Genomic DNA, 115,343 nt, shown 5'->3' on the forward strand with positions numbered 1-115,343 from the left:
CATAGCGTGGCAGGCTGATGTCGGTGCGGTTCAGGCCCTCGGGCAGTTGTGCCTTGGCGGCATCCAGGAAGGCACGCACCCTGACCTGGGATCGGGTACCCACCCGCTGGGTGAAGTAACCGAGCATGGCGGGGATTTTTTTCAGCAGGTAGTTGAACTGCCGAGCCTCGCGAAAGCTGATGCCATCCGGTGCATTGGGGGTGTAGAGCACTGTCGGGAAACCGGGATGGCTGAAGAGGAAATTTCCCATTACCCATTCGCCATCCAGCAGCAGGCGATGGATCGCATAAGTGGTGCGCGTGGCGGGGGCGGTCTCGCCCATGCTGGCGATACTGCGCTCCAGCCATGCCCAATCACTTCCGGCGATCTCCCCCTGCAGGCGGCATTCAAGGCCGGCGTTCTGCATCTGGCGCTGAGTGATGGCCAGGGTCGCATTGCGTCGCAGGTCATAGTCCGCACTGCCGACGTTCAGCAGTTGAGCCTTGACCTTGTTGATGTAGCGTTGGCCGACCCAGGTGCCCGTCACCGAGCGTGCCACCGTGAGCGCGCCCGTGGGCCCCGTGATCGGGCTCAGGTCAACACCCTTCGGGCCTCTGAACCGCGCTGAGCGGGAGAATTTCTCGTCGAGAAAACCCACGCCATCGGCGTAACCGTCGCGGTACAGCTGCGTGTAGGTCATGGGCGCAGGGGTCGATGAGCCTATCAATGCCGGGGGCGAGAAGGCCCACACGGTGTCGGGGTCCACATCGTTGCCCTTACGTCCCAACAGCAGGTTCAGGCGCTGTCTGGCCTGTTCATGCAGATAGTCATTGAAGCTCGGGAACTTCGCGTCAGACAGCGGAAATTCGTTATAGGTGAGCAGCGCGCCCTCGCCGTCTTCCACCAGCTTCAATAGCTTCTGGCGGGTGTCGATGCTGGTGGAGCGGAACCAGTTCGGGGTGCTGAATTCATAGTCATCGACCCGTGTGGCCAGCACGTGCGCCGCCATGGCCTTGAGGCACGCGGCGTGGCTGCCGATGTGGCCGAAGCTGATTTCTATGGATTCATGCGCACCTGGCTCGATGCTCATGCTGGTCAATACGTGTGTCATTGCTGCGCGAAAACGCAGCGCAACCCGCTTGATCAGGTAGTCGGTGAGCGTGCCTGGCGGATGCCGCGTGCCGTTGTCCAGGCTCCAGCCAAGAATATGGCTTCGGCACTCGCCCTCACTGTTGAACACCAGGAACTGCTGGTCCCGAGGCGCTTGCGGCGTGCACAGCAGCAGGCGGATTACAGCGCCGCTGGCGTCGGTTTTGCGCAACACCCACAGGTCCTGCAACTGCGCTTCGTGCAGCGACAGCGTGGCGGCGCTGAGGTGGGGGGCGTTGCCCTGGCGCAGGTCGGTGATCAGCCCGTAGTCCTCGTCACTGAGATGCCCCTGCAACACGGCGGTGTACGCCAGTGCGTTGATGCGTTGGTCGAGCATCCGTTCGATCGCCTGGCTGACGGCCGGTTTGGCATGCATCTGTTGTTGCAGGTCGGCGAACTCGATACGCGGTTGCAACGTGCCCAGCGTCTCCACCAGCCAGGCAGGTGTCAGGTCCCGGTAGGCCTTGGGCAGGGGGGCATCCTGGTAGGTCAGGGTGGTTTTGGTGAGGAAGTCCGAGCCCGCCAGCGCGTCGCCGGTTTGCAGCCCGCGCAGGGCCAGGTCGATCAGGCTGCGCTCGTGTTCATATTCGCCGATGGGATCGACGTAGCGCCGGGTGCTGATCATCAGGTCCTGTGGCGCCAGGTCGTGGATGTCCAGTTCATCGCTCAAGCGTTCGAGCCATTGGTAGCGCGCCAGGTCTTCAGGTGTGGTGACCGGGCCCAGCAGGTCGAGCAGTTGTTCGCGGGCCTCATTGTAACTTGCCAGGTGGGTGGCGAGCGTGGCGCGGCGGGTGTCGCTGGCGCTGCGATACCAATCCGGCGCGCTCTGGCGCAGGTAGCGCTCCAGTAGCTGTCGGGCGCGCCAGCCCAGGCGTGCGTTGAAGTCCGGTAACGCTGCGGTGATGGCACGGTCCAGTGCATCGGTCAGTTGGGCGGCGTCGTGCGTCGGGTTGTCCTCCAGGCTCAAGGCGCGCTCGATGTCCTGGGTGCGCTTGTCGATCAGCGCGTCGTAGGTATGTTCAAACAGCGGTTTGTCACTGATCGGCGTCAGCGCCAGCGGCCAGATCGCTCCCGGCGTGATATCGCCATAGCGCGCGGGCAGCAGGTGCATGAAGGTGCGCCGTTGCTCGGCATCGTCCATCGCCTGCAGCCATTGGCTGTTCAACTGCGCCAGTGAGCCGAAGCACTCAATGCCGCGCGTAGGGGTGTACAGCATCACTTCGCCCACCGGCGGCGCAGATGTCAGGTCGGCGACCTGCGGGCTGGATTTTTCCGTCAGCACAAAGGCGCCCGCCAGTTCGACGGTGCGTTGCTGGTAGCTGAAGCTCAACGCATACAAGCCTGGGCGCAACGTGATACCCAGCGGCACACGCTCAAGCATGGCCTGTTGCTGCGGATGCAGCAGGCGGTCCTCGGCACTCAGCGCCGTTTCGTTGGCCAGCGCCGTGTACCCGGCGTCAAACGTCATGAAGGATTTAAGGGGCTTGCCATCGATTTGCTCATAGCGATCGAGGTGCAGCAGGTGAGCGTTCAGTGTGGTCTTGAGCGCCGTCACTTGGGTGGGCAGATTGCTTGACGTCAGTCCTTGATAGAGGGGCCGGCTCTTGGCCAGGAATTGCTGGCGGTAATTCGTCAGGATCCGATTGACGCGCTCCAGATAAGCCAGGGCTGCGGACGGCGTGTGTTCGGGGACTAACGGCGACTCGACCTGGAGCAAGTGATGCCCGATCTGGTTGAGGTGGCCCTTGATGCCTTCAAAGGTCTGGGGTGTGGTGCTCACAGGCACGCTCTCCATGCTGGGGGTAAGAACCCTCAGCATGCGCAGGCGGGAAGTTGACCAGGCGGTAGATAACTAGCGCAGGCAGGTGCCGACACATCCTGGTGACTTGCCCGGCGTTCATGGATAGCGCGGCGGGTTGAACACAGCGAGTCTCGGAGATTTCCCACAAACCTTTCGGGTTGTCCCTCGGAACTCTGCTGAATAGCCTTTGTTGGTCACTGACCATTCAGTGATCGGGATTTGAGTTCAAGGCCCGTTCAGCAGTGTTGCACTGGCTTGAGATTCAAGAAATGGAAACCCCTTATGTTGTCGCTCCGCGCCTCAATACGAGTAGCTCACTCGGACAAGCACTGATTTCAATGTTCAAATCCATTGAAGTGGAATTGATCCTTGAGGGAGCAAAGCCAGGAGCAGTCAAGGTCATCGTGTTCGGTGGCTGTGCTGTCCACCTATATACCCACCACCGTGTATCCACGGACGTTGATGCGGAGATTTATTGCACGAATATTCACCACAAGTTGCGCCTGCAGACGTTACTGGCAGAGTTTCCAGAGCAATTTTTCGACGAGCAGTCTGGCCGTGTCATGGAGCTCAATTACGACCTTCAATACAACACCGGCTTTGGTCCGCTTCACGAGGATTATTGGGAGCGAAGTATTCCCCTGGCAGAGTTTACTGCTGAGTCTGCACTGCATCTGCATATTGCTGCACCTATCGACATTGCGATCTCCAAGCTGGGTCGAGCTACTGATCAGGATGTAGGCGACATCATGGCCCTGCTCAGGGCTGGGTTCATTGTGACCACTGAGTTCCGTCGGCTGGCATTGCAGGCAATTGATATGTATGTTGGCAACAAGGAACCACCTGCCTCTGTACTGACCAATATCTTGCACGATTACCTGGAAACTGAAGTTGATGAAGCCTATTAACGGTCCTGTCCTCTCCGATGCCTTGGATATGCTGGTCAAAAGTCCGCTGAATCAGGCTGATGACAGTGCCCTTGTCTGCGCGGCAAAAGCGGTTTGGTATTCAGACACTAGTCTTGTGGGAGAGGTAAAGGCGTTTCTGGAAGTACACTCCAGTGAGGTGGAGCTTCGTCGCGCAGGTTATTTGCTGGAGCGTTTCACGCGCTTTTCGTGTGCGACAGACAGTCGGGTAGTCGAAGTGCTGAAGGTGCTTGAGCTTTTTCAGGCTGCTGCGTCCAAACAAGAGGTAAAACGGCAGGGTACTGTTGCGCTTGGCAGTCGCCGCGATGAGTTGGCGGTGTCGTGGGGTTTGAGTGAAGGGCTGGGATTGAAGGCTCAAGCGTTAATGCCTTTTCAGACCCGCCATTACGAAGCCGAGCAACGTTCGGTATCTGCTTAGGCATGAATCGCTATCAAAGAACCCGACTTAAGTCGGGTTTTTGCCGTCTGTGATATCTCCAGTTTTCGGAGATTTTCCACAAACCTTTCGGGTTGTCCGTCGGAGCCCGCCTCACGCATCTTCTGCAGTCGCTGCACATTCAGCGACCGCGACTGCAAGCCCGCTCCGACCGCATTGCCCGGTCGGGCACCGATCAACTGTGGGAGCGGGCTTGCCCGCGAATGGCCCGCACTGCCACCGCTGCGCTATACCTTGGCGCCGACCTCGCGGGCATTGACCAACCGTTCAAGTGCCTCGCTCAAGCCCGACGCCTTGTCGCCAATCAGCAGGTGCCACACACCGCTGTCCAGCTGGCTCACCCCCTGGCACCCGAGCGCCGTCAGTTGAGCTTCGGACAACTCCGAATCATCGCCCAGTTCCACCCGCAGCCGGGTCATCGCCACCGCTTCCAGCTGGCGCACATTCGCGCGACCGCCGAGTGCGCTCAGCCATTGCTCGGCTTCCTGCACATTCACGGCGACAGACTTATCCACAGGCGCCGCTGCCACCGGTGCGCTGGCCACAAACGATGGCATGGCCAGCCGAATTTCATCGGCAATGCTGTCAGCCAGTGGCCCGACCACCACTTGCAGGCTGCCCCCATTGCCAGGCCGCACGACGGCCATCGCCCCCAGGGCTTTCAACTCGGCATCCACGGCTTTGTTGCGGTCGACCATGTCCAATCGCAGGCGCGTGGTGCAGGCCCCGACACTGAGCAAGTTCGCCGCGCCGCCCAAGGCCTGGATATAAGCCGTGGCGCGCTGGTTGTCAGTCATCGCTTCAGCCTGCGCCACCTGGATATCCTCGCGGCCCGGTGTTTTCAGGTTGAAGCGGCGGATGCAGTAACTGAAGACGCTGTAGTAGATCGCGGCATATGCCAGGCCAACCGGGACCACCAGCCAGCCATTGGTGGATTTGCCCCAGCCCAGCACCATGTCGATAAACCCTCCGGAAAACGTGAAGCCCAGGTGGATATTCAACATATTGGTCAGCGCCATCGACAGGCCGGTGAGCAGCGCGTGGATCAGGTACAGGAACGGCGCCAGGAACATGAAGGCGAATTCAATCGGCTCGGTCACGCCGGTGAGGAACGAGGTCAGCGCCATCGACAGGAAAATCCCGCCCATCACTTTGCGCCGCTCCGGCAGGGCGTTGCGGTACATCGCCAGGCACGCGGCGGGCAGGCCGAACAGCATCACCGGGAACATGCCGGTCATGAACTGGCCGCCTTTGGGGTCGCCGGCAAAGTAGCGGGTCAGGTCGCCGGTGACCACCGCGCCGGTTACCGGGTCGGTAAAGCTGCCGAACACAAACCACGCCATGTTGTTGAGGATATGGTGCAGGCCGGTGACGATCAGCAGGCGGTTGAACACGCCAAACACAAACGCGCCGAAACTGCCGCTTTCCATCAGCAGCACGCCGAAGCTGTTGATGCCGTGCTGGATCGGCGGCCAGATCAGGCCAAAGATCACTCCCAGGGCCACCGCCGAAAACCCGGTGACAATCGGCACGAACCGTCGCCCGCCGAAGAACGCCAGGTACTCCGGCAGCTTGATGTCCTTGAAGCGGTTATACAGCGCACCGGCCATCAGCCCGCTGGCGATACCGGCGAGCATGCCCATGTTGATGGTCGAGTCCATCACCTTGAGCGTGGAGACCATCACCAGGTAGCCAATGGCTCCGGCCAGCCCGGCGGTGCCGTTGTTGTCGCGGGCAAAGCCCACGGCGATGCCGATGGCGAAGATCAGCGCGAGGTTGGCGAAGATTGCCTGCCCGGCATCGTGCATGACGGCGATGTTCAACAGGTCGGTGTCACCCAGGCGCAGCAGCAGGCCGGCAATCGGCAAGATCGCGATGGGCAGCATCAGCGCGCGGCCCAGGCGTTGCAGCCCTTCGATGAATAATTGGTACATGGCGGGTCTCCTTTTTCTTGTTGTTGTCAGCTCAGCGGCCAGTGGTGTTGACAGGCTTGGCGAACCGCCCTGGCACTGCTCAGGTCGAGCAGCCCTTGGCTCAGTTGCCGGCATTGCGCCGCGTCCAGGTGACGGACACGGTCCTTGATTTCTCCGATTTGCGGCGCGCTCACCGACAGCTCGCTGACCCCCAGGCCGACCAGGACCGGCGTCGCCAGCGGGTCGGATGCCAGGGCGCCGCACACCCCAACCCAACGCCCATGCTTGGCGGCGCCAACGCACGTCTGGTGGATCAACCGCAGCAAGGCCGGGTGCAAGGCATCGACCCGCGCGGCGAGGCCGGCGTGGTCGCGGTCCATGGCCAGGGTGTACTGGGACAGGTCATTGGTGCCGATGGACAGAAAGTCCGCATGCTTGGCCAACTGCTCGGCCATCAGCGCGGCGGCGGGCACTTCGATCATGACCCCCAGCTCCGGGCGTTGGGTCAGTTCCAGCTCAGCGCACAGCTCATCCAGGCGCTGGCGGATCTGCAGCAGTTCGTCGACCTCGCTGACCATCGGCAGCAGGATGCGGCAGCGCTCCAGCGGGCTGACTTGCAGCAACGCGCGCAGCTGCTGGTCGAGCAATTCCGGGCGCAGCTGGGCCATGCGAATCCCGCGTAGACCCAGCACCGGGTTGGCCTCGACAGGCAGCGGCAGGTAGTCGAGCTGCTTGTCACCGCCGACGTCGATGGTGCGGATGATCACCGACTTGTCGCCCATCGCATCCAGCACGGCTTGATAGGCCTGGCGCTGTTCCTGTTCATCCGGCGCAGTGCGGCGGTCGACGAAGAGGAATTCGGTGCGCAGCAGGCCGACGCCGTCGGCGCCGTTCGCAAAGGCCAGTTGGGCCTCGCCGCTGGAGGCGACATTGGCCGCTACCTCGATGCTCACGCCGTCGAGGGTGTGCGCCGGTTGCCCGGCCTGGGCTTGTTGCTGCTGGCGACGGCGTTGCTGCACGTCGCGAATCTGGTGCACTTCGGCGTGACGCGCTTCACTGGGCGCCAGTTCCAGGCGACCGTTGCCGGCGTCGAGCACCACGCGCTGGCCTTGCGGCACATCGAGCACTTCTGCGCCCAACGCGACCACACACGGCAGGCCTTTGCCCCGCGCAAGGATCGCCACGTGGGAGGTGGCGCCACCTTCGGCCATGCAGATACCGGCCGCGTTTTGCGCGCTCAGTTGCAGCAAGTCCGACGGCGTCAGTTCGTGCGCGCTGACAATCGCCCCGGCGGGCAATTCGACGTGCCAGGCTTCGCCGAGCAGCGCGCGCAGGACCCGCTGCTGCAGGTCGCGCAGGTCATTGGCGCGCTCGGCGAACAGCGGTTTGCCCAAGGCCAGCAACACTGCGCATTGCGCCTGGATTGCATCACGCCAGGCATGGGTGGCGGCGCTGCCCTGTTCGATGGCTGCGGTGGCGGCTTCCAGCAGGGTCGGGTCTTCCAGCAGGGCGAGGTGGGCGGCGAAGATCTCTTCTTCCTCGACGGCCTGGCGTTGCCGGGCGTGGCCCAGGGTCTTGCGGATTTCGCCGCGCACCTGCTCCAGCGCCGCGTCCAGGCGTTGCAGTTGTTCGTCGGCGCGATGCTGGCCGAGGTCTGCCGGCAGCTCGATACCTGCCAGGCGGAACAGTGGGCCACAGACCAGCCCGGGTGCCGCGCACACGCCTTGCAATACACCGGCTTCGGTACTCGCCCGCCGTGGCGCCGCGACGAGCGGCGCTGTGGGCGCTGGGGGGGCCTCCTTGACCGCGACTGACAGCGCCGCGACCAGCGCCTGCAACGCGGCCTCGGCGTCTTTGCCGCGGCACGTCACGCGCACCTCGTCGCCTTCGCCGACCCCCAGGCCCAACACGCCGATCAAACTGTTGCAGGCGGCCGACTTGGCGCCGAAATGCAACTGCGCCTGGCTGCTGAAGCCCTCGGCGGTTTTGCGGATCAGCGCCGCCGGCCGTGCGTGCAGGCCGCCGCGATGGGTGATGCGCACGCTCGCGCTGGCTTCAGTCAATGAGTTATCCACAGCGGTTTGGCCCGGTGCGGTTGAGCGCGGTATCACGTGCAGCAACGGTTCGCCGACTTTGACGCTTTGCGCGGCCACCGGACGCAATTCGAAGCGCTCGCCATTGGTCAGGATAATCAAGCTGACCAGGCTCTTGCACTGGCGCGCAATGCGGTCCAGGTCGAACTGCACCAAAGCCTGGCCACTGCTGACCCGTGCCCCTTGCTTGACCAGCAAGGCAAAACCTTCGCCGTTGAGTTCCACGGTGTCGATGCCCACGTGCATCAGCAACTCGGCACCGTTTTGCGCGCGGATCGTCAGCGCGTGCCCGGTGCGGGCGACATGAATAATCTCGCCATCGCAGGGTGCGTGCAGGCAATCATTGAGCGGATCGATGGCGATACCGTCGCCCATGGCGCCGCTGGCGAACACTTCGTCGGGAACGTTGCCCAGGGTCAGCAGCGGACCACTGAGTGGGGCGCTAAGGGTCAATTCATTATTGTTGTAGGACATGGGCACGGTACTCATCAGGAAAACGCGACTCAGTGAGTGCGGGTAACTTTGCTCAGGTGACGCGGCTGGTCCGGGTCCATGCCCCGCGCTTCAGCCAGGCCGGCGGCCATCACGTAAAAGCTCTGGATCGCCAGGATCGGGTCCAGGCTCGGGTGTTCGGCGCGGCTCAAGGTCAGGTCACGCTCGGCGATATCGTCCGGTGCGGCCAACAGCACGCGGGCGCCGCGCTGGCGCATGTCGACGGCCAGGCTCAACAGGCCGGCCTGCTCGGCGCCGCGTGGGGCGAATACCAGCAAGGGGTAGTCTTCATCGATCAAGGCCATCGGCCCGTGGCGCACTTCGGCGCTGCTGAAGGCTTCGGCCTGGATCGCCGAGGTTTCCTTGAGCTTGAGCGCGGCCTCCTGGGCGATGGCAAACCCGGCGCCACGGCCGATCACCATCAATTGCTGGCAGTCGCGCAGGGCGTCGATGGCGGGGCGCCAATCCTGCCCGGCGGCTTCGCTCAGGCCTTCGGGCAGGGCGCGGCAGGCCTGGAGCAAATCGGCTTCCTGGTTCCAGTGGCCAATCAACTGCGCGCTGGCGCTGAGGGTGGCGATAAAGCTTTTGGTCGCGGCGACACTCAGTTCCGGCCCGGCGCACAGCGGCACGTGGAATTTACACGCAGCCTCCAGCGGCGAGTCTTCGGCGTTCACCAGCGAAATGCTCAAGGCTCCCCGCTTGCGCAGCAGGCGCAGGCTGTTGACCAGGTCCGGACTTTGCCCCGATTGCGAGAAGCCGAACGCCACCTGGCCGCTGACTTTCAAGGGCGCCTGCAACAGGGTCACCACCGACATCGGCAACGATGCCACCGGGATGCCCACGTGCTGCATGGCCAGGTAGGCGAAGTAACTGGCGGCGTGGTCCGAACTGCCGCGCGCGATGGTCATCGCTACTTGCGGCGGCTGGCGACGCAGGCGGCCGGCGATTTCTTCCAGCAGCGGGTCCAGGCGTTGCAGTTGCGCCGCAACGGCATCGCGGGAGGCCAGGGCCTCTTCAAGCATTTTTGAAGACAATGGTTTCTCCTTCGACCATGACGTCGGTGAGGTGCAGGGAGCGGTCCAGGCGTACGCAGTCGGCGAAGCTGCCGGGTTGCAGGCGGCCGCGTTCTTCCAGGCCCAGATAGTCCGCAGGAAATTGCGACAGGCGTTGTGAGGCTTCGCTGATAGGCAGGCCGATCTTCACCAGGTTGCGCAGCGCCTGGTCCATGGTCAGGGTGCTCCCCGCCAGGGTGCCGTCGGCCAGGCGTACGCCGCCCAGGCACTTGGTCACGGTGTGGCTGCCCAGCTTGTATTCGCCATCTGGCATGCCGGCGGCGGCGGTGGAGTCGGTGACGCAGTACAGGCATGGGATCGAACGCAGGGCGACGCGCATGGCACCGGGGTGCACGTGCAGCAAGTCCGGGATCAGTTCGGCATATTGCGCGTGTGCCAGCGCGGCGCCGACGATGCCCGGCTCGCGGTGATGCAGCGGGCTCATGGCGTTATACAGATGCGTGAAACTGGTGGCGCCGGCGGCGAGGGCGGCGACGCCTTCTTCGTAGCTGCCCAGCGTGTGGCCGATCTGCATGCGCACCCCGCGTTGGCTGAGGGCACGGATCAGGCCGTCATGCCCGGCGATTTCCGGGGCGATGGTGATCACCCGGATCGGCGCCAGGCGCAGGTAGGCTTCCACTTCTTCCATCAATGCGGTGTGGGCGAAGTTGGGTTGTGCGCCGAGTTTTCCGGGATTGATGTAGGGCCCTTCCAGGTGCACACCGAGGACACGGGCGCTGCCTGTAGGACGCTGCTCGCAGAAGGTGCCGAGCTGACCGAGCACGCTGGAGATTTCATCCACCGGTGCGGTCATGGTGGTGGCCAGCAGCGAGGTGGTGCCAAAGCGCACGTGGGTGCGGGTGATGGTCTCGAAGGCGTCGGCACCTTCCATGATGTCCTTGCCGCCACCGCCGTGCACATGCAGGTCGATAAAGCCCGGCAGCAGGTAGGGCAGTTCGTTGTCGGCAGGGTCGCAAGGCACGCCTTCAATGGCGGTGACCTTGCCGTGCTCGTGCACCAGGCGGCCGCGCATCCAGCCGTGGGGCGTGAGGATATTGTCTTCGGACATGGGCAGTTCTCTAAGGCCGCAGCTCGGCGGCAAAGTCATAGCGGCGCAGCTCTGCGACAAAGTCGTAGTAGTCATTGCGGCAGTAGGTGTCGGTGATTTCGATCGGCGTGTTGTCGGCGGTGTAGCCGACCCGGGTCATCAGCAGCATGGCGGTGCCGGGGGCGATGCCCACCAGCTTGGCGAACTCGTCCGAGGCGTTGATCGCCTGGATGTGTTGCAAGGCGCGGACGACGGGTTTGCCGATGCCTTCGAGGTATTCGTACAACGAGTTGCCGATGGCCTGCGGCTGCGGCAGTACGGAGGCGGGCATTGCCGTCATCTCAATCGCCATGACCGTGTCATCGGCCTTGCGCAGGCGTTTGAGCCGCGCGACCTTGTCGGTCGGCGACAGGCCCAGGCGGATCAGTTCTTCGTGGGTCGGCGGGGTGATGTCGCGCTCCAGCCACTGTGAGGTGGGCACAAACCCCTTGAGGCGCAACATCTCGCTGAAGCCCGACAGGCGCGACAGCGGCTGTTCCAGGCGTGGCGTGATAAACGTGCCGGAGCCCTGGCTGCGGCGAATCAGGCCTTGGGTAAACAGCACTTCCAGCGCCTTGCGGGCGGTGACCCGCGAAATGCTCAACTGCTCGCTGAGGGCACGCTCCGAGGGCAACGCCTGCTCGGATTTCCACTGGCCGGCGTGAATCGCCGCTTCCAGGTTGCGCGCCAGTTGCAGGTACAGCGGCGTGGATTGTTTGTCGTCGGGACGCAGCGTCAGGATGGGGTTCATCGTTAAGGTTTCCGATGCGGTTATTGGAGTGTTGTCGCCCGGTATTGGCCGGAAGCTAATACCACTTAAATACCATGTCAATGCTGCCAAAACGGTGCAAGTGCCGGTTTCAGGGCGCCTTAAGGGTGCGTGGTATCAAGTGGTATTAGAGAGGTCTTTAGGGCGCGCAGAAGTGCACAGCCCGCTCGGTGAACTGGTATTCACCGGCAGGGGGCTGCGCAGGGCAGGAATTATTTTCGAATTATTTTACCGGCGGTCGAGGATTACGGCCGAATCTCGATCATGGTGCCGTCCTTGACCAGGTTCCAGACTTCGCGCATGTCGACGTTGCGCATGCCGATGCAGCCGTCGGTCCAGTCCAGGGTGTGGAACCACTGCTCGGGGTAGTCTTCGCTGTCGGGCGTGCCGTGGATCATGATCATGCTGCCGGGCTTCACGCCCTCGCGGCGGGCGCGGGCCGAGTCGCTGATATTGGGGTAGGAAATGTGCATGGCCAGGTTGAAGCGGTCGCTGGTCTTGCGCCAGTCGATCCAGTAGAAGCCTTCGGGCGTGCGGCGGTCGCCTTCGAACAACTTGGTGCCCTTGGGGTTTTTGCCGAGCGAGATGCGGTAGGTCTTGAGGGGCTTGCCGTCGTTGATCAGTTGCAACTGATGGGCGGATTTGAGCACCAGGACTTTTTCGACAGGTTTGCCGTCCAGGGTTTCCAGGGTGGAGGCGCAGCACAGCGTAGCGAACGACAGGCAGATCAGAGCAAGCAACCAACGCATTGAAACGGTATCCCTTGGGCGACGATCTGCCGGATGGTTATTGGGCGGGCTTTGACAGCGGTGGCACAGACTCGCTGCGCACCGGGAACGCCTGTTGGCGGCGGTCAGCGAAAAAGCATTCTAAGGTACGCCCGACCGTGCGGAAAGCCAGCTCGGACCAAGGGATGTCGGCTTCGTCGAACAACTGCACTTCAAGGCTTTCGGGGCCGGCGGCGAAGTCCAGGTCAACCAGTTCGGCGCGGTAGAAGATATGCACCTGGCTGATGTGCGGCACGTCGATCAGCGTGTAGATGCTCAGGTTGCGCACACGGGCGCAGGCTTCTTCGAGGGTTTCGCGCATGGCCGCCTGTTCCACGGTCTCGCCGTTTTCCATGAAGCCGGCCGGCAGGGTCCAGTACCCCAGGCGCGGCTCGATGGCGCGGCGGCACAGCAGCACCTTATCGCCCCACACCGGTACGGTGCCGGCGACGATATTGGGGTTCTGGTAGTGAATGGTCGAGCAGTGATCACACACAAAACGCAGGCGTGCGTCGCCTTCGGGAATGCGTTGGGTAACCGGTTTACCGCACTGGCTGCAGAAGTTCATGCTGGGGTTCCTGGAAAGTGCGTCTATCTTGGCGTGGCCGGCAGGGCCCTGCAAGTTGTCGTTTAGCGACACCGCGCGGGTTTTGGGGTTGGGCACCCGCACGCTTTGGTGCATGATGCAAGGTAGCCAACAGACCGAGATGACTCATGCTGGACGAGCTACTTCGCCGGGTAAGCAATCACACACCCCATACGCTGGAGACTGACGGGCGTTTCCCCGAGGCCGCGGTGCTGGTGCCGATTACCCGCAGTGACGAACCTGAGCTGATCCTGACCCTGCGCGCCAGCGGCCTGTCGACCCACGGTGGCGAAGTGGCCTTTCCCGGCGGGCGTCGCGACCCTGAAGACCCGGACCTGATCTTCACCGCCTTGCGTGAAGCCGAAGAAGAAATCGGCCTGCCGCCCGGCCTGGTCGAGGTGATCGGCCCGCTGAGCCCGCTGATTTCCCTGCATGGCATTCGGGTCACGCCCTATGTAGGGGTTATCCCCGATTACGTTGAATACCTGGCCAACGATGCCGAGATTGCTGCCGTTTTCAGCGTGCCGTTGGACTTTTTCCGACAGGACCCGCGCGAACATACCCACAGAATCGATTACCAGGGCCGCAGTTGGTATGTGCCCAGCTATCGGTTCGGCGAATACAAGATCTGGGGGCTGACGGCGATCATGATCGTGGAGCTGATCAATCTGCTCTATGACGACGCCAAGATCAGCCTGCACCAGCCACCCAAGAGCTTCATCAATATCTAAGCCATCGCTTGAATGGCCAGCCGTGAGGACACACCATGAAATACCGCCTGGGCGATGCCCGCGTCGAGACGCACCCACACAGCTGGGTGGCCCCGAATGCCACGCTGGTGGGCAAGGTCAAGCTGGAGGAGGGCGCCAACGTCTGGTTCAACGCGGTATTGCGCGGCGACAACGAACTGATCCTGATCGGCAAGAACAGCAACGTGCAGGACGGCAGCGTGATGCACACCGACATGGGCTACCCGTTGACCCTGGGCACCGGCGTGACCATCGGCCATAACGCCATGCTGCACGGCTGCACCGTCGACGACTACAGCCTGATCGGCATCAATGCGGTGATCCTCAACGGCGCCAAGATCGGCAAGCACTGCATCATCGGCGCCAATTCGCTGATCGGCGAAGGCAAGGAAATTCCCGATGGCTCGCTGGTGATGGGCTCGCCGGGCAAGGTGGTGCGTGAACTCACCGACGCCCAGAAGCGCATGCTCGAAGCCAGCGCCGCGCACTATGTGCATAACGCGCAGCGTTACGCGCGAGACCTGGCCGAGCAGGACGCATGAACCCGATAGAACGCCCCGTCGCCTCGCCGTGCGTGAGCATTTGCGCGCTGGATGACGACGACATCTGCACCGGCTGCCAGCGCACCGTGGATGAAATCACGCGCTGGAGCCGCATGGACAACGTCGAGCGCCGGGTGGTGCTGGGGTTGTGCCATGAGCGGGCGAAGGCGAGTGGGTTGGTGTGGATGCTCCCGGGGAAGTCCGGCGGCTGAAGTGTTTGCGGTGGCCTCTGCGCTGTGGACTGTTGCGACGAACGAGCTTCTTGTGGTGAGCGGGCTTCTTGTGGCGAGCGGGCTTGCCCCGCGTTGGGCTGCGCAGCAGCCCCAATAGGCGCGCCGCGTTACATCAGACGAACCGCGGTGCAGGTTTCAGGGCTGCTGCGCACCCCAACGCGGGGCAAGCCCGCTCGCCACAAAGTGTGTGGTGCATTACCCTGTGCGCATTATTTACAGGTCCCGCGCCCCATGTTCTTCCTGATCGCCTACATCAGCAGCGTCGTGCTGATCAACTTCGCCTTCTCCACCGCCCCACACCTGGACGTCATCTGGTCGGCCTGGGGTGGCCTGGTGTTTGTCCTGCGCGACATGGTGCAGACCCGCTTCGGCCATGGTGCGATCATCGCCATGCTGGCGGCGCTGGTACTGTCGTATATCACCTCCGATCCCTCCATCGCCCTGGCCAGCGCCACGGCGTTCGCGGTGTCGGAGTGCATCGACTGGCTGGTATTCAGCATCACCAAGCGCCCGCTGCATGACCGCCTGTGGATAAGTTCGGCGCTGAGCATTCCCCTCGATACGTTTATCTTCTTCGGCCTGATCGGCGCGCTCACACCCGCCGTGGCAGGCACCGCGCTGGTGTCGAAGTTCGCCGGAGTCACGGCGGTGTGGTTGATCATGGCCTGGCGTGTGCGCAAGCGGGCCGTCGCCAACTGAGGCCAATTTTTACAGTTCATGTAAAATGCCGGCCTTTCTCCAAATGATCCGCTCCCCTGAGGACCTGAGATGACCCGAATCGGAACTCCATTGTCGCCAACCGCGACCCGCGTTTTGCTGTGTGGCTGCGGTGAGCTGGGCAAGGAAGTGGTAATCGAACTGCAACGCCTGGGCGTTGAAGTGATTGCCGTGGATCGCTACGCCAACGCGCCGGCCATGCAGGTGGCGCATCGCAGCCACGTGATCAACATGCTCGACGGCGCGGCCCTGCGTGCGGTGATCGAAGCGGAAAAACCGCACTTCATCGTGCCGGAAATCGAAGCCATTGCCACCGCCACCCTGGTGGAATTGGAGGCCGAAGGCTTCACCGTGATCCCGACCGCACGGGCCACCTCGCTGACCATGAACCGCGAAGGCATCCGTCGCCTGGCCGCCGAAGAGCTGGACCTGCCGACCTCGCCGTATCACTTCGCCGACACGTTCGAAGACTACAGCAAGGCCGTCCAGGACCTGGGCTTCCCGTGCGTGGTCAAGCCGGTGATGAGTTCGTCGGGCAAGGGCCAGAGCCTGTTGCGCAGCGTCGACGACGTGCAGAAAGCCTGGGACTACGCCCAGGAAGGCGGGCGTGCCGGTAAAGGCCGGGTGATCATCGAGGGCTTTATCGACTTCGACTACGAAATCACTCTGCTGACCGTGCGTCACGTCGGTGGCACCACCTTCTGCGCGCCGGTCGGTCACCGTCAGGAGAAGGGCGACTACCAGGAATCCTGGCAGCCACAGGCCATGAGCCCGATTGCCCTGGCGGAATCCGAGCGGGTTGCCAAAGCCGTGACCGAGGCGCTGGGTGGCCGTGGTCTGTTTGGCGTGGAATTGTTCATCAAGGGCGACCAGGTATGGTTCAGCGAAGTTTCGCCGCGCCCGCATGACACTGGCCTGGTGACCCTGATTTCCCAGGACCTGTCGCAGTTCGCCCTGCACGCGCGCGCCATTCTTGGCCTGCCGATTCCATTGATCCGTCAGTTCGGCCCTTCGGCGTCGGCAGTGATCCTGGTGGAAGGGCAATCGACCCAGACGGCATTTGCCAACCTGGGCGCAGCCTTGAGCGAGCCGGACACGGCGTTGCGTCTGTTTGGCAAGCCGGAAGTAAATGGTCAGCGCCGCATGGGCGTGGCGTTGGCGCGAGATGAGTCGATTGAGGCGGCCCGGGCTAAAGCTACCCGTGCTTCGAAGGCTGTTGTTGTAGAGCTGTAATCCCACGCTGAGCGTTCCCGCGCTCTGCGTGGGAACGCCGCGCTGGAAGCCCCGCGTCCGCTCTTAAGGGCGTGACGCAGGGCGTCAGCGGATGCATTCCCACGCAGAGCGTGGGAATGATCGTCATCAGGCGACCTTGTTCAAATCATTGTTACGCGTCTCTTTCAGGCACAGCACAGCAATCAGGCTGAGCAACGCTGCCGCCGACACATACCCACCGACATAACTCAGCCCACCCATGGCCACCAGCTTGGTCGCGAAGAACGGTGCGGCCGACGCTCCGACAATCCCACCCAGGTTGTACGCCGCCGAAGCACCGGTATAACGCACGCGCGTCGGGAACAATTCCGGCAGCATCGCGCCCATCGGGGCGAAGGTCACACCCATCAGGAACAGCTCCAACGCCAGGAACAGCGCAACCGCCCAGGTCGAGCCGTGGGTGAGCAGCGGCTCCATGGTAAAGCCCGACAGAATCGCCAGGATCGCGCCGACGATCAGCACCGGCTTGCGCCCGTAGCGGTCACTGGCCAAGGCTGCCAACGGTGTGGCGAGGCCCATGAACAGCACGGCAAAACACAGCAGGCCCAGGAACGTCTCGCGGCTGTAGCCCAGGGTGGATACGCCGTAGCTGAGGGAAAACGCCGTGGTGATGTAGAACAGCGCATAGCACACCACCATCGAGGCGGCGCCCAGCAGGACCGGCAGCCAGTGCTGGCTGAACAGTTCCACTAACGGCACTTTCACCGGCGCTTCCTTGGCGACGGCATTGGCGAATACCGGGGTTTCATGCAGCTTCAGGCGCGCGTACAGGCCAACCATCACCAGCGCGGCGCTGAGGATGAACGGGATCCGCCAGCCCCAGCTGCGGAACTGCTCGTCGCTGAGGTTCATGGCCAGGATCAGGAACAAACCGTTGGCCGCGAGAAACCCAATCGACGGGCCCAGTTGCGGAAACATGCCGAACCAGGCGCGCTTGCCTTTCGGTGCGTTTTCAGTCGCCAGCAACGCCGCACCGCCCCATTCCCCGCCGAGCCCCAGGCCTTGGCCGAAACGCAGCACACACAACAGGATCGGTGCCCAGGCGCCGATGCTGTCATAGCCGGGCAACAAACCGATCAACGTGGTGCACACGCCCATGAGCAGGAGCGAGGCAACCAACGTGGATTTGCGCCCGATACGGTCGCCAAAGTGTCCGAACAGCGCCGAGCCCAGCGGGCGGGCGATGAAGGCAATGCCGAAGGTCAGGAACGACGCCAGCATCTGCGCAGTGCCGGAGCTCTGCGGAAAGAATACCGGGCCGATCACCAGCGCGGCGGCGGTGGCGTAAATATAGAAATCGTAGAACTCGATGGCCGTGCCGACGATGCTCGCGGTGGCGACGCGGGCGGTCGAGTTGGTCGGGGCGGCGGTTGCGGCCTCGTTATAGGCGGTGCTCATTGAAGTATCCCTGATGGTCATTGCGCGTTTGGACGCGGATTATTATTGGTCGAACACCCATGGATCAGGGCAGTGCGCGGGGCGGCTCGGGATGGGAGCGAACACCGGTCAGACACGATAGAACGGTGCCTGGACGCGCTGTGTGCGGGTAGCACGCGGTCGGGCAGGGCTTGGGTAAGCCGCACCGATTATAGGAAGGGGTTTGCGGATCCAACAAGAGGCTCAGTCACGATCTATCAAACGCTGCAAATCAACTGTGGGAGCGGGCTTGCTCGCGAAAGCGGTGGGTCAGTTAAAGATGGGCTGACTAATCCACCGCTTTCGCGAGCAAGCCCGCTCCCACATTGGAATACGCGGTGCCGAAAAGCTAGGCGGCGACGGGCACGCGGCTGGTGTGCCAGATCAGCACTTTGCTCACACGGTTGTCCTCGGTCTCGAGGATTTCCAGGCGGTAGCGCCCGATTTTCAGGCAGACCGCGCAATCCGGGATGGTCTCCAGCGCTTCGGTCACCAGGCCGTTGAGGGTCTTGGGGCCATCGCTGGGCAGGTGCCAGCCCAGGCTCTTGTTCAGCTCGCGGATCGAGGCGGCGCCGTCGATGATGTAGCGGCCATCGGGCTGCGCTTCGATGTGCGGGTTGTCTGCGGCCTGATCGCTTTCGAATTCGCCGACGATTTCTTCGAGGATATCTTCCAGGGTGACGATCCCCAGCACTTCGCCGTATTCATCCACGACCATGCCCAGGCGTCGCTGCTGTTTGTGGAAGTTCAGCAGTTGCAGCTGCAGCGGCGTGCTTTCAGGGACGAAGTAGGGCTCGTGGCAGGCGGCGAGCAGGGCTTCCTTGGTCAGGCTGGCGTCGGGCAGCAGGTGCTGGATCTGCCGAGTATTGAGCACCGCTTCGACCTGGTTGATATCACTGTGGAACACCGGCAGGCGGGTGCGCTGCGAAGTGCGCAGTTGTTCGATGATGGCTTCGATCGAGTCATCCAGGTTGATGCCGTCCACTTCGCTGCGCGGCACCAGGATGTCATTGACGGTAATGTTGTCCAGGGCGTGGATGCCTGGCATGCCGGGGGTACGGCTTTCGTCGGCGTCCGGTTCCGGCTCGTCGTCGTGGTCGGGCAGCGGTTCGTCGCTTTTTTTCACCACGCCGGTCTTGCGCGCGAACGGGCGCAGCAGCAACAGGCTGATGCCATTGAGCAGCCAGGCCAGCGGATAGAGGATTTTCAACGGTATGCCCAGCAGCGTGTTGCCAAAGCCCAGCACCGCCTGCGGATGGCGGGTGGCGAGCGCGCGCGGCAGGTAGTCGGCGAGGATCAGCAACAGGGCGCAGGAGATCAGCCAGCCGAGCCACGGGCCGTTCTGTGCCCAGGCATAAATTGCCAGCAGGGTGCACAGAATCACCACCGCGGCGCGGCACAGGCTGTTGCACAGGATCAGGCTATGACGGGGGAAACTCAGGCGGGCGGCGGCCTTGTCACCCTGGCGTGTGCCGGGGCGCAGGGCCAGCAGGTGCTGTTGCGCGGCTTCGATGGCAGTAAACAGCGCCGCCCATAACACCAGCAGGGCGATTACCGCGAACATCGGCTCCAGGGGCAAGTTGTCCATGATTGCAGCCCGTCAGATATGCAGGATGTATTCGCGGACCAGCTTGCTGCCGAAATAGGCCAGCATCAGCAGGCAGAAACCGGCCAGGGTCCAGCGAATCGCTTTGTGCCCACGCCAGCCGAGGCGGTTGCGGCCCCACAGCAACACGCTGAACACCACCCAGGCCAGGCACGCCAGAAGGGTCTTGTGCACCAGGTGCTGGGCGAACAGGTTTTCGACGAACAGCCAGCCGGAAATCAGCGACAGCGACAGCAGCGTCCAGCCAGCCCAGAGAAAGCCGAACAACAGGCTTTCCATGGTCTGCAGCGGCGGGAAGTTCTTGATCAGCCCGGACGGGTGCTTGTGCTTGAGCTGGTGGTCCTGCAGCAGCAGGAGCAGGGCCTGGAACACCGCAATGGTGAACATGCCGTAGGCGAGGATCGACAGCAGGATATGCGCGAGGATGCCCGGTTCTTCATCGATCACCTGCACAGTGCCGGTGGGGGCGAATTGCGCCAGCAGCACAGTCAGCACGCCCAGCGGGAATAACAGCACCAGCAGGTTTTCGACGGGGATCCGATAGCAGGCCATCAAGGTCAGCGCGATCACCGCAGCAGCGATCAGGCTGGCGGCGCTGAAAAAATCCAGGCCCAGGCCGACCGGCGTCATCAGGTGGGTGAACAGGCTCGCGGCATGGGCCAGCAGGGCAAGGACGCCCAGGCCGACCAGCAGGCGTTTGTCGGCCTTGGTGCCTTGGGCGAGGCGAGTGCCCTGATAGAGGGTCGCAGCGGCATACAAGAGGGCGGCGGCGAGGCTGGGTAGCAAACTGGGTGACAAGGGGACCATAAATCCTGATAGACAAGCCCGAAAGGCGCTGAGTTTGGCATACACCTGCGTTCCACGAAAGACTCCCGGGCCAGACAGCGGGTGTGCATGGACGCAGTCTTCGCTATAATCCGCGACCTGCCCACGCCGCAGGCTCGCCGAGCGCTGTTTTTAATAGCGATTTACCACAGCCTGGGCTGCCATTACCTCGGTCTACCAATGCATTTCGATGAATAGGGCCTGAAAGGATCGCGCATGTTTGAAAACCTGACTGACCGTCTCTCGCAGACGCTGCGCCACGTTACCGGCAAGGCCAAGCTGACCGAGGACAATATTAAAGACACCCTGCGTGAAGTGCGCATGGCGTTGCTGGAAGCCGACGTGGCCTTGCCGGTGGTGAAGGACTTCGTCAACTCGGTCAAGGAACGTGCGGTCGGCACCGAAGTGTCCCGCAGCCTGACGCCGGGCCAGGCCTTCGTGAAGATTGTCCAGGCCGAACTCGAAAGCCTGATGGGCGCGGCCAACGAAGACCTGAACCTCAGCGCCGTGCCGCCGGCCGTCGTATTGATGGCCGGTCTGCAGGGGGCGGGTAAAACCACCACCGCCGGCAAGCTGGCGCGCTTCCTTAAAGAGCGCAAGAAGAAGTCGGTGATGGTGGTATCGGCCGACGTGTACCGTCCGGCGGCCATCAAGCAGCTGGAAATGCTCGCAGGCGAAGTGGGCGTGACCTTCTTCCCGTCCGACCTGAGCCAGAAGCCGGTCGACATTGCCAACGCGGCAATTAAAGAAGCCAAGCTGAAGTTTATCGACGTGGTTATCGTCGATACCGCCGGTCGCCTGCACATCGATGAAGAGATGATGGGCGAGATCAAGGCGCTGCATGCCGCGATCAACCCGGTCGAGACGCTGTTCGTGGTCGACGCCATGACCGGCCAGGACGCGGCCAACACCGCCAAGGCCTTTGGCGACGCACTGCCGCTGACCGGCGTGATCCTGACCAAGGTCGACGGCGACGCGCGTGGCGGTGCCGCGCTGTCGGTGCGTGCCATCACCGGCAAGCCGATCAAGTTCATCGGTATGGGCGAGAAGAGCGAAGCGCTCGAGCCGTTCCACCCTGAGCGTATCGCCTCGCGCATCCTCGGCATGGGTGACGTGCTCAGCCTGATCGAACAGGCCGAAGCCACGCTCGACAAGGACAAGGCCGACAAACTGGCCAAAAAGCTGAAGAAGGGCAAGGGCTTCGACCTCGAAGACTTCCGCGACCAGCTGCAACAAATGAAGAACATGGGCGGCCTCGGCGGCCTGATGGACAAACTGCCGAACATCGGCGGCGTGAACCTGGCGCAAATGGGCAATGCCCAGGGTGCGGCAGAAAAGCAGTTCAAGCAGATGGAAGCCATCATCAACTCCATGACCCCGGCCGAGCGCCGCGACCCTGAGCTGATCAGCGGTTCGCGCAAGCGTCGGATCGCCATGGGCTCCGGCACCCAGGTGCAGGACATCGGTCGCTTGATCAAGCAGCACAAGCAGATGCAGAAGATGATGAAGAAATTCTCCGCGAAAGGCGGAATGGCCAAGATGATGCGCGGCATGGGCGGTATGTTGCCCGGCGGCGGCATGCCAAAGATGTAAAGAATTCGCGCGGGAGCCCAGCTCCTGCTCCGACCCACAGGGATGTGGGATCTCCAGCAAACCCGCCATTGGCGGATGCTGACTCGCCGTTTTAACCGACGGCTCTATAGCAGATCTGAGTGGCACGCTGATAGGCGCCAGAAAAAGACATTTGCAAAAGTCCGGATATTCCTTAGAATATGCGGCCTTTCGGGCACCTATGCCCGCTGTGCATTTAGATTTGCAGCACCGACTACAGGAACGATGTTCACATGCTAACAATCCGTCTTGCCCTTGGCGGCTCCAAAAAGCGCCCGTTTTACCACTTGACCGTAACTGACAGCCGCAACCCACGTGACGGCTCTCACAAGGAACAAGTTGGCTTCTACAACCCGATCGCTCGTGGTCAAGAAGTCCGCCTGTCCGTGAACCAAGAGCGCGTAGCCTACTGGCTGAGCGTTGGTGCACAGCCTTCTGAGCGTGTTGCCAAGTTGTTGAAGGACTCGGCTAAGGCCGCAGCCTGAGCAATATGAACGCGACGCCAGCTGTTGCTGATGATTTGATCGTTATCGGCAAGATTTATTCGGTTCATGGCGTTCGCGGCGAAGTGAAGGTGTATTCCTTTACTGATCCGACTGAAAACCTGCTTCAGTACAAAACCTGGACGCTCAAGCGCGAAGGGAGTGTGAAACAGGTCGAGCTGGTCAGTGGACGCGGGAGCGACAAGTTCCTGGTCGCAAAGCTCAAGGGTCTTGATGATCGTGAAGAAGCTCGTCTTCTGGCTGGTTATGAGATCTGCGTGCCGCGCAACCTGTTCCCTGAATTGACCGACGGCGAGTACTACTGGTACCAGCTGGAAGGTCTGAAGGTCATCGATCAACTGGGGCAATTGCTCGGGAAAATCGATCATCTTCTGGAAACCGGCGCCAATGATGTAATGGTGGTCAAGCCTTGCGCTGGCAGCCTGGATGATCGCGAACGCCTGTTGCCGTATACCGAGCAATGCGTGTTGGCCGTCGACCTGGCAGCGGGCGAGATGAAGGTGGAATGGGACGCGGACTTCTAAGCGTGGCTAATTTGCGCATTGAAGTGATCAGTTTGTTTCCCGAGATGTTTTCCGCCATCAGCGAGTACGGCATCACCAGTCGGGCGGTGAAACAGGGGCTGTTGCAGCTTACCTGTTGGAACCCGCGAGACTACACGACGGATCGACATCACACTGTGGACGATCGCCCATTTGGCGGTGGCCCGGGCATGGTGATGAAGATCAAGCCCCTGGAAGACGCGTTGGTTGAGGCCAAGGCAGCTGCCGGGGAGAAGGCGAAGGTAATTTACCTGTCCCCTCAAGGCCGCCAGCTGAAACAGGCTGCGGTACGCGAACTGGCGAATGAGGAAGCACTGATCCTGATTGCCGGTCGCTATGAAGGCATTGACGAGCGGTTTATTGAAGCTCATGTCGATGAAGAGTGGTCGATTGGGGACTATGTCCTGTCTGGCGGCGAGCTGCCGGCGATGGTCCTGATAGATGCGGTTACACGACTGCTGCCTGGAGCTTTAGGGCATGCGGACTCCGCGGAGGAAGATTCCTTCACGGATGGTTTGCTGGATTGCCCGCACTACACCCGACCGGAGGTGTATGCGGATCAGCGTGTTCCCGACGTATTGCTAAGTGGCAATCACGCACACATCCGGCGTTGGCGTTTACAGCAGTCCCTTGGTCGGACCTATGAACGACGCGCCGATCTTCTGGAAAGCCGCTCGCTTTCTGGAGAAGAGAAGAAGCTGCTCGAGGAATACATCCTCGCGCGGGACGATAGTTAACAACGTATCGATGGTAGGTCCATTGACTTACCTTAGGAGCACAGCATGACTAACAAAATCATCCTTGCACTCGAAGCAGAGCAGATGACCAAAGAGATCCCTACCTTTGCCCCGGGCGACACCATTGTCGTTCAGGTGAAAGTGAAGGAAGGCGACCGTTCGCGTCTGCAAGCGTTCGAAGGCGTGGTAATCGCCAAGCGTAACCGTGGTGTGAACAGTGCTTTCACTGTTCGTAAAATCTCCAACGGTGTTGGCGTAGAGCGTACTTTCCAGACCTACAGCCCGCAAATCGACAGCATGGCCGTCAAGCGTCGCGGTGACGTACGTAAAGCCAAGCTGTACTACCTGCGTGACCTGTCCGGTAAAGCAGCTCGCATCAAGGAAAAACTGGCTTAAGTCCAGCTTCCCGATGCAGAAAAAAGCAGCCTACGGGCTGCTTTTTTGTGCCTGAAATTTGTCCATCTGCCGGTACTTTCCATGACCACTCGCCTTGAAGAAATCCAGCGCCGCACCGACCTGTCCGTCACCCACGTGACCAAGGCCGTGTTCCCGCCGACCACCAACCACCACAACACGCTGTTCGGCGGCACCGCCCTGGCCTGGATGGATGAAGTCTCGTTCATCACCGCAACGCGCTTCTGCCGCCTGCCGCTGGTCACGGTTTCCACCGACCGCATCGACTTCAATCACGCCATCCCGGCCGGCTCCATCGTGGAGCTGATCGGCCGCGTGATCAAAGTCGGCAACACCAGCCTCAAGGTTGAAGTCGAAGTGTTCGTCGAGAGCATGAGTGCCGATGGCCGTGAGAAGGCGATCCAGGGCGTGTTCAGCTTTGTGGCGATTGACGCCGACAAGCGCCCGGTGCCGGTACTTCCAGGTTTCGTGGACTGAAACACTCCCCGTAGGAGCCGGCTTGCCGGCACTGGCGGCCTCAAGGACTGCGGTGCCGTTGCGGGCCTCATCGCCGGCAAGGCGGCTCCTACAGAGCGCGCAGCTAGGGTAGCATCTACCTACTTTTTCAGCGTCCGAGCCCTCATGCCCGCCATTGACCACCCCCTGATCGACCGCTTCCTCGACGCCCTGTGGCTGGAAAAAGGCCTGTCCGACAACACGCGCCAGGCTTATCGCAGCGATCTCGCGCTGTTCAATGGCTGGCTGCAGGACAAAAACCTCGAACTGATCAACGCCGGCCGCGAGCTGATCCTCGATCACCTGGCCTGGCGCCTTGAGCAGAACTACAAGCCGCGCTCCACCGCGCGATTTCTTTCCGGCGTGCGTGGCTTTTATCGTTATTTGCTGCGGGAAAAACTGATTGCCGTCGACCCGACCCTGCAGATCGATATGCCACAGCTCGGCAGGCCATTGCCCAAATCCCTGTCGGAAGCGGACGTGGATGCCTTGCTCGCCGCCCCCGACTTGAGCGAAGCCATCGGCCAGCGCGACCGCGCCATGCTGGAGGTGCTGTACGCCTGCGGCCTGCGGGTGACCGAGTTGATCAGCCTGACCCTGGAGCAGGTCAACCTGCGCCAGGGCGTGCTGCGCGTGATGGGCAAGGGCAGCAAGGAGCGGCTGGTGCCGATGGGCGAAGAGGCGATCGTGTGGGTCGAGCGCTACATGCGCGATGGGCGCAGTGAATTGCTCGGCGGGCGCCCCAGCGATGTGCTGTTTCCCAGCCAGCGGGGCGAGCAGATGACCCGCCAGACCTTCTGGCACCGCATCAAGCACCAGGCCAAGGTGGCCGGGATCGGCAAGGCGCTTTCGCCGCACACCCTGCGCCATGCGTTCGCCACGCATTTGCTCAATCACGGCGCCGATTTACGCGTGGTGCAAATGTTGCTCGGGCACAGTGACCTGTCCACCACCCAGATCTACACCCACGTGGCGCGTGCACGCTTGCAGGATATGCACGCCAAGCACCACCCGCGCGGTTGAAAACCGCCAATTTATCCTGCCACGGGCTGCCCTGCGGCCCAACTGTGGTAGGCTTTGCCGGTTAGCAAAGGGGACGGCCACAGCCCGAGTTTCCATATCGGTGTTCTGCTCCCGTCCCTGCATCTGCCTTCAGGAGTTCCCATGCGCTTGACCCAGATTATTGCCGCCGCAGCCATTGCGTTGGTTTCCACTTTTGTTGTCGCCGATGACGCTGCCGAGCAAACGATTCGCAAGAGCCTGGCCAACCTGCAGCTCGACACCCCGATCGAAAGCATCAGCGCCAGCCCGATGGCCGGCCTGTACGAAGTCAAGCTCAAGGGCAGCCGTGTGCTGTACGCCAGCGCCGACGGCCAGTACATCGTCCAGGGCTACCTGTTCCAGTTGAAGGACGGCAAGCCGGTCAACCTGACCGAGAAGGCCGAGCGCCTGGGCGTGTCCAAGCTGATCAACGGCATTCCGGTGGCTGAAACCGTGGTTTACCCGGCCATCGGCGAGACCAAGACCCATATCACCGTGTTCACCGACACCACATGCCCTTACTGCCACAAGCTGCACGCCGAAGTGCCGGCGCTGAACAAGCTCGGTGTGGAAGTGCGCTATGTAGCGTTCCCGCGCCAGGGCCTCGGCTCGCCGGGTGACGAGCAGCTGCAAGCCGTGTGGTGCTCGGCCGACAAGAAAGCGGCCATGGACAAGATGGTCGATGGCAAGGAAATCAAGGCGGCCAAATGTGCCAACCCGGTTTCCAAGCAGTTCGCTCTTGGCCAGTCCATTGGCGTGAACGGTACACCGGCCATCGTTTTGGCAGACGGCCAGGTAATTCCGGGCTACCAGCCGGCGCCACAAGTTGCCAAACTGGCGCTGAGTGCCAAATAAACCTGCATCGTCGAACCTTTGACGAGCAAGGCCCTTCGACCAGTCGACGGGTCGTTAATTGAAAGCCGCAGTTGTGCGGCTGTTTTCCACGGCCGACCTAGCGTCGGCCGTTTCATGGGGAGTTCTTCAGTGAAACCGGTCAAAGTAGGCATCTGTGGGTTAGGGACCGTCGGTGGCGGCACCTTTAACGTACTTCAGCGTAACGCTGAGGAAATTTCCCGCCGTGCAGGTCGCGGGATTGAAGTGGCGCAAATTGCCACGCGTTCGCCAAAGCCTCAGTTCCAAACGACCGGTATTGCGATTACCAACGATGTCTTCGCCGTGGCCACCAACCCTGAAATCGATATCGTCATCGAGCTGGTAGGCGGCTACACCGTGGCCCGCGAGCTGGTGCTCAAGGCCATCGAGAACGGCAAGCATGTGGTCACCGCCAACAAGGCGCTGATCGCCGTGCACGGCAACGAGATCTTCGCCAAGGCGCGCGAGAAGGGCGTGATCGTGGCGTTCGAAGCCGCCGTGGCCGGTGGTATCCCGGTGATCAAGGCGATCCGTGAAGGCCTGTCCGCCAACCGCATCAACTGGGTGGCCGGCATCATCAATGGCACTGGCAACTTCATCCTGACCGAGATGCGCGAGAAGGGCCGTACCTTCGAAGACGTGCTGGCCGAGGCCCAGGCCCTGGGTTATGCCGAAGCCGACCCGACCTTTGACGTGGAAGGTATCGACGCGGCGCACAAGCTGACCATCCTGGCGTCCATCGCCTTTGGTATCCCGCTGCAGTTCGACAAGGCCTACACCGAAGGCATCACCCAGCTGACGACTGCCGACGTGAACTACGCCGAAGCCCTGGGCTATCGCATCAAGCACCTGGGCGTGGCGCGCAGCACTCCGGCCGGTATCGAGCTGCGTGTGCACCCGACGCTGATCCCGGCTGACCGCCTGATCGCCAACGTCAATGGCGTGATGAATGCCGTGATGGTCAACGGTGACGCCGCCGGTTCGACGCTGTTCTACGGTGCCGGTGCCGGCATGGAGCCAACCGCTTCGTCGGTGATCGCCGACCTGGTGGACGTAGTTCGCGCCATGACCAGTGATCCGGAAAACCGCGTGCCGCACCTGGCCTTCCAGCCGGATTCGCTGTCGGCCCATCCGATCCTGCCGATCGAGGCGTGCGAAAGCGCCTACTACCTGCGGATCCAGGCCAAGGATCATCCGGGTGTGTTGGCCCAGGTGGCCAGCATCCTGTCGGAGCGCGGTATCAACATCGAGTCGATCATGCAGAAGGAAGTCGAGGAACAGGATGGCCTGGTGCCGATGATCCTGCTGACCCACCGCGTGCTCGAGCAGCACATCAACGATGCCATCCGGGCTCTCGAAGCTCTTCAGGGCGTGGTTGGGCCGGTCGTTCGTATTCGCGTCGAACATCTAAATTAATTCAGCTGCAAGCGCCAAGCTGCAAGCTGCAAGTAAAAGCAGATCTGCTGTTACTTGCAGCTTGTCACTTGAAGCTTGCAGCCCAAACCGAAGGTTTGCCCCTATGCGTTACATCAGCACCCGCGGCCAGGCACCGGCCCTGAATTTCGAAGACGTCCTGCTGGCAGGCCTTGCCACCGACGGCGGCCTGTACGTGCCGGAAAACCTGCCACGCTTCACCCAGGAAGAAATCGCTTCGTGGGCCGGCCTGCCGTACCACGAGCTGGCGTTCCGGGTGATGCGCCCGTTCGTCACCGGCAGCATTCCGGATGCCGACTTCAAGAAGATCCTGGAAGAGACCTACGGCGTGTTTTCCCACAGCGCCATCGCGCCGTTGCGTCAACTGAGCGGCAACGAGTGGGTGCTGGAGCTGTTCCACGGCCCGACCCTGGCGTTCAAGGACTTCGCCCTGCAGCTGCTCGGTCGCCTGCTGGACTACGTGCTGGAGAAGCGTGGCGAGCGCGTGGTGATCATCGGCGCCACCTCTGGTGATACCGGCTCGGCCGCCATCGAAGGTTGCAAGCACTGCGAAAACGTCGACATCTTCATCCTGCACCCGCACAAGCGTGTGTCGGAAGTACAGCGCCGGCAGATGACCACCATCTTCGGCGAGAACATCCACAACATCGCCATCGAAGGCAACTTCGATGACTGCCAGGAAATGGTCAAGAACAGCTTTGCCGACCAGAGCTTCCTCAAGGGCACGCGCCTGGTGGCGGTGAACTCGATCAATTGGGCGCGGATCATGGCCCAGATCGTCTACTACTTCCACGCTGCCCTGCAGCTGGGCGGTCCGGCGCGCTCGGTGTCGTTCTCGGTGCCGACCGGTAACTTCGGCGATATCTTCGCCGGCTACCTGGCCCGCAACATGGGCCTGCCGATCAACCAGTTGATCGTCGCCACCAACCGCAACGACATCCTGCACCGCTTCATGAGCGGCAACCAGTACGTCAAGGAAACCCTGCACGCGACCCTGTCGCCGTCAATGGACATCATGGTTTCGTCGAACTTCGAACGCTTGCTGTTCGATATGCACGGTCGCAATGGCGCGGCCCTGGCCGAGTTGATGAACAGCTTCAAGCAAGGTGGCGGTTTCAGCGTCGAACAAGAGCGCTGGACCGAAACCCGCAAGCTGTTCGACTCCCTGGCCGTGGATGATGAACAAACCTGCGAGACCATCGCCGAAGTCTACGCCCAGACCGGCGAGGTGCTTGACCCGCACACCGCCATCGGCGTGAAGGCCGCCCGCGAATGCCGTCGCAGCCTGGACATCCCGATGGTGATCCTCGGCACTGCGCACCCGGTCAAATTCCCCGAAGCGGTGGAGAAGGCGGGCGTAGGCAAGGCGCTGGAGCTGCCGGAGCACTTGGCTAACCTGTTCGAGCGTGAAGAGCGTTGCACCGTATTGGCCAATGACCTGAAGGCTGTGCAGGCGTTTGTCAGCCAGCATGGCAATCGCGGCAAGCCTTTGTAAGGCGAACTGCGCAGACAAAAACGCCGCTTTCCCATCCTTGGGTCAGCGGCGTTTTTTTATGGCAGGCCCGACAGCGTGCTGGCTATATAAGTAATTTAATCGCCGCTCCGGTGATCGACGCGATCGTCGCAACGACTGCCATGGCGACACCCATTGGGTACCAGAAAGTCTCGCAGTTTATCTTCAGGGATTCTGATTTGAGCTTGTCTTGCTCAGCCTGCATGCGTGATATTTCGGCATAGATGCGCCGGACATCGGCATGCATTCTTTCCATTGCTGCCTGCTGTTCATTGTTTTCCATCATCGTCTTCATCCTTCGCAATAAGGGCCTTTACATGCGCTTTTACCCGCGTGGCAGAGTGACCAGCGCTCACCGAGTATAGGATTCACCCCCGACCTGCGCGCCCGGCGAACCCCAAAACGGCAGCCCATTGCGTAAGCACTTATGTGCCGCCGTTTTTTCGTTGTCATGTTGCTGGCGCATGCTGGTCCTCGTCACTCCCTGACGGCCCCATAAAGACGAAAAAGCGAACTTTCCTACGTCACAACCAGTCACTTAGGATAGATGCAGCTCCCGTTGAAACGATTGTTCCCGAACTATTGAGTGGTGATCGAGATGGAAAGTATCAGCCTATTGCTCGAAGAAGCACTGAGCCCTTATCTGGTTACGCTGACCACCTCTGGCGTGCAGGGCGAATGCCTGGTGACGGTGAAAAACCCTGCTGGCGCGATTGTGGTCGAGCGTGAAGTCGACCAGGCGCAATTGATGGATAAACGCGTGCTGGTGGATGTTGTGGATTGCCTGCTGCGCGACCTCAAGATCGCCGAAGGGCGTCTGGAGCCCTCGGTTATCGCGGCCTTGCGCAATGCTGCCCAGACCCGCGGCGCTGCTGTCGCATGAAGAATTGTTTATACGCGGAAACTTCCGACTGCAGGGCCTGTCAGATTTTGTAACAGCAAGAGCAAACATTGTGCTCCGGTGTTTGTGCCTTGTTGTACTGGTCTTTGTAAGGCCACGTTTAACCCCGAAGTGTCTCCCCACTCTTCGGGGTTTCTTTTTGCCCGCGATTTGTCACGGCACGGGTGAATCCTGGAAAAACCGCGGGTTGTCGCGCAGGTACTGCTCGCGCATGAGCGGATCCAGCCACGCGGCGTAGGACTGCTGCACGCGTTCCTGGGGGATGTCGAGCAGCACTTGGTCGATCCGTTCGATGGCCTGGCGCCCCAGGGGCGTATCCGAGCACGCGATATGCGTACGTTGGTAGGGCGCTGTGCCTTTGATCGGATAGAAACTCAGGTCGTTGGACGCAATCCCCTGTTGCAGTGCGTGATAGCGGATTTCCGGCCAATAACCCAATACCGCCTCCAACCGTCCGAGGCGCTGCATTTGCAACAAGCTGCCGAGGGCGTCGTTGCCGTAGTGGAGGGCGAGTTTGTGCGCGTCGACGTGTTTGAGTTGCTCATCGATGATTGGCCCGTAGCTGCGCTCCGCCGTGGCGCCCACCCGCGTCCTGTGAGCATCGAGAAATGCTTGCAGGTCGAACTGGCCGTCTACGATAAACGACGCCATGGCGTCCTGCTGGCTGCGCCGGATCGTCACGCCGTTGCTGGGCACTGCAAACGCCTGGCGAGAAAACACCACGTACTTGGCCCGCTCCGGCGTCCACAGCAACGAGGGGTCACAGGTGAACGAGGGTTCGCGCAACATTTGCGTGCCGCGCGCGCGGTTGACGTGCAGCACCTGGTGACGATACTCCGGCAGACGCACGGCCAGGATTGGCAGCAACTGGTCCAATGCGCCCTGGCCTTTGCTCGGTCCTTCGAAAATGGTCAGCGGCGGCAAATCGCGCAGCAGCCAGATCAGCGTGTCTTCGGCCCGCGCTGACGAGAGCCAGCCGCCGGCCATCAGGGTGGCGACGCCCAGTTTCAAGAGCCAGCGTTTGCACCGGGACGCCATTAGATTGCGCCTTCCTCACGCAAGCGGACGATGGCAGCGGCGTCGTATCCCAGCTCACCCAGCACCACGCCGTTGTGTTCGCCCAACTGTGGCCCTACCCATTCGCAACTGCCCGGCGTGTCCGACAGCTTGGGCACGATCCCGGGCATCTTGAAGTCCTTGCCGCCCGGGAGCTGGGCCTTGAGGAACATCTCCCGGGCCAGGAATTGCGGGTCGCCGAGCATGTCTTCGGCACTGTAGATACGGCTGGCGGGCACCTCGGCCTGATTCAACTGCTCCACCACCTGCTCCAGGGGCAGCGCGTTGACCCAGCGGTCGATCACGCCATACAGCTCGTCGCGGCGGCTGTCCCGCCCGTCGTTGCTGGCAAGTGCAGGATCGTTGGCCAGGTCTTCGCGACCGATGGCCGACATGAAGCGCTTGAAGATCGCATCGCCGTTGGCGCCAATCTGCACGTGCTTGCCGTCCGCGCTGGTGTGGATCGACGATGGAGTGATGCCGGGCATGATGTTGCCGGTACGTTCGCGAATAAAGCCGAACACATCGAACTCGGGGATCATGCTTTCCATCATCGCGAAGATGGCTTCGTACAGCGCCACGTCGACCACCTGGCCCAGGCCGCCGTTGACTTCGCGATGACGCAGCGCCATCAGCGCTCCGATCACGGCCCACAGCGCAGCGATGGAGTCGCCGATGGAGATCCCGGTGCGCACCGGTGGGCGGTCCTCGAAACCGGTGATGTAGCGCAGCCCGCCCATGGATTCGCCCACCGCGCCGAAACCTGGCTGGTCCTTCATCGGTCCGGTCTGGCCAAAGCCCGAGAGGCGCACCATGACCAGCTTGGGATTGAGTGCATGCAGGGTTTCCCAGCCCAGGCCGAGTTTTTCCAGCACGCCGGGGCGAAAATTCTCGATCAGGATGTCGGCATCGGCCAGCAGCTGCTTCAGGATCGCCAGGCCGTCCGGGTGCTTGAGGTTCAGCGTCAGCGACTTCTTGTTGCGCGCCTGCACAAACCACCACAGTGACGTGCCTTCATACAGCTTGCGCCACTTGCGCAGCGGGTCACCGCCATCCGGCGATTCCACCTTGATCACCTCGGCACCGAATTCGGCGCAGATGCGTGAGGCGAACGGGCCGGCGATCAGGGTGCCGAGTTCGATGACTTTCAGGCCGGCAAGCGGTTTGGCATTAAACGACATGAGGATCCTTTTCTGCGCGGGGCGGTGGTGTGAAGCCTTTTAACATAGGCGAGCGGCCCAAGGATAAGGATGATGCAGCGCAGGATTCGTTGAATGGCCTCGCCATCGGTTAGACTGGCCGCCTTTTCCTGTCTCTAGAAGTCCGTTCATGGCCCAGCCGTCCACGACCTACAAATTCGAACTCAACCTCACCGACCTCGACCGCTCGGTGTACGAGAGCGTCAAGCAGACCATCGCCCGCCACCCTTCGGAAACCGAAGAGCGCATGACCGTGCGTCTGCTGGCCTACGCCCTCTGGTACAACGAGCAGTTGTCGTTCGGGCGTGGCCTGTCAGATGTAGACGAGCCAGCCCTGTGGGAAAAAAGCCTGGATGACCGCGTCCTGCACTGGATCGAAGTCGGCCAGCCGGATGCCGACCGCCTGACCTGGTGCTCGCGTCGCACCGAGCGCACCAGCCTGCTGGCCTACGGCAGCTTGCGTGTGTGGGAAGGCAAAGTGGTGCCCGTGGCCAACAACCTGAAGAACGTGCACATCGCTGCGGTGCCGCAGGAAGTCCTCGAGACCCTGGCCAAGGACATGCCGCGCGTGATCAAGTGGGACGTGATGATCAGCGAAGGCACGATCTTCGTGACCGATGATCGCGGCCAGCATGAAGTGCAGCTGCAGTGGCTGGTCGGCGAGCGCGGCTGAACCTGTGGGCGCTGGGTTGTGTGGGAGCGGGCTTGCTCGCGAATGCATCACCTCGGTATAGCTGAAAGACCGAGGTGTCTGCATCGCAGGCAAGCCAGCTCCCACAGAAGCCGGCTCCTACAGTTGATCCATGTTGCTTTCAGCATTGTTGTTTAACCGTTGTACTAGAAGAGAAGCTTCCGTCACCCCATGCGTATCGATCCTCGCCCCTTGCCTGCTGTCCTGCCGTTTCTCGGTGAATTGCCACCGCTGTTGACGCGTCTCTACGCCGCGCGCGGGGTGCAGTCCGAGGCTGAACTGGACAAAAGTCTGGCGCGGTTGATTCCCTACCAGCAGCTCAAGGGCATCGACGCGGCAGTGGACCTGCTGGTGACCGCATTGGAGCAGCGCCAGCGCATCCTGATCGTGGGCGACTTCGACGCCGATGGCGCCACCGCCAGCACCGTGGGCACCCTTGGCTTGCGTCTGCTCGGGGCGGCGCATGTCGACTACCTGGTGCCCAACCGGTTTGAATATGGCTATGGCCTGACCCCGGAAATCGTCGCGGTGGCCCTGCAGCGGGAGCCGCAGTTGCTGATCACCGTGGACAACGGCATCTCCAGCGTCGAAGGCGTGGCGGCGGCGAAGGCGGCGGGGTTGCAGGTACTGGTCACCGACCACCACTTGCCGGGGGATGAATTGCCGGCGGCGGACGCCATCGTCAACCCGAACCAGCCGGGCTGTGAGTTCCCGAGCAAGGCATTGGCCGGCGTGGGCGTGATCTTCTATGTGCTGATGGCCCTGCGCGCGCGTTTGCGCAGCCTGGGCTGGTACGACAACAAGCCCCAGCCGAACATCGGCGAACTGCTCGACCTGGTGGCCCTGGGCAGCGTGGCCGACGTGGTGCCCCTGGATGCCAACAACCGCATCCTCGTGCATCAGGGCCTGGAGCGTATTCGCGCCGGTCGCGCGCGGCCGGGGATCAAGGCGATCCTCGAAGTGGCCAAGCGCGATGCTGCGCGGATTACCTCCACCGACCTCGGCTTTATCCTCGGGCCACGCCTGAACGCCGCTGGACGCCTGGATGACATGAGCCTGGGCATCGAATGCCTGCTCACCACTGATTTCGCGGCGGCGCGGGAAATGGCCGCGCAATTGGACGGCATGAACCAGGACCGCAAATCCATCGAACAAGGCATGCAGCGCGAGGCCCTGGCCCAGCTCAAGGACCTGCCGGTGGAGTCGATGCCCTATGGGTTGTGCCTGTTCGACCCGGAGTGGCACCAGGGCGTGATCGGGATTCTGGCGTCGCGCATGAAGGAACGTTACTTCCGCCCAACCATCGCCTTCGCCGACGCCGGTGATGGCCTGCTCAAGGGCTCTGGGCGCTCGGTGCCGGGTTTCCACATCCGTGATGCCCTGGCGGTGGTCGCAAGCCAGCATCCCAACCTGATCGCCAAATACGGCGGTCACGCCATGGCGGCGGGTCTGACATTGCCCGAGGCGAATTTCCCACTGTTTGCCGAAGCCTTTGATGCTGAAGTGCGTCGGCAACTGCGTGAAGAAGACCTTACCGGGCGCCTGCTGTCCGACGGCACCCTGGCGGTTGAAGAGTTTCACCTCGAACTGGCGCGCGCCTTGCGACATGCCGGGCCGTGGGGGCAGCACTTTCCCGAGCCGTTGTTTCATGGGGTGTTTCAGCTGGTAGAACAGCGCGTGGTGGGGGAGCGGCACCTGAAGGTGGTGCTCAAGAGCGAATGCGGCTCGGTGAAGCTCGATGGCATTGCGTTTGGGGTGGACCGTGAGGTCTGGCCGAACCCGACAGTGCGTTGGGTGGAATTGGCCTACAAGCTGGACGTGAACGAGTTCCGTGGGCAGGAAACCGTGCAGTTGATGATCGCGCATATCGAACCGCGCTAGCGGTCGCCCACACTGTAAAGCAAATGTGGGCGCTGGCTTGCCTGCGATAGCATCACCCTGATGTGTCCGTCACATCGCGGCGCCCCTATCGCAGGCAAGCCAGCTCCCACATAACCCCATCGACATTGGGGCTTGAGTACAGCCTGAACCTACTCGGTTTTGTCCTTGGCCTGGTGCTTCACAATGATGTCCACCAAGCGCTGAGCCAGCGCCGGGTAGTTCTCATCGAAGTGATGCCCACCCGGCAGTTTCACTGCCTCGCCCACCGCAGTCTTGTCGGTGCAGCCGCTCTCGTCGACTTCTTCGGCGCCGTAGATGCACACCACTTTATCCGCCGGCAGCTTGGCCATTTCCGGGCCGGTCGCGGCTTCTTTGCCGGCATTGCCCAGCCAGCCTTCCACTTCGATTTCAAAGCTGCCCGTACGGGCGAACGCCAGCAGGATGATTGCGTCCACACGCTGCTGCTCGTTTTCCGGCAGGCGGTTGTAGATCGCCGGCAGCACGTCGGCGCCGAACGAGTAACCGGTCAGCACGAAGCGCTTGGTGCCCCACTTCTGACGGTAGTGCTGCATCAGCTCGGTGAGGTCCTTGGCGCTTTGTTCCGGGGTCTTGTGCTGCCAGTAGTAGCGCAGGGTGTCGATGCCCACCACCGGGTAGCCGATCTTGGCCATTTCGCCGGCCACATCGCGGTCCAGGTCACGCCAGCCGCCGTCACCGGAGAGGAACAGCGTCACCGTGTCCTTGGCCTGGCCCGCGGGTACTTCCACCACGGGAATCGCCAGGCCGCCGTTGTCCGAACCCACCAACTGCTTGCGCAACTCGTTGTTCAGCACTTGCGGGTAATGGATGTCGTAGTCGCTGATGCTGGTAGTGGCGCGCGGTGTGTCGCGTACGAAACTGGCCGCATCATCGTCAGGGTTGTCGTTCCAGGCCACCAGCCAACTGCCGTGTGCGGACGTTTTCGGCAGCGGGTCCTTGCAGCCTTCCTGGGTCATGGCAAAGCCGACGGAGATGGCGTTGGCCTTGTCGTCGTTCTGTGCCGCCAGCCAGCGCCAGGCCAGGCTGGCACCCGGGCCGATACCGCTGACCAGGGTCGCCGGGCCCTTGAGCTGGGCCAGGGCGCCTTGCAGCGCTTGTTCCTGCAGCGTGCAGTCATCCTTGGGCAGGATCACCTGGACGATCTGCGCCTTGCCGCCCTGGCTCAGGGCGATCAGTTGGCTGTCGGTCAGGGTTGAGTCGGCCAGCACCGCCACGGCCACACGGGCCTTTGCCGTGCCGGCGGGGGTTACGCGGGTCATGACCGAACCGTCGGCCTGGGGCAGTTGCTCCAGGGTCGGCTGTGGGGCAGGGCGGTTCCAGTACCAATAGCCACCACCCAGGATCAGGGCGAGCAGCACAACAAAGGCCAATACATACCGCCAGGAGCGTCGAATCATCAGCGTTTCACCAATCCAGTCAAGCCGCCCGCGATCAGGGCGGCGGTATCGGCCAGTGCCACCAGCGGATCGAGTCCTGCGGGCACGGCCATATAACGGGGTTCCCAGTCAGGCTGGAACTTGTCTTTGAAGCGGCGCAAGCCTTGGAAGTTATACAGTTGCTCGCCGCGGCGGAACACCATCGAGCCCAATCGTTGGGTCAGCGGGGCGCCCCGGCGCGGTTGCAGGCCCGACAACGGCACCATGCCGAGGCTGAAGCGGGCGTAGCCGTGACTCTTATAATGTTGAATCAGGCCGACCATCATGAACTCCATGGTCAGCTTGGGCGCGTCCGGGTGGGCGCGCATCAGGTCGAGACTGGCCAGGTCGTGGTTGTAGGTCTCGAGCAGGTTGGCGAAGGCTACCGGGCGCCCTTCGAAGCGAATGATCGCGATGCGAAAGTGCTTGAGATAGTCGTCGCTGAAGCGTCCCAGGGAAAAGCCCTTTTCCCGCACGTTCTTGCCGGTCAGCCAGGCATCCGAGATGACCTTGAGTTCATCCATGGGGGCCGTGCCGGGTTCATGGATCTCCAGGGACAGGCCGTCACGGCTGCCACGGTTCCAGGTGTAGCGCAGGTCCTTCATCTCTTTGCCCTTGGCTTCCAGGTCAAAGCGCTTGAGGTCGACACGCGCTTCTTCACCCAGCTTGATCGCGGTCAGGCCGATGTCCATGTAGTACGGCAGGTTCTCGGCGCGGACCTGGTAGAACACCGGGCGCGCGTGGTGGATGTCGCACAGGTCGCGGAACTGCCAGATCATTTCGGCGCGCGGCTGGGTCGGGCCGATCGGGTCGTACAGGGCCACCAGGCTGCGCCCGCGACGGGCATACATCAGGAAAGCCTCGTCGTTGGGGTGAAACAGCAGCGCCTTGTCACCGGTCAGCGCCAGGCCGCCGTCTGGTTGCGAGGAGGCCATCAGGATCTTGGTGGCGCGCTCCAGCTCGTCAGGTGTCGGCAGGTGGATTACCGGGCGCGCGGTGCGCAGCAGCCAGGTCAACGATACGATCACCAGCAGGACTGCGGCGCCGAGCAGCGAACGCAGGCCGCGCGGGGCGTTGGCATCCAGAGTGAACTGCCACCACAGTTGGTGGCTGTAAGGCACATCCTGATAGGCAAACAGCAGCAGCCAGATCGAGGCCCCCAGCACGCAGACGCTGGCTACCAGGTACAGCGGCGAGAACGGCAGTTCGGTCAGGCGGCTGGCGCGGTAGAACGAGCGCCGGAAGATCGCCAGCAGCACCGCCGTCATGATCATCAAGCTGGCTTCTTCCCAGTCGAAGCCTTTGAGCAGCGAGAGCAGGGCGCCCGTCAGCAGCAGCACCATGGTCAGCATCCAGGCGGCCGACAAGCGACGACGCAAGCCTTGGGCGAGCAGCAGGCACAGCACGCCGATCAGGCTGGCACCAAAGTGCGAGGCATCAATCAGGCGATGAGGAATCAGGAAGCCGATGTTTTCCAGGCGTGAGTCGATTTCCGGCGTGGCGCCGGAAAACAGCAGGACCACGCCGGACAAAAAAACCAGTACGGCCAGTACCGGTGCCGCCAGGCCCGAGGCCACCCGCAGGCTTTGTTGCGTCTGGAACAGGCGCTGCGCTTCATTGACCAGCAGGAACACGCAGGCGATCAGCAACGGCAGCACCACATAGATCATGCGATACAGCAGCAGTGCGGCAGCCAATGGCGCGGCGCCCAGCTTGTCGGCAAAGGCCGCGAGCAGGATCGCTTCGAACACCCCCACGCCACCCGGTACATGGCTGAGCACGCCGGCAGCCAGGGCCAGCAGGTACACCAGCAGGAAGGGCCCGAAGGGCGGTGCTTCCGGCAACAGCATATAAAGGACGGTGGCAGCAGCGGCCACATCCAGTGCGGTAATGATCAGTTGCAGAAAGGTCAGGCGCCGGCCAGGCAGGCGCAGGGTGCGACGGCCGGCTTTCACCAGCAGGTTGTCGGGGTACGGCTGTTCCGGCAGGCGGCGACGATAAATGCCGATGCACAGCACGGCCGACAGCAGCAGCACGGCGCCGGCAACGCCGCCGAGCAGGGTTTGCGGCAGGTGCAGATAGGTCGACGCGGCCGGCAGGTTACTCAAGGTGGCCAATGCCGCCAACGGTGGCAGGGCGCAGCCCAGCGCCAGGCTGGCGAACACGGTCATGTGGGCGACTTCCGACGCGCCGATGCCATGACGTGCATATAAACGGTAGCGCACCGAACCGCCCGAGAGCATCGACAGGCCGATGGCGTTGCCGATGGCAAACGCAGTGAAGCCGCCCAGGGCCAGGGTCTTGGCGGGCAGTTTCACCCCGGCGTAGCGCGCGCCGGAAAACTCATAGCCCAACAGAATGATGAAACCCACGACGGCCGCTGCAAATGCGCCGAGCAATGCGGGCCTGGGCACTTCCAGGATCGAATCGTGGAGGGCATAGAGGTCCAGCTCCAGCAGCAAGTGGCGGCAGGCGATCAAGGCAATTGCGAACAGCAACAGGGTGACAGCCAACCCGATGGGTTGCCGGTATTTGCTCAACAGATCCAGCCAGCGCAAACGGGTGGGAGCGATCGGTTGTTCTGCTGTGACGGTGTCTTGTGGTTCAGACGAGTTGGCGCGCATCAATCACCTCGTGGATTGTGCGCGACAGGATGGAGGTATCCAGCCAAGTTACCAATCCCTATGGACAAAATAATTACAAATATTAACGCGTATCACCGGGTGGGGCGACTGCGGCCATTGGTCGTAGAGGGTAGTACTTGCGTCTTAGCATAGCTTGCAATGAGATGGACTCTACAAACCGTGTACGGTTTCATGAAAGATGCCATGCCATTGTTTCAGAAGAACTTTTTCACCGGATACAAAAAAGGCCACTCTTTCGAGTAGCCTTTTTTGATGTTTGGTTGCGGGAGCCGGATTTGAACCGACGACCTTCGGGTTATGAGCCCGACGAGCTACCAGACTGCTCCATCCCGCGTCTGTGGGCGGCATTCTACAGCCCAACGGCGAGGTGTCAACCGTTAATGGGCCGACGGGTCAAATAAGTGTGAATCAGCCGCTCAAGCCACCTAAGTTCGCGATAGAAAACGAATTTTATGGCGAGCAGGCTTGACCTGCGTCGGACTGCCAAGCCGTTCGTGGTGAAGCGCATGCGATCGCAGGCATGAAAAACTGACGCGCACAAAAAAGGCCACTCTTTCGAGTAGCCTTTCTTGATGTTTGGTTGCGGGAGCCGGATTTGAACCGACGACCTTCGGGTTATGAGCCCGACGAGCTACCAGACTGCTCCATCCCGCGTCTGTGTGTCGGCATTCTACAGAGGAACGCCAGTGTGTCAACCTGTGAATCGAAGAAAAGCGCTTGTGGTTCAATCGGTTAGCTCTCCATTCAGGCCGGCAGGGCCGCTCCGGGCCAGTCTGGCCGAGGGTTTCAGCTCTATCGGCAGGCGAAATTCGATTGAGAAAATAAATTCATCTGGGAAATTTCCTACCGCTCAAGCGGAAGATTCAAACTACTGGTGCTATATACAGGGGTGAATGCGATACTGGCCATCCGTTGAATCAACCCTCTGTTTATATGACGCAACGCAAAATCATCCACGTCGACTGTGATTGCTTCTACGCCGCCATCGAGATGCGCGATGACCCGAGCCTGGCGCAAAAGCCCCTGGCCGTCGGCGGCTCGGCAGACCGGCGTGGGGTGATCGCTACCTGCAACTACGAGGCGCGGGCCTACGGCGTGCGTTCGGCCATGTCGTCCCGCCATGCCTTGAAGCTGTGCCCGGACCTGACCATCGTCAAGCCGCGCATGGAGGCCTATAAAGAAGCCTCGAAGGAAATCCAGACGATCTTTCGTGACTACACCGACCTGATCGAGCCGTTGTCGCTGGACGAGGCCTACCTGGATGTTTCCGAATGCCCTCACTTCGGCGGCAGCGCCACGCGTATCGCCCAGGATATTCGTCGGCGGGTGTCCAACCAATTGCACATCACCGTGTCTGCCGGCGTGGCACCGAACAAGTTCCTGGCGAAGATTGCCAGCGATTGGAAAAAGCCCAACGGCCTGTTTGTGATTACCCCGGACCAGGTCGAAGATTTTGTCTCGCAATTGCCGGTGAGCAAGCTGCATGGCGTGGGCAAGGTCACCGCCGACAAGCTGGCGCGCCTGGGTATCGAAGACTGCCTGCAGTTACGTGACTGGAACAAGCTGGCGTTGGTGCGCGAATTCGGCAGTTTTGGCGAGCGACTGTGGAGCCTGGCCCGTGGGATTGATGATCGCGCGGTGCAGAATGACAGCCGACGGCAATCGATCAGTGTCGAAAACACCTACGATGTGGATCTACCGGACCTTTCAAGCTGCCTGGCCAAATTGCCCGAACTGATGGAAACCCTGACCGGGCGTATGGCGCGCATCGACAGCAGCTACCGGGCGGGCAAGCCATTTGTGAAGGTGAAGTTTCATGACTTTACCCAGACGACCCTGGAGCAGGCCGGGGCAGGGCGGGACCTGGAAAGTTATCAACAGCTGTTGACCCAGGCGTTCAATCGCGGTGCAAAGCCGGTGCGGTTGCTGGGGATTGGTGTGCGGTTGCTGGACCTGAGCGGCGGCAACGAACAGCTCGAACTGTTTACCCGTTAATCCTGCAGGAGACCGTCAAGCCGTTCTCCTACAGGACGGTGTTCAGCGTGCGCCAGGATCTGCGACAAGTCGCCCCGCATCCTTGGTCAGCGCCTGCAGAAACTCCTGCTGCAACTCCGGATCATTGCGTGTCAGTTCGATCAGGCTTTGTTCCAGTTCGCTGGCTTCTTCTTCCAGGCCCAGCTCCGACAGGCGTTTGACGCGGTGCACCCACTGGCTCACTTCGTCATCTTCCAGGTCGTCGTAGATCAGGCCATGGGCTTCGAGCAACTTGCCGCGCAGGGTGTTGCTGATTGCCAGGGACGAGTCGGAATGCACGTCGTCCTGGCCATCTTCCACGCTGATCTTCAAGGTCGTGACACGGTTCAGGTCCTGCTCGGCAAACGGGCTGTCCAACAGGTTCAGGCGCAGCACGCCGTTACGGTCGGTGGTCAGCTCATGGATCTGCTTGCCGGCAGTCACCTGTACCGGGCGTTCGCTCCAGGGCAGGCTCGAATACTCCACGCGCTTGTCGCGCTGGACTTCATCGATGCCTGCAAGGTTCTGTTGCGCACGGCCATGGGATTGCACGTTCATGAACGGGTTGAGGCCGTCCACGCCGTAGGTCAGCCAGTCGTGGGTCATGCTGGTCGGCAGGTTGCCGAGGGCGAAGATATTCACCACGTTGGCGCCCGCGCCGGCGACCAGGGCAACCGCGCCCAGGGGCATCTCGTAGAGTTTGCGCCAGGGCTGGTAGGGGGTGTAGCGGTCGTAACGACGGGTGACTTCGAACTCGGTGACCTCGAAGGTCTTCTGCTCGTGAATGCGGACCCGGCGTTGCGGCAGCTCCAGCACTTTGGGTTCGCCGACATCGATCTGCAGGCTATGGTCGAGCAATTTACGCTCGACCCGCTCCTCGTGCTCACTGCGTTGCGACATCTGGTTGGCGCAGCCGCTGACCAGCAGGGCGCCGCACAAGGCGGCGCCCCCCAGGGCTCTGGTGTTTCGCTTGAACATGACTTCTCTTGATCTGGTTTTCAGCGACGAATACGCGCCTGGAGGAAAGACAGCACGTCAGCCACCGGCAACGGTTGGGCTTCGGCTTCGGTCCGGCTTTTGTATTCCAGATTGCCATCGGCCAGGCCGCGGTCACTGACCACGATCCGGTGTGGGATGCCAATCAGTTCCATGTCGGCGAACTTGATGCCCGGGCTGGTTTTCTTGTCGCGGTCATCCAGCAGTACTTCAAAACCGGCGGCGGTCAGTTCGGCGTACAGTTTGTCGGTAGCCTCGCGTACTTGCTCGGTTTCGTAGCGCAGCGGTACCAGGGCGATCTGGAAAGGCGCCAGGGCGTCGCTCCAGATGATGCCTTTCTCGTCGTTGTTCTGCTCGATGGCAGCGGCAACCACGCGCGATACGCCAATGCCGTAGCAGCCCATGTCCAGGGTGATCGGCTTGCCGTTCTCGCCCAGCACTTCGCACTTCATCGCCTTGCTGTACTTGTTGCCCAGCTGGAAGATGTGCCCAACTTCGATGCCGCGCTTGATTTCCAGGGTGCCCTTGCCGTCCGGGCTTGGGTCACCGGCGACCACGTTACGCAGGTCGGCCACGGTCGGAACCGGCAGGTCACGCTCCCAGTTCACGCCGAAGTAGTGCTTGTCGTCGATGTTCGCGCCGATACCGAAGTCGCTCATCAGCTCGACCGAGCGGTCGATGATGATCGGCAACGGCAGGTTCAGCGGGCCCAGGGAGCCGGCGCCGGCGCCAATCGCGTCGCGCAGTTCGGCATCGGTGGCCATGACCAGCGGGCTGGCTACGCCAGGTTGCTGGGCTGCCTTGATTTCGTTGAGTTCGTGGTCGCCACGGATCACCAGGGCGATCAGCTTGCCTTCTTCCTCGGCACGCACGATCAGGGTCTTGATGGTCTTTTCAATCGGCAGATTGAATTTTTCCACCAGCGCCGCGATGGTCTTGGTGTCCGGGGTGTCGACCAGGCGCAGCTCTTGCGCCGGTGCAGGGCGCGAAGTTTCGCGTGGCACGGCTTCGGCTTTCTCGATGTTCGCCGCGTAGTCGGAGCCATTGCTGAAGACGATATCGTCTTCGCCCGACTCGGCCAGCACGTGGAATTCGTGGGAGCCGGCGCCGCCGATGGAGCCGTTGTCCGCTTCAACCGGGCGGAACTTCAGGCCCAGGCGCGTGAACACGTTGCAGTAGGCCTGGTGCATGCGGTCGTAGGTGACCTGCAGGGAGGCCTGGTCTGCGTGGAACGAATAGGCGTCCTTCATGATGAATTCGCGGCCGCGCATCAAACCGAAGCGTGGGCGGATTTCGTCACGGAATTTGGTCTGGATCTGATACAGGTTCAGCGGCAGCTGCTTGTAGCTGCTCAGCTCGTTGCGCATCAGGTCGGTGATCACTTCTTCGTGGGTCGGGCCGGCGCAGAAGTCGCGGCCATGACGGTCCTTGAAGCGCAGCAACTCAGGACCGTACTCTTCCCAGCGCCCGGATTCCTGCCACAACTCAGCCGGTTGGGTGCTCGGCATCAACACTTCCAGAGAGCCGGCGGCGTTCATTTCTTCACGAACGATGGCTTCGACCTTGCGCATCACCTTCAAGCCCATGGGCAGCCAGGTGTACAGGCCAGAGGCCAGTTTGCGGATCATGCCGGCGCGCAGCATCAGCTGATGGCTGATCACGACCGCGTCGGAAGGCGTTTCTTTCTGTGTGGCGAGCAAATATTGACTGGTACGCATGGTAGGCCGTTGTCGGTTGCTTGGACTTGAAATGACTTGGGATTGTACGGGCGCTTGCTGCTGGAGTACAGGCATCAGGTCGTGGTGAGGCTTCTGTTAAAGCCTTTGTGCAGGCGCTGGCTTGCCTGCGCTGGCATCACCTCGTTGTCACTGTAGACCAAGGTGTGCGCATCGCAGGCAAGCCAGCCCCCGCAGTGACCGGTCGTGTCAGTCCTCGGCCGGAGGATTCAACCGAATCCGCCGATTCTCCTGAAACCAGTGCAGCGCAATCAGGAACAGCGTCGGCACACCCAGCAGGCAGGTGATCAAGAAGAAATTGTGATACCCGAACTTCTCCACCATCACCCCCGAGTACCCACCGATCAGGCGCGGCAGCAACAGCATGATCGAGCTGAGCAGCGCGTACTGCGTGGCGGAGAACTTCAGGTTGGTCAGGCTCGACAGGTACGCGACGAAGGCCGACGTCGCCAGCCCTGAACTGAAGTTGTCCAGGGAGATGGTAAAAATCAACATCTGCAGGTCCGGGCCCATGTCCGCGAGTGCGACGAACAACAGGTTGGTGCCGGCCGACGCCACGCCGCCGATGAACAGGATCGGCAGGATGCCGAAGCGCACAATCAGCAGGCCGCCCATGCCGGCGCCGAGCAGGGTCATGATCAGGCCGAAGATCTTGCTGACCCCGGCGATCTGGTCCTTGGTGAAGCCCTGGTCGATGTAGAACACGTTGGCCATCACGCCCATCACCGTGTCTGACATCCGGTAGGTGGCAATCAGCCCCAGCAGCAGCAAGGCCTGCCAGCGGTAACGCAGGATAAAGTCGTTGACCGGCGTCAGCACCGGCGCCAGGCCACGCCGACCCATGGCCGAGAGGCACAGGGCGGTAAGGGTGATATAGAGGATGGCGCGCAGGAAGGCGCGGTCTTCCATCAGCAGTTCCCACAGGCTCATGCCGTGGAACAGCACGCTGGCAAAGTCGGTGTTGTACAGCTGGGTAAACATCGCGGGCACCGACACCAGCAGCACGATCAGTACGAACACCGACACCAGTTGATGCACGAAGCTGTAGCGCCCGGCCTGCAGCTGGGTGCGCAATGGCACATTGGGTTCGCGCATGAACAGGGTGGTCAGCAGTGCCGGGATCATCAGCACGCCGAACAGCACATAGGTACCGGTCCATGCCGAGTGCTTATAGTTGAAACCGGTGGAACCGAAGCCTTCGGCAAAAAACAGCGCGCCGGCCGTGGCCAGCAGGGCGGCGATCCGGTAGCCGGACATATAGCTGGCAGCGAGGGCGGCCTGGCGGCTGTCGTCGGCGATTTCCAGGCGGTAGGCGTCGACTGCGATGTCTTGCGTCGCCGAGGCAAAGGCCACGATTACCGCAATGGCGATCAGCCAGGACAGGTGTTTCTGCGGGTCGCAGAACCCCATGCCGATCAATCCGAGGATCACCAGCGACTGGGCCAGCACCAGCCAGGAACGACGACGTCCGAGTTTACCGAGCAGCGGCAGGCGCCATTGGTCGAGCAGCGGCGACCACACCCATTTGAAGGCGTATGCCAGGCCGATCAGGCTCGCATAGCCGATGGTCTCGCGGGCCACACCGGCCTCACGCAACCACACCGAAAGCGTCGAGAACACCAACATGTAAGGCAAGCCGGCGGCAAAGCCGAGCAACAACAGGACTAACGTCGAGGGGCTGGCATAGGCGGCGAGCGCGGCGCGCCAGGTTTTACGGGGCATGGGCTGGAGTCTGCCTCAGATTCACGGAAACAAAGCGCGCACTCTAACCGCTGTGCTCTACCGGGCGCCAGCCATGGCGCTGAATATCCACGCGATTGTTGCGGACTGTGATGCCTTCATCGCGCAAACGCGCGCGTTGTTCGTCGCCCGAGGCACTGCCCACGGGCAGACTTATCCGACCACCGGCACCCAGCACACGATGCCAGGGCAGTTTGGTGTCCTCGGGAAGCTGGCTCAGGGTGCGCCCCACCCAGCGCGCCGCGCGCCCCAGGCCGGCCAAGTGCGCCAACTCGCCGTAACTCACCACGCAACCTGGCGGGACCTGCGCCAATGTCAGGTACAGCGCGGTGCGGCGCATTTCGGCGGGGCTTTGCGGCGTTTCGGCGGTTGGATTCACTGGGGTCTATCCGTAGGGAGTGGCGGTCTATCTGTAAGAAACGTCTGAGAACATGGCGATGAGCATGGAACTCAACCTGAATCCTTGAGTCAGTCCTAGCTATCTAACACGATAAGTGCCCCTTTTCGCCAACCTTGAGCCCCTTACTTGCTTATGTTGTCCAGAACCCTGCTGTGCCTCGCTGTTTTCAGCGCCTCCTCGCCCTTGCTGGCCGATACCGTCTGGTTGAAGAACGGTGACCGCCTGACCGGCAAGATCAAGGTCTTCGACGGTGGCAAATTGCTGATCCAGACCGATTACGCAGGCGCCATTCCGGTCGACTGGAAACAGGTGAAAACCCTGGAAAGCGATCAGGAGCTGCTGGTCAAGCAGGATGCCTACACCGGCGAGAAGGCCAAGTCGCTGAAAGCGGCGGACGATGGCAAGGTGGTTCTGGCCAATGGCGAAGCGCCCAAGACCGTCGAGTTGGCGAGCATCCAGCAGATCATCAAGCCCAAGCCTGTGATCGAAGACCTGGTGTGGAAGGGCAATGTCGACCTGGCGCTGGACTACAAGCGTGCCGACAAGGACACCAACGATTACGACGTCGACTTCAAGACCACCGCGCGGCATGGCCAGTGGCGTCATACCGGGCAGGGCGAATACAACCGCGAGTTCCAGGACGACGTGACCACCACCGACAACTGGGCGCTGGAATACGACCTCGATCGGTTCATCACCGAGCACTGGTTCTGGCAGGGCCGCCTGACCTACAAACGCGACAAGGTCGAAGACCTGTCCCGTCAACGCACTGTCGGTACCGGCCCGGGCTATCAGTTCTGGGACGACGAATTGGGCGCGTTCTCCCTCGGTTCGCTGGTCAACCGCACCGACTATGAATACGCCGATGGCGGCAAGGACAACTTCTATTCCCTGGCCATGAAGTGGAACTACAACCGCTACCTGGTAGGCAAGACGGTCGAGTTCTTCACCAGCGGCGAGGTGGGCAAGCCGCTGTCCGGGCCGGCCGCCTATTCCCTGGATTCGGAAATAGGCCTGCGCTACAAGGTCACCGAGTGGGCCTCGCTCAACCTCAAGGCCGAGCGCGACATTATCAGCGGCGACTCGGAAAGCAGCCTGAGCAAGACCCGCTACACCGCAGGCTTCGGCGTGGCCTGGTAATCCGGTCGCGTAAAACCCGCTTGGCAACCTTTGCTGATATTGATTACCTTGTGTTGAGATCCATTCCCATATGCTATGGGCGGCCGCATACCCGAGGAGTCATACGTTGAGCACGCACGTTGCCAAGAACGCCCGAGAGCTGTTGCTCAAGGAATACCGTGGGGCTCTCTCCACATTGTCCAAGGCCATGCCCGGCTTTCCCTTCGGTTCGGTCGTGCCCTATTGCCTGGACGAGCAGGGCCGCCCGCTGATCCTGATCAGCCGCATCGCCCAGCACACCCATAACCTGCAAAAAGACCCCAAGTGCTCGCTGCTGGTCGGCGAGCGCGAAGCGGACGATGTGCAGGCAGTGGGGCGCCTGACTTACCTGGCCGAAGCCGAGAAACTTGAAGACGGCGCTGCCATCGAGGCGGCCGCCGAGCGTTATTATCGCTACTTCCCCGATTCGGCCAACTATCACAAGGCCCACGATTTCGACTTCTGGGTGCTCAAGCCTGTGCGCCACCGTTATATAGGGGGCTTTGGCGCGATTCATTGGGTCGACCAGCTGACCCTGGCCAATCCGTTCGCGGGCAAGGCCGAGCGCAGCATGATCGAGCACATGAACAGCGATCACACCAAGGCCATCGCCCACTACGTCGCCCTGACCGGCTTGCCCACCTTCGAGCCTGCGCAATTGGCCGGTATCGACAGCGAAGGCATGCACCTGCGTATTGGTCAATCGCTGCATTGGTTGTCTTTCGCAACGTCTTGCAACACGCCGACACAAGTACGCGAAGCCCTGGTTTCATTGGCCCATGCCGAGGTCTGGCCGAAAAAAGCCACCGCTGACGCTTGAATTCACGAAATGGCGACGTCATCTAAGGTGGACTGGCAAGGCATTCTTGCGTTGAGGAACCATTTGATGCGCCCTTTTTTGTTGCTCTTTCTGCTGTTCCCGGTGTTGGAGCTGTTCGTATTCGTACAAGTCAGCAGTGCAATCGGCTTTTTCCCGGCCCTGCTGCTGATCATTCTCGGCTCGATGCTCGGCGTTCTGGTGCTGCGTGTCGCCGGCCTGGCCACGGCACTGCGTGCGCGTGAAAGCCTGAACCGCGGCGAGTTGCCGGCCCAGACCATGCTCGAAGGCCTGATGATGGCGTTGGCGGGGGGCCTGTTGATCCTGCCGGGCTTTATCAGCGACGTGGTCGGCCTGGTCATGTTGCTGCCGGTCACCCGCAAGCTGCTGGCCGGCAAGATGCGCCAGCGTGCCGAAGAAGCTGCGATTCGCCAGCGTGCATTCGCCGATGACCTGCAACCTCGTGGTGGCCCGGCTCCGCGCCAACCCCTGGGACGCGAAGGTGATGTGATCGAAGGCGAGTTCGAGCACCGCGACAGTAAATAACCGCTTCATTGCCACGGCACCTTCGGGTGCCGTGTTGCATTTATAGGCGGGCAGATGCAAAAAAATTTCCTGCCCGGCCCCTTGTAATAAGCTTATGCGCCCTTATGTAACGGTCACCGCAAGGTTTCTGGTGGCGACACCAGACAGACTTCCGCGTCTTGCTTGGCGAGGCGCGACCGGCACAGCCGGAATACAACCCGCCGGTACCGATACCGGCCGATGAAAAACACAATTAGGAGAGATCGACAATGAGCAAGCTTCGTCCTCTGCACGACCGCGTCGTTATCCGTCGCAGCGAAGAAGAAAAGAAAACCGCTGGCGGTATCGTTCTGCCAGGTTCGGCTGCTGAAAAAGCCAACCACGGTGTGATCGTCGCTGCAGGCCCAGGCAAGACTCTGGAAAACGGTGATGTACGTGCGCTGGCCGTTAAAGTCGGTGACAAGGTTGTATTTGGTCCTTACTCCGGCAGCAACACTGTGAAAGTCGACGGCGAAGACCTGCTGGTAATGGCTGAGAACGAGATTCTCGCTGTTCTGGAAGACTGATTTTCCCGCTCATTTTCCCGTTACTACAAAGTATTTAAGGAATATCGATCATGGCTGCTAAAGAAGTTAAATTCGGCGATTCCGCCCGTAAGAAAATGCTCACCGGTGTCAACATCCTGGCTGACGCAGTAAAAGCGACCCTGGGCCCGAAAGGCCGTAACGTGATCATCGAGAAGAGCTTCGGCGCTCCGACCATCACCAAGGACGGCGTTTCCGTCGCTAAAGAAATCGAACTCGAAGACCGTTTCGAAAACATGGGCGCGCAGCTGGTCAAAGACGTTGCCTCCCGTGCCAACGATGACGCAGGCGACGGCACCACCACCGCTACCGTCCTGGCTCAGTCGATCGTCAACGAAGGCCTGAAAGCCGTCGCTGCCGGCATGAACCCGATGGACCTCAAGCGCGGTATCGACAAGGCCACCATCGCCGTTGTTGCCGAGCTGAAAAACCTGTCCAAGCCATGCGCTGACACCAAGGCTATCGCTCAGGTAGGCACCATCTCCGCCAACTCCGACAGCTCCATCGGCGACATCATTGCCGAAGCCATGGAAAAAGTCGGTAAAGAAGGCGTGATCACCGTTGAAGAAGGCACTGGCCTGGAAAACGAACTGTCGGTTGTAGAAGGCATGCAGTTCGACCGTGGCTACCTGTCCCCGTACTTCGTCAACAAGCCAGAAACCATGGTTGCCGAGCTGGAAAGCCCGCTGATCCTGCTGGTCGACAAAAAGATCTCCAACATCCGCGAAATGCTGCCAGTACTGGAAGCCGTTGCCAAAGCCGGCCGCCCACTGCTGATCGTTTCCGAAGACGTTGAAGGCGAAGCCCTGGCAACGCTGGTTGTGAACAACATGCGTGGCATCGTTAAAGTCGCAGCCGTCAAGGCTCCAGGCTTCGGCGACCGTCGCAAGGCCATGCTGCAGGACATCGCCGTATTGACCGGCGGTACCGTTATCTCCGAAGAGATCGGCCTGAGCCTGGAAAGCGCCACCCTGGAAAACCTGGGTAGCGCCAAGCGCGTGACCATCTCCAAGGAAAACACCATCATCGTTGACGGTGCTGGCGTTGACGGCGACATCCAGTCGCGTATCAACCAGATCCGCGCCCAGGTTGCCGAAACTTCCTCGGACTACGACCGCGAAAAACTGCAAGAGCGTCTGGCCAAGCTGTCCGGCGGCGTTGCAGTGATCAAGGTTGGCGCTGGTTCCGAAGTTGAAATGAAAGAGAAGAAAGCCCGCGTTGAAGACGCCCTGCACGCAACCCGCGCAGCCGTCGAAGAAGGCGTGGTACCTGGCGGTGGCGTTGCGCTGATCCGTGCTCTGGAAGCGCTGGTTGACCTCAAAGGCGACAATGCTGACCAGAACGTCGGTATCGCTGTTCTGCGTCGCGCCGTTGAATCCCCACTGCGTCAGATCGCTTCCAACAGCGGCGACGAGCCAAGTGTTGTGGTCAACGAAGTGAAGAACGGCAAAGGTAACTACGGTTACAACGCTGCAACCAGCGAATACGGCGACATGGTTGAAATGGGCATCCTGGACCCAACCAAAGTGACCCGTTCCGCGTTGCAGGCAGCCGCTTCGATCGCTGGTCTGCTGCTGACCACCGAAGTTGCGATTGCTGACAAGCCGAAGGCTGAAGGTTCGGCTGGCGGCGGTATGCCAGACATGGGCGGCATGGGTGGCATGGGCGGCATGATGTAAGCCAGCCTTACCCCCGTACTGAAAAAGCCCCGCCTGCAGTGATGCAGGCGGGGCTTTTTTATGGGGGCTGGGTTGTCTGGATTCATGCTTGCTGGTGAGAGAGGGCTTGACCGCGACAAGAGGTGTGCCAGTCACACTGCAATCGCAGGCCAGCCCGCTTCTGCGGGGTCAGCGTTCGCTCAACTGTGGCGCCGCTGGCTTCGGCGGCTTCCAGCTCAGCAATTGTTGCTTGAACCCATAACTGGCGGCCTGATAGTAGGTGATCGCCCGTTGGATCAATGGATCATCACTGCCGACCCGGACTTCCTGGCTCGCCGCCAAGGCTTGATAGTGACGACGCAAACCCAGGCGTGGGCTGAGAATCGCCAGGTCCTGGCCATCAAATAGCCCCAGGTGCTGGTAGTTGCCGACCACCACCCGCGGTGGCAGTGGATTGTCCTGCAACAGGTTGCGGCCAAAGAAGGTAGATTCGTAGCTCAGGTTGATCAGCCCCAGCAGCGTCGGCGCCAAGTCGATCTGGCTGGCCAGTTGTGCGGTTTCGCGGGCGTCGATCAGCTTCGGTGCATAGATAAACAGCGGAATCTGGTAGTTGCTGATTGGCAGGTCTTCCTTGCCGGCGCTGCCGGCCGTGTGGTCGGCGACGAACACAAAGATCGTGTTATCGAACCAGGGCTTCTGCCGGGCCGCCTCGAGGAATTCGCCGATGGCATGGTCGGTGTACTTCACCGCGCCGTCGCGACCATTGCCGGATTTGATATCGATGCGCCCATCCGGGTAGGTGTAGGGGCGATGGTTGGAGGTGGTCATCAGTTGCAGCAAAAACGGTTGCTGCTTGGCGTAATCGGCATCGGCCAGCTTCAGGGTTTGGCGATAAAGGTCTTCGTCGGCCATGCCCCAGGCATTTTTAAACGAAATGTCCGCTTCGGGCACGCTGCTCTGGTCGACCACCCGATAACCGTTGCCGCTGAAAAACGCGTTCATGTTGTCGAAGTAACCCCGCCCGCCGTAGACAAACACACTGTCGTAGCCAATTACACTGAGTTGTTGCCCGAGGCTGGCAAAGCCGCTTTCCCGGCCGATGCGCTTGACGATCGAGCGGCCCGGCGTGGGGGGAATCGCCAGGGTGATCGCCTCCAGGCCACGGTCGGTACGGGTGCCGGTGGCATAGAAGTTACTGAAATACAGGCTCTGTTTACGCAACGCATCGAGGTTGGGCGTGAGGTTGCGCCCATCGCCATTGCTGCCCATGTATTTGGCGCTGAAGCTTTCGATGGTCACCAGCACGATGTTGGGTTTGCGCGGTGTTCCAGGGTTGGTGATCGCGCGCCGGATATCCAGCGGGTCCTGGTCGATGAAGCGCGCGTTGGGCTCACTCAGTTCCGCGCGCAACTGTTTGGCGACCACCTCGGTGGGCAGGCTTTGGTAGAACTGTGAATAGTCCAGCTCGTTGTTGCGGAAGGCGGCGAAAAACTGGTACGGGCCATTGCTCGCCAGCTCGTTGTTGTACGCGTTGCCGCCCTGGGTGCGTGGGCTGTCCTGGCTGATCAGTTGCAGGCTGAGGCCGGCGACAACCAGCAGCGCCAAGGCATTCACCACACGGCTACGCAGCGCAGGCAGCGGCGCGTTCATTGCGGCATTGAACGGCTTGCGCAACACCACACTGAAGACAATCGCAAGCATCGCCAGCAGGCTCAGCAGTTTGCCGATCGGATAGGACTCCAACAGGTTGTTCAACACCTCATCGGAATACACCAGGTAATCGACGGCAATGAAGTTGAAGCGTACGCCGAACTCATCCCAGAACAGCCACTCGGCCGCCGACGTGAACAGCATGGCAAACAGGCTGACGGTGAGCACCGCCTGCAGGAACCAGCGGTGGCCGCGGCGGCGCCACAGGGCCGGTGGGCACAGCAGCAGATACAGCCCCAACGGCAGTGCCGCATAGGCCAGGAACCCCAGGTCGTAGAGCAGGCCCACGCCAAACACCGGCAGCAGATTGCCGCCGACTTCATCCAAGTGAGCGATGAGCAGCACGCTGCGCGTGAGCAGGAATACCACTAACCAGGCACCGGTTATCAACAGCAAATAGCGCATTGGCGCTGTTTTGACAAAACCCATGTCTATGTTCCTTATATCAATGGGGGGCGATCTTCGCCCTGACACTGTAGTCAGTTTGTGAAGCTATAGTGAAAAACTCGTTCAGCCTATCAATCAGTTGAAAACCTTTATCGACGGGCCTTTCAGCTCTATCCCTGAGCCACACTTGGCCTTAAGCTGCGCGAGCCAACACGGCCGTTACCGCGTACGGAGACACTGCCCATGCGAATTTTATTGGTTGAAGACAACCGCGATATTCTGGCCAACCTGGCGGATTACCTGGGGCTAAAAGGCTATACCGTCGACTGTGCGCAGGACGGTCTGTCGGGCCTGCACCTGGCCGCCACCGAACATTACGACTTGATCGTGCTCGACATCATGCTGCCCGGCATTGATGGCTACACCTTGTGCAAACGCCTGCGCGAAGACGCGCGTCGCGACACGCCGGTGATCATGCTCACCGCCCGTGACCAGTTGGATGACCGGCTGCAGGGCTTCAAGTCCGGCGCCGATGACTACCTGCTCAAACCGTTTGCCCTGTCGGAATTGGCCGCGCGCATCGAAGCCGTGCTGCGCCGTGCCCAGGGTGGCGGTCGCCGTGCCCTGCAAGTGGGTGACCTGAGCTACGACCTCGACACCCTCGAAGTGACCCGCGAAGGGCGCCTGCTCAAGCTCAACCCGGTGGGCCTGAAACTGCTCGCGGTGCTGATGCAGAAGAGCCCGCATGTACTGCGCCGGGAAATCCTCGAAGAGGCGCTGTGGGGCGATGACTGCCCGGACAGCGACAGCCTGCGCAGCCACGTGCACCAGTTGCGCCAAGTGATCGATAAGCCGTTCGCCAAGCCGTTGCTGCAGACGGTGCATGGTGTGGGCTATCGCCTGGCCGAGGGCCGAGATGGAGTTTAAGCAAAGCCTTGCCCAGCGGATCATCATCGCCTTTGCCTTGATGAGCGCGTTGGTGGCGGGAGCCTTCGCCATGGGCATCGTCGCTACGGTGCACCTGGTAGAAGAGAAATTGATTTCGGCAGGCCTCGGCGGTGACTTGCAACGCCTGTTGCTGATGGACACTGTCGAAGATTGGCGGCACCGACCCGAACCGGACCAGCTGTTTTACTTCAGCGGCGGGCCGGGCGATTTCGAATTGCCCAAGGACCTGCGGCATCTGGAACCGGGCTTTCACGAGGTGTTTCGTGAGGCGCTGTCGTACCACGCCATGGTCGAAGTGGTCGATGGCCGGCGCTATGTGTTGCTGCAGGATCAGAGCGATTTCGAAGAGCGTGAGCGCGTATTGTTTGCGGTGGTGCTGGTGGGCTTCGTGCTCAGCCTGGCGCTGGCGGTATTCCTCGGCTGGGTGCTGGCCCGCAAGGTGATGGCGCCGGTGGTGCGCCTGGCCCGCCAGGTGCGACATCGCGATCAGTTACTCGGTCTGGCGCCGCCGCTGGCGCCGGACTACGCGGCCGATGAAGTCGGTGAGTTGGCCGTGGCCTTCGATGCCACCTTGGGGCGTCTGCGCCAGGCGTTGTCCCGCGAGCAGTTGTTTACCAGCGATGTCAGTCACGAATTGCGCACGCCCTTGATGGTGCTGGCCAGTTCTTGCGAATTGTTGCTGGAAAACCCGGCCATCGATCAGCGCGGGCGCAATCAGGTTGAGCGCATCGCCCGGGCTTGTGAGGAAATGCGCGAACTGGTGCAGACCTTCCTGATGCTGGCCCGTGCCGAGCATGACGATGGCACCATGTCGCCGCAGGTCAGCCTGGAGCAGGTCGCCGACGACTTGCTCGGTATCTGGCGCGAACCCATCGAGCGCAAGGGCCTGGAGTTGATCTATCAGCGCGGCAACCCGCTGGACACGCGCTACAACGCTACCTTCCTGCATGCGGTGATGGGCAACCTGCTGCGCAATGCCTTGCACTACACCGAGCAGGGGTTCATCCGCCTGACCCTGGAGCCGAGTGGCTTCGTGGTCGAGGACACCGGCGTGGGCATCCCTGAAGACAAGCGCGAAGCCATGTTCGAGCCTTTTGTGCGCGGCAACGAAAAGCGCGGCGATGGCCTGGGCCTGGGTCTGTCGCTGGTGCAGCGCATCTGCGAGAACCAGGGCTGGAGCGTCAGCCTGAGCACCATGGAGCCGAATGGCTGCCGCTTTCATGTCGAATTGAGTCAGGTCAAACCCTGATCCCATCCCCTGCCGCTATCCTGCCGAAGTACCCCGTACTTCGGCGAAGGTGGCCCCATGCTATTGCATGTGTCTGTAAAGTCTTGAAATGTATGAGATTGGACAGGACAAGTTTTTCACAACGGGTTGACCTGTTGATCACAGCTCGCTGCATAAGGTTGTAGGCATCAGCAACTGGAGATCCGTTGATGTCTACCCCGATCAAGCTCGAATTTTCCGAAAAGTACGACGATCAGCACGCCCACGAATATTTGCTCAAGCATCAGGACAATTTGGCTCGCCGGTTGTCCCACAAACGCGACGAGCAATTGGCCCGTGGCGCGCTGGCGATGGCCGGTGAGCCTGGCCTGGTGCTGGACCTGCCGTGCGGTGCCGGACGTTTCTGGCCGCTGCTGGCTGAAAAACCCAACCGCGTGATCATCGGTGCCGACAATTCGGCCTCGATGTTGAAGGTGGCGACGGTCGCCCAGCCGGCGGATGTGGTGAAACGGGTACGGCCCTTGCAGACCTCTGCTTTTGATATTGATTTGCCGGACAACTCGGTCGACAGCATTTTCTGTATGCGCCTGCTGCACCACATTGGTGATCCGGCGCATCGGCTGGCGATACTGCGGGAGTTTCAACGCGTTACCCGCGACAGCGTGATTATTTCGCTGTGGGTCGATGGCAATTTCAAAGCGTGGAAACGCAAGCGTCTCGAAGGACAGCGTCGCGAAAAAGGTGAGCAGGAAGGTTACCAAAACAGATTTGTGTTACCGGCTGCTACTGTTGAAGCAGAGTTTGAGCAGGCCGGTTTTCGTGTTCAGGAATCCCTGGACTTCATACCGCTCTACGCCATGTGGCGAGTGTATGTATTGCGCAAGAGGTAACAGGATGGCAGTTGAGTGCGTAGCAGGCAGTCATGTAGCGCCCGAAGAACGCTTCGATTATTTCTGGCGCCAGCAGGGCGAGTGGGTCGAGGAACCCAATCGTCGGCGTGGTGGTGAAAGTGGTGTGCAGCGAGTAACGAGTGCCAATGGCCGTTTGCTCTACAGCAAGCGCCAGACCGGACACATCTACCGCAGCTGGCTGCACCCCTTCGGACGCCCCACCGTGCTTCGCGAGCGGGATGCACTCAAGGGCCTGCGCCTGTTGGATGTACGCGTGCCGGAAATGGTCTTTTGCGAAGCACGTCGCGACCCCGAGCACCGTTGGAAGGCATTGCTGGTCACGGCCGCCCTGGAGGGCTTCGACGAGATTGAAAACTGGTACGCCGCCGGTGGTCGCGAACAGTATGGCGAGTTGGTCCACGAGCGCCTGCTGAAGGAATTGGCTGGCACCCTGGCGCGTATGCACAAAGGGCGCTGGCAGCATGGTTGCCTGTACATCAAGCACATTTTCGTACGCGTGACGGGTGAAGGCGACTCGGCCAATGTTGAAGTGGCACTGCTGGATTTCGAGAAATGCCGCCAGCGCCTGACCGCTTATCGCGCGGCTTCCCATGACATGCTGCAACTGCGCCGCCATTCGTCGTGGAACAGTACAGACTGGGAAAAACTCAGCTACTTTTATGAGACGGCGTTTGGCAGCGCTATCAAGGGTTTAACCAGATGAAGCTAGAAATAGCACGAGGTCTGTTCCTGGTTGGGGCGATGGGCGTTGCAGCCTTGGCCCTGGCAGCGTGGGAACAGCCTCGCACACAAGTACTCAGCGCGGTGCAAGGTGGCGGGCAATGCCTGTTGCCGCGCGTCGCCAAGGCGAGTGTGGCGGTCAAGCCTGATCATGAGTTGCTGTTGTTCATGTTTGGGATGTCTCAAGGGATGAGGCCGCAAAGTTGAAACGATTCAAACCCCCGAAACAGGGCCTTGCGATGCGAGGCCCTTTTTTTTGCTTCAAATCAGGTGCAGATGGTTATCCCAAAGCCCCGCCGGCAATTCCAGCGGTTTGGCAACCAGCTGTTTCTGCCGGCAATCGTAGAAACGGCAACGGCCCTGGCCTGAGGTGACGACAAACCCGTCCGTCACCGCGCCGACCCCGGCGCAGTCGGGCAACGGCCCATCCAGGCGCAGCTCGGCGCTGTCCATGTCCCAGATGAAGAAGCGGTTGCCCCGTGGTGCGGTCAACGCCACCAGGCGCAATTCGCTGTGCACCGCGACACTGGCGGTGTAATGCCCCATCGCCTGCAACTGCTCATCGGCCACTGGGAACGCCACGAACGGCTGCCCCGGACGCTTGATCGCCAGCAGCTCGGAACGCTCCTGGGACGCGCCCATGAACTGCTGGCCGGTGAGGATCGTGCCATCGCTGGCGATCCCCATATGGCGCACGCTGTTCATCTGTTGGCCGAGGGTTTCCTTGCTGATCAGGCTGCCATCGCGGTGCATCAGCACCAGGCTTGGCTCCATCGCATTGAGGTTCATCTCCACACGGCTTTCGGCTTCGGTACGAATGCCGCCGTTGGCCACCACCAGGGTCTCGCCGTCGGGCATCCACGACACCTGATGCGGGCCGATACCGTGCGTCGAGATTTCGCCGCTGTGCACCAGCCGCTCACCTTCGAACGCGTACACCCCGAGCAGGCCACGGCCCGGGTCGGAGGTGTCGTTCTCGGTGGCATACAGCCAGTCGCCGCTCTTGTGAATCACCGCGTGGCCATAGAAGTGGCGATTGGCATGCGAGGTGATGGTCTGCAGCAGCGTGCCATCACGCAGGTCGATCAGGTAGCTCTCGGTGCCCGGGCGACGGGCGACAAACAGTGCAATCGGCAGTGTCGGGTGGTTGATGATGTCGTGGCAGCGCTGGCCGACCTGGGTGGCAAATACCGGCTTGCCATCCAGCCGATAGCCCACGGCATAGTGGTTGCCGTCCGCATCATCGCGCGCCGACAGCAGCAGCGGGCCCTTGTCTTTCTGCTTGAACAGCGTCCAGCCACCCAGCGTGAGAGCACTGAGCAGCACGCTGCCAATCGCCAAAGCCTGTCGCCTGAGCATCATCAGTCACCGTCGTTGGCGTTAAAGCCCAGTTGGATGCCCAGCGCCTTGGCCAGTTCGCCTTCGTGCAGGCGGTGGACGACGTTGAGGCTGTCGTAGATATCGTTGAGCTGCTGGCGCCCGGCGTCATCGTTCAACAGTTCGTTGAGGCTGCGCTGGTTGCTGGCGAACAGTTTCAGCGAGGCCGCATAGGCGGCGTCGATCTTGTCGGCCAACGGCTTCTGTTCGGACGGCAGCAGGCCACGCAGGCCCTTGTTGTCGACGCCAACCCACACGGTCTGGGCGGCGGCGAGGCTGGCTTCGAGGCTTTGCAGGGACGACTGGCTGCGCCATGCATCGGCCTGGAACGGCTGCGGGATGCCCTTGGTCTGGCGGCCCATCGGCGTGCCGAGTTTTTTCTTCAGGGTGTCCAGGGCGGTCACCTGGACGCGCAGCAGATCGGCAATCGCTTCGTGGGAATCGGCGTAGCGCTGGTTCGGAAACTTGGTCATCTGCGCGAGCATGCCGTCGGTGCTGTTCCAGCTGGCCAGGATCTCTTCGGCGAGGGCTTTCTGGCGTTCGCCAATGGCCACCAGCAGCGGGCAGTAGCGGGCTTTCTGGGCTTCGTCGGCGACGTCGGTCTTGGCGTCATAGAGGATGTATTCGTAAGCCGACAGGCCTTGCACCACGACACTGGACTTGGCCAGGGCGGCGGCGTCGATCTGCGGTTGGGCGATGACCAGTTGCTCGACCTGGCGACCCACCAGGTTCTTCTTGTCCGGCCAGAACTGGATCTGCCAGGCGCGGTTGCCTTCGGCCAGTGGGCCGATCAGCAGCGGTTGCAATTCGGCCCAGGCTTTTTGCGCATGGAGGAAGTCGGCGCGGGCGGTCTCCAGGCTTTCCTTGCCCTGGCAGTAGGCCAGGGCGCTGACAGCCAGTTGGCGGTCGGCTTCAACCCAGCGGCTGTAGGTCGGCAGGATCACTTGCTTGGCGATCGCCGCCGAGGTCACGGCTTGTGGGTCCTGGGGCGAGCAGGCGCCGAGGGCGAGGGCGGCCAGGCTGGTGAACAACAACTTGGGACGAAACATGTCGAGCTCCCTTCTGTAATTGGGGCGAAGCTTATAAAGAATTCAGGAACGCCAGCAACGCAGCGCGCTGCTCGGCATTGAAGGACAACACATGCTGCTGCGCCGCTTGCGCTTCACCGCCGTGCCACAGCACGGCCTCGAGCAGGTTGCGGGCGCGGCCGTCATGCAAGAACTGGGTGTGGCCACTGACGGTCTGCGTCAGGCCGATGCCCCACAACGGCGCGGTGCGCCAGTCGCGGCCACCGGCCTTGAATTCGGTACGGTTGTCGGCCAGGCCTTCGCCCATGTCGTGCAACAGCAGGTCGCTGTAGGGACGGATCACCTGGTTGGCCAACTCAGGTTCGGCCGCCGTGGCTGGCGTGGTGAATGATGGCTTGTGACACCCCTGGCAGCCGGCCTGGTAGAACAGGTTTTTCCCGGCCAGCACCTGCGGCGCGTTGACGTCGCGGCGTGCCGGCACGGCAAGGTTGCGCGTGTAGAACAGCACCAGGCGCAGGATGTTGTCGCTGACTTCCTGCTCGCCATCGGCGCCATTGCCGTTGGGCGCCTGTTTGCAGGCGACTTGCGCATCGGTGCAGTCATCAAAGGGTCTCAAAGACGTGGTGAGGCCCATATCACCAGAAAACGCGTGAACATTTTGTTGATTGAGGTTGGGTTGCCCGGCTTTCCAGCCAAAGCGCCCGAGTACGGTTTTTTGCTCGGCGTCGTCCCAGACCCAATTGGCGCGGCCGACGATGGCTTCTTTGTCGGCGGTCTTCGGGTCGGTGTTGCGCAGGATATCGGCGTCGGTGATGGCTTCGAGCAGGCCCAGGCCAATCATCGGCGGGGCGATGCGCGCGGAGAAAAGTGTGTCCGGATGCATCGGGCCATAGCCGAGCTGGGTGATCTGCAGGTCGGGTTTGCGCAACTCGACCACGCTGCCGTCCTTGAAGGTCACCTTGACCGGCGTGTAGTCGACGCGCACCTTGCCTTCCGGTGCGACACCCGGCACGGCCATGTCCTGCAGCTGCCCGCCATACACCGGCTCAGGCACCACGCCGACCTGCTCGATGAGCTTGGCGTAGGACGGCTGCTCCTGGATAGACAGGGGGATCGACAGGCGCACCAGCATCGACACCGCATTGGCCGCATCGGGCAGCGGCGGGTGGCCACGACCGTCCTTGATATGGCAGTTCTGGCAGGCGTTGGTATTGAACAGCGGGCCCAGGCCATCGCGTGCGGTGGTGGTGGACGGCGCGATGACCCACGGGCTGCGAAAGAAGCTGTTGCCGACGCTGAAGTCCAGGCGGCGCGTGGGCGACAGGTTGGCCGATGGCAGGGAGAACGCGTTCTGGTCGCGCTTGTTCACCGTCGTCGCGCCGCCGGCACGCGCTTCACCAGGCTCTGCCTGGGTGAAACGTGGGGCGTCATCACAGGCGGTCAGGCTTAAAGCCATCACTGCTGCGGACAGGCGAAAAAGCGAACCGAACATCAGGTTTCCTGAACGAAGGCTGAAAATATGGGCGCAAAGTCTAACAGGGCAGGGCGCAATGAATAAGAGCAATTATCGTTTGCTCGAATCCGATTCATTCCCGCTAGAATGACCGCACATTTTTTTCTGGAGGTGGCCAATGCAGGCTCTCGACGCTTTGCTCAACCGTGTTTCCGTGCCGCGTTTGCTGGAACCGGCACCGACCCAGGAGCAGCGTGATGTGCTGTTCGCCGCGGCCATGCGCGCGCCCGACCATGGTCAACTGCGCCCTTGGCGGTTCCTCACCGTAGAGGGTGCCGCCCGTGAGCAGATGGGCACCCTGCTGGCCGAAGCGGCGCGCCTGCAAGACCCCGACGCTGCGCCAGCGGTCATCGACAAGGCCCAGAACGGCCCGTTGCGCGCGCCGCTGGTGGTGGTGGTGATTGCCCGCCTGCAGGAACACTTCAAGGTGCCCAAGTCCGAACAGCTGCTCGCTGCCGCCTGCGCGGCCCACGGCATCTTGCTGGCGGCGTACGCACAGGGGATTGGCGCGGTATGGCGCACTGGCGAATTGTCCTACTCGGCCCACGTGGCCAAAGGCCTGGGGCTGACGGCGGAGGAGGAAGTGATTGGTTTCCTCTACCTGGGCACGCCGCAGAACCCGCCGCGTACGGCCGCTAAAGAAGACCTGACACAGTTTGTCAGCGCCTGGACCGGTCTCTGAACCACCGCCGACCTGCGCTCTGTGGGGAGCTGGCTTGCCTGCGATAGCATCGACTCGGTTCTGTCAGGGACACCGGGTTGCGCGCCTCGCGGACAAGCCCGGCACCCACATGGCTCTCAGTGGTTTTGCCACCGAGTCAGACCTTGAACTGATCCATCAGCTTCATCTGCTGGCTGGCCAATGCATTGAGTTGGCTGCTGATGGCCGCCGACTCGGTGGCCTGGCCGGTGAGGGTTTCGGTCACGCCGCGAATCGCCGAGACGTTGCGATTGACCTCTTCGGCCACGGCGCTCTGTTGCTCGGCGGCGCTGGCGATCTGCAGGTTCATGTCGCTGATCACCGTCACGGCATCGCTGATCTTGCCCAGGGCTTGCACTGCCTGATGAATCTGCCCGGCGTTGCTCTGGGCCTGGTGCTGGCTGGAGTGCATGGTCGCCACCACGCCGCGGGTGCCGCTCTGGATCCGTTCGATCACCAGGCGGATTTCCTCCACGGAGTCCTGGGTACGCTTGGCCAGGTTGCGCACTTCGTCGGCGACGACTGCAAAGCCGCGCCCGCTTTCGCCGGCCCGGGCCGCTTCGATTGCCGCATTGAGGGCCAGCAGGTTGGTCTGTTCGGCGATGCTGCGGATCACTTCCAGCACTGAACCGATCTGCTCGCTGTTGACGGCCAGGGCTTCGACTTCACCCACGGCCTTGCTGACTTCCTCGGCGAGGGTGGTGATGTCGCGGGTGCTCTGCTCGATGATCGACATGCCTTCACGCGCCGACTGATCGGCACCGCGTGCCGCGCTGGCGGCATTCGATGCACTGTTGGCAACGTCATGGGCGGTGGCGCTCATCTCGTTGGAGGCCGTGGCGACCTGGTCGATTTCGCGGAATTGCACCTGCATGCCTTCGCTGGTCTGGCGCGCGATGGCCGAGGACTGGTCGGCGGTACCACGCGCCTCGGTGATGCTTTGCTTGATCTGCGCAATGGTCGGTTGCAACTTGTCGAGGAAGCGGTTGAACCAGTTCACCAATTCGCCCAGTTCATCGTGCTTGGCGTAGGCCAGGCGCTGGGTGAGGTCGCCGTCACCACTGGCGATGTCCTTGAGCATCGCGGCCACGCCGTTGATCGGCCGGGTCACACCGGTGGCCGTCAGCCAGATCAGCAGCAGGCCCAGCAAGCCGGCGGCGGCGCCTACCAGCAGCGCCTTCAGGGTGCCCGAGGCCTGGGCCTTGTCGAGCAGCGCCTGCAGCTTCACGGTGTCGGCCAGCATCACGTCCTTGGGCAGCTTGATCACGACGCCCCAGGACTTGGCATCGGCAATCGGCTTCACCGGATAGACCGCGCGAATCGTGTCGTCCTGCGCGCGGATCATGCGGGTGTCACTGGCCAGCAGTTGCACGATTTCCTTGCCCTCGGCACCGAGGGTATCGATCAGGTTTTTCCCGACTTTGGCCGGTTCACCGCTGTAGGCCGCGATCAAGCCGCTGCTGGCGAGAATTTCCAGGTGCGCGGCACTGTTGAACAAGTCTTTCTGTGCCGCATCGGTGGCCGCTTGCAGGGCGGTGAGGGCGATGTCGATGCCGACCACGCCGATGACTTTGCCGTCCACCAGCAGTGGCAGGGAAAGGGTGGTCATCAGCACCGGTTTGCCGGCCACCGTATCTTCGTACGGGTCGAGCAGGCAAATACGGCGGGTATCGCGTGGGCAGGTGTACCAGATGTTGTAGGGCGTGCCGCTGAGGTTGAGGGTGGTCTTGGTCAGGTCGTCCTCGACCATGATGGTGTTCAAGCCTTCGCCACCGGCGCGGCTCCAGTAACTGGAGAAACGGCCTTTTTCGTTGGAGGCGCGTGCCTTGTCGTCGACGAATTCGCTGTCCTTGCCATCCAGCCCATTGGGTTCGAACGACAGCCAGATACCCAGCACCTTGTCATTGCGTTCGAAGGCGGTTTTCAGGCTCTGGTTGAGTTCTTCGCGCAAGGCGCCGGGCGCGAGGTCGCGCTTGGCTGCCAGAGTGCGCAGGTCTTTGACCTGGTCGCCGAGGGCGACCACGGCGACCAGGCTGTCGCCGAAGGTTTTCTGCAATTGCACGGCTTGCTCGGCGGCCTTGGCCTGCAACAGTTGTTCGACACTGGCGGTGAGCATGTGCGAGCTGGAATCGCTGACCAACTGATCATTCTGAGCGGTGTTGTAGAGGTTGATGCTGACGACCAGCGCAATCACCCCCAACAGGCAAAGGCCGGACAACAGCACGATTTTCAGGCGGATGGAGAGGGTGTTGAACATAGGCTCACTCGCGAATGGACTTGTTGGAAGGCACGCAGTGCAGGCCAAGTCCATTCAGCGCTATGTCTGGAACATCGGCGTAACAAATCATTTCATGAGAAGCAGGCGATGAGCGGTAGGAAAACGGCTACAGCCAGTGTTACGCGGGCTCCGCAAGCCGTTCAGGGCGTGACCAGATCCACAGGTTACCCAGGCTCATGCCGGCAATGGCCAGGTAGATCGGCCAGCCATGATCGAGCATCACCAGCATCAGGATGGCGCACAGCAGCATGCTCACCGTGGCGCTGACCTTGGCCCGGCGCGCGATGATCTTGCCGTTGCGCCAGTTGAACAGGATCGGGCCGAACAGGCGGTGGTTTTCCAGCCAGGCGCTCAGGCGCGGCGAGCTTTTGGTTGCGGCCCACGCGGCGAGCAGGATGAACTCGGTGGTCGGCAAGCCCGGTATGACAATCGCCACCAATCCGATGCCCAGGCTGACGTAGGCCAGCAGGCCGAAAAGGATCTGTGCGATTTTCGAGGTGGATTGGGTTTTGCCGTTCATGGGAAGCAATTTGCAGAAGGAAAGGGTTGCTTACTCTGTAGGAACTGGCTTGCTGGCGATGGCGTCCGTGAAGTTGCTATCGCCGGCAAGCCTGTTCCTACCGAGGGGGTTCGAGTCAGGCCAGTTCAGGGGCGCTAGCGTACGCCTGTTCCAGCAACACGGTGAAGCGCACAAACGCGTCGATCGCACCTTTTTCCACTGCGGCTTCCTCTTCGGCGCTGAATTCCAGGCCGTCCAGGGTATGAGTAAAGCTTTTCCAGCCTTCGGCACGACCGCCGGCCGGCTCACCCAGGTGGCGTGCACCGAAGGTTTCGCTCAGTCCCAGGCCCACGGCGCGCTTGATCAGGAACGCAGCGCCCAGCTTGGAGCCTTCGGACACGAACAGCCAGCCCAGGGCTTCGGCCTTGCTCGGGTTCTTCACTGCACCGGCGACCGGCGCCGGCACGTCGGTGTCCAGGTCGCCCAGATCCAGCTTGGCGGCTTCGGCGCGGCAGCGCTCGGCCAGGTCCGGCACGATCTTGATCAGTTCGGCATCGTTGTAGAGGCTCACCAGTTCCGACTGGAACAGGTACTGCGCGACCACGAAGCGGGCGAAGTTGGCTTGGGTTTCAAACGGCGCGTGCGCCTTGACCAGTGCGTCCAGCTTGGTGTGTGGCTCGTTGGTGATCTGGTTCAGGCGCTGGGAGCGCAGGCTCGGGCGTTCTGCGGTAGAGGAAGCGGTCATGAAAAAGTCCTTGAGAAGAGGAGCGCCTTGGTGCTCTGAAAGAGAGCTGTTATCAACTAGACGAACAAGAAGACGCGGCACAGTAAAAAATCCTCACCCCGGCGCTGAAAATCGACGAGGTGAGGGTGGGCGTTATCAGATGTCCCAGATCACGTTGATCGCAAAGTTGCGACCGGGCTGGGTCAGGCGGTCAAGGTTGGCGGGCGCGGTCACACCGGCTTCGCCGACGCCGTCGTAGCTGCGCACGTCATCCCAGTTCCAGTATTTCTTGTCGGTCAGGTTGTACAGGCCGCCGTTGATGGTCACGTCGTTGGTGACCTTGTAGAAGCCGGTCAGGTCGACGATGCCAAAGCCGGGCGTCTTGAAGGGCGCGCCAGTGCTGCCGTCGGGCGCATGGAAGGTGGTGCTGTCGACGCGATCCTGCTTCTTCACCAGGGTCCAGCTGACCAGCGCCCCGTATTGCGCTTGCTCATAGCCCAGGCCGAAGACGCCCTTGAGCGGGTTGACGCTGTTGAGCGGCTCGCCATTGTCGTCGTTGCGGCCATAGGTGTAGCCAACCGAGCCCTGGGTGTACAGGCCTTGCGGTGCGCCGAAGGCGTCCAGGTTCAGACGCCCTTTGGCTTCGATCCCCTTGATGGTCGCGTGCTTGATATTGTTGGCTTCGAATTGCTGTGCGGTGCCGCCGGCGACGGAGGCGTCCTCGTCGATGAAGTCGCGGTATTTGTTGTAGAACACTGCGATATCAAACGAACCGGAATCGAAGTTGCCGCGAATCCCGGTTTCCACGCCCTTGCTGCTTTCTGGCTTGAGATTCGGGTTGGGCTCGACGGTGTAGCCCTGCTGCAGGTTTTCAAAACGCCCGTACAAGGCTTTGGCCGACGGGGTGCGGAAGCCTTCAGCGTATTGGCCGAACCAGGTGTACTGGTCGGTCAGCGCATAGGTCAGGCCGAATTTCGGCGTGACGCGGTGCCAGGTTTTTTCCTTGTCACTGTGGGCGTAGATCCGCGTCGGGTCGACGGTGTTGAGGAACTCATCAGTCAACTTGGGCTTGAGTTGGGTGTAGTCGTAGCGCACGGCGGGCAGGAAGGTCCACTTGTCCCAGGTGATCTGGTCCTGTGCGAACAGCGAATACGTGTTGATGGTCGGGTCCGGGAAATCACTGGCCTTCTTCACGCTGTCGCTGGCGATCGGGCTGGGTGCGCCGATGGCCGTGCAACCGCCGCCGACAGCCAGGCAGGTCGCGGCGCCTTCGCGGGAGCCGGTGACCTTCTGCTGCTTGAGGGTGGTGCCATAGGTCACTTGGTGATCGGTTTCGCCGATGCTGAAAGCCTTGTCCAGCTGGGCATCGAAGACCCATTGCTTTTCTTCGTACAGGGTCTCGCGGGTGCGCAGGACTCGGCGGGACGGCTGGTAGATCTCGGCGGTGGACTGGTCCGTCTTGGCGATCTGGTAGTTGAGGCTGGTCTTGATCTGATCGGCTATCGGTGAGTCCAGAGCGAAGCGGTTTTCGATGCCAAAACGCTCGCGGGTGATGGTGTCGTTGCCCGAACGAGCCCGGTAGAAATTGAAGCCGCGTCCGCCGGTGAACGGACCGCCCACGGCATTCATGAGGTTGACGTCGCGATCGTCCTTGTACTTCTCGTACGTCAGGCCAAGGCGATTGTCATCACCATAGTTCCAGCCCAGCTTGGCCAGCACGTTGGTCGTGCGCGCATCTTCCGGGTTGGCGCCGGTGCGGGCCAGGCCGGTGGCATTGTTGCCGTCGTAGGACTCCATCTCGTGGCCATTGCGCTGGCTCAGGTGCAGCAAACCGTCGACGTCCTGCACGCGGCCGGCGACGGTGCCGGAAGTCAGCCAGCTGTCGTCGGCGGAGCTGTAGCCGGTCTTCAGGCGGGCGCCGACGTCCTGGCCGGGCTTGATGATGTCATCGGGGTCGAGGGTGAAGTAGCTCACCGCGCCACCAATCGCGCTGCTGCCGTACAGGGCCGAGGCCGGGCCGCGCAGGATCTCCACGCGCTTGACGATTTCGGGGTCGACGTAGTTGCGGCGGGTCTTGGCGTAGGGGCCGTTGAAGAAGTTGTCCGGCACTTCCACGCCGTCGACCTGGGTGAGGATGCGGTCGCCGTCGATGCCGCGAATGTTGTAGCCCGAATTGCTCGAGCGGCCACCGGCACCGCCCACCGAGACGTTGGGTTCGTAACGCACCAGTTCACGAATGGTATTCACGTTCTGGCGGTCCAGCTCTTCGCGTTCCTGCACGGTCACGGTGCTCGGCACGCTGCTGATGTTCTGCTCATTCCGGGTGGCGCTGATGGTGACCTGTTGCAGGTTGAGGGCGCCGCCCGCCGCGCGCTTTTCCAGCACGATGTTGTTGCTGCTTAGTTTGCGGTAGCTCAGGTTGGTCCCCACCAACAGCCGGTCCAGGGCTTTCTCCGCTGACAACGGGCCGCGCACGCCCGGGGACGACACACCCTGGCCGAGTTCCGCCGGCAGGCCGACTTGCCAGCCGGTCACCGCGGTGAAGGCGTTGAGCGCCGAGACCAGCGGCTGTTGCTCGATGCTGAAGGTGTAATTGCCGTGGCTGCGCTGCACCGGTTCAGCGGCGGTGGCCGCCATGACCGGCGTGCCGGCCAGCAGGATGGCCGCAGTCAGCAGGGACAGGACGGGCGAAGAGGGCCGGCGGTTGAAACGAGAGGACATCGAGAGCGCTCCGGAAGGTACGAATCTTATAGTTGCGAACCGAATCAAATAGGAATCAGTTGCATTGGCTAAGACGAGACGTACCGCCGAAGGCTATCGAGTAAAAATAATTCTCATTTAGTTGAGGATCACCAGCGCCGGGTATTCCGACAGTTTGGCCGAGGTGATGTGGGCCAGGGAGCGCACCACGTCCAGGGGCTGGTCGAGGCGGTAGTTGCCGGTGACGGCAACGCTGGCGAGCTTGTCGTTGGTGTTGACGATCCAGCCGGGGTAATAGCGACGCAACTCGGCGAGCACTTCGCTCATCGGGCAGTTTTCGAAAATCAGCCGGCCCTGCACCCAGGCCAGGTCCTTGTTGGCATCCAGCTTGGCCGGTGGACCGAAGCCCTTGGGCCCGATGCGGATGCTTTCGCCAGCGCTCAAGCGCACGCGGGCATCGTCGAAGGTGTTGCTCAGGTCCACGTCGCCGCGCTGCACCTGTACCTGGGCTTCGCCGTTGAGGTAGCGCACCGCGAAAGCGGTATCACGCACGCTGGCGCGCACGGGGCCGGCGTCGATTTCCAGCGGCAGGCCATGGTTGGGCACGATTTCGAAGAACGCTTCGCCCTGGTAGAGGCGGGCGATGCGCTGATGATCCTTGATGCTGCTGGAAAACGCCGAGTTGGTGTTGAGCAACACTTTCGAGCCGTCGTCCAGTTGCAGGCGCTGGCGTTCACCGACCACGGTGAGGTGGTCGGCCTGCAGGCGCACCGGCAGGTTGCTGAAGCTGAACAGGCCGATCAGCAGCACGGCGGCGGTGGCCAGTGGTTTCCAGTGCGGCCGGATACGACGCCAGGCACTGGGCTTGCGCGGCGCGGCGAGGGCGACGGCGGCGCTGTGCACGGGCGCGGCGCCCCAGGCAGCCTGGGCTTTGCCAAACGCGTGAACATGCGCAGGGTCCTGTGCCAGCCACGCTTCAAATTCGGCTTGTTGCCCGGGCTGCGGGCACTGCAGGGCGATCAGCCAGTCGAGGGCTTGGTCCATAGCCATGTCTTGCAACACCTCATGAGCCAGCTCATGGGGGCGCAGTTTATTCGGGTCCGTCACGGTGTTCCTCGGGTCTTCGCCACGTTCTATTCAAATGTCCTACAGCCTTGGGTGACATTTCTGTCGGGTGAAGCTTAAGGCCGATCCAGCCTTTGGGCCACACCTACGCAGATGGCCATGATCAATTTCAGTTCCTTTTGTACGGTGCTCAAGGACACTTCCAATTGGTCGGCAATCTCCTGGTAGCTGCAGCCGTGCAGGCGGCTGAGGATGAAAATCTGCTGTTGGCGGGCGCTCAATTGACCGAGGCTGACACTCAGGTGCTCCAGCAGTTGCTCGGCCTGGGTCGCGTCTTCGGGCGTGCTGATGGGGGCGGCGACGCTTTGCAGGACGTCCAGCGGGACATCTTCCTGCAGCGTGCGCGCCTGGATCCGACGCGCGCGCAAGTGGTCGAGTGCGAGGTTGCGCGCGGTCTGGTAGACGAAGGGTTCAAGATGATCGATCGGCCGCTCGCTGAGGGCTCGGGTCACGCGCAGGTAGGTTTCCTGCAAGAGGTCCTCGGCGGTGCTGTGGTTATTCACCATCCGCTGCAACGTGCGAAGCAGAATCACCCGTTGGGTGAGGAAGACGTGGTTGAAGCGAGATTGGCTCACAGTGCTACCAGATCGATTTGCAGTTAATGATAATGCTTATCATCAACGCAAATGGCAAGTGGCACTTGGGTGTGTTGCCAGGAGCCCTGCGTGTGGGAGCCGGGTTTGCCCGCGATGCAGGCACCTCGGTTTTCCAGTTGCACCGAGGTGATGCTATCGCAGGCAAGCCAGCTCCCACACAAGCCAGCTCCCACCTCAGCCAGCTATCACACAGGCGAGCTTCCATACTGGCGAGCTGCCAAAGGGGTTATTCGGCGTTGCAGAGCGCCAGGCAGTTATCCAGCATACGGTTGGAGAAGCCCCACTCGTTGTCATACCAGGCCAGCACTTTCAGCAACTTGCCACTGACCTTGGTGTGGTTGGCGTCGAAAATCGACGACAGCGGGTTATGGTTGAAGTCGCTCGAAACCAGCGGCAGGGTGTTGTAGCCGAGGATTTTCGAGTGCTGGCTGGCTTCCTTGAGCAGTGCGTTGACCTCGTCGGCGGTGGCGTCTTTTTTCAGCGTCACGGTGAGATCGACCAACGACACGTTGATCACCGGCACCCGCACGGCCATGCCGGTCAGCTTGCCCGCCAGTTCCGGCAGTACCAGGCCCACCGCTTCGGCGGCGCCGGTCTTGCTCGGGATCATGTTCTGGGTGGCCGAACGCGCGCGGTACGGGTCGGTGTGGTAGACGTCGGTCAGGTTCTGGTCGTTGGTGTAGGCGTGGATAGTGGTCATCAGGCCACTTTCGATGCCCAGCTCGCGGTGCAGCACCTGGGCGACCGGCGCCAGGCAGTTGGTGGTGCAGGAGGCATTGGAGATGATCTGGTGGGATTGACGCAAAATGTCATGGTTTACCCCGTAGACCACGGTGGCGTCTGCGCCCTTGGCGGGGGCCGAGATGATCACCTTGCGCGCGCCGGCGGTAATATGGGCAGCAGCCTTGTCACGGTCGGTGAACAGGCCGGTGCATTCGAACACTACGTCGATCTTGTGTGCAGCCCACGGCAGGTCGGCGGGGTTGCGAATGGCACTGACGGCAATCCGGTCGCCATTGACGGTCAGGCTTTCCTGATCGTGGGCGACCTCTGCGTCGAAAGTGCCATGTACGGTGTCGTATTTGAGCAGGTGGGCATTGATCGAACTGTCGCCGAGATCGTTGATGGCGACGATCTGCAAATCCTGGCGGTAGCCTTGGGTATACAGTGCGCGCAGGACATTACGGCCGATACGGCCAAAACCATTGATTGCGATACGAAGAGTCATTGGAAAGTGCCTGTCGTCGATTTGTTGTAAGAATTACAAGATTATTCGCATAAAAATAGAAAACAAGCCTTTTTAGTGGCAATATTTTGTTCAATCTACAACGAGTGACCTGAATCAACTGGTCCGAGTGGTCAAGTAACACCCTGCCAACCTTTTCGCGGCGGGCGTTTGACCAGCATAGGAACGAGGGTCGCCACATCCGTTAGCCTGGAGTTCTATACATGCATCCCCGCGTTATTGAGGTCACCGAACGGCTTATCGCCCGCAGTCGTGCAACCCGCGAGGCTTACCTTGCACTCATTCGCGGCGCTGCCAGCGACGGCCCGATGCGCGGTAAGCTGCAATGCGCCAACTTTGCCCACGGCGTGGCCGGATGCGGCACTGAAGATAAAAATAGTCTGCGAATGATGAATGCCGCCAACGTGGCAATTGTTTCGTCATATAACGACATGCTCTCGGCGCACCAGCCGTACGAACATTTCCCCGAGCAAATCAAGAAAGCCCTGCGCGAAGTCGGCTCGGTCGGCCAGTTCGCCGGCGGCACCCCGGCCATGTGCGACGGCGTGACCCAGGGCGAACCCGGCATGGAGCTGAGCCTGCTCAGCCGCGAAGTCATCGCCATGTCCACGGCGGTAGCGCTGTCCCACAACATGTTCGATGCCGCGCTGATGCTGGGCATCTGCGACAAGATCGTCCCGGGCCTGATGATGGGCGCGCTGCGCTACGGCCACCTGCCGATGGTCTTCGTGCCGGGCGGCCCGATGCCGTCGGGCATCTCCAACAAGCAGAAGGCCGATGTGCGCCAGCGCTACGCCGAAGGCAAGGCCACCCGCGAGGAGCTGCTGGAATCGGAGATGAAGTCCTACCACAGCCCCGGCACCTGCACCTTCTACGGCACCGCCAACACCAACCAGTTGCTGATGGAAGTCATGGGCCTGCACCTGCCGGGCGCCTCGTTCGTCAACCCGTACACGCCGCTGCGTGACGCGCTGACCCGCGAAGCCGCGCACCAGGTCACGCGCCTGACCAAGGCCAACGGCAACTTCACGCCAATCGGCGAGATCGTCGACGAAAAATCCATCGTCAACTCCATCGTCGCACTGAACGCCACCGGCGGATCGACCAACCACACCCTGCACATGCCGGCCATCGCCATGTCGGCGGGCATCATCCTCACCTGGCAGGACATGGCCGACCTCTCCGAGGTGGTGCCGACCCTGTCCCACGTGTATCCGAACGGCAAGGCCGACATCAACCACTTCCAGGCGGCGGGCGGGATGTCGTTCCTGATCCGCGAACTGCTCGAAGCCGGCTTGCTCCACGAAGACGTCAACACCGTGGCCGGCAAGGGCCTGAGCCGCTACACCCAGGAACCGTTCCTGGTCGACGGCGAGCTGATCTGGCGCGAAGGCCCCATCGAAAGCCTCGACGAAACCATCCTGCGCCCCGTGGCCCGTGCGTTCTCCCCGGAAGGCGGCTTGCGCGTGATGGAAGGCAACCTCGGCCGTGGCGTGATGAAAGTCTCGGCCGTGGCCCTTGAGCACCAGATCGTCGAAGCACCGGCGGTGGTGTTCCAGGACCAGCAGGACCTGGCCGATGCATTCAAGGCTGGCCAGCTGGAAAAAGACTTTGTCGCGGTGATGCGCTTCCAGGGCCCACGCTCCAACGGCATGCCGGAATTGCACAAGATGACGCCGTTCCTCGGCGTCTTGCAGGACCGTGGCTTCAAGGTCGCATTGGTGACAGACGGGCGCATGTCCGGCGCGTCGGGTAAGATCCCCGCCGCGATCCACGTGAACCCCGAAGCCCAGAGCGGCGGGCCACTGGCACGCGTGCGCGATGGCGATATCATTCGCGTGGATGGCGTGAAGGGCACCTTGGAGCTTAAGGTGGACGCCGAAGAATTTGCAGCGCGCGCGCCTGCCACGGGCCTGTTGGGCAACAACGTGGGGGCCGGTCGCGAGCTGTTTGCATTTATGCGTTTGGCCGCAAGCTCCGCAGAGCAGGGCGCCAGCGCCTTTACCTCTGCCTTGGAGACGCTTAAGTGAAGCTTGCGCTGGTCGGTGACATCGGGGGTACCAACGCCCGTTTTGCGTTGTGGCGGGATCAGGCTCTGCATTCGATCCGCGTGCATGCCACGGCGGATCACCAGAGTCCCGAGGACGCGATCAAGGCCTACCTCAAGGAAGAAGGCCTGGAAATCGGTGACATCGGTGCCGTCTGCCTGTCGGTTGCAGGGCCGGTGAGTGGCGATGAATTCAAATTCACCAACAACCACTGGCGCCTGAGCAAGACTGCGTTTTGCCAGGCGTTGCAGGTGGATGAGCTGCTGCTGGTGAATGACTTCACCGCCATGGCCCTGGGCATGACCCGCCTCAAGCCCGACGAATTCCGCGTGGTCTGCGAAGGCACGCCGGAACCGTTGCGCCCGGCGGTGGTGATCGGGCCGGGCACCGGCCTGGGCGTCGGCACGTTGCTGGACCTCGGTGCCGGTCGTTACGCGGCATTGCCGGGGGAGGGTGGACACGTTGACCTGCCCCTGAGCAGCCCGCGTGAAACCCAGCTGTGGCAGCACATCTACACTGAGATCGGCCACGTCAGCGCCGAAACGGCCTTGAGCGGGGGCGGTTTGCCGCGTGTCTACCGCGCCATCTGTGCGGTCGACGGGCATACCCCGGTGCTGGATACCCCAGAAGCCATTACGGCGGCGGGCCTGGCGGGCGATCCAGTGGCGATGGAAGTGTTGAACCAGTTCAGTATCTGGCTGGGCCGCGTCGCCGGTAACAACGTGCTGACCACCGGTGGACGCGGTGGTGTGTATATCGTGGGTGGGGTGATTCCACGGTTTGCCGACTTCTTCATCAACAGTGGTTTTGCCAAGAGTTTCAGCGACAAGGGCTGCATGAGTGACTACTTCAAAGGCATCCCTGTGTGGTTGGTGACCGCGCCGTATTCCGGGTTGACTGGGGCTGGAGTCGCATTGGAACAGGCTTTTGCGTAGGCGCTGATGGCCCCTTCGCGAGCGAGCCCGCCCCCACATTTGACCGAGTTCCGACGTTGGAATGCCGGCAAATGTGGCAGCGGGCTTGCTCGCGAAGGGGGCCTCAAGGGCAACAAATGACATAAGCTTGGCCATAACAACAAGGAGGACCCCGTGAGCGTAATCAGTAAATCGATTCTCCTCGTCGATGACGACCAGGAAATCCGCGAATTGCTGCAAACCTACCTCAGTCGCGCCGGTTTCCAGGTGCGTGGCGTGCCGGATGGCGCCGGGTTCCGCCAGGCGATGAACGAGGCGCCCTGCGACCTGGTCATCCTCGATGTGATGTTGCCGGACGAAGACGGTTTCAGCCTTTGCCGCTGGATCCGCCAGCACCCGCGCCAGGCGCAGGTGCCGATCATCATGCTCACCGCCAGTTCCGACGAAGCCGACCGCGTGATCGGCCTGGAGCTGGGCGCCGACGACTACATCGGCAAACCCTTCAGCCCCCGCGAGCTGCAGGCGCGGATCAAGGCGCTGTTGCGGCGCTGCCAATTCGGCCAGGAGCGCAGCGGCAATGGCGACGTGCTGGTGTTCGATGAATGGCGCCTGGACATGATCAGCCACCGGCTGTTCCACGTTGACGGTGAAGAGGTGATCCTGTCCGGTGCCGACTTCGCCCTGCTCAAGTTGTTTCTCGACCATCCCCAACAGATCCTCGACCGCGACACCATCGGCAATGCCACCCGTGGCCGTGACCTGATGCCGCTGGACCGGATTGTCGACATGGCCGTGAGTCGCCTGCGCCAACGCCTGCGCGACACCGAAAAACCTCCGAGGCTGATCCGCACCGTGCGCGGCAGCGGTTATCAACTGGCAGCCAGCGTGGTTGCCGGCAATGCCCACTGAACACCTGATCGAGCGCCGCCGCCGCTTCCCGGTGCCGCGCTCGCTGCTGGGGCGCATGTTGCTGCTGACGTTGCTGGCGGTGCTGTTCGCCCAAGCGCTGTCCAGCGTGATCTGGGTCTCGCAATTGCGTGCCACCCAGCTCGAAGGCCTGGTCACCAGCGCCCGCAGCCTGGCGCATTCGATGACCGCCAGCGTGAGTTATTTCCGTTCATTGCCGGTGGCCTACCGGCCGTTGGTCCTCGACCAATTGCGCAGCATGGGCGGCACGCGTTTCGTAGTGACCCTCAATGACCGTCCGCTGGACATGGCGATACTGCCGCAGACCCCGCGCAAGCAGGCGGTACTGCAAGCGGTGGATGAGGTGCTGCGCCAGACTTTGGGCGCCGACGTGCATATCTCGGTGGAGTTTGTCAGCGCCGAAGACCTGCGCATTTTCAATGCCGGCCTGAAGCTCGATGAACTGCCGCGCTCCTGGGCGCATTACGCGTTGACGCTGGAGCCGGTAAACCCGCCGGTGCTGGTCACACAGATTCAACTGGCCCCCGGCGAGTGGTTGTACATCGCCTCCTTGTTGCCCGAACCCTACACCAGCCTCGAAGAGCAAGGCCTGCCCTCGCAGCAGGTGTGGTTTATCGTGCTGACCAGCGGTTTTCTGCTGCTGTTCATCGGCCTGCTGGTGCACTGGCAGAGCCGGCCGCTCAAGCGCCTGGCGCGGGCCGCGCGGGATATGTCGCTGGGCGCGGACGTGGAGCCGGTGGCCGAAGGCGGCGGCAGTGAAGTGGTGGAAGTGGGGCGCGCGTTCAATGCAATGCGTGAGCGCATCAGCCGATACCTGACCGAACGCAGCCAGCTGTTCAGTGCGATTTCCCACGACTTGCGCACCCCCATTACCCGCTTGCGCCTGCGTGTGGAACTGCTGGAAGACGAGAACCTGCAAACCAAATTCGGCCGCGACCTGGATGAGCTGGAGTTGCTGGTGAAGGGCGCGCTGCAATGTGTGAAAGACACGGATATCCACGAAAACATCGAGCCGGTGGACCTGAACCACGTGCTCGACTGCCTGGTGGAACCTTACCTGGCGCCCAACGGCAACGGCCGGGTCACCCAGCATGGGCGCGCGCTGACGACTTATCCGGGCAAGCCGCTGGCGCTCAAGCGCTGCATCGGCAACCTGATCGACAACGCGTTGAAGTATGGGCAGAACGCCCATTTGCATATCGAGGACGACGGCGCGGAGTTCATCCTGCACGTCGACGATGAAGGCCCCGGCGTGCCGGAACAGCGCCTGGAGCAAGTCTTCGAACCGCACTTCAGGCTCGCTGGGCAGCAGCAGGGTTACGGCCTGGGGTTGGGCATTGCGCGCAACATTGCGCATAGCCATGGTGGTGAAGTGAGTCTGCAGAATTTGCGCGAAGGCGGGTTGCGGGTGACCTTGCAGCTGCCGCGAACCCTGGATTGAACACGATTCCTTTGTAGGAATCCGGTTTGTCGAATCCTGGCGGCCTTGAGATCGCCATCGCCGGCAAGCCGGGCTCCTACAGAGGCGTCAGATGCTTTGGCGCAATCGGGCCAGGTCTCTCAACGGCGGAGCACCGAATAACCGGCTGTATTCGCGGCTGAACTGCGACGGGCTTTCATACCCTACGCGATACCCCGCCGCCGAGGCTTCCAGGCCTTCGGCGATCATCAATCTGCGTGCCTCCTGCAAGCGCAGTTGCTTCTGGTACTGCAACGGGCTCATCGCGGTGATCGCCTTGAAACGGTGGTGCAGCGTCGAGACGCTGAGGTTCACTTCCTTGGCCAGGTCATCGATGCGCAGCGGTTGCTCGTAGTTGCCGTTCAGCCACGTGATCGCCTGGCTGACGCGATGGCTCTGACTGTTGGCCACGGCAATTTCGTACAGGCGATAGCCCTGCGGCCCACGCAGCAATCGGTACAGAATTTCGCGATTGATCAACGGCGCGAGCATCGCGATGTCCTTCGGCGTGTCCAGTAGACGCGCCAGGCGCAACACGGCATCCAGCAGTTGCGTGTCGATACGGTCGACGTACATCCCACGGGATGTCGGCCGCGAAGGCACGCCCATCGGGCCCGCCTCGGCAATCAGCGCGGTGAGCTGCGCCGGGTCGATATTGATGCGCACCGACAGGTTGGGGTCTTCCGGGGTGGCCTCGATGATCCGGCCGGCCACCGGCATCGCGACCGAGAACACCAGGTAGTTGAGCGGGTCGTAGGCGAAGATTTCATCGGCCAGGCGTACTTCCTTGCTGCCGCTGGCAAGGATGCACAGCGCCGGTTCCACCAGCACCGGCGTGAAGTCGCGCGGTGTGTTGTGGCGGTTCAGGTACAGCGAGGTGATCGCCGTGCCGTAGGAGCCGTCCTCCCAGGTATGGCGGTGGACGATGCTGGCCAACTCCGCGCGTTGTTTTTCCATCTCGGCATCGAGGGGCATGGGCTGATGTTCGGGCGACGACATGAGGCGTCCTCTGCATGCTTTTTTGATGGGCTCAGCTTAGCGGTGGCCTTTGAATAAGTGTTACGTCGATTCTGCACAATCCTTGCCTGATCCTGCGACACATCGTGAATCAGGCAAGCAGCGGGGCTGTCATCTCAATGAAACAAGGCGCTCGCCCGTGGAATAAACCCGCCAGCCAAACGTCCTGTCTACGCTTCTCGCAGGATTGTGCAATAAGCCTGCAGGAATTGACTAACCGCGCCCACACCCGCGCCGTTATCTTTGATCCTGTGGCAACACGCCCTCACAGTGCTTGCCGAGCATCACTTCTCAACGGGAGAGTCGAACATGTCCACCCCCATTCCCGCGAGCCATATGGCCTTTATCCGTGCCCGTACCGGGTACAGCACCGAACTCGGTGCACGCTTGAGCAGTTTGATCGAACCGGGCCGTCAGGCTCAGGGTTGCCTGCAATTCTCGTTGCAGCATTCCCAGGTCGATCCCGATGTGTGGTTGATCTCCGGTTTCTGGAGCAGCGAGCAGGCGATGAGCGCCTACTTCAACTCTGCGGCGCTGGTGATCTTTACCGAGCTGTTGAACGACATGGTGGTCCGCAGCATGGACTTCCAGACCTTCACCGACGCTTCTGCCGGCAACGCCTACGGCGAGTACCTGCAACTCGCCGGTTAAAAGCCCTTTGCCTGACGGCAACAGCACTCCTCAAGAAGTATCGTATTGGCGAGGCTCTGCATTGGTTTAGAATGGCCAACTTTCCATTGGCCAGGACCTGCAACATGGCACGTAGACAATTTGCCCATCACGAAGCCGTTTCCGCCGTAGTACCGGGCGAAGGGGGCTACAGCGCCGCCGTCGCCGTCAAGGCACTGGATGGCATGGGCGCACCGCAGTTTCACAAGATCCTGGATGGACAGAAGTTCAAGACCGCCTCTGACGCCGACGATGCAGCGACGCTGCAACTGGAATGCCTGGTCGATGTGGACGAAGACGGTCAACTGAGCTGGGCCTCTGCTGCCAACTGACTCAAGCACGCTGCTGATCCACATGTGGGAGCGGGCTTGTGTGGGAGCCGGGCTTTCCCGCGATGCAGGCACCTCGGTTTTCCAGTTGTATCGAGGTGCTGCTATCGCAGGCAAGCCAGCTCCCACGCAAGCCCTTTTATTGCATGACAGTCAGCGTGGCGTGGCGCCTGGGCGATACATCTTGAACAGTGCTTCCGGCCCCAACTGGAAGTAGTCCGCCGGGCCACCGCCACGCAAGATCGGCTCGGCAGCGGCGGTGTCGTAGATGCCGTCCTTGAGCAGCCACTTGGCGATGTGCACCGCCACGACTTCGCCGAGCACCAGCCAGCTGGGTACCAACTGCTGATCAGCGCGCTGCAGTTGGATGATCTGCGTCACCTTGCACTCGAACGACACCGGACTTTCGCCCACACGGGGGACGCCGACGATTTTCGACGCCACCGGCGTCAGGCCGGACAATTCGAATTCATTCACCTCGGGCGATACGGCGGCGCAACTCTGGTTCATCTGCTCGGCCAGCGGGCGAGTGGCCAGGTTCCAGACAAACTCGCCGGTCTGCTCGATATTGTTCAGGCTGTCTTTGCGCCCGACACTGGAAAACCCAATGATCGGCGGAATGTAGTTGAAGGCATTGAAGAAACTGTAGGGCGCCAGGTTCAGGCGACCCTCGCTGTCGTGTGACGAAATCCAGCCGATCGGCCGTGGGCCGACGATGGCATTGAAGGGGTCATGGGGCAGGCCGTGGCCGTTGGCGGGTTCGTAGAAATGGATATCGTCGGACATGACCTGTTCTGCTCTCGATTTCGGGATTTGCATCATACCCAATGTGAGAGCGGGCTTGTGTGGGAGCCGGGCTTGCCCGCGATGCAGGCACCTCGGTTTTCAATTGCGCCGAGGTGATGCTATCGCAGGCAAGCCAGCTCCCACACAAGCCCGCTCCCACCATTTTTTACCGCGACAGACAGTTAGTCCGTGGTGATGCGCGAGTGCTTGCGGGTGTCCTTCATGGTCACGTAGACCACCAGCGACACTGCGATACACGCGGTCACGTACCAGTAGTAGCCGGTTTCCATGCCGATGCTCTTGAACCACAGCGCGATGTATTCGGCGGTACCGCCGAAGATCGATACGGTCAGGGCATACGGCAGGCCTACGCCCAGTGCACGGATTTCAGTCGGGAACAGCTCGGCTTTTACCACTGCGTTGATCGAGGTGTAGCCGCTGACGATGATCAATGCCGCCATGATCAGGAAGAACGCGCCCCACCAGGTCTGGATGGTGTGCAAGGTGGTGAGGATCGGCACAGTGAACAGGGTGCCGAGGACGCCGAAGGCAATCAGGATCGGTCGGCGGCCGACTTTATCCGACAGCCCGCCGATGATCGGCTGCAGGCACATGAACAGGAACAGGGTGGCTGCGGAAATCGTGGTGGAGTCGGAAATGCTCATGCCGACGGTGTTCACCAGGTACTTCTGCATGTAGGTGGTGTAGGTGTAGAAGGCCAGGGTGCCGCCCATGGTCAGGCCAACCACGGTCATCAGTTCCTTGGGATGACGCATCAAGGTGCGCATTGCGCTTTCCTTGGCTTTTTCCTTCTTGGTGAACGACTCGGTTTCTTCCATGCCGCGACGCAGGTACAGCGCGACCACCGCACACAGGGCGCCGATGGCGAACGGGATACGCCAGCCCCAGTCGTACAGCTGCTCGGTAGTGAGGGTCTGTTGCAGCACGATCAGCACGCCAAGGGCGATGAGCTGGCCAGAGATCAGGGTCACGTATTGGAAGCTGGAGTAGAAACCGCGACGTTCCTTGGTCGCCATCTCGCTGAGGTAAGTGGCGGAGGTACCGTATTCGCCACCGACCGACAGGCCTTGCAGCAGACGGGCAAAGACCAGCAGGATCGGCGCACCGATGCCGATGATTTCATAGCCCGGGCTCAGGGCAATCAGCAACGAGCCGAAGCACATCAGGTAGACCGATGCCATCAGCGCCTTTTTACGTCCGACTTTGTCGGCATACAGGCCCATCAGCCAGCCGCCGATCGGGCGCATCAGGAAGCCCACGGCAAAAATTGCGGCGGTGTTGAGCAGTTGGGCGGTCGTGTCGCCTTTCGGGAAGAAGGTTTTTGCGAAGTACAGCGAGAAAGCGGCGTAGACGTACCAGTCGTACCACTCGACCATGTTGCCGACGGAGCCACTGAAAATCGATTTGATCCGGCTGGAGGTGGTGCGTTCTTTCGCCGGCGCGGCCGCCGACCCCAGAGGCAAGGTGTTGGAGTTATCCATTCAAGGATCCTTCATCTAGTTGTTTTTATGGAGCGTGCGCGAGCACAGCCTGTCCGGGGCTATAGCAGGAGCTGTGCCAAGCCGGGGGAGGCCCGGTCTAGAAGGGGTGGGGGATTTTTTTGAGCGGAAAGCCGCTGATGATTTTTGAGTGGTGAGCGGAAATCCGCTTATGGCGGCCGTCCAGCTCCCACACTTGAATGTATTCGCAGATCAAAATGGAGGCGCTGGCTTGCCTGTAATGAGGCCCTCAAAGGGCTCCTCAATCGATCGAGAGAAACATTTCCCGGGTCAGTCCATGGCGCTGCATCTTTTCATTGAAAGTGCGCCGTGGCAGTTGCAGCTCGGCCAGCACCGCCTTGATATCGCCCTTGTGCCGGGTCAACGCGGCTTTCAGGCAGTGCGCCTCAAACGCTTCCTGCTGCGCCGCCAGCGATTGCCCGGCCTCGATACCTTCTGGCTCAGGCTCGCCCAACCCCAGCACCTGGCGTTCAGCGAAGTTGGCCAGCTCGCGCACATTGCCCGGCCAGTCGTGGCTGAGCAGCCGTCCCAGTTGCGCGCCGCTCAAGGGTTCGACGCTACGGCCCAGGCGTTCGGCAGCGCTTTGGGCGAAGTGATCGAACAGCAGCGGGATATCTTCACGACGTTCGCGCAGCGCAGGCAGGCGCAGTTGCGCGACGTTCAGCCGATAGGCCAGGTCTTCGCGAAAGCGTCCGGCGCGAGCTTCTTCGAGCAAATCCGGCTTGGTGGCGGCGATGATGCGCAAGTCCACATGAATGCTCTGGTTGGAGCCCAGCCGTTCGAGCTTCTGCTCCTGCAGCACCCGCAGCAGTTTCACCTGCTGGGCGAGGGGCATGCTTTCGATTTCATCGAGAAACAGCGTGCCGCCGTGGGCGTACTCGAGTTTGCCGATGCGCTTGCCCTGGGCGCCGGTGAAGGCGCCGCTTTCGTGGCCGAACAGCTCGGCCTCGAACAACTGCTCGGGGATCGCCGCGCAGTTGAGGGCCACGAACGGCTTCTTGGCGCGCGGGCCGAAATCATGCAGGCAGCGGGCGACCAACTCCTTGCCGCTGCCGGTCTCGCCTCGGATCAATACGTTGACCGGCAGCGTTGCCAGGTCCAGCACTTGCCGACGCAGATTCTGCAGGCCACGCGACACACCGAGCAGGCTGGACTCCAACTGCGCCCGATGATCGGCCTGTTGATGCAGGCGGCGGTTTTCGAGGATCAGCCCGCGCTTGTCCAGCGCGCGGCGCAGGCTGTTGAGCAGGGCGTCGGGGCTGAAGGGTTTCTCGAGAAAATCGTAGGCCCCGTCGCGCATGGCCTCGACAGCCATGGGCACGTCGCCATGACCGGTCAGCAGGATGACCGGCAGGTCGGCGTCGCGGCGTTGCACTTCGGCCAGCAGTTCCAGGCCACTGAGGCCGGGCATGCGCACATCGCTGAGGATCACGCCGGGGAAATCCTTGGGCAGCCGCGCCAGGCATTCCTCGGCACGGCTGAACAGTTGCACGTCAAACCCCGACAGGCTCAGCCATTGTTCGACGGCCGTGCGAATACTGGCTTCGTCATCGACCACAATCACTGCATTCAACATAGGTCCGGCGTCTCCAGCGCGATGGGCAAGGTCAAGGTAAACACCGCGCCGTCGCCACGGTTGCCGGCACTCAAGCGCCCGCCCAATTCGTGCACGATTGCGTAGGACACCGCCAGCCCGAGGCCGAGCCCGTCACCCACCGGCTTGGTGGTGAAGAACGGGTCGAACACATTGTTCAGGTGCTCCTCGGCAATGCCACCGCCGCTGTCGCTGACGGTCAGTTGCCACAATTGCTGATCGGCGTGCAGGCGGATTTCCAGGCGTTTGCGCGGCTTGTCGGCCATCGCGTCAAGGGCATTGCGCAGTAGGTTGATCAGCACTTGTTCAAGACGGATCGCATCGCCACGCACCCAGGCCGGGCGGGTCAGGTCCAGCACCACGCCGATGGCTTCATCGCGCAGGCGCGCATCGAGCAGGTGCAAGGATTGGTCGACCACCGTGGCCAGGTCCAAGCGCTCGCGCAGGCCGCTGGGACTCTTGCGCGCGAAGGTCTTGAGATGGCCGGTGAGCGCGGCCATGCGCGTGAGCATTTCGTCGAGCGGGGTCAGGGCCTTGTAGGCATCGTCCACCCGCCCATGGTCGAGCAGCAGGCGCAGGGTCGCCAACTGCATGCGCTGGGCGGTCAGCGGCTGGTTGATTTCATGCGCGAGGGCGGCCGACATCTGCCCCAGCGCCGCCAATTTGGCCGATTGCACCAAACCGTCCTGGGCGGTGCGCAGGGCCTGGGTGCGCTCCTCCACCAGTTGTTCGAGTTCTTCGCGGCTGCGCTGGCGCAAGCGGGCCAGGCGCCAGCGCTGCGTGAGAAACAGCACCAGGAACACCAATGCCAGCCAGGAGCCGGCAGCGGCCAGGCCGGCGTTGCGCTGGTCTTCAAAGGCGAATTGGGGTTTGCGCAACAAGTGCAGGGTCCAGCCCTCGGCCTTGAGTGGCAGCGACTCCCAGATGTAATTGGCATTGCCGTCGGGGCCGTTGACGCGCATCAGGTGGCTGTTTTCGTCAAAGCGTTGCAGCACCTGGGTTTCCAGCGGCTGCAGGTGTTTCTTGTCGTATTGGCGAGTGGCCTTGAGTTCGACAAGATCGTTCGCCGACAGCGGCCGCAGGTTGCGATATCGCCAGCCCGGCTGGTTGGCAATAAACACGATGCCGCGTGCATCGCTGACCAGCAGCAGGTCATTGCCCTGCGCCCACTCGCGTTCCAGCTCGGGGAATTCCAGCTTGACCACCATCGCGCCGAGGAACTGCTCGTGTTCATCCAGCACCGCGCTGGAGAGAAAATACCCCGGCACGCCGGTGGTCACGCCCACCGCATAAAACCGCCCGGTGCCCTGGCTCAGGGTTTGGCTGAAATACGGTCGAAACGCGTAGTTGTGCCCGACATAACTGCTCGGCAGGTTCCAGTTGCTGGCGGCCACGGCCAGGCCGGTGCGGTCCATCAACTCCAGGGTTGAGGACTGCGCGGCGCCGTTGATGCGCTCCAGTTTGCGGTTGAGCAGGTCTTGGGTCGTGGCTTGCAGCGGGCCCTTCAAGGCGTTGATCATTTCCGAGTCCAGCGCCAGCACGGCGGGCAGGGCGCGGTAGCGTTCGATCAGGGTGTGCAGCGAATTGGCGTACAGCGCCAGTTGTTGATTGGCACGGGCGGCATCATCCACCAAGGCCTGGCGCTCGGCATGGCGGGTGGCCAAGGCCGCGGCCAGTACGGCACCGGCAATGATCAGCAAAGAGTAGAAGGTCAGTCGCAGGGGGCGAGGGATCACGATCATACGATGATGAGCAGGCACAGTAAGGGGAGAGCACCATAGCATGCGCGGCTTGGATCTTGTGGTGAGGGGCTGTTGTGGCTGATGGGGAGAGTGGGCTGGTGCGGCGAGCAGGCTTCTTGTGGTGAACGGGCTTCTTGGGTGAGCGGGCTTCTTGTGGTGAGCAGGCTTCTTGGGGAGGGGGCTTCTTGTGGTGAGCGGGCTTGCCCCGCGTTGGGCTGCGAAGCGGCCCCCAAAACCAGGCAATGCGGTTTGACCTGAAGGAATGCGGTGATCTTTATGGGGCCGCTTCGCAGCCCAACGCGGGGCAAGCCCGCTCGCCACAATAAACGCAGTTGCCAAGACGCGCGTGCCAGGCATGACAAGCCCGCTTGCCAAAGGTGAAACAGCAGGCAATAAAAAAGCGACCGGGCCATGGGCCGCGGTCGCTTCAGTCTTGCGGGAGGGTGCTTACTGCACTTCTATCGCCAGGCTTTCACTGATCTTTTTCTGCCAGATGGCAGGACCGGTGATATGGACGGATTCGCCCTTGCTGTCCACCGCAACGGTGACCGGCATGTCCTTCACGTCGAACTCGTAGATCGCTTCCATGCCCAGCTCGGCGAAGGCGACAACGCGCGACTTCTTGATGGCTTGCGCCACCAGGTAAGCAGCGCCGCCCACGGCCATCAGGTACACGGCCTTGTGGTCCTTGATCGCTTCGATTGCGGTCGGGCCGCGCTCGGATTTGCCGATCATGCCCAGCAGGCCGGTTTGCTCGAGGATCTGACGGGTGAACTTGTCCATCCGCGTGGCGGTGGTCGGACCGGCCGGGCCAACCACTTCTTCGCGCACCGGATCAACCGGGCCGACGTAGTAGATGAAGCGACCCTTGAGGTCCACCGGCAGGGTTTCACCCTTGTTCAGCATTTCGACCATGCGCTTGTGCGCGGCGTCACGACCGGTGAGCATCTTGCCGTTGAGCAACACGGTCTCGCCCGGCTTCCAGCTCTGCACTTCTTCCGGGGTCAGGGTGTCGAGGTTGACGCGACGGGCCGACGGGCCAGCTTCCCAGACGATCTCCGGGTAGGCGTCCAACGGTGGCGCTTCCAGCGACGCCGGGCCCGAACCGTCGAGCACGAAGTGTGCGTGACGGGTGGCGGCGCAGTTGGGGATCATGCACACCGGCAGCGAGGCGGCGTGGGTCGGGTAGTCCATGATCTTCACGTCGAGCACGGTGGTCAGGCCACCCAGGCCCTGGGCGCCGATCCCCAGTTGGTTGACCTTCTCGAACAGCTCCAGGCGCATCTCTTCGATACGGTTCTGCGGGCCGCGCTTTTTCAGCTCGTGGATGTCGATGGATTCCATCAACACTTCCTTGGCCATCACGGCAGCTTTCTCGGCGGTGCCGCCGATGCCGATGCCGAGCATGCCCGGTGGGCACCAGCCGGCGCCCATGGTCGGAACGGTCTTGAGCACCCAGTCGACGATTGAGTCGGACGGGTTGAGCATGGCCATTTTCGACTTGTTCTCGGAACCGCCGCCCTTGGCCGCCACATCCACTTCCACGGTGTTACCCGGGACGATGGAGTAATGGATCACGGCCGGGGTGTTGTCCTTGGTGTTTTTACGCGCACCGGCCGGGTCGGCGAGGATCGATGCACGCAGGACGTTTTCCGGCAGGTTGTAGGCGCGACGCACGCCTTCGTTGATCATGTCGTCCAGGCTCATGGTGGCGCCATCCCAACGCACGTCCATGCCCACGCGCACGAACACGGTAACGATACCGGTGTCCTGGCAGATCGGGCGATGGCCGGTGGCGCACATGCGCGAGTTGATCAGGATCTGCGCGATGGAGTCACGGGCTGCCGGCGATTCTTCGCGCAGGTAGGCCTCGTGCATCGCCTGGATGAAGTCAACGGGGTGGTAGTAGGAAATGAATTGCAGGGCGTCGGCAACGCTCTGAATCAGGTCGTCTTGCTTGATCACGGTCATGAGTCGCGCTCCTCTATAAGGGAACATTCAATAAAGGTGGGCTCAGTGTTGCATCGGTCGGCTGAGCTCACCTTTCCAAGGCACGCCAAAGTGGTGCAGGCGCGACGCTAAAAAGGCGCGGCAGTATAACCCGACGCGGTGGCCGATACACCCGACTATGGTCAAACTGTCGCAGGCGTGATTCCCTGTGCGCGCCCCTTGTGATTGAGTCCTTATATGCCTGAACTGTACGTCGGCGAACGCCATTGGTCGGTATCTGCCGGCAGCAACCTGTTGGACGCCTTGAACCAGGCAGGTGTCGCCGTGCCCTACAGTTGCCGCGCCGGCAGTTGCCATGCCTGCCTGGTGCGTTGCCAGGGCGAGGTCGAGGACCAGCAACCCGAGGCCTTGAGCCTCGCGCAACGCCAGGACGGATGGCGGTTGGCTTGCCAGTGCCAGGTCAGCGGGGATCTGCGCGTCGAAGCGTTTGACCCGACGCGTGATGGATTGCCAGCCCAGGTGGTGGGTGTCGATTGGCTGAACCCGACGGTGCTGCGCCTGCGCCTGCAACCGGAGCGGGGCCTGCGTTACCGGGCCGGGCAGCACCTGGTGCTGTGGGCGGGGCACGTTGCACGCCCGTATTCCCTGGCAAGCTTGCCGCAGGAGGAGTCGTTCCTGGAGTTTCACCTGGATTGCCGCCAGCCCGGTGAGTTCAGCGATCTTGCCCGGCAGTTGCAGGTGGGCGATGGTCTGCGACTGGGCGAATTGCGGGGCGGGGCACTGCAGTATGATCCCGACTGGCAGGCCCGGCCGTTATGGCTGCTGGCCTCCGGCACCGGCCTGGGACCGTTGTGGGGCGTGTTGCGCGAGGCGCTGCGCCAGGATCACCAGGGCGCTATCCGCGTGATTCACCTGGCTCATGACGCCGGCAGCCATTACCTGGCCGAGCCGCTGGCGGAACTGGCTGCGCGGCATCCCAACCTGACTGTGGAGCTGTGGACGGCGGCTGAGTCGGCCCAGGCATTGGCGCAACTGCGGCTTGTTTCGCGGCAAACTCTGGCCTTACTCTGCGGACACCCTGCCAGTGTCGAGGCGTTTTCCAAGCGTCTGTTCCTGGCGGGCTTGCCGCGCAATCAACTGCTGGCCGACGTGTTCCTGCCGCGTGGTTGAGCGCTGAATTCTACCGCCGCGAGATTCGCCATGACCGATGCCATCCTGCAGTACCGCGAACGTGGGCTGCTGACCTTGCAGCTTAATCGCCCGGACAAGAAAAACGCCCTGACCCGCGCCATGTACACGCTGCTGGCCGAGGCGCTGGAGCAGGCGGATGCGGATGCGGATGTGCGATCCGTGCTCATCCAGGGCAGCAGCGAATGTTTCACTGCTGGCAACGACATCGCCGACTTCCTCGAGCAGCCGCCCAGCGACCTCGACAGCCCTCCGTTTCACTTCATGAAAAGCCTGCTCAACTGTCGCAAGCCGGTAATTGCTGCCGTGGCAGGGGCGGCGGTGGGTATTGGTACGACGCTGCTGCTGCACTGCGACCTGGTGTACATCAGCCGGGACGCGCGGTTGCGCATGCCGTTCGTCAACCTTGGATTGTGCCCGGAGTTTGGCTCGAGCCTGATCCTGCCGCGCCTGCTGGGGCACGCGAAAGCCGCTGAACTGTTGCTGTTGGGCGAGGGCTTTAGCGGCGAACAAGCGGCGGCGTGGGGGATTGCCACCGAAGCGTTGGGCAGTGGCGAAGCGGCGCTGGCCAAGGCTCGAGAAATGGCCGAGCGCTTTGAAAACCTGGCGCCGGGAGCCGTGCAGGTGACCAAGCAATTGATGAAGAGTGTTGATCGTGAGCAGTTGCGGCAGGTGATCGAGGAGGAGGGGGCGTTGTTTGTGCAGCGTCTGAAATCACCGGAAGCGATTGCGGCGTTGTCGGCTTTCATCACTCGGCGCTGAAGGTAGGTTGATTGGTCTGGCCTGATCGCGGGCAAGCCTGGCTTGCACATCGGAGTGCAGTCAACTGTGGGAGCCGGGCTTGCCCGCGATGAGGTCGTGACAGCCAGCCGGTCACTCTGAAATGCAAAAAGCCCCGCCATTCACATGGCGGGGCTTTTGTTTTTCAGCGTGTCACTCAGTACTGCGGGTCGCCCACGTGCAGGATCTTCATGCCATTGGTGCCACCGGTGGTGTGGTAGCTGTCGCCCTTGGTGAGGATGACCCAGTCGCCTTGCTCTACGACGCCGCGCTTGACCAACTCGTCGATAGCTTTCTGGCTGACTTCGTTCGGTGCCAGCGAAGCCGGGTCGAACGGAATGGTGTACACGCCACGGAACAGCGCCGCGCGGGCCTGGGCTTCGCGGTGCGGGGTGAACGCGTAGATCGGCACCGACGAACGGATGCGCGACATGATCAACGGCGTGTAGCCACTTTCGGTCAAGGCGATGATCGCCTTCACGCCCGGGAAGTGGTTGGCGGTGTACATGGCCGCCAGGGCGATGCTCTGGTCGCAGCTTTCGAACACTTTGCCGATGCGGTGGCTGGAGGTCTTGCTGGTCGGGTGCTTCTCGGCACCGACACAGATACGCGCCATGGCCTGGACGGCTTCCAGCGGGTACGGACCCGCGGCACTTTCAGCCGAGAGCATCACAGCGTCGGTGTAGTCGAGCACGGCGTTGGCCACGTCGGACACTTCGGCACGGGTTGGCATCGGGTTCTGGATCATCGACTCCATCATCTGGGTCGCCACGATCACCGCCTTGTTGTGGCGGCGTGCGTGCAGGATGATCTTTTTCTGGATACCGATCAGCTCGGCATCGCCGATTTCCACGCCCAGGTCACCACGGGCCACCATCACGGCGTCGGATGCCTTGATCAGGCCATCGAGGGTTTCGTCATCGGCCACGGCTTCGGCGCGTTCGATCTTCGCCACCAGCCAGGCGGTGCCGCCGGCTTCGTCGCGCAGCTTGCGGGCGTACTCCATGTCGGCGGCGTCGCGCGGGAAGGACACAGCGAGGTAGTCCACTTCCATTTCGGCGGCGAGCTTGATGTCAGCCTTGTCTTTTTCAGTCAGTGCCGGCGCCGTCAGGCCACCACCACGACGGTTGATGCCTTTGTGGTCGGACAGCGGGCCGCCGATGGTCACGGTGCAGATCAGTTCGGTGCCGGTGGCAGTGTCGACGCGCATGACCACGCGGCCGTCGTCCAGCAGCAGTTCGTCACCGACGCCGCAATCCTTGACCAGGTCCGGGTAGTCGATACCCACGACTTGCTGGTTGCCTTCGGTCAGCGGATGGCTGGTGGAGAAGGTGAAGGTGTCACCGATCTTCAGCTCGATACGCTTGTTGGCGAATTTGGCGATGCGGATTTTCGGGCCTTGCAGGTCACCCAGCAGTGCCACGAAGCGGCCGTGCTTGGCGGCCAGGTCACGCACCAGCTTGGCGCGAGCCTTGTGCTCGTCCGGGGTGCCGTGGGAGAAGTTCAGACGGGCAACGTCCAAACCAGCCAGAATCAGCTGTTCGAGGACTTCCGGCGAGTTGCTGGCCGGGCCAAGGGTGGCGACGATTTTGGTACGACGGACGGACATGCACAGACTCCTGAGTTCAAGCGCTGAGGAAGGCTACTATGCTCTTTCGTTGTAGTCATTGTTCGTTTGCACTACTTATCGACGATCGGCTTGTTTTTGCTGCGGTTGAATAGACGAAGACCCTTGAAGATTTTCGACGAGGGGTCGATACACTGCACAAGACAGGAGAACCCTCATGCGAATTTTGCTCGTTGCTGCCCTGGCCGTCAGTGTTGTCGGCTGCACCCGTTGGTCGATGGACCACCATTTGAACAACGCCTACCGCGCCTACGGGGTCGGCGATTGCCAGCGCGTCACCCTGGAGTTATCCCAGGTCGACCGCGAAAGCCGCACCCGGCGTTATGTGCAACCGGAGGTCTCGATGCTGCGCGGCCAATGCCTGGAACGCCAGAAACTGTTCGTCGATGCGGTGCAGACCTATCAATTCATCATCAATCAGTACCCTTCCAGTGAGTATGCGTACCGGGCTCGCGCACGGCTGGATACCCTGCAACAACTGGGGCACTACCCCGGCGCAAGCGCCGCCCAGCCACGTCCTGCGTCGTTGTGATGATATTCATCATGTCATGACTGGCCTGCCGCCAGTCTTGGGCTATTCTTCGAATGTTCATTTGTACAAGTTTCTATTCGAATGAATGCAAGGCCCGGACTCGACAGCTGTTTAGTGACCAAAAAGGTGTTTGTTGTCACACCGAGTTTCAGGGAGAGCGAGCGATTTCTGCTCGTTCCGAATCACTGGCGCGGCCAGATCATGGCCACTGGATGGCGATCTCACCATGTTTACCGACCGACGGATCGAGCGGCATCACCTTCCTTACTTCCTGCAAGTGTTTAACCGTCTTACCGACAAACCCATTGGCTTTTTAGGGAACGTCTCTGAAGACGGGCTGATGTTGATCAGTCAGTTGCCCTTGATGGTGGGCGTAGACTTCGAGCTACGCCTGAAAATCCCAGTGGCGGACGATACCTTCCATGCAATCGACCTCACGGCGACCTGCTTGTGGAGCCATGAAGATATCAATCCTCAGCATTATGATTCGGGGTTCAGTGTGCAGCAGGCCCCCGAGGAATATGGGCAATTGATCAATGTCTTGTTGCATTACTTCAGCTTTGATCCCTTGCAGGCCTCAGCCTAGCTATAGCGCGTTGTCGGCCCGGTTTGAGGGATTGTCCCCGCCGTGACCGTGCGCCTTTTTCAACTAGACCTAGAACACCCCGGCTTTTTTCCAGCTCAGGTAGCGTGTCACCAGACACGCTCCCAGCTGTGAGGGTGAGGTATCGATGACCGACAGGCCGTGGGCACTCAAGCGTTCGTGCAGTTCTTCGCGGGTATTGAGGTAATCGACGGTGCCGCTATAGGCCAACGCTTCCGGCAGGGTCTGTACCGGGGACTGGCGCAGTTGATCGAGTACTTCCTCACGCAAACTGGCCACCAGCACCCGATGCTGGCGGCCGATACGCTTGACGGCGGACAGTAGCGCTTCATCGTCCTCATCGCGCAGGTTGGTAACCACAATCACCAATGCGCGGCGTTTTTGCCGGGCCAGCAGTTGGCTGGCCGCCGCTTGGTAATCGGCCGTGCGTCGGGTGGTATCCAGGTCGTACACCGTGTTGAGCAACAGATTCAACTGGCTGCTGCCCTTGACCGGCGCCAGGTAGCGCGGCTGGTCGCCGGCGAAAGTACACAGCCCCACGGCATCGCCCTGGCGCAAGGCGACATAGCTGAGCAGCAGGCAGGCGTTGAGGGCATGGTCAAAGTGGGACAGCTCGTCATCCTGGCTGCGCATGCGCCGGCCGCAATCGAGCATGAATACAATCTGCTGGTCGCGCTCATCCTGATACTCGCGGGCGATGGGCGTGCGTTGTCGTGCCGTGGCCTTCCAGTCGATCTGGCGCAGGCTGTCGCCCTCGCGAAACTCGCGCAGTTGATGAAACTCCAGCCCTAACCCTCTCCGCTGGCGTTGCCGCACACCCAGTTGGCTCAGCCAGTTATCCACACCCAGCAACTGCGCGCCGTAGAGACGGGCGAAATCCGGATAGACGCGGGTGACATCGCTGATCTCGACAAAACGCCGTGTCGACCATAACCCGAAGGGGCTCGGCAGGTGTATTTCGCAACGGCTGAAGCTGAAGTGCCCACGCCGCAGGGGGCGAAGGCGATACCCCAGTTCACTGCGCTCACCCGGCCGCAGTGCTATGGACTGGGGCATGTTCTCCACCATCAACCCGTCCGGCGCATGATCGAACACCTGTACCGTCAACGGCTGCGCGTAGGCATGCTCCAGTGTCAGGCGGACCTCGCCCCAGCGGCCGAGCGCCAGGCTGCCGGGCATCTGCCGTTGTACACGGGGGGACGGGCGTCGATGCTGGCGCACGGCGTCCAGCACGGCCAGCAGCAACAACGCGAGGAGCAAGCCCCATGCAATCGAGTGCAGGGTGTCAGGCACTTTGAGCTGCAGCGCCACTGCGGTGCCCAGCAGAATATTCAGGCCCAGCAGCACGCCAAGCCAGGCCAGTAACAGACGAGTCGGTTTCATGGGCGGGTCATTGGCGTGGGGCCGGGATCTGGTCCAGCAGTTGCTTGAGCACCTGGTCGACCTCCAGTCCGTCGATGTCCAACTCGGGCGCGATACGCACCCGATGGCGCAGCACTGCGAGGGCGCACCCCTTGATGTCATCCGGGGTGACGAACTCCGCACCGCGCAGCAGTGCCCGCGCGCGGGCGCCGCGGACCAGTGCAATCGAAGCCCGAGGGCCGGCGCCGATGGCGAGGCCCGGCCAACTGCGGGTGGCACGCGCCAGGCGCACGGCATAGTCGAGAACTTGTTCATCCAGGGCCAATTCACTGGCGATCTGCTGTAACAGCAGTACATCGTCGGCCACCAGGACCCTGCGCAATGGCTGCACATCCAGCATGTCGGCGCGGGACGAGCGCGTTACTTCGCGCACCATGTCCAGCTCCTGCTGCGCATCCGGATAATCCATGCGGACCTTCAGCATGAAACGGTCCAGCTCAGCTTCCGGCAACGGATAGGTGCCTTCCTGTTCGATGGGGTTCTGGGTCGCCAGCACCATGAACGGCTGGCTGATGGGCAGCGCTTCGCCTTCGAGGGTAACTTGGCGCTCCTGCATGGCTTCGAGCAGGGCTGCCTGGGTCTTGGCCGGGGCGCGGTTGATTTCGTCGGCGAGCAGCAGGTGGGTGAACACCGGTCCCTTGCGCAGCTTGAATTGTTCGGTGCGCTGGTCGTACACGGCGTGCCCGGTAACATCGCTGGGCATCAGGTCGGGGGTGAACTGGATGCGTGCGAACTCGCCGTCAAAACAACGCGCCAGGGCACGTACCAGCAGGGTTTTACCCAGTCCCGGCACCCCTTCGAGCAACACATGGCCGCCGGCAATCAGCGCGGTCAGCACATCATCGATCACCTGGTCCTGGCCAATCACTGCCTTGCGCAGCTCGACGCGCAAGGCCTGGGCTAGCTGGCTGGCACGGTGCAAGGCTTCGCGGTTCACGGCAGTGGCGCTTGGAAAATCGCTCATAGGGCATTCCTGAGAGTTTGCAGGCACGCCACCTGTCGGCTGAAATCGGCACTGGAAAGCCGTTTCGCCGCAGGTGGGCCAAGGGCCTGGCTGATGACGTGAGAGGGTTGGCGCGTCAGGTGCTCAAGCACCCGCCACTGTTCTGCGTTGTCGAGGTGTTCAAAGCCAGGGTGGCGGCGCCGGGCGGCGCGCAGGATATCGCGCTGCAAAGCCTGCAACAGGGTGCCCTGGCCGCTGCGGCGCAGCAGGAAGTCGGCACTGGCTTTCAAGTGCTCCTGCAACTGTCGGCGCGCCTTGGGAGCGGGTGCCTGGATCGGGCCTTGGCGCATGCCGGCGTGCCAGAGTCCTAATGCGATCAGGGCAATGAGGGCTACCAACGCTTGGGGGAAATACCGTATCAGCAGGGTGAACAAGTTGTCGAAGTCGCTGTTGAACAGCAGGGTGACGGCCGTGCCCTGATTCAGGTACCACAGCAGCCAGGCATTGTCGTGCTCGCCGATTGCTGGAGTTTTCCACAGGTCGCTGTCGGTGATCACCGTGACGCGGCCTTGCCCGAGGTCAAGTTGCATCAGGTGGCTTGAGCCGGCGCTATTGGCTGAAAATTGTGCCAGGTGCCTGGGGTCGATAAGGTTGAAGTGGGTGTCGAAACTGAAATAGGCCGGGGCGGTTTCATTGTCGACATAGAGCTTGGTCAGGTCCGGCGCTTTCTTTTTGCGGGCCGGAGCCGGTTCCTCAGGGTCGTCACTCAAGGCCTGGTGGATGGACAGGCGATCAAGCAGCAGGTCGCCGCTTTTGCCGGCCTCTTCATCCCAGAGTGCCTGTGCCACCAGCAACAGATGACCGCCGGACTTCGCCCACGCCAGCAGTTGTTCGACCTGGCGTGGCGACATCGTGCTCCGGTCGCCCAGTAACAACAGGCTGTTGCCCTTGGCGGGGAGGGTAGCCAGCCGCTCCAGGCTACTGGCATGTTCCACGGCCAGGCCCTGTTGGCGCAGGAAGTGTTCGGCTGCCAGATAGGGGTTGGCCGTGGCCTCGGGTGAAGGGCCGCGATCCACCACGACCTCGTAGGGCGTCGCTTTGCTCCACGCGTAAAAACCGCCAGCCCCCAGCAGGCAGGCCAGCAGTAACGCCACCCACACTAATGGCCGGTTCATGGGCGGCCCTCCGGACTGAATAGCGTGCGCCAATCACTGCAGAGTTTTTGCTGGGCCGAAGTGGGCGGAAGGAGATGACCGTAGGCGAGGTTTTGCCAGTGCCGGGTCAATTCATCGCTGAAGGCCAGTAGCTGCGGTTGCTGCAACTGATGAACACGCTCCAGCACCTGGCACTCGGTGTCTGCGCTTTTCAGCGGCAGGTTGAAGTCATGCAGTAACCGGCTGAGCAGGCCGCGATACAGAAGGCCCAGAGCGTCCCTCGGTCGCGTCGCCCACAGTTGCTCGGCGGTGCTGGCAATATCCTCGGGCAAGGTCTCAGCGCCCAGTGCCAGGCCGAACAACTGTGTCGGTACGGGCTTGGCCACGTTGGTTTTGCCTGGCCCGCGCCGGCGGGCAAATGTGCGTAGCCAGTCACGGTATCGCCATGCCAGCAGGGCCAGGCCACCGATCAAAAGTCCCCACAAAAGCACTTCCAGGCCTTGGGCGATGTGCTTGAAGGTGTCGCTGTTGAGGTTATCCAGGAATGCCTGCAGCCAGGCCGGAAGCTTGCCATCGCCGTGAGCCTTGTTTTTAACCACGGGTTTGTCTTCGCCAAAGTGGTAGCGGGTGACGGTTTCCGGGTTTTTGAACGGCGGCTTGTCGAGCAGCGACTGGATGGAATGACTCGCGCCTTGGGTGCTCAATGGTTTTGGCGCAGGGGATGTCTCGGCCATGACGGGCGGGCTGACAGGTAGCAGTGTCAGCCCGGCGACCAGCACGAGCAGCATGGCCGCACTGCTCAGGCGCTGGCGAAGACGGCGGAACACCAGCTCCAGGTCCCAGGCTTCCAGCACTGTGCGGCGGTTGAGGTAGAGGCTGAATCCGCAGGCCACGTAGATGGGCTCCCAAAACACCAGGATCAAGGCGTAGAAGGCATTGCCCAGATGTGTCAGCCACAGCCCTTCCGAACTAGAGGCCAGTGCCAGGCGTTGCCAGTCCCACTGCATTTCGACGTCCTGGGGGATAAACAGGTAGAACAACGCCATGCAGCCGAACCACAGGCCGATTTCCAGATGCACCCCGACGATGGTCAGCCAGCGTGCGGCACCGGCGTTACGTTGCTGCAGTACACCCAGGCGTTTCTGGCGCGCCTGGCCATCCAGGCCTTCGAGTTGAATGACCGGCATGACGAAGCTGCGACTGAGGCTGAGCCGCCGCCAGGTCAGGCTGGCCAGCAGTTGGCCCTTGAGCAGCCGCGGCCATTGGCGAACGGCCTGCTTGAGGCTGGGCGTTTCACCAAACAGGGCCTTGGACAGGATATACAGCGGCAGGCGATCGAATGCGGGCTTGAACCACCAGAACAGGAATATGGCGGTAGACGGGTAGTTCCACAGCAGCGCGGTGAGCAGGGCGAACACAGGCAGGGTTATCAGCGCCCAACTGCTCATCAGTAGCTGGCGATGTTCGCGGGCCATCAATGCACCCAGGTCCATGGCTTCCCAGGCGGTGCGTGGGCGGATCACCACGCTGGCATCACTCAGGCGCATGATGACTCCTTCCTGCAAGGCTCAGGTAAGCGATCACCAGCAGCCACAGGGCCGCGCCCACCAGGTACTTGACCCAAGGGGCTATCCCAGTGGTGGACGACCAGTAGGCCTCGATAAAGGCTGCGATCAGCAGGAACACCATGACCCCGCACATCATCTGCACGCTTTTATGGGCGGCGAGCCGCAAGGATTCGCCCCGGGTCAGGTACCCGGGGGCGATCAGTGCCCAGCCCAGTTGCAGCCCGGCAGCGCCGGCAAGGGCGATGGCGGTCAGCTCGAACGCACCATGACCGATGACGAAGGACCAGAAGGTCTGCCCGTAGCCGATTTCGGTCAGGTGTCCGGAGACTGCGCCGATGACCAGGCCGTTGAAAATCAGAAAGAACACGCTGCCCAGGCCGAACAGCAAGCCAGCCGCGAACGTCTGGAACGCGATGCCGATGTTATGCATCACGTAGTAGCCGAACATCATCCAGTCTTCACTGGACGCACGTTCGGCGGCGCGACCCAGTCGGCTGGCGTCGGGGTCGTACATGCTTTGCATCTCGGCCACCTGCTGGGGGCTGACGATGCTGTAGATCAGGTCGGGAAACAGCAAGACCAGCAGGGCAATGCCCGCCAGGCTACCGAAGAACAGCAGGCTGGCAGCCAGTACGAAACGCCATTGGTCCCGCACCAGCCGCGGAAAGTCGGCGAGTACGAAACTCAGGATATTGGCCGCCAACTGGCTGCGATGCCGGTACAGCTGCTGATGTCCGCGCAGTGCCAGTTGTTGCAGTGGGTCCACCAGATAGCTGCTATAGCCACGCTCCTGGGCCAATGCCAGGTGCTGGCACAGACGCCGGTATTGATGGGGGAAGTCAGCCACGTCACTGGATTTTGCCTGGCCTTGTTCCAACTGTTTCAGTTGTTCGGCAAAGGCTTGCCACTGGGGCTGGTGACGGCTTTCGAACAGGCTCTGCTTCATGCGGGCCCCAACAGGCCACGGGCCACGCCATTGAGTTGTTCGACGGCGCGGGCCGGGGATACCTGCAAAGGCGTGGCGAGGATCGCGGCCAATTCGTGAACGCGCTCGGCGGAGAGTTCTCCCTGGCGTTCGGCAAAGGCAAGGATGGCCCGTTGCTCGCTCAGGTCCAGGGCGAAGGGCAAGCGCAATGCCGGCGCTTGAGGCACCCGGGGGCGGGCAAGTGGCTGTTCGCGGTAGATCACCAGCGTGCCGGCGGCCAGGTCGCCGAGGCGCTTGAAGTGAGGGTGCTGCAGGCAACTGATTGCGCCGAGAAAATAGCCAAACGGCAGCATGTCGACAAACCGCAGCAGGTTGCGGATCAATGATGAGGACCAGCCGATCGGGGTGCCGTCGTCCTGGACGACGCGCAGGCCCATCACCTGTTTGCCCGGTGAGCAACCCTGGTTGAGCACTTCGAAGAGCACCATGTACCACCAACTGATCAGGAACAGCAGCAGTGAACCCAGGCCAATGCCGATGTTGCCCAGCAAGGCCAATGGCACCAGCAGGACGCCCATGACCACTCCTCGCAAGCCCAGGTCGAAGGCAAATGCCAGCGCACGCGGCACCAGGCCGGCAGGGCGCAGGGGCAGGTCGATGCCCTCCGGGGTCTCGATCTGGTAGCGGGTGTCCAGTGGGGTTGATGGCATCGCGATCCTTGGCAGTGCAGAGTGGCTCAGAGACAGGGATGCTAGCAGCGTCGACGATGGAAGCAACCACTCAAGGTTTTGCTGGATGTTTGTACAGTGCAACGCGTGCTGGCCTCGAAGGCGGTTCAGCGCCTAGACTTTGCCGATCTTCAGTACAGGAATAGCCCGTGACCTCCATTTTCTGGTACGACTATGAAACCACCGGCATCAACCCGCGCAATGACCGCCCCCTTCAGGTAGCCGGTATCCGTACGGACCTGGACCTCAACGAAATCGGCGCGCCGGTCAATCTTTATTGCCAACCCAGCGACGATATCCTGCCGCACCCCGCCGCGTGCGCGATTACTGGCATTACCCCGGCAATTCTCGCGGAAAAAGGCCTGGCCGAGGCTGACTTCATGACTCGTGTACACGCCGAACTGGCCGCCCCAGGGACCTGCGGCGCCGGTTACAACACCTTGCGGTTTGACGATGAAATGACGCGCTACAGCCTGTATCGCAATTTTTTCGACCCTTATGCGCGCGAGTGGCAGGGCGGTAACAGCCGCTGGGATTTGATCGACGTAGTTCGCACCGCTTACGCCCTGCGCCCCGAAGGTATCGAGTGGCCACAACAGGAGGGGCGCGTCACGCTCAAGTTGGAGCGCCTGACGGCCGCCAACGGCATCGATCATGGCCAGGCGCACGACGCGTTGTCCGACGTGCGCGCCACGATTGCGCTGGCGCGGTTGGTGCGTGAAAAACAACCGAAGCTCTACGAATGGTTGTTCCAGTTGCGCAGTAAACAGCGGGTGATGGACCAGGTGCGCCTGTTACAACCCATGGTCCATATCTCCGGGCGCTTTTCCGCCGAGCGTCATTACCTGGGCGTTGTACTGCCGCTGGCCTGGCACCCGCGCAATCGCAATGCGTTGATCGTCTGCGACCTTGGGCTCGACCCCCAAGGGCTGCTGGACCTTGATGCCCAGGCCTTGCGCCAGCGCCTCTACACCCGGCGTGACGAGCTTGCCGAGGGCGAATTGCCGGTGCCGCTCAAGTTGGTGCATATCAATCGTTGCCCGGTGGTCGCCCCCCTGAATGTGCTGAGGGCTGAAGATCGAGAACGCCTGCACTTGGATATGACTGTTTATCAGGAACGGGCGCTGCGGCTAACTGACGCACAGGAACTTTGGCGCGATAAGTTGGCGCTCATTTATGCCGAGGAAGATTTTGCCCCGAGTGCCGACCCTGAACAGCAGCTTTATGACGGTTTTATCGGCGATCGTGATCGACGTTTATGTGAACAAGTCCGGGCAGCCGAGCCTGCGCAATTAGCACGCCAGCAGTGGCCTTTTGATGATCAGCGTTTGCCTGAATTATTATTTCGCTACCGTGCACGTAACTTCCCCGAGACCTTGAATAGCGAGGAGCAACAACGTTGGAAACTTTTTTGTCAGCAGCGTTTGTCCGACCCTGAATGCGGGGCTCCGAATACCCTCGAAGCATTTAAGCAGGCCCGGCAGGAGTTGGCTGTAAGTGCTACACCGTTTCAGTGTGAGGTGCTGGAGCAGTGGCAGCAATATGCCGATGATTTGGCCGCCCGGGTAAATGTGTAGTCCGTTTCATGGAGAACCTGCAGACAATAAAAAACGCCAGCAAGCTGGCGTTTTTAATGTGTCGCGGATCAGGCGCAAGCCTGGCGAAGCTTAGCCCAGCAGGGTAGCCCAGCCTTCAACCACGTCACCGCCCCACTTGACTTTCCACTCTTTCAGGGTTTTGTGGTTGCCACCTTTGGTTTCAATCACTTCGCCGTTGTGCGGGTTTTTGTATTGTTTGACTTTGCGAGCACGCTTGGTACCGGTAGTTTTCACGGCGCCACGCGGTGCTTTAACTTTCGACTCTGGATCCAGCAGTGCGATGATGTCACGCAGGGATTTGGAGTATTCGCCCATCAGGGTGCGCAATTTGCCTTCGAATTCCAGCTCGGTTTGCAGTTTGTCGTCTTGGGACAGGTTCTTCAAACGGGCTTGCAGCTCTTTGATAGCTTCTTCGGTGGCACGGTATTCGTTGATCAGAGACATGTGGACTACCTTATGTAGAGCGCTGATTGACAGGGACAGTGACCTAATAATAGTCAGGCGGTTTGCCCAAGTAAACATTTAAGCGTGCATTTATGTGAATTGCGTTGAATGTTTTTAACAAACCTACGCAATCGAGTTAATTACTAGGTCGTAGACCTTAAGGTAATCGCCTGACAAACCGTGGAAGAATCCAAGGTGACGCAGTAGATTCATATTAAGGTGGTAAAACCTTAGGCGATTAAGGGGCAAGGGCCAGGCCGGCGATCAGAATAAGCGTTAACGAATACTGCAGTTTTCCTGCGCAATCGCTAGAATGGCGGCCTTTGCGAAGTTCTGGAGTTTTCCCCTAATGCGCACTTTTCGGCTGGTGATTGCTTGCCCGGACCGGGTCGGCATCGTTGCCAAAGTCAGTAACTTTCTGGCTTCCCACAATGGCTGGATTACCGAGGCGAGCCATCACTCGGATAATCTCAGCGGTTGGTTCTTCATGCGTCACGAAATCCGTGCCGACACGCTGCCGTTTGGTCTCGAGGCTTTTCGCGAGGCCTTTGCGCCGATCGCCGAAGAGTTTTCGATGACCTGGCGCATCACCGACACCGAGCAGAAAAAACGCGTGGTGCTGATGGCCAGTCGTGAGTCCCATTGCCTGGCGGACTTGCTGCACCGCTGGCACAGCGACGAGTTGGACTGTGATATTGCCTGCGTTATTTCCAACCATGACGACCTGCGCAGCATGGTCGAATGGCATGGCATCCCGTACTACCACGTGCCGGTCAACCCGCAGGACAAGGAGCCGGCGTTCGCCGAAGTGTCTCGCCTGGTCAAACAGCACGAGGCCGATGTCGTGGTCCTGGCGCGCTACATGCAAATCCTGCCGCCGGAACTGTGCAGCGAATACGCTGGCAAGGTGATCAACATTCACCACAGTTTCCTGCCATCGTTCGTCGGTGCCAAGCCGTACCATCAGGCTTCCCTGCGTGGGGTCAAGCTGATCGGCGCAACCTGCCACTACGTCACCGAAGAGCTGGACGCCGGCCCGATCATCGAGCAGGACGTGGTGCGTGTCAGCCACAGCGACAGCATTGAAGACATGGTGCGCTTCGGCCGCGATGTCGAGAAGATGGTGCTGGCCCGAGGGCTGCGCTACCACCTGGAGGACCGCGTGCTGGTGCACGGCAACAAGACCGTCGTGTTCTGATTGACGCGTTGTGATTGAAGAATGAGGGGCCTGGGCGTTAAATCGTCCCAGGCCCTTTTTCTTTGCCTGCCGTTGAGGATTTTGACCATGAGCGATCCACTCGATAAAGCCACCTCCAAGGCGCCTGCTACCGTGGGCGAAGGCTGTCTGAGTCGCTATGACCCGGACGCGCTGGATGCGGAGGACGGTACTGACTTTCCTGGGGCCGCCCAGTTGTGGGAGCAGTTGCAGACCCCGGACGCGCCGCCTGGGCCCGCTGAAAAAGACGCTTGAGCAAAGGCTTGCCAACCATCAGTAGAAATACCGGCCCGCCGGCCAGCAGATAAAAGTAATACGTTACGGCCCGCCAGATCAGGATTGCCGCCGCTGCGGTGGATTTGCCGACCATGGGCGCCAGTAACGCCGCGGAGGTCAATTCCGCAGCCCCCGCCCCGCCAGGCAGCAGGCTGAATTGCCCGGCCGTCAATGAAAGCATCTGGATCAGAAAGCTCCAGGCCCATTGCACATCCCCGCCCAATCCGCGTAACGCCAGATAGAGCACGCTGTAGCGCAGGGTCCAGTGCGCGCTCGTGAGAAAAAATACGCTTATCAACGTAGACCACGGCAATTTCAGCGTGTCGGTGAATGCCGCCAGGAAGCGCAACAGCCTGCGCGCCCAGCGTCGACGAACCTTTGGGCGCACCCGTAGTTGCTTGAGGACCGCGCCCGTCAGGCGGATGGCCTGGCGGTGAAAGCGCACCAGCAATACGCCACAGAACAGCCCACCCACCATCGATACAGCGCTGAGCTCCAGCAGCCATTCCAGTCGCGGGTTCAGGGTGTGGAAAAGGGCATACAGCGCAATGCCCGTCAGTGCGCATAAAAAGAATAGCAAATCGCTCAACTGGTCCATGGCAAACACCGCGCTGCCATGGGCTGGTCGTATGCCGTTGCGCGCGAGCAACGCCATCAAGGTCAGTGGGCCGCCACTGCCGCCGGGGGTGGCGCACATGGCGAACTCGGTCGACATCACGACACCGAGGCTTTTCACACGGCCGAGTTGGCCGATGTGCTCACCCAGCAGCAGGCGCAGGCGCAGGCTGTTGATCACCCAGCACACTACGATCATGGCGAACAAGGCCAGTAACAGTTGCCAGGGGAATTGCACCAGGCGCGCCACGGTTTCACCGCCGCCCAGCCACGCCGGAATGATCAGCGCGACGATCAGCGCCAGCAACAGCCAGAGCAAGCGGCTCATGGTTGGGAAGCCAGCCAGGCCACTTTGGTCATAGGCGTGCGACCCGCGTCCAGCAGGCGTTGCAGCGTTTCGAGCCAATAGCGGCGGGAAAAGTCGTGGCGCATGTCCACCGGATGCAGGCCCAGGCGAATCACCGGGGCGTTTTGCCAGCGTTGCTCGCGGCGGTCGCTGAGGATTTTGGACACGCCCCGGCGCCAGCTGCTGCGCGCACTCCACACCAGGCCGGGAGCCGCCACCGGGGTGAAATCCGGCAGCCGATACAGGTGTTGCGGATCACTGGTGTAGCTCAGGGGTAATTGGCGCAAGGCTTCACGGGTGCCTGGGCTCATCAACCAGGCCGGGGCGACGAAGCCGTGGAGGGGCCAGTGGTTTTCGCGAAATACCTCGATACCTTTATGCAGACGTTCCAGTGCTTGGGCTTCTGACAGCTGGTAAAACTCACCTTCGTGGGTATAGATGCGTCGCATGAACCATTCTTTTGGCGTGCGCGGCGACGGTTGGTCGTCGCTATGGGAGTAGCCATGCAGCGCCAGTTCATCGCCCCTGGCGACGCGGCTGTCGAGCAGTCGCCGAAACTCGCCTGCGGCGGGCAAGGCATCCTGATGATTAAAGTCCGGCACCACCAGCCAAGTGATAGGCACCGCGCCCAGCGCGTCCACCGCTTCGACGAAGGGGCGGTAGTCGACCCAGTTGTGCGGCGCCACGTCGTGCAATACCAGCAAGACCGAACGCTCAGCCATGGCAGAGCATCGGCTTGTGGGTACCGAGTACCGCGCAGTAATGGCCGAGCAGGCTGTCGACCACCGTATCCCACGCGTAATGGTGTTCCACGTGCCGCCGGGCCTGCGCACCCAGGCGTTGGCTGTCGACGCTGAACAGTTCGCGAACCCCGTCGGCCATCGCCTTGGGATTGTTCGGCGCGCACAGCAGGCCGCAGCGCTCGTCGACAATTTCATTGAAGGCCCCGGCGGCCACGGCGATTACCGGGATACCGCAGGCCATCGCTTCGAGGATGACCAGGCCAAAGGTTTCCTGATCGCCGCCATGCAGCAGCGCATCGGCGCTGGCCATCAAGCGCGCGACATGCGCGGCCGGGCGGAAGCCGTCGATCACCGTAACGTTGTCCGGCACGCTCGCGGGCATGCCAGACCCGACCAACAGCAGGTGGTAGCCATCGCCCAGGCGCTTCATGCAGTTGAGCAGCACCGGCAGGTTTTTCTCCTTCGAACCGCGCCCGGCGAAGATCAGCAGGCGCGTGTCTTCACTGATCCCCAGTTCGGCGCGCAAGCCGGGATCACGGACCTCGGGTGTGAAGGTTTGCAGGTCCACGCCCAACGGCTGAACGAAGACGTTCTTCACGCCAAGCCCGGTGAGTTTGTCGGCCATCACCTGGCTGGGAGCCAGTACCCGGTCAAAATTCCCATAGAGTTTGCTGACATAGGCTTCAACGTTCGGGGTAAACCACGGCCCCATGCGGTTGCTGACCAGCAACGGCAGATCGGAGTGATAAAAGCCGATGACCGGTACATCCAGCTGGCGCCGAGCATCCAGTGCGGCCCACGCGGTGAGATAGGGATCGCCGACTTCGATCAGATCGGGCTGTAAATCGTGCAGGACGTTTCGCCATGGCGCCAGGCGCAGCGGGAATCGATAGCCTTTGCCGAAGGGCAGGGCGGGGGCCGGTACCTGGTACACCCCATCCTGTTCGCTCAAGTGGGCGCCTGGGATCAACAGGCTGTGGCGAATGCCGGGCTTGAGCGTCAAGCGTCGGTGCTTGGCGTCCAGATAAGTCCGCACGCCGCCGCTGGCTGGGGCGTAGAACATGGTTATGTCAGCGATATGCACGATGAACATCCCTCCGATCCATTGCTCTCCTTAACGTGGACCTGAGGTAAGGATAGATGTTCGATCGGGATGAGTGTGTCGTCGCAGACAACGACCACGCAGGAGCGAGCAAGCCCGCTCCTGCAGGGGTTGGAGGATTTCTGTCAGATCCGGAAGCTGCCAACCAGTTGCTTCAGCCTGGCCGCCTGCTGTTCGAGGTCGGCACAGGCGCGCAGGGTCGAGTGCAGGTTTTCCACACCCTCCTGGTTAAGCGTGTTGATCTCGGTAATGTCCATGTTGATCGACTCCACCACCGAGGTCTGTTCCTCGGTCGCAGTCGCCATCGACTGGTTCATGCCATCAATCTCGCCGATGCGCTGCGTCACGCTGTTCAAGCGCTCACCGGCCAGGTTGGCGATTTCCACGCTGTCATTACTGTGTCGCTGGCTTTGGCTCATGGTGCTGACCGAGTCGCGGGCCCCGACTTGAAGCTCCTCGATCATTTTTTGCACTTGCTGTGCCGATTCCTGGGTGCGATGCGCCAGGTTGCGCACTTCATCGGCCACCACCGCAAAACCACGGCCAGCCTCGCCTGCGCGGGCGGCTTCGATGGCCGCGTTGAGGGCCAGCAGGTTGGTTTGCTGGGAAATGCTGGTGATGACCTCAAGAATCTGGCCGATATTCACGGTCTTGCTGTTGAGCGCTTCGATGTTGCCGCTGGAGGCGCTGATCATCGCCGACAGCTCAGTCATCGCCTTGATATTGCGCTCCACCACCTGTTGGCCGTCCTCGGCCAGGTGCCTGGCGTCGCTGGCCTGGCTGGAGGCCTGTGCGGCATTGCGCGCGATTTCCTGGGCGGCGGCCCCGAGTTCATTGATGGCGGCGGCCACACTGTTGGTGCGGTTGGCCTGTTCATCCGAGTTGACCATCGAGGAGTTGGACGCGCTGACCACCCGCAGTGCCACTTCATTGACCTGTTCGGTGGCCGAGGACACTTCGCGGATCGATGTGTGAATCCGCTCCACGAAGCGGTTGAACGCGTTACCCAGGGTGCCGAACTCGTCGTTGTTCTGGATCTCCAGGCGGCGGGTCAAGTCACCTTCGCCGTCGGCAATGTCCTGCATGGCGCGGGTCATCACGTGCAGCGGTTGCAGGAGTACGCGGATCAGCATGCCCAGCAGGGCGATGATGATCACCACCGCAATGATCGTCGCGATCACCGCCGAAGTGCGGAATTCGCTGAGCATGGCGAAGGATTTGTCTTTATCCACCGAAATACCCAGGTACCAGTTCACCGAGGGCAGGCCCTTGATCGGGATGAAGGTCACGATGTTGTCTTTGCCGTTGGCCTCGACTTCGCTGAAATCGCTGCTGATTTTCGGCGTGTTTTTTGGATACATATCGGCCAGGGTTTTCATCACCAGGTCTTTGTTCGGGTGCACCAGCACCTTGCCGTCGGCACTCACCAGGAACGCATAGCCTGTGCCGCCGAAGTTCAGCGCGCCAATGTTATCCACCAGGGTCTGCAGGCTCAGGTCGCCGCCGACCACGCCGATGCTCTGGCTGCCCCGGTTACTTGGGGTGGCCACGGAAATGATCAACTTGCCGGTGGCGGCATCGATGTAGGGCTCGGTCAAGGTCGAGCCGTTGCTGCTCTGCGCACCTTTGTACCAAGGCCGCACGCGCGGATCGAAGCCGTCCGGCATCTTGGTGTCGGGGCGGATGGTGAACGCGCCCTGGCTGTCGCCGACGTACGTTGCCATGAAGGCGCTCGTCAGTGCTTTCTGCTCCAGCAGGCTGGCGACCACAGATGGTTCGGGGTTGGTGGCGATGTTCTGTGCGGCGTTTTCCACCAGGGCGATGCGCCCGTTCAGCCAGGTCTGGATGTTGCTGGCAGTGACATTTCCCATCTCATGCAGGTAATTGTTGAGATTGTCGCGAATGGCGTTGCGCTGCAGGTAGTCGTTGTAGAGGGTAAACACCGCGAACGCGGCGATGACGATAAGGGAGGCTGCAAGCAGGATTTTGTGGCTGAAACGCAGATTTTTATTCATGGCTTGTAGGGTCCGCTAAGGTCTTAATATCCGAAGCGCGTCCTTATGGGAGGCGCAAAATGGCAGCGTCAAAAAAGGTGTGATACTTCTTGCGGTAGCGCTAAGGGTCCCTGTAGGAACTATCTGACCTATTTTTGGACTTTGTGGGTCTCACACTTGCCTGTATCGACCTGGCGACACTAAAGATTAACCATGGGTGACGAAATGCCTGACTCCTCGCAACTCCTCATTGGCGCAGACCTGTCTGGCCAGCCGATTGCCCAGGCCATGCGCCTGGCCAACCGCCACGGGCTGATCGCCGGCGCTACCGGCACGGGCAAGACCGTCACGTTGCAACGCCTGGCTGAGGCTTTCAGTGACGCGGGCGTGGCGGTGTTTGCCGCGGATATCAAAGGCGACCTGTGTGGCCTGGGTGCGGCGGCGAACCCCCAGGGCAAGGTGGCTGAGCGGATCGCCGGGATGCCGTTCCTCCATTACACGGCCAAGGCCTATCCGGTGACGTTGTGGGATATCCACGGGCAGTCCGGTCATCCGTTGCGTACGACCATCAGCGAAATGGGCCCGTTGCTGCTCGGCAGTTTGCTGGAGCTCACCGACAGCCAGCAGTCGGCGCTTTACGCGGCCTTTAAAGTGGCCGACCGCGAAGGCTTGTTGTTGCTGGACCTCAAGGACCTCAAGGCACTGCTCAATCACCTGCGTTATCACCCGGAACTGCTCGGCGAAGACGCGGCATTGATGACCACCGGTTCCAGCCAGGCCCTGTTGCGGCGCCTGGCGGTGCTGGAGCAGCAGGGCGCGGAGGCGTTGTTCGGCGAACCGGCGCTGCAGCTTGAAGATATCCTGCAGCCCACGGGCGACGGGCGCGGGCGCATTCATCTGCTGGATGCCAGCCGCCTGGTGCATGAGGCGCCGAAGGTGTACGCGACGTTCCTGTTGTGGCTGCTGGCGGAACTGTTCGAGCAACTGCCCGAACGCGGTGATGCGGACAAACCGCTGCTGGCGCTGTTTTTCGATGAGGCGCATTTACTCTTCGCCGATACGCCCAAGGCCTTGCAGGACCGCCTGGAGCAGGTCGTGCGACTGATTCGTTCCAAAGGCGTTGGCGTGTATTTTGTCACCCAGTCGCCGGGCGACCTGCCGGACAGCGTGCTGGCCCAGCTCGGCCTGCGCATCCAGCATGGCTTACGGGCGTTCACCACCAAAGAGCAAAAATCCCTGCGCGCCGTCGCGGAGGGTTTCCGGCCAAACCCGGCATTCGATGCCTTGGCGGTGTTGACGGAGTTGGGCACGGGTGAGGCCTTGGTGGGCACCTTGCAGGAAAAGGGCACGCCGGAAGTCGTCCAGCGTGTGCTGGTCGCGCCGCCGCAATCGCGGATCGGACCACTGAGCGAGGCCGAGCGCGCCGCGCTGGTCGCCAGTTCACCGCTGCTGGGGCGCTACGACAAGCCGATCGACCGGGAGTCTGCCTACGAAGTGTTGATGGCGCGCAAGGAGCTGGGGCCGACCGAAGAGGCCAAGCCCGCCGCCGAGGAGCCGAGCTTTACCGACAAGGCCGGCGCGTTCCTGGGGACCACGGCAGGCAAAGCGCTGAAATCGGCCATGCAGCAAGCCGCCAATCAGATGGGGCGGCAGTTGGTACGTGGGTTGTTGGGCTCGTTGCTGGGCGGCAGCAAGCGCAAGTAACGGCTCAGGCCTTGGGCTTGGCGTGGGCGGCCAGGCGCTCAAGCGCAGCGCGCAGGCCCGGGTCGCTGATGCCGTCGGCCGTTGCCTGAATGGTTTCGGCGGCATTGGCCGACAAATCCATGGTATGCCCCACCGCGCCTTGCTGGACGGTGGGCGGTTGCACCTTGAACTGGATGCGCATCAGGCTGGCGAACTCATCAAACGCCATCAATTGACGCTGCAGGCGTTTTTGCTGATAGCGCAAACGGGTCGCCCAATGGCCGTCAGTGACGATTAAAAGCAAATTACCTTCACGCCAGGACGCCACATGACAATGTTCACGTGCGGCCGGTTGCAGTTGGCTTTCGAGCAGGCGTTGCAAATGGCCCAAGCGTTGCGCGTGGCCAAAGATGGCTTTCAACGGCTTGGCTTCGCGAAGCAACACGCCGGGAGCGCGGGCTGTAAGAGGGCGAAATGCCATGATTAGACACCTTAAGTAACAGAGCCGCCATCTTAGCAGAAAGCGTCTGCACGCCCCCAGGCAATGCATCGCCGGGGCCGTGCCCGGCAAATCAATAGGTAACTTCTGCATCCGATGGGTTGAAGTTCCGCCAAAAGCCCTTATTTTAAACAAGCCCTCTCACAGCCCCATGCCAGCATCGGGGAACAACGCCACTTTCCTCACCCACGAATCCGGGTAGAATGCGCGTTCGCATGCGGCCGTGAGGGCTGCTCGGGCCACTGACGGTGCGCCCTCCATCCCTATGTGTGGAAGAACCTGCCGATATGTTTGCGCCTTTGTTAAAGAAACTTTTTGGAAGCAAGAATGAGCGCGAAGTCAAACGCATGCTCAAGACGGTGCAGCTGGTCAATGCCTTCGAAGAGCAGATGGTTGCCCTTTCGGACGAGCAATTGCGCGCCAAGACCGAAGAGTTCAAGGCCCGCATAGCCAAAGGTGAAACCCTCGACAAGCTGCTTCCCGAAGCCTTTGCGGTTGCCCGTGAAGCCGGTAAGCGTGTCATGGGCATGCGCCACTTCGACGTCCAGTTGATCGGCGGCATGACCTTGCATGAAGGCATGATTGCCGAAATGCGTACCGGTGAAGGCAAGACCCTGGTGGCAACCCTCGGCGTTTACCTCAACGCACTGTCCGGCAAGGGCGTGCACGTTGTGACGGTGAACGACTACCTGGCTCGCCGGGACGCCAACTGGATGCGCCCGCTGTATGAATTCCTCGGCCTGACCGTCGGCGTGGTAACGCCGTTCCAGCCGCCGGAAGAGAAGCGCGCCGCCTACGCTGCCGACATCACCTACGGTACCAACAACGAATTCGGTTTCGACTACCTGCGCGACAACATGGCGTTCAGCATGGAAGAAAAATTCCAGCGCGAACTCAACTTTGCCGTGATCGACGAAGTCGACTCCATCCTCATCGACGAAGCCCGTACCCCACTGATCATCTCCGGCCAGGCCGAAGACAGCTCGCGCCTGTACACCGAGATCAACAAGTTGATCCCGCGCCTGGAGCAGCACATCGAGGAAGTGGAAGGCGTGGTGACCAAAGAAGGTCACTTCAGCATCGACGAGAAGACCCGCCAGGTCGAACTCAACGAAGCCGGTCACCAGTTCGTCGAAGAGATGCTGACCCAGATCGGTGAGCTGGCCGAGGGTGAAAGCCTGTACTCGGCACACAACCTGGGCCTGTTGACCCACGTGTATGCCGGCCTGCGCGCCCACAAGCTATTCCATCGCAACGTCGAGTACATCGTCCAGGACGGCCAGGTTGTGCTGGTCGACGAACACACCGGTCGTACCATGCCGGGTCGTCGCCTGTCCGAGGGCCTGCACCAGGCCATCGAAGCGAAGGAAAACCTCAACATCCAGGCCGAAAGCCAGACGTTGGCGTCCACCACCTTCCAGAACTACTTCCGTCTGTACAACAAACTGTCCGGCATGACCGGTACGGCTGACACCGAAGCGTTCGAGTTCCACCAGATCTACAACCTGGCCGTCATGGTCATTCCGCCGAACAAGCCTCTGGCGCGTAAAGACTTCAACGACCTGGTGTTCCTGACTGCCGAAGAGAAGTACGCGGCAATCATCAACGACATCAAGGACGGCATGGCCCAGGGCCGTCCGATCCTGGTGGGTACCGCCACCATCGAGACTTCCGAGCACGTGTCCAACCTGCTCAACAAGGAAGGCATCGAGCACAAGGTCCTCAACGCCAAGTTCCACGAAAAAGAAGCCGAGATCATCGCCCAGGCCGGTCGCCCAGGCGCACTGACCATCGCCACCAACATGGCCGGTCGTGGTACCGACATTCTGTTGGGCGGCAACTGGGAAGTGGAAGTGGCCTCGCTGGACAACCCGACCCCTGAGCAAATCGCCCAGATCAAGGCTGACTGGCAGAAACGTCACCAGGCCGTGCTGGAATCCGGTGGCTTGCAGGTGATCGCGTCCGAACGTCACGAATCGCGTCGTATCGACAACCAGCTGCGTGGTCGTGCCGGCCGTCAGGGTGACGCCGGTTCCAGCCGCTTCTACCTGTCCCTGGAAGACAGCCTGATGCGTATCTTCGCCTCGGACCGGGTGAAGAACTTCATGAAAGCCCTGGGCATGCAGTCCGGTGAAGCGATCGAGCACCGCATGGTGACCAACGCCATCGAGAAAGCCCAGCGCAAGGTTGAAGGCCGCAACTTCGACATTCGCAAGCAGCTGCTGGAGTTCGATGACGTCAACAACGAACAGCGTAAAGTGATCTATCACATGCGTAACACGTTGCTGGCCGCCGACAACATTGGCGAGACCATTGCCGATTTCCGCCAGGACGTGCTCAACGCCACCGTCAGCGCACACATCCCGCCACAATCGCTGCCTGAGCAGTGGGATGTCGCCGGCCTGGAAGCGGCGTTGAAGAGCGACTTCGGTGTCGACTTGCCGGTCCAGCAGTGGCTCGACGAAGACGATCACCTGTATGAAGAAACCCTGCGCGAAAAACTGATGGCCGAATTGCTGGCCGCGTACAACGAGAAAGAAGAGCAGGCGAGTGCCGAAGCACTGCGCACCTTCGAGAAGCAAATCGTTCTGCGCGTGCTGGACGACCTGTGGAAAGACCACCTGTCGACCATGGATCACCTGCGTCACGGTATCCACCTGCGTGGCTACGCCCAGAAGAACCCGAAGCAGGAGTACAAGCGCGAGTCGTTCACGCTGTTCTCCGAGCTGCTCGATTCGATCAAGCGCGATTCGATTCGCGTGCTGTCCCACGTTCAGGTGCGTCGCGAAGACCCGATCGAGGAAGAAGCTCGCCTGCGTCAGGAAGCCGAGGCACTGGCGGCGCGCATGCAGTTCCAGCACGACGAAGCGCCGGGCCTGGAAGCCCCTGAGGTATTGGGCGAAGAGGTCGATGTGGCCCTGGCTCAAACCCCGGTGCGCAACGAGCAGAAGCTGGGCCGCAATGAGCTGTGCTGGTGCGGTTCGGGCAAGAAGTTCAAACACTGCCACGGCGAAATCAACTAAGATTTTTGCCTGACGCTGCAACACCTCGCGCCGCGACCGGCTTTTGCCGTCGCGGCGTTTTGCCATTAATTTCACCGTCGATCGCGACGGCACAGACATCACCTATTTTTAAGGAGCGCATTCATGGCTGTTGGTCTTGGTCCTTTGCCCACATTGCACCCGGTTGCCGGTTTTGAGCTTGGTATCGCTTCGGCCGGCATCAAGCGCCCAGGGCGCAAGGATGTAGTGGTGATGCGCTGTGCCGAAGGCTCGACTGTCGCGGGTGTATTCACCCTCAACGCTTTTTGCGCGGCACCGGTGATCCTGGCCAAGCAACGCGTTGCCGGCCCGATCCGTTATCTGCTGACCAACACCGGGAATGCCAACGCCGGTACCGGCGAGCCGGGCCTGGTGGCCGCTGCACGTACCTGCGCCAAGCTGGCTCAGTTGACCGGCGTGGATGCCAGCCAGGTGCTGCCGTACTCCACCGGTGTGATCGGCGAGCCGCTGCCGGTGGAAAAAATCGAAGGCGCCCTGCAAGCCGCGCTGGACGACCTGTCTGTGGATAACTGGGCCGCGGCGGCGACCGGCATCATGACCACCGACACCCTGCCAAAAGGCGCCAGTCGCCAGTTCGTGCACGATGGCGTGACCGTCACCGTGACCGGCATCAGCAAGGGTGCAGGGATGATTCGCCCGAACATGGCCACCATGCTCGGCTACATCGCCACCGACGCCAAAGTCTCCCGCGACGTGCTGCAGCGCCTGATGCTGGACGGCGCCAACAAGTCGTTCAACCGCATCACCATCGATGGCGATACCTCGACCAACGACTGCTGCATGCTGATTGCCACCGGCCAGGCCAACCTGCCGGAAATCACCTCTACCGAAGGCCCGCTGTTCGCTGCCCTGAAGCAGGCCGTGTTCGAAGTGTGCATGGACGTGGCCCAGGCCATCGTGCGCGACGGTGAGGGTGCGACCAAGTTCGTGACAGTTGAAGTCAACGGCGGTGGCAACCACCAGGAATGCCTGGATGTCGGCTACACCGTGGCCCACTCGCCGCTGATCAAGACTGCGCTGTTCGCTTCCGACCCGAACTGGGGCCGGATCCTCGCCGCCGTCGGCCGTGCCGGCGTGCCGGACCTGGACGTGAGCAAGATCGACGTGTTCCTCGGCGACGTGTGCATTGCCAGCCGTGGCGCCCGCGCCGAAACCTACACCGAAGCCCAGGGCTCGGCGGTGATGCAGCAGGAAGAAATCACTATCCGTATCGAGTTGGGGCGCGGCGCGTGCAGCGAAACCATCTGGACCACTGACCTGTCCCACGAGTACGTGAAGATCAATGCGGAATACCGCACCTGATAGCAAAGAGGAAAGCGCGGTGAAACGAGTGCATGTAGCAGCAGCGGTGATCCGCGGTGTCGATGGCAGGATCCTGCTCGCGCGCCGTGCCGATACCCAGCATCAGGGCGGCCTCTGGGAGTTTCCCGGGGGCAAGGTGGAGGCCGATGAGTCGGTCGCCACCGCGCTGTCGCGCGAATTGCAGGAAGAGCTGGGTATCCAGGTCACCGCGGCGCGGCCGCTGATCAAGGTGCAGCACGACTACCCGGACAAGCAGGTGTTGCTGGATGTCTGGGATGTCTCGGCGTTTACCGGCGAGCCTCATGGTGCTGAAGGGCAGCCGCTGGAGTGGGTGGCCCCGCGGGATTTGCTCAGCTATGAGTTTCCCGCAGCGAACGCGCCCATCGTGGCTGCTGCGCGCTTGCCGGCCGAGTACCTGATCACCCCGGGCGAGCTGGAAACCCCGACGTTGCTGCGCGGCATCCAGAAAGCCATCGCTGGCGGCATCAAGCTGATTCAATTGCGTGCACCCAACGGCTACGACCCTAAATACCGTGATCTGGCGGTGGATGCGGTGGGCCTGTGTGCGGGCAAGGCGCAACTGATGCTCAAGGGGCCATTTGAATGGCTGGGGGATTTCCCAGCAGCCGGTTGGCACATGACTTCGGCGCAGCTGCGCAAGTACGCCAGTAAGGGGCGGCCACTGCCGAAGGATCGCTGGTTGGCAGCCTCGTGCCACAATGCCGAAGAGTTGGCGCTGGCAGAAATAATGGACGTGGATTTTGTCACGCTGTCGCCCGTGCAGCCGACGCAGACGCATCCTGATGCCCAGCCTTTGGGTTGGGAGCAGGCGGCAGAGTTGATCCGTGGGTTCAGCAAGCCGGTGTTTCTGCTGGGCGGGGTAGGGCCTGCTGAGCGGGAACAGGCTTGGGAAGCCGGGGCTCAGGGTGTGGCTGGAATTCGGGCGTTCTGGCCGCAGGTTTGATCCTGTTCTGACGGGCCTCTTCGCGAGCAAGCCCGCTCCCACATTCGATCGGATTCCAACGCTGGAGTGCATTCAAATGTGGGAGCGGGCTTGCCTGCGACAGGGCCAATCAGGCGCTAAATAATCATCAGTGTGGCTTCGCCGCAGCCTGCCACAGAATCTCGGCTACCCCCTGGCGCTTGGCGATTATCCTGGCTGCCACAAACAGCAAATCCGACAGCCGATTGATATACGCCAACCCCACCCCCTCCAGCGGCTCAATCGCATTCAGATGCTGACACCGCCGTTCCGCGCTGCGCGCCAGGCTACGGCACACGTGGGCCTGAGCGATCAGCGCCGAGCCACCGGGCAAGATAAAGTTTTCCAGCGGTCCGACTTCCTCGTTCCAGCGATCGATCGCTGCTTCCAGCCGATCCACCTCTGCTGCATTCAGCGCCTTGTACACCGGCATGGCCAGTTCACCGCCCAGGTCAAACAGGCGATGTTGGCACGGGCTCAGCACCTCGATCACCTCCTTGAGCGCCGGGTGCTGGCCGCTTTGCTCTTCCAGGCTGGCGAGGAGCAAACCCAACTGGCTGTTGAGCGTATCGACTTCGCCAATCGCCTCCACGCGCGGGTGGTCCTTGGGCACGCGGCGGCCATCGCCGAGGCCGGTCTCGCCCTTGTCGCCAGTGCGGGTGTAGATCTTCGACAGGCGAAAGCCCATGGTCAGTGCTCCAGTTCGGTTAGTTCGTAAGGTGGCAGTTGGCTGCCGGCCAAGGGCAGGCGCAGGGTGAAACAGGTGCCTTGGCCGAGGGTGGAATGCACTTCCATCTGGCCCTTGTGGTTGTTGGTGATGATGAAATATGACACTGACAGCCCAAGCCCGGTGCCCTGGCCGATTTCCTTGGTGGTGAAGAACGGCTCGAAGGTCCGTTTGCGCACGTTTTCGCTCATGCCGATGCCGTTGTCTTCGACCTGGATCTCCGCCCACGGCGGGTTGAGGCGCGTGCGCAGGATGATGCGCCCCAGCTCGCTGTCGTCTTCGCGCAGGTGAATGGCCTGGGCGGCGTTCTTCAGCAGGTTGAGCAGCACTTGTTCCAGCTCGTTGGCCGTGCCGGGTACCGGACCCAGTTGCGGGTCGAACTGGCGGATGATGGCCTGGCCCTTGAAGTCGAAGCCGATGGTCAGGTCGAAGTCGTTGCCGGCAATTTCCACCGCCTGGTCGATCAGCGCCGGTAGATCGCAAGGCGCCATTTGTCGGTTGCTGCGGCGGCTGAAGCTGAGCATGTGGGTGACGATCTTCGCCGCCCGCGCCCCGGCTTGCTGGATGCCGTCGAGCAGTTGCGGCACTTCGCGACTTTGCAGGTAGCGATTGACCCTCTCCAGCTCAATGCCCACCTGTTCGGCATGCTCCAGGTTCTTGGGGAGATCGGATGACAGCCGGCGGCGAATGTTCTGCACGTTGTGCAGGATTGCCCCCAGCGGATTGTTGATTTCGTGGGCCATGCCGGCAGCCAGGCCACCCACGGAAAGCATCTTCTCCGACTGCACCATCATTTCTTCCAGGGACAGGCGCTGGGTGATGTCGTCGATACGGATCACCACGCCGCGCCCGGCACCGCCGGTCAGCGGGTAAAAGGTCAGGGCGTAATGCTTGGGCTCGTCGTCCTTGATCCAGGTGACGCGTTCGATGCGCTCCACCGTGTGTTGTTCGACCGTGGCCTTGATCTGCGGCAGGTACGGCTTGAGCGGTTGGAAGGCCAGGTAGATCGGCTGGTTCAAGGCTTCATCCAGGCGCGTGCCGGAGAGCGCGCTGGCTTCCTGGTTCCACTGCGTGACGTAGAGCTGCTCGTCCAGGGCGATCAGCGCCGACGGCATCGAGTCGATGATGCTGTTCAGATAATTCTGAAAGCCGGTGAGTTTTTTCTCGATCTTGCTGCGAACCTGGACTTCCAGCTCGAGCTTGCGGTTGGTGTGGCGCGTCTCTTCGGCCAGGCCTTGTGCCTGATCGTAGGCGGCCTGGGAGTCGTCGCGGGCGCGCTTGAGCTGTTGCTCGCGGGCTTCGATGCGCGACAGCATGGTGTTGAAGGCTTCGGCGAGGCTGCCGATTTCATCGTGGTTGCCGCGCCCGGCGCGCAGGGCGTAGTTCTCTTCGCGGGTGACCTGGCGTGAGAGTTCTTCCAGTTCATGGATCGGCCGGGTGATCAGGCGTTTGATTTGCCGGGCGATGACCAGCCACAGCAGCACACTGAAAATCAGGATGCCCAGGCTGGCCGTCAGCGTACCGGTATAGAAAGCCACCGGCAGTTCGCTGCTGGCCACCAGCAGCAGATGCCCTGATGGCTGGCCTGCGCGGGGCAGGGTGATGATCTGG

General features: G+C 61.5%; 100 protein-coding genes, 2 tRNA genes and 2 pseudogenes (2 of these 104 running past the window's edge). 48 read left to right on the top strand and 56 right to left on the bottom strand.

All coding sequences use genetic code 11. The annotated features are described in order from the left end of the window. Positions 1–2,908: the 5' portion of a membrane-targeted effector domain-containing toxin gene (locus C9990_RS05305; protein ID WP_106802698.1), read on the bottom strand. 2,825 nt of this gene lie to the left of the window's left edge; only the first 2,908 of its 5,733 coding nucleotides appear in the window; the start codon lies at positions 2,906–2,908; the stop codon falls past the left edge of the window. Between the two features lie 290 nt (positions 2,909–3,198). On the opposite strand from C9990_RS05305, the gene C9990_RS05310 reads away from it, so the two are divergent. After that, positions 3,199–3,837, top strand: a complete 639-nt coding sequence (locus C9990_RS05310) for a DUF6036 family nucleotidyltransferase (protein WP_065908668.1) — start codon at positions 3,199–3,201, stop codon at positions 3,835–3,837. Beyond that, complete coding sequence (locus C9990_RS05315; RefSeq protein ID WP_065908670.1) at positions 3,821–4,273, top strand: hypothetical protein; 453 nt, start codon at positions 3,821–3,823, stop codon at positions 4,271–4,273. Before C9990_RS05310 ends, C9990_RS05315 begins: the two co-directional genes overlap by 17 nt. A gap of 245 nt (positions 4,274–4,518) precedes the next feature. Here C9990_RS05315 and nagE read toward each other — a convergent pair whose 3' ends face one another. The 7 genes from nagE to C9990_RS05350 form a co-directional block, all read right to left on the bottom strand. Further along, a complete protein-coding gene (nagE, locus tag C9990_RS05320) occupies positions 4,519–6,225 on the bottom strand; it encodes an N-acetylglucosamine-specific PTS transporter subunit IIBC (RefSeq protein WP_106802699.1) in 1,707 nt (568 codons plus the stop codon). A gap of 26 nt (positions 6,226–6,251) precedes the next feature. Beyond that, complete coding sequence (gene ptsP, locus C9990_RS05325; protein ID WP_106802700.1) at positions 6,252–8,771, bottom strand: phosphoenolpyruvate--protein phosphotransferase; 2,520 nt, start codon at positions 8,769–8,771, stop codon at positions 6,252–6,254. A gap of 29 nt (positions 8,772–8,800) precedes the next feature. Next, positions 8,801–9,823: an SIS domain-containing protein gene (locus C9990_RS05330; protein ID WP_106802701.1), complete on the bottom strand. Its 1,023-nt coding sequence runs from the start codon at positions 9,821–9,823 to the stop codon at positions 8,801–8,803. Next, positions 9,804–10,910, bottom strand: a complete 1,107-nt coding sequence (nagA, locus tag C9990_RS05335) for an N-acetylglucosamine-6-phosphate deacetylase (protein WP_065908679.1) — start codon at positions 10,908–10,910, stop codon at positions 9,804–9,806. The genes C9990_RS05330 and nagA overlap by 20 nt, the downstream gene beginning before the upstream one ends. A gap of 10 nt (positions 10,911–10,920) precedes the next feature. Then, on the bottom strand, positions 10,921–11,679 hold the full coding sequence (locus C9990_RS05340; protein ID WP_065908681.1) for a GntR family transcriptional regulator: 759 nt from the start codon (positions 11,677–11,679) through the stop codon (positions 10,921–10,923). A gap of 263 nt (positions 11,680–11,942) precedes the next feature. Next, positions 11,943–12,446, bottom strand: a complete 504-nt coding sequence (locus C9990_RS05345) for a murein L,D-transpeptidase family protein (RefSeq protein WP_065908683.1) — start codon at positions 12,444–12,446, stop codon at positions 11,943–11,945. Positions 12,447–12,483: 37 nt separating this feature from the next. Beyond that, positions 12,484–13,032, bottom strand: coding sequence for an NUDIX hydrolase (locus C9990_RS05350; protein ID WP_065908685.1), 549 nt, complete (start codon positions 13,030–13,032; stop codon positions 12,484–12,486). A 146-nt stretch (positions 13,033–13,178) separates the two neighbouring features. On the opposite strand from C9990_RS05350, the gene C9990_RS05355 reads away from it, so the two are divergent. The 5 genes from C9990_RS05355 to purT all read left to right on the top strand — a co-directional run bounded on the left by C9990_RS05355 (position 13,179) and on the right by purT (position 16,524). Further along, positions 13,179–13,781 carry a CoA pyrophosphatase gene (locus tag C9990_RS05355; RefSeq protein ID WP_016971944.1) on the top strand — a complete coding sequence of 201 codons (603 nt, stop codon included), beginning with the start codon at positions 13,179–13,181 and terminating at the stop codon, positions 13,779–13,781. A 35-nt stretch (positions 13,782–13,816) separates the two neighbouring features. Beyond that, a complete protein-coding gene (locus tag C9990_RS05360; protein ID WP_065908687.1) occupies positions 13,817–14,341 on the top strand; it encodes a gamma carbonic anhydrase family protein in 525 nt (174 codons plus the stop codon). Continuing rightward, a complete protein-coding gene (locus C9990_RS05365) occupies positions 14,338–14,553 on the top strand; it encodes a DUF1289 domain-containing protein (protein ID WP_106802702.1) in 216 nt (71 codons plus the stop codon). The genes C9990_RS05360 and C9990_RS05365 overlap by 4 nt, the downstream gene beginning before the upstream one ends. 252 nt (positions 14,554–14,805) lie before the next feature. After that, the gene (locus C9990_RS05370) at positions 14,806–15,273 is read left to right on the top strand and encodes a preQ0 transporter (protein WP_065908691.1); all 468 of its coding nucleotides are present in this window, start codon (positions 14,806–14,808) and stop codon (positions 15,271–15,273) included. Between the two features lie 69 nt (positions 15,274–15,342). Then, positions 15,343–16,524, top strand: coding sequence for a formate-dependent phosphoribosylglycinamide formyltransferase (gene purT, locus C9990_RS05375; RefSeq protein ID WP_078050076.1), 1,182 nt, complete (start codon positions 15,343–15,345; stop codon positions 16,522–16,524). Positions 16,525–16,650: 126 nt separating this feature from the next. On the opposite strand, the gene C9990_RS05380 is transcribed toward purT, so the two are convergent. From C9990_RS05380 to C9990_RS05390, 3 genes are all read right to left on the bottom strand, one after another. After that, the gene (locus tag C9990_RS05380) at positions 16,651–17,961 is read right to left on the bottom strand and encodes an MFS transporter (RefSeq protein ID WP_106802703.1); all 1,311 of its coding nucleotides are present in this window, start codon (positions 17,959–17,961) and stop codon (positions 16,651–16,653) included. Between the two features lie 367 nt (positions 17,962–18,328). Continuing rightward, positions 18,329–19,567, bottom strand: a complete 1,239-nt coding sequence (locus tag C9990_RS05385) for a transporter associated domain-containing protein (protein ID WP_106802704.1) — start codon at positions 19,565–19,567, stop codon at positions 18,329–18,331. A 12-nt stretch (positions 19,568–19,579) separates the two neighbouring features. Continuing rightward, entirely contained in the window at positions 19,580–20,392 is an 813-nt protein-coding gene (locus C9990_RS05390; RefSeq protein ID WP_065908699.1) for an inner membrane protein YpjD, read from the bottom strand. 234 nt (positions 20,393–20,626) lie between these two features. Here C9990_RS05390 and ffh point away from each other — a divergent pair, with 234 nt between their 5' ends. The 10 genes from ffh to thrC all read left to right on the top strand — a co-directional run bounded on the left by ffh (position 20,627) and on the right by thrC (position 29,555). Then, on the top strand, positions 20,627–22,003 hold the full coding sequence (ffh, locus tag C9990_RS05395; protein ID WP_003193965.1) for a signal recognition particle protein: 1,377 nt from the start codon (positions 20,627–20,629) through the stop codon (positions 22,001–22,003). Between the two features lie 251 nt (positions 22,004–22,254). After that, complete coding sequence (gene rpsP / locus C9990_RS05400; protein WP_016971935.1) at positions 22,255–22,506, top strand: 30S ribosomal protein S16; 252 nt, start codon at positions 22,255–22,257, stop codon at positions 22,504–22,506. 5 nt (positions 22,507–22,511) lie between these two features. Continuing rightward, positions 22,512–23,048 (top strand): ribosome maturation factor RimM, encoded by a 537-nt coding sequence (gene rimM / locus C9990_RS05405; RefSeq protein ID WP_003175898.1) that lies wholly within the window; start codon positions 22,512–22,514, stop codon positions 23,046–23,048. Further along, positions 23,030–23,803 carry a tRNA (guanosine(37)-N1)-methyltransferase TrmD gene (trmD, locus tag C9990_RS05410; RefSeq protein ID WP_177343966.1) on the top strand — a complete coding sequence of 258 codons (774 nt, stop codon included), beginning with the start codon at positions 23,030–23,032 and terminating at the stop codon, positions 23,801–23,803. The genes rimM and trmD overlap by 19 nt, the downstream gene beginning before the upstream one ends. Before the next feature lie 45 nt (positions 23,804–23,848). Beyond that, entirely contained in the window at positions 23,849–24,199 is a 351-nt protein-coding gene (rplS, locus tag C9990_RS05415) for a 50S ribosomal protein L19 (RefSeq protein ID WP_003175895.1), read from the top strand. Positions 24,200–24,280: 81 nt separating this feature from the next. Continuing rightward, complete coding sequence (locus C9990_RS05420; protein ID WP_003193963.1) at positions 24,281–24,694, top strand: acyl-CoA thioesterase; 414 nt, start codon at positions 24,281–24,283, stop codon at positions 24,692–24,694. A 144-nt stretch (positions 24,695–24,838) separates the two neighbouring features. After that, on the top strand, positions 24,839–25,735 hold the full coding sequence (xerD, locus tag C9990_RS05425; RefSeq protein ID WP_065908700.1) for a site-specific tyrosine recombinase XerD: 897 nt from the start codon (positions 24,839–24,841) through the stop codon (positions 25,733–25,735). A 141-nt stretch (positions 25,736–25,876) separates the two neighbouring features. Continuing rightward, positions 25,877–26,608, top strand: a complete 732-nt coding sequence (locus C9990_RS05430) for a thioredoxin fold domain-containing protein (protein WP_064053737.1) — start codon at positions 25,877–25,879, stop codon at positions 26,606–26,608. Positions 26,609–26,737: 129 nt separating this feature from the next. Beyond that, complete coding sequence (locus tag C9990_RS05435; RefSeq protein WP_106802705.1) at positions 26,738–28,042, top strand: homoserine dehydrogenase; 1,305 nt, start codon at positions 26,738–26,740, stop codon at positions 28,040–28,042. A 103-nt stretch (positions 28,043–28,145) separates the two neighbouring features. Beyond that, a complete protein-coding gene (thrC, locus tag C9990_RS05440) occupies positions 28,146–29,555 on the top strand; it encodes a threonine synthase (RefSeq protein WP_106802706.1) in 1,410 nt (469 codons plus the stop codon). A gap of 82 nt (positions 29,556–29,637) precedes the next feature. On the opposite strand, the gene C9990_RS05445 is transcribed toward thrC, so the two are convergent. Then, a complete protein-coding gene (locus tag C9990_RS05445; RefSeq protein WP_106802707.1) occupies positions 29,638–29,859 on the bottom strand; it encodes a hypothetical protein in 222 nt (73 codons plus the stop codon). 312 nt (positions 29,860–30,171) lie between these two features. Between C9990_RS05445 and C9990_RS05450 the strand changes: the two genes are divergently transcribed. Next, entirely contained in the window at positions 30,172–30,456 is a 285-nt protein-coding gene (locus C9990_RS05450; RefSeq protein WP_106802708.1) for a DUF3509 domain-containing protein, read from the top strand. A 171-nt stretch (positions 30,457–30,627) separates the two neighbouring features. Here the strand turns inward: C9990_RS05450 and C9990_RS05455 are convergent, their stop codons facing one another. Together C9990_RS05455 and C9990_RS05460 are read right to left on the bottom strand one after the other, a co-directional pair. Continuing rightward, positions 30,628–31,512 (bottom strand): TIGR02285 family protein, encoded by an 885-nt coding sequence (locus tag C9990_RS05455; protein WP_106802709.1) that lies wholly within the window; start codon positions 31,510–31,512, stop codon positions 30,628–30,630. Then, entirely contained in the window at positions 31,512–32,711 is a 1,200-nt protein-coding gene (locus C9990_RS05460; RefSeq protein WP_065908710.1) for a CaiB/BaiF CoA-transferase family protein, read from the bottom strand. Before C9990_RS05460 ends, C9990_RS05455 begins: the two co-directional genes overlap by 1 nt. Positions 32,712–32,859: 148 nt before the next feature. On the opposite strand from C9990_RS05460, the gene C9990_RS05465 reads away from it, so the two are divergent. Both C9990_RS05465 and recJ read left to right on the top strand, forming a co-directional pair. Next, complete coding sequence (locus tag C9990_RS05465) at positions 32,860–33,402, top strand: YaeQ family protein (protein ID WP_032858231.1); 543 nt, start codon at positions 32,860–32,862, stop codon at positions 33,400–33,402. Between the two features lie 189 nt (positions 33,403–33,591). Then, complete coding sequence (recJ, locus tag C9990_RS05470) at positions 33,592–35,301, top strand: single-stranded-DNA-specific exonuclease RecJ (RefSeq protein WP_065908717.1); 1,710 nt, start codon at positions 33,592–33,594, stop codon at positions 35,299–35,301. A 149-nt stretch (positions 35,302–35,450) separates the two neighbouring features. Here the strand turns inward: recJ and C9990_RS05475 are convergent, their stop codons facing one another. The 4 genes from C9990_RS05475 to C9990_RS05490 all read right to left on the bottom strand — a co-directional run bounded on the left by C9990_RS05475 (position 35,451) and on the right by C9990_RS05490 (position 40,054). After that, a complete protein-coding gene (locus tag C9990_RS05475) occupies positions 35,451–36,737 on the bottom strand; it encodes a virulence factor family protein (protein WP_065908719.1) in 1,287 nt (428 codons plus the stop codon). Continuing rightward, positions 36,737–39,379 carry a bifunctional lysylphosphatidylglycerol flippase/synthetase MprF gene (gene mprF / locus C9990_RS05480; RefSeq protein ID WP_106802710.1) on the bottom strand — a complete coding sequence of 881 codons (2,643 nt, stop codon included), beginning with the start codon at positions 39,377–39,379 and terminating at the stop codon, positions 36,737–36,739. The genes C9990_RS05475 and mprF overlap by 1 nt, the downstream gene beginning before the upstream one ends. 278 nt (positions 39,380–39,657) lie before the next feature. Continuing rightward, positions 39,658–39,734 (bottom strand) — tRNA-Met (locus C9990_RS05485). 243 nt (positions 39,735–39,977) lie between these two features. Further along, positions 39,978–40,054, bottom strand: a tRNA-Met gene (locus tag C9990_RS05490). Positions 40,055–40,333: 279 nt separating this feature from the next. Between C9990_RS05490 and dinB the strand changes: the two genes are divergently transcribed. Continuing rightward, complete coding sequence (gene dinB / locus C9990_RS05495) at positions 40,334–41,395, top strand: DNA polymerase IV (protein WP_065908723.1); 1,062 nt, start codon at positions 40,334–40,336, stop codon at positions 41,393–41,395. Positions 41,396–41,437: 42 nt separating this feature from the next. Here dinB and C9990_RS05500 read toward each other — a convergent pair whose 3' ends face one another. From C9990_RS05500 to C9990_RS05515, 4 genes are all read right to left on the bottom strand, one after another. Continuing rightward, complete coding sequence (locus C9990_RS05500; RefSeq protein ID WP_106802711.1) at positions 41,438–42,391, bottom strand: hypothetical protein; 954 nt, start codon at positions 42,389–42,391, stop codon at positions 41,438–41,440. 20 nt (positions 42,392–42,411) lie between these two features. Then, complete coding sequence (locus tag C9990_RS05505) at positions 42,412–44,127, bottom strand: proline--tRNA ligase (RefSeq protein WP_106802712.1); 1,716 nt, start codon at positions 44,125–44,127, stop codon at positions 42,412–42,414. A 207-nt stretch (positions 44,128–44,334) separates the two neighbouring features. Then, positions 44,335–45,867 carry an AmpG family muropeptide MFS transporter gene (locus C9990_RS05510; protein ID WP_065908726.1) on the bottom strand — a complete coding sequence of 511 codons (1,533 nt, stop codon included), beginning with the start codon at positions 45,865–45,867 and terminating at the stop codon, positions 44,335–44,337. A gap of 43 nt (positions 45,868–45,910) precedes the next feature. Further along, positions 45,911–46,225: an MGMT family protein gene (locus tag C9990_RS05515; protein ID WP_207200899.1), complete on the bottom strand. Its 315-nt coding sequence runs from the start codon at positions 46,223–46,225 to the stop codon at positions 45,911–45,913. A 192-nt stretch (positions 46,226–46,417) separates the two neighbouring features. Here C9990_RS05515 and C9990_RS05520 point away from each other — a divergent pair, with 192 nt between their 5' ends. The 5 genes from C9990_RS05520 (at position 46,418) to groL (ending at position 51,048) form a co-directional block, all read left to right on the top strand. Next, a complete protein-coding gene (locus tag C9990_RS05520) occupies positions 46,418–47,425 on the top strand; it encodes a DUF481 domain-containing protein (RefSeq protein ID WP_065908728.1) in 1,008 nt (335 codons plus the stop codon). A 106-nt stretch (positions 47,426–47,531) separates the two neighbouring features. Beyond that, complete coding sequence (locus C9990_RS05525; RefSeq protein ID WP_106802713.1) at positions 47,532–48,263, top strand: HugZ family protein; 732 nt, start codon at positions 47,532–47,534, stop codon at positions 48,261–48,263. Between the two features lie 66 nt (positions 48,264–48,329). Continuing rightward, on the top strand, positions 48,330–48,806 hold the full coding sequence (locus C9990_RS05530) for an FxsA family protein (RefSeq protein ID WP_016971150.1): 477 nt from the start codon (positions 48,330–48,332) through the stop codon (positions 48,804–48,806). A gap of 248 nt (positions 48,807–49,054) precedes the next feature. Then, positions 49,055–49,351 (top strand): co-chaperone GroES, encoded by a 297-nt coding sequence (gene groES / locus C9990_RS05535; protein ID WP_003175874.1) that lies wholly within the window; start codon positions 49,055–49,057, stop codon positions 49,349–49,351. Positions 49,352–49,401: 50 nt separating this feature from the next. Next, the gene (gene groL / locus C9990_RS05540; protein WP_034109202.1) at positions 49,402–51,048 is read left to right on the top strand and encodes a chaperonin GroEL; all 1,647 of its coding nucleotides are present in this window, start codon (positions 49,402–49,404) and stop codon (positions 51,046–51,048) included. Between the two features lie 168 nt (positions 51,049–51,216). On the opposite strand, the gene C9990_RS05545 is transcribed toward groL, so the two are convergent. Continuing rightward, entirely contained in the window at positions 51,217–53,166 is a 1,950-nt protein-coding gene (locus C9990_RS05545; RefSeq protein WP_106802714.1) for an LTA synthase family protein, read from the bottom strand. A 201-nt stretch (positions 53,167–53,367) separates the two neighbouring features. On the opposite strand from C9990_RS05545, the gene colR reads away from it, so the two are divergent. The 5 genes from colR to C9990_RS05570 all read left to right on the top strand — a co-directional run bounded on the left by colR (position 53,368) and on the right by C9990_RS05570 (position 57,138). Next, the gene (gene colR, locus C9990_RS05550; protein WP_003175870.1) at positions 53,368–54,051 is read left to right on the top strand and encodes a two-component system response regulator ColR; all 684 of its coding nucleotides are present in this window, start codon (positions 53,368–53,370) and stop codon (positions 54,049–54,051) included. Further along, complete coding sequence (locus C9990_RS05555; RefSeq protein ID WP_065908733.1) at positions 54,041–55,321, top strand: HAMP domain-containing sensor histidine kinase; 1,281 nt, start codon at positions 54,041–54,043, stop codon at positions 55,319–55,321. The genes colR and C9990_RS05555 overlap by 11 nt, the downstream gene beginning before the upstream one ends. Positions 55,322–55,509: 188 nt before the next feature. Beyond that, positions 55,510–56,190 (top strand): class I SAM-dependent methyltransferase, encoded by a 681-nt coding sequence (locus tag C9990_RS05560; RefSeq protein ID WP_065908735.1) that lies wholly within the window; start codon positions 55,510–55,512, stop codon positions 56,188–56,190. Positions 56,191–56,194: 4 nt separating this feature from the next. Beyond that, a complete protein-coding gene (locus tag C9990_RS05565; RefSeq protein WP_106802715.1) occupies positions 56,195–56,914 on the top strand; it encodes a lipopolysaccharide kinase InaA family protein in 720 nt (239 codons plus the stop codon). Next, positions 56,911–57,138: a hypothetical protein gene (locus tag C9990_RS05570; RefSeq protein ID WP_065908738.1), complete on the top strand. Its 228-nt coding sequence runs from the start codon at positions 56,911–56,913 to the stop codon at positions 57,136–57,138. Before C9990_RS05565 ends, C9990_RS05570 begins: the two co-directional genes overlap by 4 nt. 54 nt (positions 57,139–57,192) lie before the next feature. Here the strand turns inward: C9990_RS05570 and C9990_RS05575 are convergent, their stop codons facing one another. Genes C9990_RS05575 through C9990_RS05585 form a run of 3 tightly spaced genes read right to left on the bottom strand, consistent with a single transcriptional unit; the run spans position 57,193 to position 60,828 of the window. Continuing rightward, the gene (locus C9990_RS05575) at positions 57,193–58,290 is read right to left on the bottom strand and encodes a DUF1513 domain-containing protein (protein WP_106802716.1); all 1,098 of its coding nucleotides are present in this window, start codon (positions 58,288–58,290) and stop codon (positions 57,193–57,195) included. Positions 58,291–58,292: 2 nt separating this feature from the next. Further along, the gene (locus C9990_RS05580) at positions 58,293–59,357 is read right to left on the bottom strand and encodes an imelysin family protein (protein WP_065908742.1); all 1,065 of its coding nucleotides are present in this window, start codon (positions 59,355–59,357) and stop codon (positions 58,293–58,295) included. A 31-nt stretch (positions 59,358–59,388) separates the two neighbouring features. Beyond that, a complete protein-coding gene (locus tag C9990_RS05585; RefSeq protein WP_065908743.1) occupies positions 59,389–60,828 on the bottom strand; it encodes a di-heme oxidoredictase family protein in 1,440 nt (479 codons plus the stop codon). A gap of 139 nt (positions 60,829–60,967) precedes the next feature. Here C9990_RS05585 and C9990_RS05590 point away from each other — a divergent pair, with 139 nt between their 5' ends. Continuing rightward, complete coding sequence (locus C9990_RS05590) at positions 60,968–61,531, top strand: NAD(P)H nitroreductase (protein ID WP_106802717.1); 564 nt, start codon at positions 60,968–60,970, stop codon at positions 61,529–61,531. A 136-nt stretch (positions 61,532–61,667) separates the two neighbouring features. Here the strand turns inward: C9990_RS05590 and C9990_RS32990 are convergent, their stop codons facing one another. The 8 genes and pseudogenes from C9990_RS32990 to gap form a co-directional block, all read right to left on the bottom strand. Then, positions 61,668–62,423 (bottom strand): methyl-accepting chemotaxis protein, encoded by a 756-nt coding sequence (locus C9990_RS32990; protein WP_371920689.1) that lies wholly within the window; start codon positions 62,421–62,423, stop codon positions 61,668–61,670. A 102-nt stretch (positions 62,424–62,525) separates the two neighbouring features. Continuing rightward, positions 62,526–63,860: pseudogene (locus C9990_RS32995) on the bottom strand (HAMP domain-containing protein); the annotation flags it as partial. Between the two features lie 85 nt (positions 63,861–63,945). After that, complete coding sequence (locus C9990_RS05600; protein WP_106802718.1) at positions 63,946–64,347, bottom strand: YbaN family protein; 402 nt, start codon at positions 64,345–64,347, stop codon at positions 63,946–63,948. Positions 64,348–64,462: 115 nt separating this feature from the next. Then, positions 64,463–65,071 carry a biliverdin-producing heme oxygenase gene (locus C9990_RS05605; RefSeq protein ID WP_106802719.1) on the bottom strand — a complete coding sequence of 203 codons (609 nt, stop codon included), beginning with the start codon at positions 65,069–65,071 and terminating at the stop codon, positions 64,463–64,465. A gap of 135 nt (positions 65,072–65,206) precedes the next feature. Next, positions 65,207–67,771: a TonB-dependent receptor gene (locus C9990_RS05610; protein WP_106802720.1), complete on the bottom strand. Its 2,565-nt coding sequence runs from the start codon at positions 67,769–67,771 to the stop codon at positions 65,207–65,209. 117 nt (positions 67,772–67,888) lie between these two features. Beyond that, complete coding sequence (locus C9990_RS05615) at positions 67,889–68,857, bottom strand: FecR domain-containing protein (protein ID WP_065908754.1); 969 nt, start codon at positions 68,855–68,857, stop codon at positions 67,889–67,891. 74 nt (positions 68,858–68,931) lie between these two features. Next, a complete protein-coding gene (locus C9990_RS05620) occupies positions 68,932–69,450 on the bottom strand; it encodes an RNA polymerase sigma factor (RefSeq protein ID WP_065908756.1) in 519 nt (172 codons plus the stop codon). A 247-nt stretch (positions 69,451–69,697) separates the two neighbouring features. After that, complete coding sequence (gap, locus tag C9990_RS05630; RefSeq protein WP_106802722.1) at positions 69,698–70,699, bottom strand: type I glyceraldehyde-3-phosphate dehydrogenase; 1,002 nt, start codon at positions 70,697–70,699, stop codon at positions 69,698–69,700. Between the two features lie 221 nt (positions 70,700–70,920). Between gap and edd the strand changes: the two genes are divergently transcribed. The 4 genes from edd to C9990_RS05650 all read left to right on the top strand — a co-directional run bounded on the left by edd (position 70,921) and on the right by C9990_RS05650 (position 76,047). Next, a complete protein-coding gene (gene edd / locus C9990_RS05635; RefSeq protein WP_065908759.1) occupies positions 70,921–72,747 on the top strand; it encodes a phosphogluconate dehydratase in 1,827 nt (608 codons plus the stop codon). Further along, on the top strand, positions 72,744–73,700 hold the full coding sequence (locus C9990_RS05640; protein WP_065908761.1) for a glucokinase: 957 nt from the start codon (positions 72,744–72,746) through the stop codon (positions 73,698–73,700). Before edd ends, C9990_RS05640 begins: the two co-directional genes overlap by 4 nt. Before the next feature lie 153 nt (positions 73,701–73,853). Further along, the gene (locus C9990_RS05645) at positions 73,854–74,588 is read left to right on the top strand and encodes a response regulator (RefSeq protein WP_024077192.1); all 735 of its coding nucleotides are present in this window, start codon (positions 73,854–73,856) and stop codon (positions 74,586–74,588) included. Between the two features lie 31 nt (positions 74,589–74,619). Beyond that, a complete protein-coding gene (locus tag C9990_RS05650) occupies positions 74,620–76,047 on the top strand; it encodes an ATP-binding protein (protein ID WP_205571682.1) in 1,428 nt (475 codons plus the stop codon). Positions 76,048–76,134: 87 nt separating this feature from the next. Here the strand turns inward: C9990_RS05650 and C9990_RS05655 are convergent, their stop codons facing one another. Next, the gene (locus C9990_RS05655) at positions 76,135–77,064 is read right to left on the bottom strand and encodes an AraC family transcriptional regulator (protein WP_065908765.1); all 930 of its coding nucleotides are present in this window, start codon (positions 77,062–77,064) and stop codon (positions 76,135–76,137) included. A gap of 327 nt (positions 77,065–77,391) precedes the next feature. On the opposite strand from C9990_RS05655, the gene C9990_RS05660 reads away from it, so the two are divergent. Next, positions 77,392–77,733, top strand: coding sequence for an antibiotic biosynthesis monooxygenase family protein (locus C9990_RS05660; protein ID WP_106802723.1), 342 nt, complete (start codon positions 77,392–77,394; stop codon positions 77,731–77,733). 71 nt (positions 77,734–77,804) lie between these two features. Then, the gene (locus tag C9990_RS05665) at positions 77,805–78,083 is read left to right on the top strand and encodes a hypothetical protein (RefSeq protein WP_083221491.1); all 279 of its coding nucleotides are present in this window, start codon (positions 77,805–77,807) and stop codon (positions 78,081–78,083) included. A 150-nt stretch (positions 78,084–78,233) separates the two neighbouring features. On the opposite strand, the gene C9990_RS05670 is transcribed toward C9990_RS05665, so the two are convergent. The 5 genes from C9990_RS05670 to C9990_RS05690 form a co-directional block, all read right to left on the bottom strand. Further along, positions 78,234–78,866: a flavin reductase family protein gene (locus tag C9990_RS05670; RefSeq protein ID WP_065908770.1), complete on the bottom strand. Its 633-nt coding sequence runs from the start codon at positions 78,864–78,866 to the stop codon at positions 78,234–78,236. Positions 78,867–79,048: 182 nt separating this feature from the next. Continuing rightward, positions 79,049–80,368 carry an MFS transporter gene (locus tag C9990_RS05675; RefSeq protein WP_065908771.1) on the bottom strand — a complete coding sequence of 440 codons (1,320 nt, stop codon included), beginning with the start codon at positions 80,366–80,368 and terminating at the stop codon, positions 79,049–79,051. A 259-nt stretch (positions 80,369–80,627) separates the two neighbouring features. Then, on the bottom strand, positions 80,628–81,962 hold the full coding sequence (locus tag C9990_RS05680; RefSeq protein WP_065908773.1) for a sigma-54 dependent transcriptional regulator: 1,335 nt from the start codon (positions 81,960–81,962) through the stop codon (positions 80,628–80,630). Beyond that, entirely contained in the window at positions 81,956–83,722 is a 1,767-nt protein-coding gene (locus tag C9990_RS05685; RefSeq protein ID WP_065908775.1) for an ATP-binding protein, read from the bottom strand. The genes C9990_RS05680 and C9990_RS05685 overlap by 7 nt, the downstream gene beginning before the upstream one ends. Positions 83,723–84,169: 447 nt before the next feature. Continuing rightward, complete coding sequence (locus C9990_RS05690; protein WP_106802724.1) at positions 84,170–85,693, bottom strand: fumarate hydratase; 1,524 nt, start codon at positions 85,691–85,693, stop codon at positions 84,170–84,172. Between the two features lie 216 nt (positions 85,694–85,909). Between C9990_RS05690 and C9990_RS05695 the strand changes: the two genes are divergently transcribed. Both C9990_RS05695 and C9990_RS05700 read left to right on the top strand, forming a co-directional pair. Then, positions 85,910–86,842: an iron-sulfur-binding ferredoxin reductase gene (locus C9990_RS05695; protein ID WP_106802725.1), complete on the top strand. Its 933-nt coding sequence runs from the start codon at positions 85,910–85,912 to the stop codon at positions 86,840–86,842. Positions 86,843–86,872: 30 nt separating this feature from the next. Next, positions 86,873–87,622 (top strand): enoyl-CoA hydratase-related protein, encoded by a 750-nt coding sequence (locus C9990_RS05700; protein WP_106802726.1) that lies wholly within the window; start codon positions 86,873–86,875, stop codon positions 87,620–87,622. 175 nt (positions 87,623–87,797) lie between these two features. Here C9990_RS05700 and pyk read toward each other — a convergent pair whose 3' ends face one another. Beyond that, positions 87,798–89,249: a pyruvate kinase gene (gene pyk, locus C9990_RS05705; RefSeq protein WP_025854788.1), complete on the bottom strand. Its 1,452-nt coding sequence runs from the start codon at positions 89,247–89,249 to the stop codon at positions 87,798–87,800. A gap of 175 nt (positions 89,250–89,424) precedes the next feature. Between pyk and C9990_RS05710 the strand changes: the two genes are divergently transcribed. Continuing rightward, entirely contained in the window at positions 89,425–89,799 is a 375-nt protein-coding gene (locus tag C9990_RS05710; RefSeq protein WP_065908783.1) for a tol-pal system YbgF family protein, read from the top strand. A gap of 226 nt (positions 89,800–90,025) precedes the next feature. Continuing rightward, complete coding sequence (locus C9990_RS05715) at positions 90,026–90,385, top strand: PilZ domain-containing protein (RefSeq protein ID WP_065908785.1); 360 nt, start codon at positions 90,026–90,028, stop codon at positions 90,383–90,385. Between the two features lie 69 nt (positions 90,386–90,454). On the opposite strand, the gene C9990_RS05720 is transcribed toward C9990_RS05715, so the two are convergent. From C9990_RS05720 to C9990_RS05745, 6 genes are read right to left on the bottom strand one after another with little or no spacing between them, the layout of a single operon-like run. After that, the gene (locus C9990_RS05720; protein WP_106802727.1) at positions 90,455–91,786 is read right to left on the bottom strand and encodes a DUF58 domain-containing protein; all 1,332 of its coding nucleotides are present in this window, start codon (positions 91,784–91,786) and stop codon (positions 90,455–90,457) included. A 7-nt stretch (positions 91,787–91,793) separates the two neighbouring features. Next, positions 91,794–92,789 (bottom strand): MoxR family ATPase, encoded by a 996-nt coding sequence (locus tag C9990_RS05725; protein WP_065908789.1) that lies wholly within the window; start codon positions 92,787–92,789, stop codon positions 91,794–91,796. After that, complete coding sequence (locus C9990_RS05730; RefSeq protein ID WP_106802728.1) at positions 92,786–93,943, bottom strand: DUF4350 domain-containing protein; 1,158 nt, start codon at positions 93,941–93,943, stop codon at positions 92,786–92,788. The genes C9990_RS05725 and C9990_RS05730 overlap by 4 nt, the downstream gene beginning before the upstream one ends. Then, positions 93,940–95,469 (bottom strand): DUF4129 domain-containing protein, encoded by a 1,530-nt coding sequence (locus C9990_RS05735; RefSeq protein ID WP_106802729.1) that lies wholly within the window; start codon positions 95,467–95,469, stop codon positions 93,940–93,942. Before C9990_RS05735 ends, C9990_RS05730 begins: the two co-directional genes overlap by 4 nt. Beyond that, complete coding sequence (locus C9990_RS05740; protein WP_106802730.1) at positions 95,456–96,436, bottom strand: stage II sporulation protein M; 981 nt, start codon at positions 96,434–96,436, stop codon at positions 95,456–95,458. The genes C9990_RS05735 and C9990_RS05740 overlap by 14 nt, the downstream gene beginning before the upstream one ends. Then, positions 96,433–97,125: an RDD family protein gene (locus C9990_RS05745; protein ID WP_065908793.1), complete on the bottom strand. Its 693-nt coding sequence runs from the start codon at positions 97,123–97,125 to the stop codon at positions 96,433–96,435. The genes C9990_RS05740 and C9990_RS05745 overlap by 4 nt, the downstream gene beginning before the upstream one ends. 167 nt (positions 97,126–97,292) lie before the next feature. Here C9990_RS05745 and sbcB point away from each other — a divergent pair, with 167 nt between their 5' ends. Next, positions 97,293–98,720 (top strand): exodeoxyribonuclease I, encoded by a 1,428-nt coding sequence (gene sbcB, locus C9990_RS05750; protein ID WP_106802731.1) that lies wholly within the window; start codon positions 97,293–97,295, stop codon positions 98,718–98,720. 90 nt (positions 98,721–98,810) lie between these two features. On the opposite strand, the gene mvaT is transcribed toward sbcB, so the two are convergent. Continuing rightward, the gene (gene mvaT / locus C9990_RS05755) at positions 98,811–99,185 is read right to left on the bottom strand and encodes a histone-like nucleoid-structuring protein MvaT (protein ID WP_106802732.1); all 375 of its coding nucleotides are present in this window, start codon (positions 99,183–99,185) and stop codon (positions 98,811–98,813) included. A 349-nt stretch (positions 99,186–99,534) separates the two neighbouring features. Between mvaT and purU the strand changes: the two genes are divergently transcribed. Continuing rightward, complete coding sequence (purU, locus tag C9990_RS05760; RefSeq protein ID WP_106802733.1) at positions 99,535–100,383, top strand: formyltetrahydrofolate deformylase; 849 nt, start codon at positions 99,535–99,537, stop codon at positions 100,381–100,383. 127 nt (positions 100,384–100,510) lie between these two features. On the opposite strand, the gene C9990_RS05765 is transcribed toward purU, so the two are convergent. The 5 genes and pseudogenes from C9990_RS05765 to C9990_RS33005 all read right to left on the bottom strand — a co-directional run. Further along, positions 100,511–101,620: a lysylphosphatidylglycerol synthase transmembrane domain-containing protein gene (locus C9990_RS05765; RefSeq protein ID WP_106802734.1), complete on the bottom strand. Its 1,110-nt coding sequence runs from the start codon at positions 101,618–101,620 to the stop codon at positions 100,511–100,513. Further along, positions 101,617–102,360, bottom strand: a complete 744-nt coding sequence (locus tag C9990_RS05770; protein ID WP_106802735.1) for a DUF2334 domain-containing protein — start codon at positions 102,358–102,360, stop codon at positions 101,617–101,619. The genes C9990_RS05765 and C9990_RS05770 overlap by 4 nt, the downstream gene beginning before the upstream one ends. Beyond that, on the bottom strand, positions 102,353–103,474 hold the full coding sequence (locus C9990_RS05775) for a glycosyltransferase family 1 protein (protein WP_106802736.1): 1,122 nt from the start codon (positions 103,472–103,474) through the stop codon (positions 102,353–102,355). The genes C9990_RS05770 and C9990_RS05775 overlap by 8 nt, the downstream gene beginning before the upstream one ends. A 134-nt stretch (positions 103,475–103,608) precedes the next feature. After that, complete coding sequence (locus C9990_RS33000; protein WP_371920690.1) at positions 103,609–104,373, bottom strand: methyl-accepting chemotaxis protein; 765 nt, start codon at positions 104,371–104,373, stop codon at positions 103,609–103,611. A gap of 93 nt (positions 104,374–104,466) precedes the next feature. Beyond that, positions 104,467–105,498: pseudogene (locus C9990_RS33005) on the bottom strand (cache domain-containing protein); the annotation flags it as partial. Positions 105,499–105,702: 204 nt separating this feature from the next. On the opposite strand from C9990_RS33005, the gene C9990_RS05785 reads away from it, so the two are divergent. Beyond that, positions 105,703–107,181 carry a helicase HerA-like domain-containing protein gene (locus C9990_RS05785; RefSeq protein ID WP_065909853.1) on the top strand — a complete coding sequence of 493 codons (1,479 nt, stop codon included), beginning with the start codon at positions 105,703–105,705 and terminating at the stop codon, positions 107,179–107,181. A gap of 4 nt (positions 107,182–107,185) precedes the next feature. On the opposite strand, the gene C9990_RS05790 is transcribed toward C9990_RS05785, so the two are convergent. Then, positions 107,186–107,641: a DUF721 domain-containing protein gene (locus tag C9990_RS05790; protein ID WP_065908804.1), complete on the bottom strand. Its 456-nt coding sequence runs from the start codon at positions 107,639–107,641 to the stop codon at positions 107,186–107,188. 305 nt (positions 107,642–107,946) lie between these two features. On the opposite strand from C9990_RS05790, the gene secA reads away from it, so the two are divergent. The 3 genes from secA to C9990_RS05805 all read left to right on the top strand — a co-directional run bounded on the left by secA (position 107,947) and on the right by C9990_RS05805 (position 112,987). After that, on the top strand, positions 107,947–110,682 hold the full coding sequence (secA, locus tag C9990_RS05795) for a preprotein translocase subunit SecA (RefSeq protein WP_065908805.1): 2,736 nt from the start codon (positions 107,947–107,949) through the stop codon (positions 110,680–110,682). Positions 110,683–110,805: 123 nt separating this feature from the next. Continuing rightward, the gene (argJ, locus tag C9990_RS05800) at positions 110,806–112,023 is read left to right on the top strand and encodes a bifunctional glutamate N-acetyltransferase/amino-acid acetyltransferase ArgJ (protein WP_106802738.1); all 1,218 of its coding nucleotides are present in this window, start codon (positions 110,806–110,808) and stop codon (positions 112,021–112,023) included. 19 nt (positions 112,024–112,042) lie between these two features. Continuing rightward, positions 112,043–112,987, top strand: coding sequence for a Nudix family hydrolase (locus tag C9990_RS05805; RefSeq protein WP_106802739.1), 945 nt, complete (start codon positions 112,043–112,045; stop codon positions 112,985–112,987). A gap of 127 nt (positions 112,988–113,114) precedes the next feature. On the opposite strand, the gene C9990_RS05810 is transcribed toward C9990_RS05805, so the two are convergent. Then, positions 113,115–113,693: a cob(I)yrinic acid a,c-diamide adenosyltransferase gene (locus C9990_RS05810; protein WP_106802740.1), complete on the bottom strand. Its 579-nt coding sequence runs from the start codon at positions 113,691–113,693 to the stop codon at positions 113,115–113,117. A gap of 2 nt (positions 113,694–113,695) precedes the next feature. Next, on the bottom strand, positions 113,696–115,343 hold the 3' portion of the coding sequence (locus C9990_RS05815) for an ATP-binding protein (protein WP_106802741.1). The gene runs 389 nt beyond the window's last position; 1,648 of the gene's 2,037 nt are visible here — the last part of the coding sequence; its start codon lies beyond the right edge, outside the window; it ends in the stop codon at positions 113,696–113,698.

The sequence above is a fragment of the Pseudomonas sp. S5D5 genome, assembly GCF_003013355.1.
GTDB lineage: Bacteria > Pseudomonadota > Gammaproteobacteria > Pseudomonadales > Pseudomonadaceae > Aquipseudomonas > Aquipseudomonas aylmerensis.

Coding starts and splice junctions, on each gene's coding strand:
- C9990_RS05310 (WP_065908668.1), top strand. CDS start 3,199: ATGGAAACCCCTTATGTTGTCGCTCCGCGCCTCAATACGAGTAGCTCA.
- nagE (WP_106802699.1), bottom strand. CDS start 6,225: ATGTACCAATTATTCATCGAAGGGCTGCAACGCCTGGGCCGCGCGCTG.
- ptsP (WP_106802700.1), bottom strand. CDS start 8,771: ATGTCCTACAACAATAATGAATTGACCCTTAGCGCCCCACTCAGTGGT.
- nagA (WP_065908679.1), bottom strand. CDS start 10,910: ATGTCCGAAGACAATATCCTCACGCCCCACGGCTGGATGCGCGGCCGC.
- C9990_RS05340 (WP_065908681.1), bottom strand. CDS start 11,679: ATGAACCCCATCCTGACGCTGCGTCCCGACGACAAACAATCCACGCCG.
- C9990_RS05345 (WP_065908683.1), bottom strand. CDS start 12,446: ATGCGTTGGTTGCTTGCTCTGATCTGCCTGTCGTTCGCTACGCTGTGC.
- C9990_RS05350 (WP_065908685.1), bottom strand. CDS start 13,032: ATGAACTTCTGCAGCCAGTGCGGTAAACCGGTTACCCAACGCATTCCC.
- C9990_RS05355 (WP_016971944.1), top strand. CDS start 13,179: ATGCTGGACGAGCTACTTCGCCGGGTAAGCAATCACACACCCCATACG.
- C9990_RS05360 (WP_065908687.1), top strand. CDS start 13,817: ATGAAATACCGCCTGGGCGATGCCCGCGTCGAGACGCACCCACACAGC.
- C9990_RS05365 (WP_106802702.1), top strand. CDS start 14,338: ATGAACCCGATAGAACGCCCCGTCGCCTCGCCGTGCGTGAGCATTTGC.
- C9990_RS05370 (WP_065908691.1), top strand. CDS start 14,806: ATGTTCTTCCTGATCGCCTACATCAGCAGCGTCGTGCTGATCAACTTC.
- purT (WP_078050076.1), top strand. CDS start 15,343: ATGACCCGAATCGGAACTCCATTGTCGCCAACCGCGACCCGCGTTTTG.
- C9990_RS05380 (WP_106802703.1), bottom strand. CDS start 17,961: ATGAGCACCGCCTATAACGAGGCCGCAACCGCCGCCCCGACCAACTCG.
- C9990_RS05385 (WP_106802704.1), bottom strand. CDS start 19,567: ATGGACAACTTGCCCCTGGAGCCGATGTTCGCGGTAATCGCCCTGCTG.
- C9990_RS05390 (WP_065908699.1), bottom strand. CDS start 20,392: ATGGTCCCCTTGTCACCCAGTTTGCTACCCAGCCTCGCCGCCGCCCTC.
- ffh (WP_003193965.1), top strand. CDS start 20,627: ATGTTTGAAAACCTGACTGACCGTCTCTCGCAGACGCTGCGCCACGTT.
- rpsP (WP_016971935.1), top strand. CDS start 22,255: ATGCTAACAATCCGTCTTGCCCTTGGCGGCTCCAAAAAGCGCCCGTTT.
- rimM (WP_003175898.1), top strand. CDS start 22,512: ATGAACGCGACGCCAGCTGTTGCTGATGATTTGATCGTTATCGGCAAG.
- trmD (WP_177343966.1), top strand. CDS start 23,030: ATGGGACGCGGACTTCTAAGCGTGGCTAATTTGCGCATTGAAGTGATC.
- rplS (WP_003175895.1), top strand. CDS start 23,849: ATGACTAACAAAATCATCCTTGCACTCGAAGCAGAGCAGATGACCAAA.
- C9990_RS05420 (WP_003193963.1), top strand. CDS start 24,281: ATGACCACTCGCCTTGAAGAAATCCAGCGCCGCACCGACCTGTCCGTC.
- xerD (WP_065908700.1), top strand. CDS start 24,839: ATGCCCGCCATTGACCACCCCCTGATCGACCGCTTCCTCGACGCCCTG.
- C9990_RS05430 (WP_064053737.1), top strand. CDS start 25,877: ATGCGCTTGACCCAGATTATTGCCGCCGCAGCCATTGCGTTGGTTTCC.
- thrC (WP_106802706.1), top strand. CDS start 28,146: ATGCGTTACATCAGCACCCGCGGCCAGGCACCGGCCCTGAATTTCGAA.
- C9990_RS05445 (WP_106802707.1), bottom strand. CDS start 29,859: ATGATGGAAAACAATGAACAGCAGGCAGCAATGGAAAGAATGCATGCC.
- C9990_RS05450 (WP_106802708.1), top strand. CDS start 30,172: ATGGAAAGTATCAGCCTATTGCTCGAAGAAGCACTGAGCCCTTATCTG.
- C9990_RS05455 (WP_106802709.1), bottom strand. CDS start 31,512: ATGGCGTCCCGGTGCAAACGCTGGCTCTTGAAACTGGGCGTCGCCACC.
- C9990_RS05460 (WP_065908710.1), bottom strand. CDS start 32,711: ATGTCGTTTAATGCCAAACCGCTTGCCGGCCTGAAAGTCATCGAACTC.
- C9990_RS05465 (WP_032858231.1), top strand. CDS start 32,860: ATGGCCCAGCCGTCCACGACCTACAAATTCGAACTCAACCTCACCGAC.
- recJ (WP_065908717.1), top strand. CDS start 33,592: ATGCGTATCGATCCTCGCCCCTTGCCTGCTGTCCTGCCGTTTCTCGGT.
- C9990_RS05475 (WP_065908719.1), bottom strand. CDS start 36,737: ATGATTCGACGCTCCTGGCGGTATGTATTGGCCTTTGTTGTGCTGCTC.
- mprF (WP_106802710.1), bottom strand. CDS start 39,379: ATGCGCGCCAACTCGTCTGAACCACAAGACACCGTCACAGCAGAACAA.
- dinB (WP_065908723.1), top strand. CDS start 40,334: ATGACGCAACGCAAAATCATCCACGTCGACTGTGATTGCTTCTACGCC.
- C9990_RS05500 (WP_106802711.1), bottom strand. CDS start 42,391: ATGTTCAAGCGAAACACCAGAGCCCTGGGGGGCGCCGCCTTGTGCGGC.
- C9990_RS05505 (WP_106802712.1), bottom strand. CDS start 44,127: ATGCGTACCAGTCAATATTTGCTCGCCACACAGAAAGAAACGCCTTCC.
- C9990_RS05510 (WP_065908726.1), bottom strand. CDS start 45,867: ATGCCCCGTAAAACCTGGCGCGCCGCGCTCGCCGCCTATGCCAGCCCC.
- C9990_RS05515 (WP_207200899.1), bottom strand. CDS start 46,225: ATGCGCCGCACCGCGCTGTACCTGACATTGGCGCAGGTCCCGCCAGGT.
- C9990_RS05520 (WP_065908728.1), top strand. CDS start 46,418: ATGTTGTCCAGAACCCTGCTGTGCCTCGCTGTTTTCAGCGCCTCCTCG.
- C9990_RS05530 (WP_016971150.1), top strand. CDS start 48,330: ATGCGCCCTTTTTTGTTGCTCTTTCTGCTGTTCCCGGTGTTGGAGCTG.
- groES (WP_003175874.1), top strand. CDS start 49,055: ATGAGCAAGCTTCGTCCTCTGCACGACCGCGTCGTTATCCGTCGCAGC.
- groL (WP_034109202.1), top strand. CDS start 49,402: ATGGCTGCTAAAGAAGTTAAATTCGGCGATTCCGCCCGTAAGAAAATG.
- C9990_RS05545 (WP_106802714.1), bottom strand. CDS start 53,166: ATGGGTTTTGTCAAAACAGCGCCAATGCGCTATTTGCTGTTGATAACC.
- colR (WP_003175870.1), top strand. CDS start 53,368: ATGCGAATTTTATTGGTTGAAGACAACCGCGATATTCTGGCCAACCTG.
- C9990_RS05555 (WP_065908733.1), top strand. CDS start 54,041: ATGGAGTTTAAGCAAAGCCTTGCCCAGCGGATCATCATCGCCTTTGCC.
- C9990_RS05560 (WP_065908735.1), top strand. CDS start 55,510: ATGTCTACCCCGATCAAGCTCGAATTTTCCGAAAAGTACGACGATCAG.
- C9990_RS05565 (WP_106802715.1), top strand. CDS start 56,195: ATGGCAGTTGAGTGCGTAGCAGGCAGTCATGTAGCGCCCGAAGAACGC.
- C9990_RS05570 (WP_065908738.1), top strand. CDS start 56,911: ATGAAGCTAGAAATAGCACGAGGTCTGTTCCTGGTTGGGGCGATGGGC.
- C9990_RS05575 (WP_106802716.1), bottom strand. CDS start 58,290: ATGCTCAGGCGACAGGCTTTGGCGATTGGCAGCGTGCTGCTCAGTGCT.
- C9990_RS05580 (WP_065908742.1), bottom strand. CDS start 59,357: ATGTTTCGTCCCAAGTTGTTGTTCACCAGCCTGGCCGCCCTCGCCCTC.
- C9990_RS05585 (WP_065908743.1), bottom strand. CDS start 60,828: ATGTTCGGTTCGCTTTTTCGCCTGTCCGCAGCAGTGATGGCTTTAAGC.
- C9990_RS05590 (WP_106802717.1), top strand. CDS start 60,968: ATGCAGGCTCTCGACGCTTTGCTCAACCGTGTTTCCGTGCCGCGTTTG.
- C9990_RS32990 (WP_371920689.1), bottom strand. CDS start 62,423: ATGCAGGTGCAATTCCGCGAAATCGACCAGGTCGCCACGGCCTCCAAC.
- C9990_RS05600 (WP_106802718.1), bottom strand. CDS start 64,347: ATGAACGGCAAAACCCAATCCACCTCGAAAATCGCACAGATCCTTTTC.
- C9990_RS05605 (WP_106802719.1), bottom strand. CDS start 65,071: ATGACCGCTTCCTCTACCGCAGAACGCCCGAGCCTGCGCTCCCAGCGC.
- C9990_RS05610 (WP_106802720.1), bottom strand. CDS start 67,771: ATGTCCTCTCGTTTCAACCGCCGGCCCTCTTCGCCCGTCCTGTCCCTG.
- gap (WP_106802722.1), bottom strand. CDS start 70,699: ATGACTCTTCGTATCGCAATCAATGGTTTTGGCCGTATCGGCCGTAAT.
- edd (WP_065908759.1), top strand. CDS start 70,921: ATGCATCCCCGCGTTATTGAGGTCACCGAACGGCTTATCGCCCGCAGT.
- C9990_RS05655 (WP_065908765.1), bottom strand. CDS start 77,064: ATGTCGTCGCCCGAACATCAGCCCATGCCCCTCGATGCCGAGATGGAA.
- C9990_RS05660 (WP_106802723.1), top strand. CDS start 77,392: ATGTCCACCCCCATTCCCGCGAGCCATATGGCCTTTATCCGTGCCCGT.
- C9990_RS05665 (WP_083221491.1), top strand. CDS start 77,805: ATGGCCAACTTTCCATTGGCCAGGACCTGCAACATGGCACGTAGACAA.
- C9990_RS05670 (WP_065908770.1), bottom strand. CDS start 78,866: ATGTCCGACGATATCCATTTCTACGAACCCGCCAACGGCCACGGCCTG.
- C9990_RS05675 (WP_065908771.1), bottom strand. CDS start 80,368: ATGGATAACTCCAACACCTTGCCTCTGGGGTCGGCGGCCGCGCCGGCG.
- C9990_RS05680 (WP_065908773.1), bottom strand. CDS start 81,962: ATGTTGAATGCAGTGATTGTGGTCGATGACGAAGCCAGTATTCGCACG.
- C9990_RS05685 (WP_065908775.1), bottom strand. CDS start 83,722: ATGATCGTGATCCCTCGCCCCCTGCGACTGACCTTCTACTCTTTGCTG.
- C9990_RS05690 (WP_106802724.1), bottom strand. CDS start 85,693: ATGACCGTGATCAAGCAAGACGACCTGATTCAGAGCGTTGCCGACGCC.
- C9990_RS05695 (WP_106802725.1), top strand. CDS start 85,910: ATGCCTGAACTGTACGTCGGCGAACGCCATTGGTCGGTATCTGCCGGC.
- C9990_RS05700 (WP_106802726.1), top strand. CDS start 86,873: ATGACCGATGCCATCCTGCAGTACCGCGAACGTGGGCTGCTGACCTTG.
- pyk (WP_025854788.1), bottom strand. CDS start 89,249: ATGTCCGTCCGTCGTACCAAAATCGTCGCCACCCTTGGCCCGGCCAGC.
- C9990_RS05710 (WP_065908783.1), top strand. CDS start 89,425: ATGCGAATTTTGCTCGTTGCTGCCCTGGCCGTCAGTGTTGTCGGCTGC.
- C9990_RS05715 (WP_065908785.1), top strand. CDS start 90,026: ATGTTTACCGACCGACGGATCGAGCGGCATCACCTTCCTTACTTCCTG.
- C9990_RS05720 (WP_106802727.1), bottom strand. CDS start 91,786: ATGAAACCGACTCGTCTGTTACTGGCCTGGCTTGGCGTGCTGCTGGGC.
- C9990_RS05725 (WP_065908789.1), bottom strand. CDS start 92,789: ATGAGCGATTTTCCAAGCGCCACTGCCGTGAACCGCGAAGCCTTGCAC.
- C9990_RS05730 (WP_106802728.1), bottom strand. CDS start 93,943: ATGAACCGGCCATTAGTGTGGGTGGCGTTACTGCTGGCCTGCCTGCTG.
- C9990_RS05735 (WP_106802729.1), bottom strand. CDS start 95,469: ATGCGCCTGAGTGATGCCAGCGTGGTGATCCGCCCACGCACCGCCTGG.
- C9990_RS05740 (WP_106802730.1), bottom strand. CDS start 96,436: ATGAAGCAGAGCCTGTTCGAAAGCCGTCACCAGCCCCAGTGGCAAGCC.
- C9990_RS05745 (WP_065908793.1), bottom strand. CDS start 97,125: ATGCCATCAACCCCACTGGACACCCGCTACCAGATCGAGACCCCGGAG.
- mvaT (WP_106802732.1), bottom strand. CDS start 99,185: ATGTCTCTGATCAACGAATACCGTGCCACCGAAGAAGCTATCAAAGAG.
- purU (WP_106802733.1), top strand. CDS start 99,535: ATGCGCACTTTTCGGCTGGTGATTGCTTGCCCGGACCGGGTCGGCATC.
- C9990_RS05765 (WP_106802734.1), bottom strand. CDS start 101,620: ATGAGCCGCTTGCTCTGGCTGTTGCTGGCGCTGATCGTCGCGCTGATC.
- C9990_RS05770 (WP_106802735.1), bottom strand. CDS start 102,360: ATGGCTGAGCGTTCGGTCTTGCTGGTATTGCACGACGTGGCGCCGCAC.
- C9990_RS05775 (WP_106802736.1), bottom strand. CDS start 103,474: ATGTTCATCGTGCATATCGCTGACATAACCATGTTCTACGCCCCAGCC.
- C9990_RS33000 (WP_371920690.1), bottom strand. CDS start 104,373: ATGGTCAACTCGGATGAACAGGCCAACCGCACCAACAGTGTGGCCGCC.
- C9990_RS05785 (WP_065909853.1), top strand. CDS start 105,703: ATGCCTGACTCCTCGCAACTCCTCATTGGCGCAGACCTGTCTGGCCAG.
- C9990_RS05790 (WP_065908804.1), bottom strand. CDS start 107,641: ATGGCATTTCGCCCTCTTACAGCCCGCGCTCCCGGCGTGTTGCTTCGC.
- secA (WP_065908805.1), top strand. CDS start 107,947: ATGTTTGCGCCTTTGTTAAAGAAACTTTTTGGAAGCAAGAATGAGCGC.
- argJ (WP_106802738.1), top strand. CDS start 110,806: ATGGCTGTTGGTCTTGGTCCTTTGCCCACATTGCACCCGGTTGCCGGT.
- C9990_RS05810 (WP_106802740.1), bottom strand. CDS start 113,693: ATGGGCTTTCGCCTGTCGAAGATCTACACCCGCACTGGCGACAAGGGC.